The sequence below is a fragment of the Planctomycetaceae bacterium genome, from assembly GCA_041398785.1.
GTDB lineage: Bacteria > Planctomycetota > Planctomycetia > Planctomycetales > Planctomycetaceae > JAWKUA01.
Genome location: JAWKUA010000013.1, coordinates 1 through 115,343, shown reverse-complemented (window position 1 = coordinate 115,343; position 115,343 = coordinate 1). Strand labels below are relative to the sequence as shown.

Genomic DNA, 115,343 nt, shown 5'->3' with positions numbered 1-115,343 from the left:
CTGCCGTTGCCCCGTTTCGGATTCCGATCGTCGGCAGGTTTTCGGAAGTCATTATGGCCACGAAGAAGAAGACCGCACGCAAGATCGTCAGCAGGAAAGTGGCCAAAAAGAAGAAGCCGGCACCTTCGTCCGGCAAGCGGGCGGTTCGGCGGAAAACCGCGGGTTCTTCAAAAGCGAAAAGCCCCGATCAGCGCTTGGCGGAGATCGACCGCAACCTGATCCGTCTGCTGAACGAGCGTGTTTCTACGTTTCTGGAAAAAACAGCCCGATCAGATTCGCCCAATCGAATTGTCTTCGACACTACAGAAGAAACGACGCTGTGGGGGACACTGGCGGAGGTCAGCGGCGGTCCGCTGACGTCTGACGAAATGAAGAGCATCTTTCGCCCGCTGCTGAGTGCGGGGCGGCAGCGAATTCGCAGTGCTCGAGTCGCCTACCTGGGACCGGCGTACAGTTTCACTCATCTGGCCGCGATCAACCGCTTTGGCGAATCATCCGATCTGATTCCCGTCAGTACGATCGCGACGGTATTCGAAGAGGTCAACCGCGGACACGTGGACTTCGGTCTGGTTCCGATTGAAAACAGTACCGACGGTCGAATCGTCGACACGCTCGACATGTTCACTCGCCTGCCTCTGCGAATCTGCGGCGAAGTGCAGATGCATGTTCATCACAATCTGCTGGCCCGCTGCGATCGCAGTGATATCAATGAAATCTACAGCAAGCCGCAGGCACTGTCTCAGTGCCGCGACTGGCTTTCGAAGAACATGCCGCACGCCCGGCTGATTGAAGTCACCAGTACCTCCACCGCCGCTCAACTGGCGCGGGACAAACCAGGAGCGGCGGCGGTGGCCAGCCAGCAGGCGGCGATTCAGTATGCCGTTCCCGTGGTGGCGGACTGTATCGAAGACAACCGCAACAACATCACGCGGTTTGCCGTTATCGGTGACACGATTGCCGATGCCACGGGCGCCGACCGGACGGCGATTCTGCTGCAGATTCCTCACAAGCCCGGATCTTTGTCCGACGCGCTGCAGGTGTTCAAACGCTGCAAGGTCAACCTGACGTGGATTGAATCCTTCCCGCTGCGTTCGCCGGAAGTCGGTTACCTGTTCTTCCTGGACTTTGAAGGACATGTTTCCGACCCGAAGATCAAACGCACGCTTAAGGAACTGGAAGCGCAAGCGGACCGTCTGGAAGTGCTCGGTTCGTATCCCCGCAGTGAACCGCTGAACTGACTTTGGCTGCTGTCAGTGTACGTGCCTGGTGCGTCGTCAGTTCATCTGACCCTTGATGGTCCGCTGAGTATCTTCCCAGCCGGCTTCGAGCACGCCGATGTATTGTTCGGGCGTCAGCAGTTCCGCGTCGGTCTGAAATTCAAACAGCCAGCCCGCTCCGTAGTTGTCGGCGTTGATGCCGGACGGATCGTTCAGCAGGGCTGCGTTGAAGGAAAGCACCGTTCCCGCAGCCGGCGCGTACAGCGCGGAGACGGCCTTCGAACTTTCGACTTCGCCGATTTCCTGCCGATCGCGGACGAGTGTTTCTTCGTCGATCAACCATTCCAGGAAATACACGTCCTGCAGCAGCCGGACCGAATACGCCGTGAAGCCAACGCGAAACGCGCCGTCGGCTGAAGTCTGCAGCCACATGTGTCGTCGGGAGTACAGCCGATCGACGGGAATCACGGCCTTGAACTGGCCCATCATGAAGTGCAGCGGTTCAGTCATCCGGCTCACCCGAATCCATCGTTATGTGTCGGAGGGAATTCAGGCTTCGACGTCGCGCAGACACCCATGCGGATCGACCGGGAAATCGAAGGGTTCGCCGATGAAATCCAGGTCGTCGCGTTCACGGACTTCAGGAAAGTAGGCTTCGGACACTCGCACACGTGTCAGATGCAGCGTGTCTGAAATCTGGATGACGCGGGCGGCTTCCGGTTCGATCAGACCAATTGTCTGCAGCGCGGCTTCGACGGCATCAGCATCGGTCGGCAGAGTGATGGGAATCATGGCGGCTTCGGGATGCAGGCCGGTGATGCAGTTGATGCGAGTCTTCACGTGGTCGATCTGGTCGACGCACTTCTGTGTGGTGAATTCGGTCATTCCGATCCCGGTGCCGTTACCGTGAGTTTCCTCGGTCAGCCCGCGAACGACGATCCGCCGGCAACTGGCGATGTCATTTTCGGTGGCCATGTGGTCGAGATACTTCCGTCCGACGACGTTGGAATCCAGGCCGACTCCGCTGATGTTCTTGCCGATGCGGTCCACGATCAGCACGTCGCATTTCGGAAACGGCAGAATTGGCAGCCAGCGGCACGCCATCTTTAACAGTTCCGGTTCGCGCGATTCGAACGCGTCGGGCTTCACGGCTTCGATCAGAGCCGTTTCGTCGCGAGCATTTTCGATAATCGCCAGGCCGCCGATCACGCGGCAGTCCTGCAGCACTTTTCGGCCGACGGACTGGATGATCTCCGGAAAACTGTGAGTCATGATGCCGCGATGATAGATCTTGGCGCCTTCGTGCTTGCCCAGCCCGATCAGCATCATCTTGTGCAGCCCGGATTCGATCGCTCCCACAAACCGGGTATGAGGCTTGATGCGGCCGACGACCAGCACATGATCGGCCTGGGACGCGTAGCGGTCGAAATGCACGGGCAGGCCGATCGACGACTGAGCCACGATCACCGTTTCCATGGTCGCTCTGATCGGTGCTCCCACGGTGTCTTCCGTGACTCCCAGGCCGCGCAGGACTTCCAGTTGCCCGTCGACGGTACCGCCGCCGTGGCTGCCCATCGCCGGCACAAGAAACGGAACGGCTCCGGCCTGCTTCAGACAGTCGACAGCGCTTCTTAGAATCAGCGCGATGTTGGCCACGCCGCGACTGCCGGCCGTGATGGCCACCGTATCGCCCGGCTTGATCGAAGCGGGAAGGTTCAGCTTCTGAAGTTCGCTGTGAACCGTCGCTGCGATGTCATCGACCTGCGGTGAATCAAACCGCTGCCGGATGTCACACATTCTGGGGAATCGTGCCACGTGAATCTCGTTCTTCATCAGGGGTTCTTAAGGTCAATCGGCAGGTCGTCAATCCTGGCGGCCAGAATAAAGTCGTTCAGCGACAGGCCGCCGATGGCGTGCGTCCAGATTTCGATCGTCAGGTTGCGATATCCGGTCAGATGCAGATCGGGATGGTGTCCCTGCGATTCGGCCACTTCGGCGACCTCCTCGAAGAACCTCATTCCCGCCATGAAATTTCTGACCGTCCAGGACTTCGCAATCCGATCCGGACCGGCCAGCAGTTTCCAGCCGGACAATTCCTGTAACTGTCTTGCGGCTTCGTCGACTGTCAGCTTCGGCACGCCTCCTTCGCAGGGAACACACTTTCCGGTGCGCAGCGATTCGGCGGTGGCTACTTCTTTCATGACATCGTCTCCTGCCGCGAGGAATCTGCGGAACGATGCATGCTGATGGAGTTACCGCCGATCTGCAACTGTCCGCCGGAACGCAGGACGCCTTGCCGGATCGGCACGGACACGGCAGTCAGGAATGCGGAATTCCGTCCGCGGCGGAACCCGATATCGCGGTGCGGCGGATCGACGACGCCAGCGCCGGATACTTCCCGCGAAGATGCGGTTTCCGGACTTGTCGAGCAACACGAAAACGCGACGCTGTGCCGGTTCAAATCCGACGATCTGCACTATATTCACCGGCCTTTCACGGCACGCAGCTACCTTGAGGACGCTCCATGGCTGACCGTCTGACAACTGGAATCATCGGTCTCGGGCTGCTGGGAAGCGTGCTGGCGGAGAAGTTGCTGAGACACGGGACGGATGTCGCGGGCTTCGATACTCGCGAGTCTCAGCGCGAGATGCTGGCGGCTGCCGGAGGCACGGCGTGCGGCTCTCCCGGCGATGTCTTCGAACAATGCGGGACGGTGTTTCTGAGTCTGCCGAACAGTGACATCGTCGCGGCGGTCGTGGACGAAGTCTCGCCGCAATTTGCTTCCGGTCAGATCGTGATTGACACGACGACCGGTGACCCGGAACAGATGATTTCCACTGGCAGGCGGCTCGGCGGTTTTGGTGTGCGGTACATCGAAGCGACGATTGCCGGTTCCAGCAGTCAGCTCCGCAGCGGGACGGCCGTGATGTTTCTTGGCGGATCTGCGGACGCGATTGCTGCGGCGTCGCCGTTGCTGGCGGCTGTCGCCGAACGACGGTTTCACCTTGGCGACGCGGGAGCGGCCTCGCGATTCAAGCTGGTTCACAATCTGGTGCTGGGTTTGCACCGAGCCGTGCTGGCGGAAGGGCTGACGTTCGGCGAAGCACTGGGATTCGCTCCCTCGCAGGTGCTGGAGATTCTGCGGCAGACTCCGGCGGCGTCGGCGGTCATGGAATCCAAGGGCCGTAAAATGGTTGAACGCGACTTTGAGGCTCAGGCAAGACTTTCGCAGCACCTGAAAGACGTTCGGCTGATTCTATCCGAAGCAGGAAAGTACGACGCGGCGACACCGCTCAGCGAACGGCATCGCGAACTGCTGGACCGAGCTGTGGAACTCGGCTACGGTGACGCGGACAACAGTGCCGTGATCGAAGCGTTCCGAAGTCGGTCGAGCGAGAGGCACCGATTGACATAGAATGCCCCGTCGGATGCGGCACGCGTCAATACCAGGAATCATCGTCCACCGATCGCCGTATCGCGGGAAGTGAAGCTATGCAGTCGAATGCTGTTCGGCTTTGTGTTGCGGCAGTGACAGCGGTCACTTTGATGGGCAGCCAGCGCGCGTCCGGTGAGCCTCCGGCGACGAGCGCCGTTTCCTTCACGAAGCTGCAGCTTACGGATCGGTATTACTGCGACGGCATTACGGTCGCGGACATCGACAGTGACGGGAATGTCGATGTCATTGCCGGGCCGTTCTGGTATTCGGGACCGGATTTTCAAACAGCGCACGAGTTCTATGAGGCGGTTCCTCTGCTGCCGGAACCAAGTCCCAGCAACAGCATGTTCAGCTTTGTGCATGACTTCAGCGGGGACGGACGGCCCGACATTCTGGTGCTGGGCCGAGTCCACATGCACGAAGCGAAGTGGTACGAAAACCCGGGCAGCGATGATGCCGGGCTGTGGACCGATCACTTCGCCTTTGAACGCGTTCGCGGCGAATCGCCGGCACTGGTCGATCTTGACGGTAACGGAATTCCTCAGGTGATCTGTCACTGGGACGGTCGCTGGGGATCCATCGAACCGAATCCGCAGCAGCCGACTCAGCCCTGGACGTTCAGGCCGATCGGAGCGAACGAAGACTGGCCGCAGTTCTATCACGGCCAGGGAACCGGCGACGTGAATGCCGACGGCCGCACAGACTTCGTCATCAACGATGGCTGGTACGAACAGCCGGAGGATACGGGCAGTGAAGACTGGAAGTTCCACCGCGGCAGATTTTCGCTCGATCGGGGCGGCGCTCAGATGTTTGTTGACGATGTCGACGGTGACGGTGACCAGGATGTTGTCTCAGCGCTGAATGCTCACGAATGGGGACTTGCATGGTTCGAACAGGTTAAACCGGACGACGGGACTGACGAGAAAGACGACCAACTGCGAACAATCGGTGACCGCGCATTTCGGCAGCACCTGATCATGGGCGACCGGTCGAATGAAGCGACGTTCGGTGTCGCGTTCAGTCAGCCGCACGCCCTGGCCTATGCCGATATTGATGGTGACGGCCACCGGGACATCGTGACCGGAAAACGCCTCTGGGCTCACGGTCCCACGGGCGATGTCGAACCGAATGCCGAACCGGTGTTGTACTGGTTTCGCTGGAGTCGCGATGAAAATGGCGGCGTGCGATTCGTTCCGCAAAAGATCGACGACAGGTCAGGCGTGGGCACGCAACTGACTGTGGCCGACATCAACGCCGACGGCCGAAACGACGTTCTGACCGTATCAAAGCTGGGGACGTTCGTGTTCCTGCAGACCCATCCACACAACTGAACGCAACTTCCGGCGACGCTCTTGTCTCTGTGGACACGTTGTTCGCGTTTGTCCTCGTTCCAGGGCTCCAGTCCTGGAACGCACTGCCAGGAAGGCTCCGCCTTCCCGAACAGAAGCGCACAAAGCACGCGCGGCTTCAGCCAAAGCCCGCTGCAGGGCGTTCCCTGGGCAGCAGCCCCTGAACGAGTCGCCGAGGCGACTCTGCCGCTGCGTCGCAGCAGCCGGGACAACGTCGCGTCGCCTGCTACACTGTGGTCATCAAAACCTGGTTACGTTCTGCTGAAATCTCATGCCTGAAACCACGACACTGCGTTCCGGTACCATCCGAGTTGACTTGTTGCTTGGCGACAATGCGTTCGTTCCGTTCGCATCGTCAGCGGCTGGTGCGGCGATCATCGATGAGGCGCTGGTGGCTCCGCTGGAGCTGCCGCCGCTGAACGACTGCGTTGTGCCGGGGGACCGAGTTGTCATTGTCGCCGACCCGGAAACTCCGCTGCTGCCGGAGATTCTGACATCGGTGTGGGAGCGGCTGGCAGTTGCCATGGGAAGCGAGATTTCCGCCACCATCCTGTTGCCGCCGGACCCGACGGGACGCGACTGGCAGGCGTTTCAGGAACTGCTGCCCGAACATCTGCGACGACAGATTCCCGTCCACATCCACAATCCGGACGATGAAAGCGGGCGCAGCTATCTTGCGAGCTCTGCCGGCGGCGAAAGAATCTACCTGTCGACTCAACTGATTGACGCCGACTTTATAGTCAACGTGGGGATGATCGGGTTCAGCGGTGTTCTTGGCTACGGAGGAACCACCAGCAGCATCTATCCGGCGTTATCTGATGCTGGCGCGATTCGGAGTGCCCGGCGAACCGGGCACATCGAACTGACTCCCGATGACAAGCGTCCGCTGCGCGAACTGGTCGACGAAATCGGCTGGCTGCTGGGACTGCAGTTTGCCGTGCAGATCATTCCCGCGTCGGACGGCGGCGTTGCCCGGGTGATCTCCGGAGCCATCGGTCCGGTGATGCGAGCGGGGCAGACTGCTCTGAACGACAACTGGCGGATCACTCACGATAGCGACGTCGAACTGGTGGTCGTGTCCGTTCCCGGCCAGCGACAGGAATTCGACTGGAAACACATCGGTGCCGCGCTGGCGACAGCTTCGAAGCTGGTGGCGGAGGACGGCCGGATCGTGGTGGTCGCGGATTGCGAAGCCCCGCACGGACCGGGACTGCAGATGCTCCGCCGATGCCGCGAACCGGAGGAATTGCTGCGGCCGCTGAGCCTTGAGCCGCCGGTCGACGCCGTCGAATCCGTGCAGCTGATTCGAGCCCTGCAGCGAGCTCGCGTGTATCTGCTCAGTCACCTGCCGGAGGATCTGGTTGAAGATCTGGGATTGCTCGCGATGTCATCCGCCGGCGAACTTCAGCGTCTGGTGGATTCCGCGGAATCCGTCGCCGTCATCGCCAACGCCAACTACGCCTGGGCAGAAATCCAGGTACCGGTATAACGGGAGTTTACTTGTGATTCGTCAAATCGTGACGACGTTCGCGCTCCTGATTTACGCGGCACGCGTCCTGGCCGCTGACCGTCCGAATGTTGTTCTGTTTATTGCTGACGATGTGAGCTGGAACGATTATGGGTGTTACGGGAATGAAGCCGCTCGGACTCCCAATATCGATTCGCTGGCGGCGACAGGCATTCGCTTCAATAACGCGTTTCTGACGGCCAGCAGTTGCAGCCCGTCTCGCAGCAGCATCATTACCGGGCGGTATCCGCACAACAACGGGAAGGCGGCGGAACTGCACAAGCCGATCTCCGTGCATCTGCCGTGGTTTCCCGAGATTCTGCGAGACGCCGGGTACTACACGGCCTTGTCCGGCAAGCATCACATGACCACCACCAAACCGGCGACCGGTCAGCCACCGCGGCCGGTTCCCTTCGATCATGTGGACAACGGTCGTTCTGATCCGAACTCCGGTGGCCACGCGAATTGGGTGGAAGTCACCAGGCAGCGTCCGCGGGATCGGCCGTTCTTTTTCTGGTTTGCTTCGTACGACGCTCACCGCGACTGGGACGGTGATCAACAGTGGGACACCGATCGCTACGGTGCTGCGCACAGGCCCGATGACGTGATCGTTCCGCCGTTTCTCTCGGACGACGCTCAGACGCGGCAGGACCTGGCGTCGTACTACAACGAAGTCACGCGATTCGACTATTACGTCGGCCAGGTTGTGGAGGAACTGCGACGTCAGGGCCAGCTTGACAACACGCTGATTCTGGTCATGGCGGACAACGGCCGGCCGTTTCCGCGGGCGAAGACCAGGCTGCATGATTCCGGGATGAAAACGGCGCTGGTGGCTCACTGGCCGAACGGTATCACGGACGCCGGAACCGTCAGCGACAGTCTGGTGAGTACGATCGATCTGGCTCCGACGATTCTGAACATTGCCGGCTGCCGGGTTCCGCCGACCGTGAAGGGAGTGTCGATGCAGCCGCTGTTCGCGGACCCGCACGCCACGATTCGCGACTATGTGTTTTCTGAACACAACTGGCACGACTATGAGGCTCACGGTCGCAGTGTGCGGACGAAAGACTTGCTGCTGATCCGCAACTTTCGGACTCAGCAGCCGTGGCAGGGACCGGCGGATTCCGTGCGTTCGCCGTCGCACCAGAATCTGCGAAAGCTGCGACAAAGCGGGGGGCTCACGGCGGCGCAAAGCGACGTCTTTCTGGCACCTCGCCCCGAGGTGGAACTGTACGACACAAAGTCCGATCCGTTTCAACTGCAGAATCTGGCGGGCCGCGCGGACCGTTCTGCCACGCGATCCGAGTTGCTGGCTGTTCTTGAACGCTGGATGGAAGCGACTCACGACAGCGTTCCGGAACAGCTCAGCGTCGACGAATTCGACCGCGAAACCGGCGAACGACTGAAGAACGCTCGGGCTGATCTTGCCACAGGCGTGACTCCGGGCGAAGATCGCGGAGCGGATCACGTCAACGATCCGGGGCCACGGTAGTACGTGATTCGGTAAATCGAAGATGCCGTTCGTCGCTGCTTCTTCGTTCCGGGTCGAAACACAAACCGCAGCCGCCTCGCGAAAATTCACGGACGACGGCTTGTCGCAGCGTCGGCTTTTGCGTTTTGCGTATTAACTTGTCCGGGTTTCAACGATGTCCGGACGTCACACCAGGGCGGAATTCGCTGAATACAGGAGGACGCTCGATTGTGATTCGCACCGCATGGCAAATACTTCTGATTGGGGCGGTAGCGGCCGAATGCTGCTGCATTTGCACAGCGGGCGGGCCGATTCCCACGGTGCGTCGAGCGGCGGATCCGCTGAGCCAGACGTGCCTGATGCCGTTCGCCGGTGATTTCCGAGTGCCCGAAGATGCCGGTTTGCCGGCCGAAACGGTTCACTTCGAAAACGAACTGGGGATCAAACTTCGCGGCTGGTATTTGCCGGCCGAAGGTTCGCAGCAGACCGTCGTGTTCTGCATGGGCAACACCGGCAACATTTCGATCATGCTGCCGTACGCCAGAATCCTGCACGGCGGCGGGTTCGATGTGCTGTTGTTCGATTATCAGGGGTACGGTGAAAGCGAAGGACAGGCGTCGGTTTTTTCGCTGCAGGGTGACGTGCGGAGTGCGTTTGATTTCGTGTCCGCAAAGACGGGCCGGTCGTCCGATCAGATCGGCATGTTTGGCGTCTCGCTGGGATCCGTGCTGGCCATGTCGGTCGCGGCGGAAAAACAGGCCGCCGCGATTGCTGTGGAAGATGTGTTCATCCCCTCGGAAATGCTGGACACCATGCTGGAACAGGATCAGGCGACCAATGCGGCCACGAAAACGATGCTGCGTGCGATGAGTGGTCTGCTGCTGTCCGGCGTCAATCCTCTGGTAACCGTCAAGGGACTGAAGGGGCCGCTGTTTCTGATTCACGGCGTCCATGATCGGCTGTTGCCGCCGTCGGCCACGCTGCGTGTTGCGGAAGCCAGCACGCAGCCGACTCGAGTCTGGATGATGCAGGACACCGGGCACGCTCCGGAATCGCTTGAAGTGAACGAGATCGAATACGCGGCGCAGCTTCAGAAATTCTTCCGGGAAGCCTTCCGCGGCGACGTGAAGGACCCCGCGCTCAGCTACGAGACAAAGCCGGAGGGGAACGAATTCATCGTCCGAGCCACTCTTGAGCCGCCGGCGGGCAGTGACACGGGGCGTTCGCTGCAACTTGCGGTCTGCGATCGCGACGGACGATTTCAGTTTCATCGCTGCACCTGCCGCGAAACGGAAACCTTCGCCTGGAAAGTCCCGTTTCAGCCAACTGACGTGACGGTTGTCGAGTTCTGTGAATGCGATCCCGCCAGCGGCGATGCCTGGCAGCCCCGGCTGTCGGGTTATTCAAAGGCTCTGGCTGACTATCGGTCGCTGGCGGTCGACGTCTTTGGCAGCGAAGAAGAAGCGGAACGGCTGGTTCAATGGCAGGGCAATTCCTTCGTCTGGCGACCCGGCGAGTACCCGTCTCGGGCCGCTGCCACGGTGCGCTCGAAACTGCCGGCCGCATCGGATGTGCCCGCTCGCATTCGTCCCCGATATGCCAGACTTCTGGCAAGACTGCAGTGCTGGCCGGGGTCGGAGCCCGCGGAGTCAGATCAGGACCTGTCGTTCGCCGAGGCAATGCTGGCGTATTGCCCGCCGGATCCGGACGACTACTACGAATTGGGGAATGCTCGCATTGATCTGGGATTCCGGGACGTGGCTGTTGCCCGCGCGCTGTACCGGCTGGCCGAACAGCGGCTGGCGAATGGCCGCGTCGAAGAAGGTCGCGACCTGTTGCGACGCTATCTGCAGGTGCTTCCGGAGTGGAATCGCACCACGCTGAATGAGGAACGGATCTCGAAGATATCGACGGTCGCGGACCTGAAAGCGCGTCCCCGCCGCCTGCGGGGTTTGCAGCAGTCGCAACAACGGGAGGCGGCGCGATGAAGACCTATCGGTGCCGGGATGTTGGACTGTCGCGCGACCGCGACGACGGATTGCGATGAACAGACTGCCGAACTCGTTGCCCGGCCCTGAGAAACCCCGATCGGATGCGGAATGCAGTGCTTGTCAGTGTTCGGGGATCGCGATACTCTGCTGCACTTTTCCACGCGGCGAATCCTGCGTCGGAAGCCGTTGTCCTGGTGTTTCGACCATTCCGCCAGTTGTTCTGGTGATTCGACCTGGGAAGTGCGGCACCGGAGTCCGGGACCCTGATCCTGGTGTCGGAAGATTCGCGCCGCGCGCCTGAAGACTGCGTCCTGATGAGAGTTTGCATTGTCCGATTCTGACCGCATCGTCATCACCGGCATCGGCCTGACAGCTCCCAACGGAAATTCTCCGGGTGAGTTTCGGCGCAGCCTGCTGGAAGGCCGGTCCGGCGTTGTGGACTACACGACGCGATACATGGGCCCGGTCCTGGCGGGCGTCTGCGATTTCGACGAGCTGCGGTATCAGAAACGCCGGGACGTGCGCCGCGGAACTCGAGCCGGTTCGATCGCGATCTATTGCAGCAACGAAGCCGTTCGGGATTCCGGGCTGGACTGGGACAATGTCGCTCGTGACCGAGTCGGCGTGTACCTGGGAATCACCGAACACGGCAATGTCGAGACAGAGAACGAGATCTATGAAATCTCGCAGTTTGGCTACGACACGAAGGTCTGGTCGCATCACCACAATCCTCGCACCGTCGCCAACAATCCGGCGGGCGAAGTCACTCTGAACCTGAAAATCACCGGCCCGCACCTGACCGTCGGAGCCGCGTGTGCCGCCGGGAACGCCGGCTTTATTCAGGCGGCTCAGATGCTGCGGCTGGGTGAGGTCGACCTGGCAATCGCCGGAGGTGTTTCCGAAAGCATTCATACGTTCGGCATCTTTGCCAGCTTTCAGAGCCAGGGAGCTCTGGCGCGGCATGACGACCCCGCGAAAGCCTGCCGCCCGTTTGATGTCGATCGAAACGGCATTGTCGTGGCCGAAGGAGGCGGCATTTGCACGGTGGAAAGGCTGCCCGACGCGCTGGCGCGCGGCGCGAAAATTCATGCCGAAATCATCGGCTGGGCCATGAATTCCGATGCCTCCGACTTCGTCCTGCCCAATCGGACCCGGCAGGCGGAATGCGTCCGGCTGGCTCTGTTGCGAGCCGGCATTTCCGCCGCCGACGTTGACATCGTCAGCAGCCACGCGACCGCGACAGAACAGGGTGACATCGAAGAAGCAAACGCTTTGAGAGAGGTTCTGACGGGAAGCAACGCGGTGGTCAACAACACCAAAAGCTTCATCGGCCATGCCATGGGAGCAGCCGGGGCACTGGAATTGCTGGGCAATCTGCCTTCGTTTGACGATGGTATCGCCCACGCTACAATCAACCTCGACCAGATCGATACACGCTGCGACCTGCCGAATCTTGTGGCCAATCAGCCACGGGATCTGGGAAAAGTGACGTGTATTCTGAATAACTCGTTTGGCATGCTGGGGATCAACTCCGTGCTGATCGTCCGCAGATTCGACTAACAGATGCCGCAGAGATTTGTCGGCTGAGAATTGGCAGGGGGTTTTTGATGACGGGTGAGGAGATCCGAGAGGTCGTTCTGGAAATCCTGGAACGAATTGCTCCCGACGAAGATCTGACCGATCTGAATGACGAAGTTGCGTTCCGCGAACAAATGGAACTCGACAGCATGGACTTCCTGGACATCGTGATGGAGCTGCGAAAGGCGTATCGCGTTCAGATTCCGGAAGAGGACTATACTCATCTGGCAACAATGCACAGCACCGTGTCGTATCTGCGGCCGAAGCTCAAGGATGTTCCTGTGGCAAGCTGACTTCGGTCACTGACAATTGGTATCTGAAGTGCCCCGAAGTATTGCTTCGGGGTTTTTCTTTGTCGTCGGGTAAGAGTGACCGGTTTCGGGGATTCGACAGAGGCAGGGGTCGCCGCGGGACGCTGACCAGCGGCTGACCGCTCCGCCGCCTGATTCCCCGAACGCGGTCAATCCGCGATCATCCCGCGCGTGCGGCAGCGTTCGTTCCGTTTATACTGGCCGCGGCGAACGCTGATACTTGTCGCACTTCTTCATGCCGCGAGCCAGAATACCTCAATTTGACCCGCTCGGGGTATAGATGCCTGAACGCGGCCGGAGCGGATCGCAATTGACAGGACAACAGCGTGAGATACGACACCCTGATAATCGGTGCGGGCATGTCGGGCCTGTCGGCCGGAGTTCGGCTTGCGTATTTCGAAAAGAAGGTGTGCATTCTTGAACGGCACACAACCATCGGTGGTCTGAATTCGTTTTACCGCCTGAGAAATCGCAACTACGACGTCGGCCTGCACGCGATCACAAATTTCGCGCGGCCGGGCAGCAAGACCGGCCCGCTCAGCAAACTGCTGCGGCAACTGCGGATGAAATGGGACGACTTCGACCTGCGGCCGCAACTGCAGTCGTCGATCGTGTTTCCGGGCTGCCGACTGAAGTTCACAAACGACTTCGAACTGTTGTTGTCTCAGGTCTGCGGCGTCTTTCCGAAGCAGATCGATGGCTTCCGCAAACTGCTGCGGCGAATTGACGACCACGATGCGCTGAATCTGGATCGAAAGGCTCAATCGGCCCGCGCTGTCGTCGGCGAACATCTGAGCGATCCTCTGCTGATTGACATGCTGTTTTGTCCGCTGATGTTTTACGGCAGCGCCACGCCGCACGACATGGACTTCAATCAGTTCGTCATCATGTTCAAAAGCATCTTCTATGAGGGCTTCGGACGGCCGTTTGACGGAATTCGCCTGATCCTGAAACGGCTGGTGCGGCACTTCAAGGCTCTGGGCGGAACCCTGAAGCTGCGGGCGGGTGTCAGGGAGATCATCCAGCGAAACGGCCGTGCCGCTGCCGTCGTGCTCGACGATGGAAGCGAGATTGAAGCCGACAACATCCTGTCGTCCGCCGGCGCCGCGGAAACGATGAGACTGGTTGATCCGAGCCGCCCCGCGGCTCGCGCTGTTCCGGGAGACATCTCGTTTGTGGAATCGATTTCCGTGCTGGATACGGAACCGGCTTCGCTGGGACACCGCGACACGATCATCTTCTACAGCGATTCGCTGCCGTTCCGCTACGAACGGCCGAGTGACCCCGTCGATCTTCGCAGCGGTATTATCTGTTCGCCGAATAATTTCGACTATTCCCGGCCGCTGGAAGACGGGCGAGTTCGCATCACCGCTCTGGCCGAACCCGACTACTGGATTCACCTGCCGGAGGAGGAATACCGTCAGCAGAAGGTCCGGTGGAATCACCGGATCATCGAAAGCGCACTGGCGCACATTCCCGATTTTCGACCACACGTCGTCGACACGGACGTGTTCACGCCCCGGACCATTCGTCGATTCACCGGACATCTGAACGGCTGCGTCTACGGCGCGCCGGAAAAGTTCGTCAACGGTCTGACTCCCGTCCGCAATCTTTACCTGTGCGGAACCGATCAGGGATTCCTGGGAATTGTGGGAGCCATGCTGTCAGGAATCACGATCGCCAACCGGTATCTGCTGAAGTAAACCGGGCACGTGACCCTGTTTCGGGAGCTTCTCAATGTCAGGACGCCGTCGGCGCCGCTTGCGTCAACGGAGGTGCCATCTATAATCGCCGCAGGGGCCTGGCAGGGCGGCAACGGCCGTCTGTCATGCCACGAAAACAACGGTGATTTTCTCGTGCTCACATGTGAGACCTCCTCCCATGTTAACCTGGTTTCGAAACGTCTGGACGGCAGTTTCCACAGTCCTGTATGGGATGTGGGTGACGCTGTTCACGATGGGAAAGACCTATAACCGGCAGACGTTTACTCAGGTCTACGAATATCCCGAAGTCCCGCTGAAGGTAAAGCCGCGGTATCGCGGATTTCATCGCTACGACCTGACGACCTGCATCGGCTGCGACAAGTGTGCTCAGGCCTGCCCCGTCGACTGTATCTACATCGACAAGGAGAAGACTCCCGTCGGCAAGGGCTTTCGCCTGAACGGGTTTGCGATCGACTACACGAAGTGCATGTTCTGCGCATTGTGCGTCGAGCCATGTCCGGTTGACTGCATCTTCATGGGATCGAACCACGACCTGAGCTGCTACAGTCGCGACGGCTGCATTGTCGATTACGCGAAGCTGCCTCTGGAAACCGCCTGGGGAAGCGCGACTCTGAATCCCACCGCCGTGGCCGAATCCAAGGTGCTGCACCAGCCGGTCTGGGTGAAGGGCGAAGAAAGTCCGTACGAATTCGCAGGAGCTTCGTGACCGCTTCCGGGCACGGTAGCTTCTGTGCAAATGCCGGAGCTTAACTGACGGGGAATTCCGATGACGGCAGAAGACATCATCCTGACGGTGCAGCAGGTCAATCAGCGGCTGCCGCTGGTTCGGGCGATTGTCCGTGATGTCGTCGGGTTGAAAGCGGATGTCGTCGAACGTCAGTCTCGGCTGCAGGAATTGCGAGACCTTCATCCGGTGTCGGAGTCCGAACAGACTCCCTGGGCCGAGGAAGTCACCGCCATGCAGGACGGACTTGCGGAGGACGAGCTTCGGCTGATCGTGTTCGAATCGGAACTGGAAGACGTCGGAGGCATCCTTGCGGACGCACGTGTCGGTCTGGTGGAATTTGCCTCCGAAATCGACGGGCGGTCTGTTGTGTTAAGCTGGCTGCCTGGCGAATCGGAAGTGTCGTATTGGCGGGAACTGTCAGACGCAATCACCGAACGCAGGCCGCTGCTTCAGGGTGTTGCCGACATGACAGTGCAGGAGTTCCGGGCAGAAACATGACGTTTGCCCGCATTCAGTTGGGACCGGGGACTTGAGATGACGAATCTGGTGGGTCATTTGCTGTTGTTCGGCGGGGCGGTCGTTGTGCTGCTTCTGGTCCCGCTGGTCATCGGACGCTTTGTTCGTCCCAAACTGCCGACGCCGGAAAAGGACGCGATCTATGAATGCGGCGAACCCGCCATCGGGTCCAGCTACATTCAATTCGACCTGCGATTCTATGTGGTGGCTTTGCTGTTCATTGTCTTCGACGTGGAAGTCGCCTTCTTCTTTCCCTGGGCGTCGGTGTACGGCAGCACAATGCAGCTTGCCGACTCAAAGCTTAGCGATACCGCTCGCCAGGAACTCAGTGCCCGCCTGCTGAACGTCGACGTCGCTCACCTGGATTCCGCGAACGTCATCACGCCGGAAGTCGCGACAAATCTCGGACTAATGGGGTTTGTTGACATTCTGGTGTTCTTCGGAGTGCTGCTGGTCGGATTTGCCTACGTCTGGAAACGCGGCGACCTGGACTGGATTCGAGCACTGTCGAAGAAGTCTCAACAGGCCCCCGATCAGACGGCCATGTGACCAAATGTGCGCCAGCGGCACGACGCGATCTTTCGCAACATCGCTGACCGTTACTCCGCCGAACGCAATCCACTGCGACTCAGAAGCCGACAGCCAATGACCATCGAAGAGATCCATTCCATCCTGCTTGAGAAGTTCGGTGAGTCCGTTGTCGGGTCCGCACCGAAGGCCGCCATCGATCCGTGGATCGAAGTGGCCGCCGGCTCCATTGTCGACGTCGCATTATTCGTCCGTGATGATCAGCGGCTGCGTTTCAACCACCTGAATGACCTGTGTGGCGTCGACTATCTGGAACCCGATGAAAAGAAAGCCGCGAAGTTCGGGCATGAGCCTCATGTCGAAGTTGTCTATCAGCTTTCCAGCCTGGAACTGCGGCAGCGTTTGAAACTGAAGGTCATCCTGCCTCGCTGGGAAAATGACAAACCCGGCAGTCTTCCCGAAGTTCCTTCCGTCAGTTCCGTGTGGGGCATCGCAAACTGGCACGAAAGAGAAGCCTACGACCTGGTGGGAATTCGATTCACGGGCCATCCCAACTTTCGCCGAATTCTCTGCCCGGAAGACTGGACGGGCCACGCCTTGCGGAAGGACTATCAATTCCCGCTCGAATACCACGGGGTTCGCGGTCGTTAAGACACCAATCGATGGCCGGTCGGCATCTGCGGGTGGAATGAACGGTCTCGAAACCACCGAACCCGGACCGCGGCGACCACTGCGGCGTGTTCGCAACTCCTGACAACAAACTGCGACAAAGTATTGCGACTGCAGCCCAACTGCGGTTACCAGCCAAGGATCGTTTCCGTGAGCCTGACAATCGAAGATCCCCGCATCGTTGAATTCGACGTGCAGACGGACGAAATGCTGGTCAACATGGGGCCGCAGCATCCCAGCACGCACGGAGTGCTGCGACTGCTTCTGCGAACCGACGGCGAAATCGTTCACGAATGCACGCCACATATCGGTTACCTGCATCGCAGTGCCGAAAAGATCGGCGAGAACCTCGCGCCGCCGCAGTGGATTCCCTACACGGACCGCATGGATTACCTGGCGGCCATGAACATGAACCTCGGGTTCGCGCTGGCTGTGGAAAAGCTGATCGGGATGGAAGTCAGCCCGAAGGCAATGCACCTGCGAGTGCTGATCGCGGAACTGAGCCGCATCGCCAGCCATCTGGTCGGGATGGGAGCCTACGGTCTGGACCTGGGAACATTCAGCCCGTTCCTGTACGCATTCCGCGAACGCGAGATCATTCTGGACTTCTTCGAAGAAATCTGCGGCGCTCGTCTGACCTGCAGTTATCTCACGGTCGGCGGCGCGACGCATGACCTTCCGGAAGAAATCGAAATGCCCGAAGGCCTGGCGGCACTGACGAAAAGCCGGCGAGGAGAACGACTGCCGCTTCTGGAAGCCGTGGAGTTGTTTCTGCAATGGCTGGAAAAACGCATTCGGGAATATCACACCCTGTTGACTCGCAACGCCATCTTCATCAGCCGCACGGCCGGGATTGGATTGCTGTCGCCGGAGATGGCGGTCAGCTACGGCTGCACCGGACCAGTTCTTCGCGGCAGCGGAGTCAATTTCGACCTGCGCCGCGACGGCGAACCGATCTATACCCGCATGTATGAAGGCTATGACTTTGAAATTCCCGTGGCGCCGTTCCGCGACGCTCCCCGCGAAGTCGTGACGGGTGACAACTGGTGCCGCTTCTATGTTCGCATGCTGGAAGTCGTGCAGGCCATTCGTCTGGTGCGTCAGGCGATTCCAAAATATCAGTCGGCAGAAGGCAGCCATCGCGAACCGTTCAAGATGAACACGAAGCTTCCAAAGGACGAGGTCTATCTGGAAACCGAATGCCCGCGCGGGCAGATGGGGTTCTATGTCGTCGGAAACGGAAACGCGGAACCGCTTCGAGCCCGTGCGAAAAGTTCGTGCTTCTGCAACCTGTCCGTCACGGACAAGCTGTGCGAAGGCGTTCCGCTGGCGGACGTCCCGGCCGTCGTCGGCTCGCTGGATATCGTCATGGGCGAGATTGATCGCTGACCGCAGTGTCCGCCGCTTCTGATGCCGATGCTGACTGGCCTGCGATTCTAAAGGCGGAGTGGATTCATCTGCTGAATCAGTCGCTCGCCCGCATCCGGCACTGTGTCGCCCAACTGGACGAATCGCAGCTCTGGTGGCGACCCGCCGAAGACCTGAATTCCGTGGGAAACCTGCTGCTTCACGTGACCGGCAATCTTCAGCAATGGGCCGTTGACGGAATTCTGCGGCGGTCGAGTCAGCGACAGCGGCAGCAGGAATTTCTCGCCGACGGGACGCATTCGGGCGAACAACTGCTGCACGAACTGCGTCGTGTTGTTGCGGCTGCCGTTTCGGTCATTTCAGAAACCGGCGTCGCGGAACTGTCAGCCGACAGATCGATTCAGGGCTTTCAGACAACGGTTCTGGGCGCGCTGATGCACACGGTGTCGCACCTTGTCGGACATACTCACCAAATTGTCCTGCTGACACGGATGCAGCTTGGCACCGGTTACCGATATCATTGGACGCCTGAAATGCCGCGGACGGGTGTTCCGCTTTAAAGAATTGCAACGTCGAGGAAGTTCATGTCACGTCAGGTTTACATTTCCGGTCGGCTGGTTCCCGCTGAGCAGGCGGTGGTCAGCGTGTTCGACCACGGCCTGCTGTACGGAGACGGCGTTTTCGAGGGAATCCGGGTTTACGGCCGGCGCGTGTTTCTGCTGCGGGAACACATCGAGCGCCTTTACGAAAGTGCTCTGGCCATTCGGTTGCAGATACCCATGTCGCCGGAAGAAATGACGAAAGCGGTCGAAGACACGGTCGCGGCGAACGACATCGACGACGGCTACGTCCGGCTTGTCGTCACTCGCGGCGCGGGAACTCTGGGGCTGGATATTCGCCGGACCAGCGATCCGCGCGTGATCATCATCGCGGATACCATTTCCCTGTATCCGCAGGAAATCTACGACAACGGCATGGCTCTGATTACGGCCAGCACGATTCGAAATCACTCCGCTGCGCTCAGTCCGCGAATCAAGTCGCTGAATTATCTCAACAACATCATGGCCAAGATCGAAGGCACGGACGCCGGGACCGTCGAAGCGCTGATGCTGAACGCTCAGGGCGAAGTGGCCGAATGCACGGGCGACAACATCTTCATCGTCAAGCAGGGAGTGCTGAAGACTCCGCCGCCCGAAGCCGGAATCCTGGAAGGAATCACTCGCAACGCCGTCATAAAACTGGCTCGCGAAGCCGGCCTGGAAGTTCGCGAGACACCGCTGCTGAGACACGACATCTTTGTTGCCGACGAGTGTTTTCTGACGGGAACCGCAGCGGAAGTCATCGCCGTGGTCAGTCTGGATGGTCGCACGATCGGCGATGGCAGGCCCGGACCGGTAACTCAGGATCTGCTGGAGCGGTTCCGTCAACTGACCCGCGCGACGTAACGGCTTCACCGCTTCACGACGATCGGATCGTCACACCAGGCTCGCCTCACGATAGCGCGATCCCGCAGGACTTACCAGCCACGTAAACATCCAAAGCTGCCAACTGCGGCCGGAACCTGGTTCCGCTGCATCGGAAAGCGAAAATGGCCCGCAACCGAGATCTCTTCGACGATACCACGATGTCGTTCGGCGAACACCTGGAAGTGTTGCGCGTTCACGTCTGGAAGTCGCTGATCGGTGTCACAATTGCGGTCTGTGTCTGCCTGCTGTTCGGCGATCGAATCATCGGAGTGCTGCGCAAGCCGATCACCGAAGCGCTGATGCAGAGTGAAAAGCCGCCGGAACTAAACGACGATGTCTCCAATGTGAACTTCCTGGAATTCCTGAAGAGCCTCTTTTCGGGGAAGAAGAACGAGGAGGAGGAGTCTTCCGGCGACGACTCCGACACGATCGAACCAGCTCTGGCGGAAGATGAAGTCGTCGTCCAGATTCCGGTCAACAGTCTGCTGAAGGCACTTCGCTCCGCAGTACCGGAACTGATTCCGGAACCGGCGAGCGACGCGGGCACCGGAACCGACGCGGCTGCGGGATCGCCGCCGGCGAACGGCACATCGGAGACTGCTCCGGTTCAGACTCCGACAGTCCCGCTGATCATCAAAGCTCCGGAATTCGCCCAGTTCCGTCGCACCAGCGAACGCTTCAATCAGCCTGTCACGTTCAAGGTCGAAGAAGCGTTTATGGCGTACGTGAAGGTGAGCGTGATCGCAGGATTCGTGCTGGCGTCTCCGTGGGTCTTTTATCAAATCTGGCTGTTTGTGGCCGCCGGCCTGTATCCGCACGAACGCAAGTACGTACACATCTATCTGCCCATGAGCCTTGGGCTGTTCATCACCGGGGCTCTGTTCTGCTTTCACTTCGTGTTTCCGCTCGTGCTTGGTTTTCTGATCAGTTTCAACGACTGGATCGGAACGACACTGCAGCCGCGGCTGTCGGAGTACATCAGCCTCGCTTTGATGCTGCCCCTGATGTTCGGAATCAGTTTCCAGTTGCCGCTGGCCATGCTGTTTCTGGATCGGCTGGGGATCTTTTCGGTTGAGGGCTACAGGACCAACCGTCGCATGGCGATCCTGGTGATTGCCGTACTGTCGATGATTCTCACGCCCGCCGATCCGACCAGCATGCTGCTGATGATGTTTCCGCTGATCATTCTGTACGAAGCGGGAATTCATCTGTGCCGCTTCCAGCTCACCGGCGACCGCGACCCTCTGAAGTGACGCGTCAGACGGACCCTGCCAATTCTGCAGTGCCGTCCGCAAATGTGGTGACAGCGTGTTTTCACCCCTCTGAAAGCGGCAGCTGCGCCGGATGCTTCAGACCTGACGATTGTGCGGCTGTCCGGGTGCCTGGATTTTCAGATCACAGGCGATCAGTGCCGGATCGCAACCTATGTTTCGAGAGTGCAACGCGGCCGGCCCACCGACGTCCGCGCCGACGCATCGAATCATTCGATTGTCCCTTCGAACCGATCGACCAGCAGGCAGGTGTCATGTCCGTCGAAACCAGCGTTCCCGCATCGCCGTCCGCCGAGCAGCGTGGTCCGGCACGCGCACCTCGCCGAGGACAGCAGGTCTGTCCGCGCTGCCAGTCTGTGGAATCGTGGGGGCTGTCTTCGTGGTGTCCGACCTGTGGCTATTATCCGTCGGTCGACAAGAACGCGATGAAGGACACCACCTGGAAGGAACGAATCGTTTCGGAAGAGGAAGAAGAAGCGGCGCGTCCGTCCGGGTTTCAGGCGGTTCCCGTCTGGTTCTGGCTGCTGATGACGGGCGTTGGCGTGATTATTATTTCCGGCCTGATCATCCACGCGACCTGGCCGTCCGCCGACGGTCCGCGGGGAACCATCGCACTTGCGGAACTGATTCTCGGACTGGTCTCGTTTCTGATCGGTCATGGAATCGCCAGCTACCACGCCATGAAGGTGGACCCGCGAGTCAACATGGCTGACGTGCTGATTTCGTGGTTCAACGTCTGGCAGAACACGATCGCTGATCTGCCGGCGTCGTGTCCGCGAGTTTTCGGGATCATCTGGGGACTGTGTTCGATGTTCACAGCCGTTGTCGTGATCGGAGGCATCGACTATTCCGCGCCGTTTCGGGTCGAAGGAGCACCGAACCGTTCTCCGTCAGCCTCACAGGTCATCGGCGCCGTGGCCGATACCGCTCGTGCGCAGGCCGACGAAAATCTGACGATGGACGAGTCACTGCGGCAGCTTGACGATCCGGATTCCATGACCGCCGGCGCCGCTGCTCTGAATCGCGGAATGCTGCAGAACCCTGCCGAAGAAGACCTGGGAACAAAGCGGTTCGCCGACAAGATGCATTGTGTCGTCTACGGTCTTCGCACAGACAGCCGGAACGTTCCCAACGCCCTGCTGTTTGCCGGCAACACGATCGGCAGCGATCAGCACATTGCGACGATCTCCGCAGACGACATGCCGCGCGACGACTTCTTTAAGATCGTCACACGACTGCAGTCATCCACACGCAAGAAGCCCGTGGTCCAGTCACCAATTAACGCGGTCTGGGTTGAGCCCGGCGTGATGTGTCGACTGACCTATGATTCGGTGGCCGGCAACGGTGAACTCGTCAATCCTCAGTTCGGCGGCGTGATCGTGAACCAGCCGGGTCGCCATCGCTGATCGCGGAAGCTTTCTCTGAGTCCCGTCGTACACGCCTGTGAATGATCCGGGTTTGGGAGGGCGAGGCTCCCGCCGAGCCGCGTGTGCCACAGAACGTCCGATCCGGCAGCGGTTCGGCAGGAGCCTCGTCCTCCCCACAGCAGCGCAGCCCCGACGACAGCGCAATCCCGATGACAGCGCCCTCACGAAGCGCGGCAGATGGCAGCAGCCGTCCCATTCATCAATACTCGGCTGAAAGATCACTGAACGCCGATGGCGTCAGCGCGTGGAACTTCCATGCGGCCAGGAACCGCCGGGCTCAGTTCCGATCGACGCGCAACTCTTCGTCGACTTGTCATTTGGCGGGCTTTGCGACAACATTGGTCGTCAGGACACATGTGCTGACTCACTGGCGCTCGATCACACCGCCGTGACGTGCGTCGCATCGAAGTTCCGCTGGTTGTGACTCGCCGGATTCAGCACGGTCGCTGTTTCGGAAACCGAGTTACCGCGTCCGGTTATTCAGACACGCGACAACCATGGATGGAATATTTCGAATTCGGCACTCAGCGCGAATCCTGCACGTGCGGACCATGGCACCGGACACGACAGCGTGCCGGTTGCGGTGCCACGTTCGAAACTTGAAACTCGAAAGTCGTCATTCGTGAGCGATCTCACCCCGGAACAACTTGCAGAGTACGAACCCGATCCGATCTTCGTCAGCAGCCGCCGCGAAGCGAAGTGGATTCTGCTGATGTGGATCGCCTGCCTGATCTGGACGATGGCCATTTGCGACACCTTCGGTTACCCGAAGGCTGTCAATCCGGATGAATTCCCGCTGGTACTGGGCATTCCCATGTGGGTTGCCGTGGGCATCGTGTTTCCGTGGCTTGTGGCGAACGCGGTCACGATCTGGTTCTGTCTGGCCTACATGCAGGACTGCGACCTGCAGGAACCCGTTTCGGACGAAAACGCGTCGAAGGAAACAGCATGACGGAAACCGTCGCGGATTGCATGACCACCGTACCAATGCTCGCAATAACCGATTCTCCCGCCCTGATCACGTTTCTGATCTACATGCTGGCGGTCTTCGGGCTGGCGGCGATTTCCAGCCGGCTGCTGCAGACTCGCAGTTTTCTCAGTGAGTATTTTCTGGGAAGCCGCAGCTTGGGTGTCTGGGCGCTCGCACTGACGTTTGCCGCGACAAGTGCATCGGGAGGTTCGTTTACCGGCTTTCCTTCGCTGATCTACACACACGGCTGGGTGCTGGCGCTGTGGATTTCCAGCTACATGATCTTCCCACTGTGTACGATGGGATTTCTCGGCAAGCGGCTGAACCAGGTGGCTCGCAAGACAGACGCCATCACAGTCCCCGACATTCTGCGCGATCGTTTCGGAAGCCCGTTTTTCGGATTGCTGTCGACGACTCTGATTGTGTTCTTCATGTGCGTGAATCTGGTCGGCCAGTTCAAGGCCGGCAGCGTGATTCTGAAAACGCTGGTGAAGGACGTCGACATGTACCACGCGGGAGTTCAGGCGACCGCCGAACTGACTCGCAGTGTTTCGCTTTTTCAGGGCGTGGATGCTGGATATCTGTTGTGTCTGGTTGTCTTTGGAATTTCCGTCATCGCCTACACGACGTGGGGCGGATTTCATGCGGTCGTCTGGACGGATGTCATGCAGGGAATCGTGATGGTGGCCGGCGTTGTCATCATGCTGCCGCTGGTGCTTAGTCAGGTCGGCGGACTGGAAAACGCCACAAGGCAGATAGCCGGCATGGTGCCGCCGAATTATGCAGTGATTGAACTGGAACGGGCGACGGACGCCGCCGTGGTTCCAAAGGGAACGTGGCTGCAGTCATCGGAAGACGGAGAGCTGCGAATCTTTCGCACACGCAGTATCGTCGATTTCGCAAAGGAAGAACTCACTGACGCTGAGCAGGAACTCTACAAGGAATTCAACCGCCAGCGGGACCCCGGCACGCATCTGGTGCGCGTGATCGAAATTGTGGATTCCGGCGACCGTGACCGAATCCTTGATGAAGGCAGCGGTATTCAGTTCGCGTCGTCGGCGACGGTGCGGGAAATCGTGGATTCGCAGCCGCCCGCTTTTCCGGGACACAGTGGACAGCCGGGCGCCTTCGTCACAGCGCCGGGGCCGCATGTCAGCAACGCACTGGGATTTCTGCCGCTTAGCCTGGCGTTTTCGTTCTTCTTCCAGTGGGCGATCTCCGGAACCGGCCAGCCTCAACTGATGGTGCGGCTGATGGCGTTCAACAGTACAAAGACTCTTCGCATGTCGATCATCACGGTCGCCATCTATTTTTCGCTGATCTACTTTCCGCTGGTGATCATCTTCTGCTGTGCTCGAATTCTGCTGCCGGGAATGGAATACGAATCGGACAGCGTCATGCCTCAACTGGCCGTCACTCTGACCAGCAACGCGGGAGCACCGTGGCTGGCGGGACTGCTGGTGGCGGCGCCGTTTGCCGCCGTCATGTCGACCGTGGACAGCTTTCTGCTGATGATTTCTTCGTCCGTTGTCCGCGACATCTATCAGCGAAACATCAACCCGAATGCTTCGGAACAGAGCATCAAACGCATGAGTTACTGCTGTACGCTGGTGGTGGGAGCCGGAGTTGTGCTGGCCGCAATGAACCCGCCTCAGTATCTGCAGAACATCATTGTCTATTGTGGCAGCGGTCTGGCGGCCTGCTTCCTGGCGCCAGTTGTGCTCGCGATCTACTGGCCTCGTGTTACCGGCGCCGGAGCGATTGCCAGCATGCTGGCCGGGTTCCTGTCGCACCTGTCGCTGTACGTCGCCGGCTGGTTCGAGCACAACGACTTCAGTGTCCCCATCCAGCTGCTCAATCTTGATCCTGTTGTGATAAGCATTGCGACGTCATTTCTCGCTGGCTTCGCCGTGACGCTGCTTACGCCGAAGCCGTCACAGGCTCTGGTCCTGAAGTACTTCTATCAACGGCGAGCCACAGACGTCTGACCACGCGGCGCCACGCCGGAAGTGATGTCAGGCCCGCTTCAGACCAGCGCTTTTCCTGTCAGGCCGCCGGGACGAAATTCCGCGGTACGGAATCAGGTTACCATGAGCGACACCGAGTTTTTTTCTGTTCCGGAAATCCTCCGAAGCCGACGAATCACCGGCATGTCGGCCGTGCTGCTGCCTTTGACCTCCGGCGGCGATCCGGACTGGGACGCCTTCGAAGCTCACGTGCACAGAACTCTGGATGCGTCGCTGATTCCCGCCGTCAACATGGACACGGGCTATGTCAATCTGCTCGACGACGCCACGAAGGCCGAAGTTCTGAAACGCACCGGACGGATAGCATCAGGTCGGGAGTTTGTCGCGGGCACGTTCGTCGCCGATCGTCCCGGCGATCCGTTCAACATCAGTGCCTATGCCCGCGGCATTGAACAGATTCGGCAGGCCGGCGGAATTCCCGTCATCTTTCAGTCCCACGGGCTGACGGAACAGAACGACGACGAAATCATCGCGGCCTATCGGTCGATCGGCGAACTCTGCGAAACGTTCATTGCGTTTGAACTGGGAACGATGTTCGCACCGTTCGGCAGGATTTATTCGCTGGACGTATATCGCGGACTGCTGGAAATCAATGCGTGCGTCGGAGCCAAGCATTCCTCTCTGCAGCGCGTGCCCGAATGGCAGCGTCTGGCTCTGCGAAACCAGGTGCGACCCGACTTCAGGGTCCTGACGGGAAATGACCTGGCGATCGATATGGTGATGTACGGCAGCGACTATCTGCTGGGACTCAGCAGCTTTGCGCCGGACCTGTTTGCGAAGCGAGACGCGATGTGGGCCTGCGGAGATCCGGCGTTTCACCAGTTGAACGATGTGTTGCAGTACCTTGGCTTCTTCGCGTTTCGAAATCCGGTTCCGGCTTACAAACATTCCTGCGCGCAATTTCTGCACCTGCGAGGAATGATCCGCAGCGACCGGACTCACCCGGAGTCGCCGTCGCGCCCCGACAGCGACATCCCCGTGCTGCGGGAGATTCTGCGGCAGTTGGAAGAGCTGTGAACTTCCCGCCGGTGTCATGACGCGTGCCCTCCAGCAATGTTGCTGCGCTTTCGGCGTGACTCGTTCGCCACGGAGCTTACGTCAGCGTCCACCTGGCCATTCGCAACTGAGCCGCAGGGGATTCCGCAAGACGTTCGTACCAGACCGTCACCAGATTTCCGGGACTGGTCTCCACGGTCGACGGGTACCCCAGATCGGACGACGTGCCGTCCGCGTAGATCACCATCGGCTGCGACCACGTCGCACCGTTGTCTTCGCTGATGCGAACCTGATTGCCCAGCGGTGCACGACGGTGGCCGTACGACATCAGCAGTCGTCCATCGGACAGTCGCAGCAGATGCGACGGCAGACCCCAGACTCCGATCGAATAGGGTTCGGCCCAGGACTTGCCTTCGTCGGTGGAATGAGTCTGCAGGGTCTCGCCTTTGTTGGCGTCGTTGTGGTTTCGAATCTGCACGATCCAGCGTCCGTCCGCAGCTTCAACGGCGTGAAGTTCGTGATAGTTGTCGGACGTGTCACCTTCGCGAACCGGTATGTCTGCGAGCCATTGCCACGACAGGCCGTCGTCGTCGGACACGCAGACACCGACTCGTCGCGCGTCCTGCCACAGAGCGACTCCGGCATACATCAGCCGTCCCCCGGAGACCATCACGGGGCCGTGAGGACTGTTCACGGGAACTCGATACGGCGTAGACCAGGAATCGCCGCCGTCCTGCGATCGCAGCATCCAGTTGCCCAGCAGTTGTGACCGCGCGTCATCGCTTGCGATCCGCGCGTGAGCCGCCTGCCAGCGCTGCAGTTGCAGCGAATCCATCGACGGCTTGTCGCTGTTGTGTGTTTCAATCGCCCGCTGCAGAATCGGAACGTAGGCCAGGGATGTAAATGTCGTGGCCAGCAGAGTGCCTTTCGCCGTTTCTACGATTCCGGCGTCGCGGTCATCGATCGGCCCGTCGGTCAGCGTCCGGCCAAACGACCAGGTTGCTCCGTCATCGCGTGATCGAATCAGCTCCACTCGACCAAACGGGCACACGTGCGATTCGCGGCCTCCGGAACAAACCACCAGAAGTTCGCCGTTTCCGCGTCTCGCCAGAGTCGGCCAGCCGTGGTACAGCGACGGCTGCAGCGAAATCGTCCGGACTTCGTCGACCCGAAAACGCGTGTCCTGAGGCTCAGCGGCCGAGTCTTTCTGAGCGGCGAAGACAGTTTGCAGACCCGATCCCGCGAAAATCGAGAGCGATCCGAATGCCAGGGCTTGTCGTCGAGTGAACCTCTGCATATTTTCACCTGCCTTTGCGTTCAAACGGTGGCTTTCCCGGAAATGCGGCGTGCCCGGAATCATGGAGTCCGCGACGTGCAGCCGCTATCGTAACGAAAAACCGGAGGGGTGGCAGAGTGGCCGATTGTGCCGGTCTCGAAAACCGGTGTACCGGCAACGGTACCGAGGGTTCGAATCCCTCCCCCTCCGCTTTTCTCGCACACACCGGTGAAATCGGTCGGAAGCCTCTTTCCTGCGCTGCTGACCGAAAGTTCGTTCGCTCGCGAACCGTGGCTGGTTGTTTATGCAAGCGATACTTTGGAGTGCGATGATCCAGCTTCGCTTTGGATTTCGCGGCTGCGTCGAATTCCGAACCGGCGTTCGATTCCTGTGACATCGGCGGTTCCGGAAAAGAGATCCAAAGCGACGACGAGTCGTCGCACTCCAAGACGCCGCATGCTCCGCCGCGAAATGTTTCCGGTTGGCGATACTTTGGAGTGCGATCATCGTGCCGCTTTGGATTTCAGCGGCTACGTCGAATTCCGAACCGGCGTTCGATTGACATCGGTGGTTCCGGAAAAGAGATCCAAAGCGACGACGAGTCGCCGCACTCCAAAACGCCGCATGCTCCACCGCGAATGGACCGTCAACCGACGATTAAGGAACCGCACGGGCATGGCGATCGGAACCGCGAGGCTCCCGCCGCGCTGCTAATCAATCAAGCGTCCTCTGGCACACGCGGTTCGGCAGGAGCCTGCGCGTCCCAACCGTTCGCTTGCCCGGGCACCACATCTTTCAAGGATTTATTCGCCGCAGCCGTCGGAATGCATTTTGTGACATCCTGCCGCCATTGCATCTGCCCTTGTCTGAACGAAGCGTTGAATCACTCCGGATTCGGTACGACTTTCATGGAATAGTGTCCCTCGACGGGCCACATCTGTTCCGAATCGGCCAGCGGACCGGTCACGGCCACATCGTACATGTACCCCGGCTTAAGTTCGTCGACATCAAATCGGACCAGCCGTCGATCTTCGTCGATGCGGATCTGCGAGGGTGTCAGCGCGCGGCGGCCGGAATCGGGCGTCGCGTAGTCGCCGCCCCAGACTCGCGTGTAGCCCTGAATCGACCAGCTCTCGGGATTGCGCGCGGCGGCTTCATCGATGGGTTCGAAGAATTCGACTTCAAAGCCCGTCGCTGTGGCTCGCAGTTCCCGAATCCCGTTGGGCAGTCCGTTTTTCGATGGAAGCAACCGAGTCATGCCGCCGTTGTTCTGACCTCCCTGCCAGCCGCTGTCCCAGATGCTGCCAATGTAAAGTTCTCCCGCCGGACTGATCGCGGAGCAGATCGGGCCGATGAAATTGCTGCCTCCGCCGCTGGAATCCGGACGGCTGAAGTTGTAGCTGGCTCCCTGCAGGACGCCTCCGACGTCCTGGATGGTAAAGCGAATCAACATGCGGTTGTCGTATTCGCAGCCGATGCCGTGCCCGCGCAGGCTTTCGACTTTGTAGTCATCCGGCAGAAACAAAATGCTGTTGACGCTGCGAACCCACGGGTGCGGAATCATCAGGCCAGGCGTTTCGTGCTGCAGCCCGTTTGTCGGCTGATGAGCGGATGGAACGCCATAGTGTCTTCCGGGAAGTATCTGATTGATTTCGTTGAACGTGTTCTGCACGCCCTGATTGTCGGTTGCCCACAGGTTGCCATTGCGATCGAAGGCCAGGCCCATGGGATATCGAAACGACATCGCTACCGGAGTCACGTTGCCGGACGGATCAATTCGAATCACGCCGCCTCGCCAGCGGTCCTGATTTTTCGGCCGTTCCTTCTGAGAATAATCACTGCCAAGTCCCGCGAAGTAATTGCCTTCCTCATCGCGAATCAGACCGGTGGTCCAGTCGTGATAGTTGTCGTTGTATCCCCAGCCGGACGCGAAGACTTCGCGAAGGTCTGCTCGACCATCGCCGTCGGTGTCGGTCAGCCGCAGAATCTCCGGCTTGTGGCTTACCAGGATTGAGTCGCCGTCCGGCACGATTCCGAAGGGAGCCGCCAGTCCTTCTTCGAATAGTGAGACATCGTCCGGCAGTCCGTCGGCATCAGAATCGCTCGCGATCCAGACATGACCCTTCAGCGATGTGAATACCATTCGCCCGTCCGGCAGCCATGCAATCGCTGTCGGCATAATTGACATGGGCAGCGGAAGGCGCTGGCCGTCGAATCCGGGCGTCGACGTGACGGCTTCGATGTCGGAAACGGGCGACGGCAACATTTCCGCCGTGCCGACCGCGGAAAGTCGCGTCGATGTGCCGGTCAGAAACGTGACGCTTTCACCGCGATTCAGATCGACGTCGGCCGCCGCCGGGATCTGCACGATTCTTCCGTCCCAGACATCACTTCCACTGCCGGTTCCACGATCAGCGTAAAACATCGGAACCGAAAGCTTCCAGCCTGGCGGGCCGTCAACCAGTTCCACGAGCTGCCGCCAACCGGTGCTGTTGCCCTGCATCGAGGCCTCGTCAAACCGATACCGCACGGTGACGGTCTCCAGCGGACGATTCGCATCCTGCCAGCGCCGTGTCGTGAAGTGCGGTTCATCATCCCGATCCGTCTGACCATGCGAATCTGACAGATCAAATCGGAATCGCGTCACGACTTCGATGGCATCACTCACCGTCCGGTATTCGACCAGTTCCGCCGTCTGCGATTCATCCGGCACCGGCAACAGACTTCGCGATGCATCGGCGTTCGTCAGTCTGTACGGCACCTCCGGGCCATTCGGCGCAGCAACTGTGATGCCCGCCATGTCCCAATACCAGCTCTTGCCTTCGGTTCGCTGTCTGGCAAATTCGCCGACGGTCCACTGGCGAATCTGCATGGTGTCGAGGTCGATCAGAATGTTGTGGCCGTTGCTGAAACCGATCGCCATCGCTCGCGCGACGGCCTGCCGATCCCTGCCTTCGCCGATCGTAAAGACATCGCGAATGATCCTGGGCTGACCGCCCGGTTCGACGTTTACGACCTGTTCGAAGCGGCTGGTCACCGTTGGCGGAGTGAATCGTTCGTCGGCCAGAGCATGCCAGATCGTGGCGAGCTGCTTTGGAAGTGAACCGCCGTGAACATCGGGCATCGCCTTCCTGATCGCCGGCATTTCGACTCCCGCGATGACTCGCAGCGGATTCGCCATCCAGCGCTGAAAATACTTCGGCCGGATGCGCTGGCCCATCGTCATCAGATCCGATCCGCGAGTTCCCGGAGCGACATTGCGCGGCTCAAACGAACCTGCCTGGTGACACGCCACGCAGTTGAACCCGCCCGCTCCCGTCAGACGATTGCCCAGCAGCAAATCGTCGCTGGTGGCTTTCACGCCGGCCGGGTTCAGGTTCGCCAGCAGGTCCTGTCGAACATCATCCGCCGCGTCGGGAATGCGATCGGCGGCGATCAGATATTGCACCAGGTCGTCGCGTTCCGATGGCGAATGACGGAACCTGGGCATTCGAACCAGCAGCCACGGCATTCTGCGATTGGGCTGTTCGCCGGCGACAGCCCTGTTCAGAAAATCATCCCTCAGTTTGTCACCGACGGCGGTCAGTGACGGAGGAATCAGCGCCTGACTCTGCCCGCTGAGTTCCGCATCTGCGCCCTGCAGCCTGGCGGCGATCGACGACAGTCCGCGAGACAAGTTGCGATCGTGACACGCGACGCAGCCGTTCCGATGCAGCAGCAGCTCGCCGCGTTCGAAACTGCCGGCAGCGACCAGCGGCCGGTCAACTGACTTCAGCCAGGCGGCAAGTTGTTTGATCTGAGTATCGGAGAATCGGAACTGCGGCAGACGGGTCGTCGACTCGCTGTCCGACCGCTGGTCAATGCAGCGATGCCCTTCGGAAGTCAGACTCGCCTGAGTCAGTGCCCCGACGGGCTCACGCGGCGGGGTGATGCCAGGAATGGCGTGGCATGCCGCGCAGTTGGTCTGTTCCACAATGCGTTTGCCAAGAGCGATCTGTTCTGCGTCCGACACCTGTTTGACAACGTCCAGCGGCGCCGAAGACTGCGCGTTCTGCAGTGCTGCGACAATCTGACGTCGCTGTTTTGGATCCAGATCGAATACAGGCATCCGATGCTCCGGGTTCAGCGATGCGGGATCTCGCAGCCAGCGGTCAAGCCACTCCACCGGCCGCCGTCGTGCGACGTCGGTCAGGTCCGGAGCATCATATGGATCAGACAGCGGCACTTCCGGAATGCTGATGCCGGGAACTTTGTGACACGCGACGCAACCCACGGATGTCAGCAGTTTCCGTCCTGCGTCGCGGTCATTGTTATCGAATTTCCCCGGCGCGTCCGAGTGCGCTTTCTGCGATATGTTCAACAGGAATGCAGCCACGGCTTCGGCCTCATCCCGTGACAAGCCGAAGTCGGGCATATGGCTGTTGGAAACAACGTCATTAGGATTCATCAGCCGCGATACAAGACTTTCGCCGACGTGACTTCCGGCAACTCGTTCCAGTGACGGAGCCTTCTGCGGCTGCATCGGAGCGGAATCGCGGTGACACGCCGCACAGCGAAACGCGTCGACCAGCAGCTTGCCGGATTCCTGTTGTTGCACGTCGGCATTTGCCTGTTCGCGAAAAAGAATGTCAGCAGGCAGCGGTTCCAGTGTGAAGTTCTCCGACGACCAGAAGACCTGCAATCGCGGCTGCGAAACCCCTTCTGTGTGAAACCGGACCGCAATCAAGTGGTCTCCCGGAGCCAGCGCGACCGGTTTTCCTGAAACGAAATTCCGAGTTCCGTGACCCTCCAGCACCGTATCGCCGCCGACAATGATCGTTACCTGCCCGGTCACGTGAGCATGGAACGTATGAGACCCCGGCTGGCGTACAAGCAGTCGTCCGCTCCATTCAGCGCTGAATGGTGCCTTTCCGATTCGAGCATCCGGCACACCATTGTCCCAGTCGAAACTCAGCGTCGAATCAATCCGCTGCACGCTGCGGCCGTCGCTGGTGATGGTCGTCAGCAGACCCGGAACAAAATCCAGGTCATCCTGAGCGATCACGGGGGCGGAGACAGCAACGGCCAGAAGTACCGCGATACCTGCCAGGGAAGTGCTCATTTGCGGACGAATTGAGCGTTGCAGACCGGTCATCGTATGAAGTGCTTTCCGACGCGACTTGAGGAAGATATGTGCCCGCGCAGCGCGTTGACGTCAGGCGAAGACGGGATCGATCACACGAGCATCCTCAACGCCCGTCAGTTTCACATCCAGTCCCTGGTATTTGACGGAGAAGCGGTTGTAATCAATGCCCAGCATGTACAGCATCGTGGCGTGCAGGTCGCGGACGTGGACCACGTTTTCAACAGCGTTGTAACCAAGTTCGTCGGTTTCACCATAGGAGATGCCGCCTCTGATGCCGCCTCCTGCCAGCCACATGGAAAAGCCCTTGATGTGATGATCCCGGCCCGCTCCGCCCTTGCCCTGATACATGGGCGTGCGACCGAATTCACCACCCCAGATCACCAGAGTGTCGTCCAGCATGCCTCGCTGTTTCAAATCCTGAATCAGGGCATACGTGGGCTTGTCTGTCAGTCCGCAGCAGGTATTCATGTACTGGACCAGACCGCCGTGATGGTCCCAGCCTCGGTGATACAGGTGAATGAAACGAACTCCCCGTTCGGCCAGACGGCGCGCCAACAGGCAATTGGAAGCGTATGATCCGTCTCCCGGCGTTGCACCGTAGGCTTCCAGTACATGTTTCGGCTCGTCGCTCATGTCCACAAGTTCGGGGACCGACATCTGCATGCGAAACGCCATTTCGTAGGCGGCAATTCGTGTGTCAATCTTCGGATTATGCAGCGACTGATTGCGATGCTGATTGAGATCGCGAATGGAATCAATCAACTGCCGCTGCCGGTCCATTGTGACACCCGGTGGATTGTCCAGGTAATGGACCGGAGCACCAGTCGAATTGAATTCCACGCCCTGAAAGCGTCCCGGCAGAAATCCTGAACTCCACTGACGTGAAGCGATTGGCTGAGGGTTCCGGCCACCCACACTTGTCATGACAACAAAACCAGGCAGATCCTGACATTCGCTGCCCAGGCCGTAGGTTACCCACGATCCCATCGATGGCCGGCCGCTGATGGCTGTGCCGGTGTTCATAAAAGTGTGGGCCGGATCGTGGTTGATCTGCTCCGTGACCATTGATTTGATCACACACAGATCGTCCGCCATCTTCTGATGCCACGGCAGGAAGTCGCTGATCATGATGCCGTTGTCACCGCACGGCTGAAACGTGGTCATCGGCCCCTGGCACTTCAGTTCCTGCCCCTGCAGCTGAGCAATCGGCTGACCGGCGGTGAAGGATTCCGGCATTGGCTGGCCGTCCATTTCCTCCAGCTTCGGCTTATAGTCGAATGTCTCCAGGTGAGACGGACCTCCGGCCATGCACAGGAAGATGACCCGTTTGACTCGCTGAGGCAACTGCGGAAACCCCGGCAGACCGGAATTGAGTTCGTCAGCGCGAGAACTGCATTCGCCAGCCAGCAATGTGCCGAGTGCGGCGGAGCCAATCCCGATTCCGGATGATCCAAGAAACGTGCGGCGCTGAGTTTTGCGCGGATTCAGGGTCTGCATGGTGAGTCGATCTGATAATTGACAATGACGTTAAACAGACAATGAATCAGAGTGGCGGTGTCCGAACGTCACGCATCGTCCTTCGCCTTTTTCGAAATGTCGTGCAGGAATGCAGCATGTTCATCGCTGTGGATTCCCTGCAGCAGAGTGTCGAGAACCTTACCGATACGACCTTCGATGACGGCTGTGGCGTCAAGCCAAAGACCTGGAAACACTCTGCTGCGATGGATGCCGTCCTGCCCGGCGGACATCGGGATGTAGCTGCCTTCACTGAGTACGAACCAGTCCACCGCTCGGTCCCAGGTACGCCAAACGATGTATTCCCGGACCTGATTGCGGCGATAAGCGTTGAGCTTGTCGCCCAAATCATAGCTGGCGCTGCTGGCGGCAATTTCGACGACCAGTTCCGGAGCGCCGACAACATATCCGTCGACAAGTCTGGCCTGTCCGCCGTGTTCAGGCAGCAGTCGGAGATAACCGTCCGGCTGAGGTGCGTTATCCAGGTCGAGCTTGAGTGTTGAGTTATCACCGCCGCCGACGCCCTGTGTACGGGCTTTGTATGTCCCGATCCACGTCACCAGGTCAAGGTGTGGTTCTCCGTGTCCTTCCAGAAACTGGCGGCAACAGATAGACGACGCCCTCAATCAGCCCGGCTCGTGTGTCATCGGGCATTGCTTCGTAACGCCGCAGGAACTCGGGCATCGTCAACCGATCGCCGTTGGTCAGCGGCGGAATGCGCTCGGTTGCAAGCGGTGCCGGTGCAGAAACTTGCTGAGTTGACATGGGATCTCACTACGAACGTTGAGGTGGCCGCTAGTTGCGTGTAATCGTCTCATCAAGGTTCAGAATTGCTCGCGTGACCATCATCCAGGACGCGAGTTCCGAGGCATTGATGGAATCGGGCGGTTGCTTGATTCCGACGTTTGTCGCTTCTTTGGCGGCCGACGGATTGTCGCGATAGTCCATTCGCGATTCATTCAGCAGCGCTGTGAGAAGCTGAACTTCCGTGTCGTCGGCTTTCCGCGAAACGGCGAGCTGCAGGGCGAATTGGATTCGGTCTCTATCGTTGTCGGATTCGCATTCGTTAAGGATGCGTACGGCGAACGCCTTGGCGGCTTCGACAAACGTTGGGTCATTCAGCAGTGTCAGCGCGGCCAGCGGCGTATTGCTTTCGGAACGCAGGGCCGTGCATTCTTCCCGTGTCGGAGCGTCAAAGGCTTTCAGCATCGGGTGCAGAAACTGTCGCTGCCAGTGAACGTAGAGGCCGCGCCGCCACTGGCGTTCGTCTTTGTCGTGGCTGTACTTTCGAGTCGGAAAGTTCAGATGACGGTAGTAGTCTTCGGGCTGATATGGCCTGACACTTGCTCCGCCGACCTGCTTCACCAGCAGCCCGCTGATTTCCAGAGCTGAATCGCGGATCATCTCGGCCGGCAGCCGGAACGTATTCTGCCGCGCGAACAGCCGGTTGGCGGGATCACGTCTTCGCAGTTCGTCGTTCCACAACGACGACTGGCGGTACGTGCGGCTGGCGGCGATCGATTTCAACATGTGCCTGACATTCCAGCCGCTGTCGACGAACTCAAGAGCCAGCCGGTCCAGCAGATCCGGGTGTTCCGGCGGAAACCCCTGACCGCCGAAATCATCGAGTGACGGAGAAATGCCACGGCCGAACAGCAGGTACCAGAAGCGGTTGGCGAAGACGCGCGGTCAGCAGGCCGGTCCCGTTTTCCGGGTCGGTCAGCCAGTTGGCCAGATCCAGGCGAGTCAGTCGGTCCGTCTCGCGCGACTGCGATCCGGTCGCCGAAGAACCGGATTCAGCGGAACCGGACTCCTGTCGGAAACTCGCCAGAAACGCAGGCACTGCCGGCCGGACAATCTCGCCGCTGTCGTCCAGCCAGTTGCCTCGCGGAAGAATTCGCATCTCGCGAGGTTCGATCGACACGGTGACCATCGTCGTGCGCTTGGCGGCGTTGAGATCTTCGATGGCGAAACCCAGTTGCTTCCTTTGATCGATGAGTTCGCTGTCATCGGGTCGCATTTCGAGCAGCCGGTCCGCCTCGGCCAGTTGTTGTTCCAGCTTCGACAAGCGGGCACGTTCGCGCCGCGTGTGAACTTTGATTTCCGGGGGACGGGCGGTGGGAAGCGAGTTGCTGCCGATTTTGAAGTGCTGAGCTTCGTCCACGTCAGCGAAGAATGCGGCCAGCGAATAGAAGTCTTTCGACGTGTACGGGTCGTACTTGTGATCGTGGCACTGAGCGCAGCCGAGCGTGGCTCCCATCCACACGGCCGACACATTGCGAACTCGATCGGCCGCGTAGATGGCCAGATATTCCTTCGGCTGGACGCCGCCTTCATGCGATGTCTGCAGCAACCGGTTGTAACCCGTGGCGATCTTCTGATCGATATCGGAGCCGGGCAGCAGGTCACCGGCCAGTTGTTCCCTCGTGAACTGGTCGAACGGCATGTTGGTTGCAAAGGCGTCGATGACCCAGTCGCGGTAGGGCGAGATATTGTGATCCTGATCGCCGTGATAGCCGACTGTGTCCGCGTACCGGACGAGATCCAGCCAGTACATTGCCAGCCGTTCGGCGCACGCGTCGGTCGACAGCAGGTCGTCGACAAGTTCCTCGACGGTATCGTCCCGCGAACCAGACTCGAAGCGCGCGGTCCACGTTTCCAGGTCCTGTGGCGACGGCGGCAAACCCGTCAGATCAAAGTACAGCCGTCGGATCAACGTCACGGTATCGGCATCCGGCGACGGATGCAGACCTTCCGTTTCCAGACGGTGAAGGATGAAATCGTCGATCCAGTTGCTCGACCAGTTGCTGCGCTTTGGTGTCGGCGCTGGATGCCGTTCGGGCGGGACGTACGCCCAGTGAGTCGTCATTTCGGCTCCGGAAGCGATCCAGCGGCGCAGGATGCCGATCTCTTCGTCGCTCAGCGTTTTTCCTGATTCCGGCGGCGGCATCACCAGGGACTCGTCGTCGGAAGTCACGCGAATGATCAGTTCACTGGCGTCGGGGTCGCCGGGAACCACAACTCGAAGGCCGTCGCGGTCCGCAGTCAGACTGGCCGGTTGATCGAGCCGCAAATCAGCCTGACGTTCGTGTTCGTCGGGACCGTGGCAGGCCAGGCAGCGGTCCGACAACAGAGGCCGCACGTCTCGCTGAAAATCGGGAACGTCCGCGGCGCGCGATTTCGAAGTGAACGCAGTCACCGACACGAGCAGCACGAGGACCAGCACTCGTCGAGCGTCTCCGATGAACGCTCGGCTGCCGACGCGGCTGTTTTCCGGTGAGGTTCCGCCGACGGTCGCTCGGCCGGGATTTCGACCGTCCGCCGCGGTTCTCGCCGTCGGCACGGCGTCACACGAAGCGCTCAGCTGTATCGAATGCCTTGCCCGGTCCTGACGCTGGTCGTTTGGGCGGGGGCCGAATTTCTGAAGTAAACGCATGTCGATCTGCGGCTGAAGAAGCCGTCTTGTGAGGATTTTGGGATTCTGAGACCATCCCGGCGGTTCCTGCCGGTGCCCCTCCTGCTCCATTCTGGGACTCCGCGCACGGATTGGCAACAGCATTGCGGACAGGGAAGTCAGGTTTGATCTTCGGTCAGCTTTTCGAAACGCCCCGCCAGCCTGGTCCTCGGACGCTGTTCGTGGTGATTTTTGCTGCGCTGTTGATGGCTGGCTGCCGCGGCACTCCGAAGACATTTACAACGGATCGTCCGCATTCTCATTCGGTCAACGCCGAATACTTCCACGTCTACAGCAACTTCCCGATCGCGCCGGATTCCGACCTGATTGAGAATCTGAAGGAGCTGCGAGAGCAGATTTCCGCGACTCTGGAACTTCCGAAGCAGCGCGACCCGGTGGCGGTGTACCTGTTCGAAGACGAAGCCAGCTATCGTCGCTATATGCAAACGACGTGGCCGGACCTGCCGCCTCGCCGAGCGTACTTTGTCGGGACGAGTCGCGAGCTGGCCGTGTATTCGTACCACGGGCCGCGAGTTCAGGAAGATCTGCGGCATGAGTTCACTCACGGTCTCCTGCACGCTTCCCTGCAGACGGTTCCGCTGTGGCTGGATGAAGGACTGGCGGAATATTTCGAAGTGGAAGGGTCTCCGGCGCATGTTCATCCGGAACACCTGCGTCACCTGCAGGACGCGCGCGCGGAGGGCTGGAGTCCATCGCTGTACAGTCTGGAGTCCATCACGGACTTCCGACAACTGACGCAGCGAGACTACGCCGAAGCCTGGGGCTGGGTCCACTATCTGCTCCATGACAACGAGTCCGCTCGCCAGGTTCTGGTCAGCTACGTCGCCGGCCTTCGAGAGAACTCAGTACCGAACAGACTGCTGCTGCCGCTGGAAGCCGCCGTACCCGCGTGTCATACCGCGATGCCCGGCCACGTGAATCGCCTTGCGGAAAACGTTTCTCTGGCCGGCGCGCGACCGTAGTGGTCTGCCGACAGCGATTCGATGAATGCTGATCTTCGACCGGCGTTTGGGCGCGCGTCCCGCCGAGCCGCGCGGGCCAGCGGTCGTCCGGTGCGGCAGCGGCTCGGCGGGAGCCTCGCCCTCCCGTGTCACCAGCTGTGTGAATATGCGAAATCGGTGGAGGGTGAATTCGGACCGCAACGTTCGACGGCGGCAGGACGTCCGGAACGCTTTCTGACGGCGGCGCCGCACAGCTTCTGCGAAGATGCGCTACTCGGTGCGATGTCGGCGGCCGGCGGTGTCGGGGCATTGGGTTTCGGCGTTGCGCTGCATTATGATCGCCGCCTGTTGCCGCAACATTCTTTTCCATACAGGTCGACACAACTGATGCAGGAAGCGATTCGTAAAGCCAGGACACTGATTGAGGCTCTGGGCTGGATTCAGCGGTTTCGGGGCCGGTACGTCGTCATTAAGCTGGGCGGCAGTACTCTGGATCAGCCGGAGGCGGTTGACAGCCTGCTGACGGACGTGGTCTTTATGGCGACTGTCGGCATGCGGCCGATCATCGTTCACGGAGGCGGCAAGGCGATCAGTTCGGCGATGGCGGCGGCAGGAATTGAGCCGCGGTTTGTCGCCGGACGACGTTTTACCGACGACGCGACTCTGGACATTGCGTCCGGCGTTCTGGTCGGCACGATCTGCGGGGAACTGGTTGACCAGCTACGAATGAAGGGAGCGTCCGCGACGGGTCTGAGCTTTCAGACGGAAAATGTGCTGGTCGCGGAACGGCTGCGGCTGCGGGACGACTCGGGCGATCAGGTGGATCTCGGCCATGTGGGACACGTCACGTCCGTGCATACTGACACCGTGATCAGAATCTGTTCGACCGGCACCATTCCGGTGATTCCCAGCATCGCCCTGGATTCTTCGGGGCATCGGCTGAACGTCAACGCGGACACGGCCGCCGCTGCGGTTGCCCGATCGATGGCGGCGGAGAAGCTGGTGTTTCTGAGCGACATACCCGGCATTCTGACGGAAGTCGGGAATCCGGAATCGCGGTTGTCTCAGGTCGATGCCGCCAAAGTACGCGGCCTGATCGAAGACGGCACGATCGCCGGAGGAATGGTGCCGAAAGTGGAAGCCGCCCTGGACGCTCTGGACGCCGGCGTGAAAAAAGTGCACATCGTTGATGCTCAGATGCCGCACTCCGTGTTGCTGGAAATCTACTCCGACAAGGGCGTCGGGACGGAGATCGTCAGCCACTGAAGGCAGCTCCGCGGCGACGAATGCCGGGCAGTTATTGTCCCCGATCCGGGCCTTGTGGTCACCATTTCGCTCGCAACGTGGGGGAATTGCTGATGGTGCCGCGTTTAGCAGTTCCTCGTGCGATGAGTCAAAGTTCGGACATTCGGTGCGACCGGCCAGGTTCAGATGGCAGGGTTTGTGGTTTCCGCGAAACATGGGTTATCTGTGACCTACGTTTTCAAAACTGCCACCTCCCTGCATCCTCTGCCCGGGCCGGGTCCACTGAAGACGAACGATGTCACAGACGGAACAACAAGCCACAGTCGGAACAACGAGCGCGCGGCTGATCGCGTCGCCGGTGTCGACGCTGGACGTTCCGGCGGTGTTCCATCGTGACACGCCGCTGAAGCAGGTGGCGGAGGGCCTGTCGGGGCAAAGCTACGTTCTGGCGACGGACGACAACGGCCGGATCGCCGGACTGGCAACCGCGGAGATCATTCCTGGCCGCGTGGATTCGCTGAATGAATTTGAACGAACCCGATGGCAGGAAATGCCGCTGGCGTCGCTGGCCAGCGTTGTGTTTTGCGAAGGCACGGACCGGCCGGAAGCTTCGATCAGCAGCGGAGTCGACTGCGTTGCCATCACGGAAAACGACCGGCTGTTCGGCATCTCCGTCGACGGCGATGTCTTTCTGAGCTGGCAGCGGATCGAATCGCTGCTGTCAATAGCGTTTTGTGATCCGCTGACGTCGCTGCCCAACCGGCTGGCCTACGAGCGGCGGCTGCAGGAAGAATGGAACCGCGCCGAACGCACGCGGACATCCGTCGCCGTGATAGTAATCGATCTGGACAACTTCAAGACCGTCAATGATTCCTATGGTCACCAGGCGGGCGATCTGGTGCTGACCACGGTGGCTCATCGGCTGGAAGCCTGCATGAGATCCTACGACCTGGTAGCTCGACTGGGCGGCGACGAATTCGTTTCGCTGTGCCTGGGATGTCTGCCGGGCATGCTGACCGTACCCATTCAGCGGCTGCAGAAAAGTCTGACCGGCATCAGGCTGCAGATCGACGGTTACCCGATCCGGACAACGGCCTCCATCGGAGCGGCCATTCGCCACGACGGATTCGACGGATCCAGCCCCGCTGATCTGTTTGCCGCGGCGGATGAATGTCTGTACCGCGCGAAGGAATCGCCTGAAACCGCATGGATGGTCGAACTCGGCGGAAACTCGGATGGCATTCCGCAAAGGGTTGTTGAACAGTCCTGGGAACTGTGTCCCGAAGAACCGAGGCGATCCGGCAGGCGGACGTCAGAAGATGTGCTTGCGGTTCCTGAGCTTACCGTTAACGCGAACGAGTCATAGACCATGTTCGGAACAGAACGACAGATCATCCTTCCTCCGAAGGACGCCCCCGTGACGCCGTCGATCTCCGCGAAAGACAACGCTGATGGTTCATTCTGGACTCTCTGCGGGCAGTCCGACGGCAACGACACGGCCCAGCGAATCGGCATCAAGACGCAGCCGTTTTCTGTGGGACGTCACCCCGACAACAGCCTGTGCATCGCCAATTCCACGGTGTCCGGCCGGCACGCGGAACTGATCCTGGCGGGCGACCAGATCCTGGTTCGGGACCGCGACAGCACCAACGGCACACTGCTGAACGGCCGGCGAATCCAAACGGTCGAAGCGCTGCGGCACGGCGACATTCTGCACTTCGGCAACGTCATGTTCACGCTGAGAAAAGCCAGCCGAGTTACCGAAAGCGCCACCGTCACTTCGGATTCCGCCGGAGAAGCTCTGGCACAGATTCAGTTCTCCACGCTGTTGTCCCGGCCTGGCGTTCAACCGCACTATCAGCCGATTCTGCACCTGGCCACTCGCGAATGTCTGGGCTACGAAGTCCTGTCGCGAAGCCAGTTCATCGGCCTGGAAACTCCCGCCAAGATGTTTCGCGTCGCCGCTCAGCGAACGTCGGAAGGCGAACTCAGCCGCATCTGCCGCCTGGAAGGACTTCGCGGCTGTGACGTTCTGGGCAAGGACGTTCAATACTTTCTGAACACACATCCGGCCGAACTAAACCGCGCGGAACTGATCGAATCGCTGTACCAGCTTCGTGAAGAGTACCCGGACCTGCACGTCGTTCTGGAAGTCCATGAATCCGGCGCGACATCGCTGGACTACCTGCAGCGGCTGAAGGAAACACTGCAGGAACTGAAAATGGGACTGGCCTACGACGACTTCGGCGCCGGTCAGGCCAGGCTGATGGAACTGATCGAAGTGCCTCCGGATGTCCTGAAGTTTGACGTCAAACTGGTGCAGGGCCTTCCGGCAGCCTCGGAAACTCGCCGGTCCACAGTCGCCTCGCTGATTCGCATCGTGCGAGACCTGGATGTGGTGCCGCTGGCCGAAGGAGTGGAAACGGAAGAAGAAGCCCGAGTTTGTACGGACCTGGGATTCGAACTCGCACAGGGATTTCTGTTCGGCAAAGGAGAACCCGCAGCCACCTGGGCTACCGGGACCAGGTCAACAACCCGGTAGCTGACCTGAAGAATCGACCGCGCCGGATGCCACCGGGATCGGCTGCGTCACCTCGAGAAACTCCATCGTCGGGACACTCAACCATCACGACACCTGGATTCTCACAACCGGTCGCACAATTGAATCGAATCCCGGAATCCTTCGGAGTCGGTTCCTGACTGAAAACACGACGACAGAACGCAATCATGTCCACTGCCACATCACAACCGGGAATCGAAGACCAGTCGCTGCTGTCGCTGCTGCTGGGCGGAGAACGATTCTGGCCGACGGACCCGAAGTCGCACCACGAACTGGGACTTTCAGAACCGTTCCTGGAAGCGCTGGTGTCGAAGTTTCTGCTGTCCAGCGGCAACTGCAGCGGACGCAATATCGCCGCGGAAACCTGCCTGCCGTTCAAGATCGTTGAGCACACACTCGACCGACTCCGCGGCCGGCGGATGATCACACACGTCGGAGCAGGCAACCTGAACGACTACGTCTACGGCCTGACGGACGAAGGCCGCCAGCGAGCCCGGACGTTTCACGCGGAATGTGCGTATGTCGGCCCGGCACCCGTACCGCTGATGGACTACGTGATTTCCGTGGAAGCGCAGGCCATCGGCGACGAACCGATTCGCCGCGCGGCTCTGGCGGACGCATTTCAGGACATTTCCGTTTCCAGCGAACTGCTGGACATGCTGGGCCCGGCCGTCAATTCCGGCAGCGGCATGTTCCTTTATGGAGCACCGGGCAACGGCAAGTCGACTCTGGCCAACCGCATCACCAGTTGCTTCGGACAGGAAATCTGGCTGCCGCACGCGGTCATCGACGGACGTCAAATCATCACTCTGTTTGACCCGGCGTATCACCATCGCGTCCGGCAGCCAGCGGAAAACACCAGTTGGGACCGCCGCTGGATTCGCGTCCGACGACCGACCGTGGTTGTCGGCGGCGAACTGACGATGGACAACCTGGAAATCCGCCACGACGTCAGCACCAACATCAGCGAAGCGCCGCTGCAAATGAAAAGCAACTGCGGCTGCCTGCTGATCGACGACTTCGGACGCCAGCGGATTTCTCCGGCCGAACTGCTGAACCGCTGGATTGTTCCGCTGGAAAACCGGCACGACTTTCTGACTCTGGCCACCGGCAAGAAGATTCAGGTTCCGTTCCAGCAGTTGATCATTTTCTCCACCAACCTGGAACCTGCGGACCTGGTTGACGAAGCCTTCCTGCGACGAATCCCTTATCGCATTGAACTGTGCGACCCCGACGAACCGGAATTCCACCAACTGTTCCAGCTTGCTTCGGAGAAGCTGGGCTGCTTCTACGACCCGGATGCCGTGGATTCACTGCTGGACCGCCACTATCGGGGCACAAGTCGTCCGCTGCGTCGCTGTCACGCCCGCGACCTGCTGCTGCAGGTAAGGAATTTCTGCACGTACAACGAACTGCCGTTTGAAATGCTGCCGCAGCACTTTGACCGCGTCACTCAAAGCTTCTTCACCCGGATCGACACCAAAGAACTTCGCCCCCGACACGGAGGCATGTCATGAGTACAGGTCAATCGATGGAAAACGTCGCCCGGACAACTCGCCTGGGTACCGACACGCCGGTCGGGCCATCACCGGGGCTGAACGCCACCACGCTGGCGGGCTACAAACTGGAATCTCTTCTGGGCAGCGGAGGTTACGGTGAAGTCTATCGAGCCATCGGTCCCGGCGGTCTGGCCAAGGCTGTCAAGGTCCTGTTCGGCCAGCGCGACGGCGAGCACGCCGAGGCGGAAATGAAGTCGCTGGAACGCATGCGCGACCTGCGGCATCCGTTTCTGCTGAACATTGAACGCATCGAAATCTGCAACAACCGCCTGATCGTCGTGACCGAACTGGCCGACGGCAATCTGGAAGACCGCTATCGGCAGTGCCGTGAAGAAGGTCTGGCGGGAATTCCCCGCGATGAACTGCTGTCGTACCTTCGCGATGCCGCTGATGCTCTGGACTTCATGTTCGAACAGCATGGAATGCAGCATCTGGACATCAAGCCGGACAATCTGCTGCTGCAGGGAAATCACGTCAAGGTCGGTGACTTCGGCCTGGCCAAGGACGTCAACCTGACGAACGTCTCGCTGGTCAACGGCTTCACGCCGCTGTTCGCACCCCCCGAGATCTTCGAAGGCCGGCCCGGCGCAACCAGCGACCAGTACAGTCTGGCGATCGTGTACCAGACGATGCTGACCGGAACACCGCCGTTCAACGGTCGGACGGCTGCGCAACTGACGGCGCAGCATCTGCGAAGTCAGCCGGATCTGACATCGCTGCAGCCGGTCGATCGTCCGGTCATCGCCCGGGCACTGGCCAAGAACGTTCACTCCCGGTTCGACAGCTGCCGTCAGTTGATCGACGAACTTTCGCGCCGCAAGACACCGCGTTCGCTGCCGGTGCTGAGATCGGACTACGAAGGCGGAGCGTCAGAAGCGACTCGCACGGCACTGGTTCAGTCCCTGGGGCCGGTCAGCGACGCGCAGCCCGAAGAAGCGTCGCAGCCGATTCCCACAAAGCCCGTTTCCGTGAAGGGAAAGCTGCTGCGCCCGACGGTGTTCGTCGGTGTCGGCGGTCTGGCGGGAGAAGTCCTGCGGTCACTGAAGGCCAGGCTGAACGAAGCCTATGGCCCGATGACTCCGGCCATGTCGTTCCTGCAGATCGACACCAATCGCAACGATCTGCGCAACGTCCGCAGTTCCACGATTCAGGAAGGTCTGAAGGAAACCGAAACCGTTCACATTCCCCTGCGATCGTCGAAGGATTACCGGGCGGAAACCGATCTGGACCTGAGCTGGCTGAGCCGCCGGTGGCTGTTCAACATTCCCCGCTCCGGTGAAGTGGAAGGCATCCGGCCGCTGGGCCGCCTGGCTCTTTTCGATCATCGCCGGCTGGTTCGAACTCGTCTGAAGGAAGCCATTCTGCAGGCGCTTGAGCCCGATTCCGTCAAAGCCACGGCCGCCGCTCTGAAGCAGGGGATCGATGAAGAACAACTGGATATTGTTGTCGTGGCGGCAACGTCCGGCGGCACGTCCAGCGGTGCGGTCGCCGACGTCGCGTTTCTGATCCGCGACATTCTGCGCAGCCGAAAACTGTCCGACGTGTCCCTGCAGGGAATCCTGCTGCACGGAACCGGAGCCGTTCGAAATGTGACGGATGTCCAGGAAGCCAACACCGTCAGTTGCCTGCAGGAACTGCAGCTTCTGTCGTCACCGGGACTGGGGCTGGAGAAGGGATTCAGTCCATCCAAACTCAACACGGACACGTGCCCGTTTGATGACACGTATCTGTTCCACTGCGGCGACGGCCTGAACGCGTCTGCGTTTTCCGAACGCACCACCAGCGTGGCGCAGTATCTGTTCACAAGTGCAACGACCTCCGGCGGACACGACTTTCGAGCGTGGCGGACGGTTTCGAGATCCGACCGTGACGGGCAGCGACCGCTGCGGCTGCTGGGACTGGCTTCACTGGATCAGCAGCTTCACGACGCCGCCCGTCAGGAAGCTCGCGTGCTGTGTTCGCTGGTTCTGCGCAAGTGGAGCGGCTCAGCGATCTCGCGAACCGCCTGCGTGACGAAAGCGCTGCCGCCGCAGTTGGCGGATACTCAGACACTGCTGGCGGATCTGCAGCTCACGGACGACACGCTGCCGCAGCAGGTCGTCGGCGTCTTGCGGGGCAAGATCGGTCAGAAAATCGAACAGTTCTCCGACAGCGTGTTCCGGGGAATCCGGACTCAACTGGCGGACACGGTTCCGACACGGCGGCAGGCTCTGAACCTGCTGGCCGACGTCATCGCATCACCCCGCGAAGACGACGCCGATGCCGCTTCGTCTTCTCTGCAGCGAATTGTTCTGGAAGCCCAGCGGCAGATTCAGGACGCCAGCCGCCTTGCGGAAACCGAAATTCGCAAGCACCTGGTCGGAATTCTGGACGCGCCGCATCGCATGGAAGGCTGTTCCGCCGCCGTCGCGTTCATCATCAATCAACTGAAGACCACCGCCACCGGATGCGAAAACCTGGCTTCGGAAATCGAACAGGCATTCAACCGGCTGTGCAAGTCACCCGACAACGACGACGCGTGTGCCTTCGTTACGGAAAGCGGCGAGTTCAATCACGACGCACTGCGAGCCTTCTGCCGCGAATACTGCGTGCTGGTCGCCTATCAGACGATCTATCGCTGCTTCTTCACGCATGTGCAGACCGTCCGCAAAAACGTCGTGAAGATTGATACTCAACTGACCGCCATGCAGACAAAACTGCAGAGCCTGATGTCGGGCATGTCGTCCACACTGGTGCTGTCCGATTCCATTCCGCAGCCGGTGATCGATGCGTTCGACGGACATCTGCGTTCGTCAAACGCGTTTTCCCTGGGAGCCATGCTGTCCGAAGAAGCGAATCTGACGGCCGCCGTGGAGCAGTTGTTTGAAGAAGCCATTACCTTCCTGATGAACGCGTCTTCCAGCGGCAAGGATTCGCCGGCGATTCAGGGCAACAACAAGTCACGGTTCCCTGAAAATGCGTGGCCGGTGCTGCACGGGCTGGGCGGATACCGCCGCGTGCTCGGTCATCTTCCGGCATGTGACTCCCGCGATGAATGGGCGACCCGGCTGGTGGAAACTTTCGGAGACTGTGTCGCCATCCGGGAAGCATCCGACGGACGCGTGATGGTCGTCTGCGAAATTGACGGTGTCAGCATCGACCGCGTTCTGAAACGCATGACCGCGCGAAATCCGCATATCGCCGACGTCGCCGGCCGCGTCCACACGCGGATCGATGTGCCCTGGTAGGGAGCGATGGGGAATGGAGAATTCTCTAATCGTCGGTCGGTGTTTGCGATTCGCTGGCAGGCGCTGATGGCAGAGGCCCGTTCGCCGGGTCCTTCTCCAGCATCACGATCTTCTGCCAGATCTTTCGGCTCATCCCGTTCGTCAGAGTTTCAATGTCATTGACAGCCGCGACAACAACCGTGTCGGGAAGGCTTTGAGCATACAGCGCGGCCAGCTTCCCGATCAGAGACAGCATTTCGCTGCAGTAGTCCAGGTAGCGGGTCAGTTCGAACGACGTCAGCGTGCGCTGCGGAGACGACTTGGTGCGACTGGCGGGTGATCCGAGTATGTGGTTCGGATCCTTCGTGAGCTGGTGCATGTCGATCACGTGAGACATGGCTCGCAGTTCATGCAGAACCTTCAGCGCGCGAGTGCGTTTGATGCGGACTTCCATGCCGAACAGAAACAGCAGCGCGGCTCCGATCAGGACGATTTCATTCGTCGCCGGTTCCGTCACCTGAATCAGTTCCACAATTGAAAACCGGTCCCGCTGACTGACCACAATACCGGTCACCATCAGCGCCGTCAGACCAATCGCCAGCAGCAGAACCAGAGCCACACCAAGGCGAGTCGGCATGTGAGGCTGCGAAATAGATTCGATTCGCTTGCGGGTTTCACGAGCCAGGTCGGTGAGTTCTCCGCAGACGGCTTGCAGGCTGGAATCCGGAAACCGCTCACCCACGCGATTTCGCAGCGTGTGAAGCGTTTCGATCGTCCGGTCGACATCCAGTTCTCGATACATGGGCAGCCTCACGACAGCGTCACGAAAACGTTATGGCAGACGTCTTACATTGACACCGGGCAGATTCACCGTGCTAAGTTTCGGGCCTTCGTAATCCAGCAGTTCGAATTCCGCAAACTCCGGATCATTCGTGGTCGAAGCGTCCTTTCCGCGGAACACCGGATTCGCGAACAGCAGCGCTTCCACCAGGATTTGCGAAGGATCGAGTTCCACCACCGATGACAGAGAACGGTCGAAGTAAACAACCGGACGAACGGAACCCGGCACAATCGTCGGATTTCCGCGTTCCCGCAGCCGGAATTCCACCAGCAGGTTTTCCGGCGACCACTCCGACAGCGACGACGCAAACCGCACCAGCGCTGCGTCCGCCGACAACACAGACTCACCGCTGACAATGCGGGTCAGAATGCCGGGAGCGGGCTCGTCATCATTCAGCAGCACGTCGAGAAAACTGTCGCCCGAAACCTGCGACACGCGAGTCAGTTCGAAATCCAGGCTCGCCGCGCCCGCCGCTGCGGTCGCCGGCACATCACAGCGCATCGCGGCTCGGCCGGTCTGCAGCAAAACGTTTGTCAGCGAACAACGCTCCGCCGGCGATTTCAGCAACACGCCCCAGCCGGAGCCCGTCAACGCGCAGTCAATGAGTTCAACCGATGTCGACGCTTCGGTTCCGACCGCCGACGGCTGCCAGACCACACACGACGCTGTTTTGTCCGTCGCGGAATTTCGAAGAATGCAGTGCCCGAGACTCAGTCGGTCGCACGTGATTTCCAACAGAGCATTTTCGGCAGAAGAGTCACCCGCCGCAGGCGCGCGAAGTTCCCGGCGGACCTCCACGTTTCGCAGCACAACCTGATTGCCTGCCAGGTGCCACGACATGCCGGAAGCGACTTTCACAATCGCCGGTCTTCCGTCCGGGCATTCCACGCGCAATGTGCCGGATGATTGCAGCGCCGTCGCTCGATAGGTTTCTCCCGGCCGCAACACCACGACTCCCGCAGCGCCGGGCGACGGCAGTGATCGCATGCCGTCGACGATCGGTGTTTCATCTTCGGCGACAGCGGCTTTGTCGACAGCGGCTCTGTCGGCATCGGCTGGCGCTGCCGACGCCGCGGTCCGGACTTCGCTCGGTGTCGCACCAATGCTCGACGCATGCGGTCCCAGCTTCAGCGTCGACGGAATCAGGCCCCGCTGAATTCCAACAAACACGGCCATGACCAGGCAGACAGTGGTCGTTGTGATCGCCAGAAACCTGTTCCGACCGGTCGCGCGACGTCGCGACGAAGGCGACGAAAACGAAGACACCTGCCGGCGATCCGGCAGGCGGTGAAGCAGGCTGCGTGTCCGCGAATGTCCCTTCTCGCAGAATGCCATCCAGTTCTTCAAAGCATCCTGAGCCGTTGCGGGACGAAGTTCCGGGCTGCGCCGCGTGAGACTCTGAATTTGCCGAGCGACCTGGTCCGGGCAGTCCGGCACCAGAATCCGCACATCGTCGACGTCGCGTTCCTGTGACTTCAGCAGCTTTGTCAGCGGATCAGCCGACAGAAACGCGGGCCGCGATGTCAGCAATTGCCACAACACACATCCGACGGAATACAGCTCGCTGCGAACCGACGGCTGACCAGCAGTTCCGGCAAGTTCCGGAGCCGTGAATTCCACGTCGCGCAGCCGCAGATCCGCTCGAAAACTCACCGACGGACGAGTCAGCCGCGAGACGAACGGATCAACAAGCACGGCACGACCGTCCGGACGAAGGCGAACATTGCGAAGCGAAATATCGCCGTGAACCAGCTTCTGAGTTTCCAGCCAGCAGACGGCCGAAAGCAGATCACGTCCAATTTCGCAAACCGCCGAAACCGGCAGTCGTCCTCCCCGAACAAGCAAGTCATCCAGCCGCCAACCCGCAACGTATGGAGCGACCAGCCACAGTCCCCGGCCGTGTTCGCATCGCAGAACCTCACGCGGCAGCGCAATCGACGGCGGCACTCCGTTGCGGTTGCGATCCAGTGATTCGATCAGATCCTGCAACCGCTGAAGCCGGCGATCCTCTTCCGTTTCGTCGGCAGGTTCGCGGCTGAGGGGCTCCGAGTGTCCGGGCTGTGCGTGTCCGGAGTCCGCGATTTCCCGCAGCACGACCGGCCGGTCATCAGACACGGACCGAGCCAGAAATGTCGCGGTCCCCAGCGGTTCCAGCAACACGAAGTCGCCCTGCCGAACGCGATCCGCGCGAGCCGACTGCAGCGTCGAAGCCTGCCACGGCGTCAGAATTCGGCGCTGCACCAGCGCGTCCAGCCAGACGGAATCAAAGTCCGGCAGGTCATGGCACAGCCGCCGGACAATCGGTTCGCAGGCATCGATATCCTGCCGCGAACAAAGCCGCCATTCCGTAAGCTGGCGAATCAGATTGTCAGACGGTGCGGGCATCCGTGCGCCGATTGGAGAGGAAGAATCTTCCGGGATTCTTCCGGAATCGGCGCATTCCGGCAAGGTCCAATGGGGAACGGTCCGGCCGCCGGCCGCACTCCGGTCACGCGTCAGACCATGAAGCTATCGCTGACGGATCAGGTACCAGCGACTGCCGTCCGCGGCGTCGGTGATGTACAGATCACGTTCCACCGTTCCCTGAGTCTCACCAGCCGGAATCACAACCAGCTGCGATGAACCGCGATCGCTGACGGCCTGGTACCGTCCCGCGGAGATCCCGGCTGGAAGCGGAAACGGCAGCCGCTGATGTTCGTCGCGCAGATCGGCTGACGAAGCGGGTTCTGATTTCGGCATCAGCTTCGTTGTTGTATACGCGGAAGTCTGCGATTCCTCAGAACGGTCGCTGGCAACGACATTCACTCGCGCACGGTCGCGGCTGGCCAAAGCGGCCTGCATCGCTGCCTGGTCCCCGTTCCACGCCGACATGAACAAGCCGGTGACAAGGACCAGTAAGAAGACGCGAGCATTCATTGGATAAGTTTCCCGATTTCACAGAACAGTGAACCCCGGTGGTCTGTATCGACGCGCGAATCGGGGTTGCTCAGGAAAACCTGACCGCTGTTCGGCAAGTTCTGCCACCAAGTGACGGCGGTGCAAACGAGACTGGTTGTAGTGTTGCTGCCCGTCGTCGGCCGGTGGGGATTTCTCACCGGGCTGAATTCCGACTCAAGCTTCCCGGCCGTGGCTTTGCCTGCCAGCGACGGGATTCCAAGATCCCAATGACTCGTGTGCGCCGATTCCGTGGAAAGGTGAACGTATGTGGCAGGGCCGATGTTCCACGCCGCTGGATCACGTCGAACAAGACACAGCCGCTGTACAGCGGTGCCTTTTGTGCCGTTCTGAATCAACTCTTCGACGGCGCGGGTTCGGGAATTCCAGCCCATGTTATTCCTTATCGGCAGGACCTCGCAGTTGTCGCAACTGGACTCGCTGTCCCGGCACCTTCGTTCTTTCGGGGGCAGGCTGAGCGGCCCGAGGCGCCGGCGGCTGCGGCTGCGGCTGCGGCTGTTTGTGCCCCATTTGCTGGATTCCGCCGTGTGCCGCGCTGGGCGGCAGCGGAATGTTGTAGTCCGGCACCGGCTGAACCGACCATGCCTGCGGTTCCACCGGCGGCGCGGGAGCCGGCATCGGCGGATTCGCATCGTAGGTGGCGTCGTATGTCGTTCCGTATGCCGTCTCACCACACTCGCTGGCCGGCATTTCACAGGCAGGCATTTCGCAGGCGGGCTGCTGATACATTTGCGGCTGACCGGAGACGTTGTCACAGCAACTGGTGCAGGTTTCGCACGGACTGCAGCATTCGGAACACGAGCAACACGACGATTCCGGCTCCGCGTCCCTGCCGTACAGACGGTTCAGGACACGTTCAAATCGCCGCTGCCGGCGGGCCTGTCGACGCAGCGGACCCAGCCTGTACGGGGCTGCAACGGGACCGCAAACCGGCTGCGCCATGGGAGGCGGTGCCAGATAGGGATTCGGATACGGATAACCATACGGCGGCAGACTTCCGTAACCTGGCGGAGGCTGCAGGCACATCGGCGCCGGAACACAGCAGCCGGCCAGCGTCGAAGCCAGAATCAGCGCACAGATCGTCGCAAGTCGTCGTCTCATCGTTTGCATCCATCGCCACCGCGCGCAAATCCACGCGCTTCAGCATCAGGAATCGTCTGATAAGACAGGCAAACTTTAGCGGTTGTGACGGTTGTCGGAGATTTTCGGACTCCAGCTTGCCGTCGGTCGCCGGCCAAAGGGTCGACGTCTGATTGCACGCCGGACTCGGCATTCAGCGCATGAAAAAGCCCGGCATCCTGGTGAATGCCGGGCTGCGAATTCCCTGTTCAGCGGACAAACGCACAGTCATCCGCCGTGATCAGATCGGGAACTATTCCAGGATCGCTTTGGTTTCAGCGGCCACCTTCTTGATGGCGTCTTCGCTGAGTTCTTTTTCTGTCAGGACCTTGTTGACCTTCACGTTGCTGTCGACCCACATCATCACGGTGATTTCCGCGTTCTTGTCGATCTTGTAGTCAGCCGGGCCGACAGAGTTTTCAAACACGGTCAGCGGAGTGTGTGTGATCTTGTTGGATTCCGCAGTCTTCTTCAGACCGGCTTCTGCGCCTTCCGGAGTGTCCGTCAGCAGGACGACGAATGCCGCCATCTTGTTTTCTTCGTTCTTGCCGACAACACCGTCGATTTCCTTAACCAGTTTGGCGACCTTGTCGTCCATCTTGCGCGTGAAGATGCTGACGACCGGACGGCTGCCGTACTTGCAGCGGTAGCACAGCTTTTCACCGGCCTGCGGGCCAGTCACGTCCAGAACATTGAACGGAGCCGGGCTGTCACCCACCTGCAGACCGGACTTCACGTCAGCGGCCTGAGCAGACGCGACCAGCATCAGAGCAGATGCCACGACACTAAAAACTTTCTTCATCGTTTGGAACTCCTTCGGGACCTCGGGACAGACACTGCCTGCCTGAAATGGGCTGACAGAAACGGGGGTTTGATGAGTCAGCCGATGCGTTCTGCTGCTCGGCTCGATTCGCGGGCCTGATTCGTTGCCCTCATTCTTTGACTGTGACGCCGGACTTTTGTGTTCGGCCGGATTGGTTGGCATTCTCGCAATGCGATACGCCGTCGTCCAGCGGGTCGTTTGATTTCGTTTTCAAAGCCGGCCAATTCATGCCGGCCGACACTGCTCGGCCACGGACAGCCGAATTCTGGCGATTGAAAATGGCCCGTTCCGTGAACCAGCTCACGCAGACGGCGGCTGGCGGCGATTACTCGGCGACGGTTGCCAGTTGTCGAATGGTCTCCAGAACGATCCGCCCGTCTTCCGCCGCGTCAACTTTGGTGTTTTTGTGAATGACGCGTCCGTCTTTTCCCACGATAAACGTCCAGCGACTGGCCGTCATGCCACGGACCAGCGTTTCTTCGACTCCGTCCACGAGAGAACTGATCTCCCCGCCCTCGCGCGTCGGGACACCGAATGCTCGGGCGATGCTGCCGTCTTCATCCGCCAGCAGGCGAAAATTCAGTGAATGCACCTTTCGAAACAACTGGTGGTTGCGAATGGAATCTCCGCTGATTCCGACGACTGTGGCACCGGAGTCCTGAAGTTCCTGAAAGGTATCCCGGAATGAACAGGCCTGCTTCGTACACCCGGTTGTCATATCCGCGGGATAGAAGTACACGACCACGATCCGTTTGCCGAAATGGTCGGACGATTTCCACACCCGGCCATCGGCGTCGACGGCTTCAAATTCGGGAGCCGGGTCGCCCGGATTGACGCTCACATCCGGATTTTCAGCAACCAACAGGGCCGGAAACAGCAGCAAGACAGCCAGGCAGGCAAACAGTTTCATGGACACAATCCGACACGTCTCGACCGATGTGGCAGCCCTCCATAGCAGCAGAGTTCTCCATAGTCATCGTTCGTCATCACACATCTGTGATCGCCTGACTGACATTCCGCGCAGCGTCGTTACCGCAGGGTGTCATGCGGAAGCGGAAACCGCGACAGAATCGCTCGCAAAACTGGCAGGATGCAGGGCAGGAAAACAGCGGATGGTTGATGGCGGGACTCCGGAAACCGACAGGTTCCCCGCATGCACGATAAGCTTAGGAGGTCGTTCGGTCAAACATCCAGTTGTTCACCCTGTAAGATTCCTCGCTGGAATCACCCTTCGCTGGAAATTCACAAGGGTGCGGCAGATTGGGTTTTCTGCGAGCGGCGGATGAGAACATCCCAGCCAATCCCGGCAGCATCGGCCACGTGGCGGACGCTGCCAGCGTCCGCAGCGGTAACCTTTCACCTGCCGCACGCCTAATTTGCCGCTCGCCCAAAGCCGCTTCAGTCTTCCGCGCCGACGGCAAAGCGACACCCGGTGCCGTTTTGGCGACTCGTGAAATCGAGGCTAAGTCTGCCTTCGTGCGAACCCGTGAGATCTGCCGTCGCCGTGCGAACCTGGTTCGGCATAGAATTCTGATCGGCGAAGTCAGCGTCTCTGACGTGGAGGGTGGACTCCGCGAATGACGTTGGCGCTTCCGGCGCGAATCGAACAGACCACTCACGCGAAAGGCGGACAGGTGCATGACATTCGGCTGGCCATCGGCCTGATGGTGATGCTTTCGATTGGCGTCTACTTCGTCACTCTGCGACTGCTGCGAAACCGTTCGAAGTTGTTTCTGGACGTTATCGCCGCCGTGATCGTGGTGCTGACTCTGGCGTACGTCCGGTTCATCTGGGACCAGCTCTGGATTGTCAACTGGATTCCTCTGCCATCAGCGATCGTGCTGACAAACTGGTTTCCACTGCTGCTGTCGGCACTGGCGGCGACGGTGTGGCTGCGGCTGTCTCCCGGTTCGCTGGCTCGCCGAGCCCCCGCGATGATGCTGATGATCGCCGCGGCCGTGTATTCGGTCATGTACTTCGTTCCGACGGAAGTACCCGTCTGTCAGGACGAATGGATGAAGGCGCTGCCGCCGCTGCAGCATGCGGTGTGCGTGCAAACCAACGACCATACGTGCTCGCCCGCCGCGGCTGCCACAATTCTGGTGGCTCTGGGAATTGACGCGAACGAACAGGAAATGGCCCGGCTGTGCATGACCAGCAAGCGGGGCACGACCTGGCTGGGGCTGTACCACGGGCTGGCCACAAAACTTCTCGGCAGCGGCTACCGCGTGGAATTTTTTCAAGCCCACACCAGCGACCTGCAGAATCTGTCGGCGGAGTTTCCGCTGCTGTTGTGCTGCGAACTGAACGAATCAGACGCGGACATGGTTCCGAAGTACGTTTCGGATGACGGCTGGAAGCCGGGAGTGGCCCATTCCGTCGTCTATTTCGGAACTGTGGGCCAGGCCGATCAACATGTCATCGGCGACCCGTCACGCGGCTACGAAATCTGGACAGCTCACGACCTGGGACTGCTGTGGACCGGCACCGGTCTGCGAATTCGCAAACTCAGCGACAAGTCCACCGCCGCCAAAACATCAGCCGGGAAGTAATTCACGCCGCTGCACGCGTCTATCCCGGATTACTCACGCGTTTGCAGCGACGGGACTCCGATTCTGTCAAATTGCAGCGACGGGATCGCAGTCCCGTCGTACCGTGTGCATTTCGCCGATTCGACATAACCTCTGTTTCCGAGACGCCTTCCGTCGGGATTGTCTGAATGCGGCAATTATCCGGGCTGGTGCCTTGTCCATCGTATCTTGATGTGTGCCCCATCTGGCTGTGCCAGTGTGATCAAGGTTGCAGAGCACTGGCACGTCCAGTGGCACACGACCTATCGATTTGTGCCTGACGCATCACCAGCCATTACGCTCCGCGTGGAGAGCCTTCCGGGAAATGGCCCGTGTGCTCGTACCGTGCGTTGCCATTCGAACTCTGCTTAACGAAGGTTCGTGGCGCGAAGCGTGACGGCGACTTTGCCTCGCGTCCCGCTCGCGTGGCGCGAGGAGCGGGTGACAATAACGAAAGCCGCGAGCCTGGTTCCGTCTCGGGAAATTCGCAGAACCGGTGCTTCCGAAGGTCGGGACGCCCGTGTCGGGCAGGCGTGGTGGAGCGGATTTCCTGCGAAAATGCATGGTTTTTTTCACGTTCGGTGAACATTTGGCCTCGTCGGAGCGTGGAGGGCGGATGCCGGGGGAGAACTCAACTCTTGTAACGGTAAGCCGTTGTGACTAAAACGTTGGAAGCTGTTGACGATGCATCGGAGGCGTGCCAGCAGTCCCGCCTGATTTCCCGCGTTCGATATCCCACCTCCTCCCTCCCCGGGGCCACATTCATGAGCAGCGCTTTACGCCTGCAAGAGGCAGCAGTTGAAGCGTCGGCGCGTCGCCTGAGTCCAGACGAACTTCGGCGAGCCCGCGAAATCTTCAACTCAGGCAACCAGCTTGACCAGTTTGCCAGCGAGTATCAGTTTGCCGATTCTTTCGCGGCACTCCGTTCGATCGGATTGTCGCTGGGGATGAAGGTCGTCGATCTTTCCGACGAAGTCATCGACCCCGACTTGCTGCGCGATTTCCCGGTTCGGCTGGTTCATCGGTTTGGCGTCTTTCCGATTGATCGTACGGAATCGACCATTCAGGTGGCCGTTTCGAATCCGTTCGACGTGCAGGCGGCGGACGCTGTCGCCGGAGCCACCGGCTGTTTTGTCGTGCCAGTGCTGGCTCTGCCGAATGAAGTGGCGTCGCTGATCAAGTCTCATCTGGGTGTGGGAGCTCAGACGCTGGACGGCCTGATGGCGAAGGCTCGCGACGAAGAAGACGTCGAAGTCCTGGGAGACCTGGAATTCGACGAGTCAGAAGCCGCCGCAATGGCTCAGCAGGCTTCCGTCGTCCGGCTGGTCAACGACATTCTTGTCGAAGCCGTCAACGCGCGAGCCAGCGATATTCACATGGAAGCTCAGGCGTCCGGGCTGAAACTGCGGTATCGCATTGATGGAGTCCTGCAGACTCAGCCGGTGCCGGGAGAACTGAACCGGTTCCAGGCGGCGATTCTGAGCCGTCTGAAGATCATGGCCCGGCTGAACATCGCGGAAAAGCGAGTTCCCCAGGACGGCCGCATCAAGATCCGCGTTTCCGGACGAGAAGTCGATATTCGCGTTTCCATCATTCCAATGCTGCACGGCGAAGGTGTCGTGATGCGAGTGCTGGATAAGGACGCGATGTCATTTTCGCTTTCCGGCATCGGTATGGAGCGCGAGACCTATCTTCGGTTCCGTGAACTGATCCGGCTGCCTCACGGAATCGTTCTGGTGACCGGGCCGACGGGTTCCGGCAAAACGACGACGCTGTACAGTTCGCTGGCGGAAATTCGCAGCGAACGCAACAAGATCATCACCACAGAAGACCCGATTGAATATCAGCTGGAAGGCATCAACCAGATTCAGGTCAATCACAAGGTCGGTCTGACGTTTTCCGCCAGCCTGCGCAGCATCCTGCGGCACGACCCGGATGTCGTGCTGGTCGGCGAGATCCGCGACTTCGAAACGGCGGAAAACGCCGTGCAGGCGTCACTGACCGGACACATGGTGTTCAGCACGCTGCACACAAACGACGCGGCCGGCGCGTTTATGCGGCTGGTGGATATGGGAGTCGAACCGTTCCTGGTGGCCAGCACTGTCGAAGGCATCATGGCTCAGCGACTGGTTCGAACGCTGTGCAAAGACTGCCGCGAAGCCTGGATGCCGTCGCGCGATGAACTGCCGTCTGATTTTCCGATGGACGAATTGTCTCGCGCGGCACCAATCTACCGAGCGGTAGGTTGCCGCAACTGTCGCGGTACCGGCTATTCCGGCCGGCTGGGAATCTACGAACTGCTGGAAGCCACTGACACGATCCGACAGCTCGCGAATGACCGGTCGGGCACGAACGCCGTCCGCAAAGCTGCGATCGCGGAAGGCATGAAGACTCTGCGGCAGGATGGCTGGAAGAAGGTGGCCCGCGGCCTGACCAGTGTCGACGAAGTGCTGCGAGTCACCAAGAGCGATTGATCACCGGCGATTGATGAGGGCCGCCGGTTCGACAACGCGTGTCGTCCGGTTTCAAAACAACATGCAGGACTTTACATACACTGCCAGAACAATCACCGGTCAGGACGTCAGCGGCCTGATGACGGCGGATTCGCGCGGCGACGTGATGGCTCTGCTGACCGACCGGTCGCTGTTTCCCATTCGCGTGGAAGTCGCGAAGCCCGCCGGATTTTCTCTGAACCTGCAGCGACCGGTCAGTGCTGAGCTGCTGGCCAACACGCTGACTCAGTTGTCAGACCTGCTGGCGAACGGAGTTCCGCTGCTGCAGTCTCTGGAAGTTCTGATCCAGCAGACGCCTCACGACAGAATGAAGTCCATTCTGGCAAAGATTCGGACTCGCATTTCCGAAGGCGCACAACTGCACGAAGCCATGGCTGCTCACCGCGACGTGTTCAATGAGCTGACAATCAGCGTCGTGCGAGCCGGAACGGAAGGCGCGTTCCTGGAAGACGCGCTGCAGCAAACGGCGGAGTTTCTGGAACGGCAGGAGGAACTGAAGGCCAAAGTCCGTGGCGCAATGGCGTACCCGGCGTTTCTGGCCGTGGCCGGATCCGTTGTGACGCTGGTTCTGATTGTCTTCTTCGTGCCGAAGTTTTCTGAACTGTTCGCACAACTCGAACGCCAGGGAACTCTGCCCGGCGCGACCGTAGCGTTGTTGTGGCTGAGTAACTTTCTGGGCCGTTACGGTATTCTGGTGGCGGTGGCCATCGCCGGATTGTTGTTCGGAATGAAGAAGTGGATGGCCTCACCCTCCGGTCGGGAGCGAGTGGACGGTGTGAAAACCAGGCTGCCGGTGTTCGGTCCCATCCTGCTGAACGGAGCGACATCGCGGTTCTGCAGAATTCTGGGAACACTGCTTCGCAACGGAGTTCCCATGCTGAAAGCTCTGGAAATCAGCAGCGACTCGTCCGGCAACGTGGTGCTCGGCAAAGCCATTCGGGACTCCGCCGAAAACATTTCCGCCGGCGAAAGCCTGTCAGCGCCGCTGCAGAAATGCGGACTGCTGCCGCCGAATGTGATGGCCATGATCAGTATCGCGGAAGAAGCCAACAATCTGGAGAACGTGCTGACCAACATTGCCGACGGAATTGACCGCAAGGTTGCCCGGCAACTGGATGCGATGGTTCGTCTGATTGAACCCGCGCTGCTGATGGTGATGGGAGGAGCCGTGCTGTTTGTCATCGTCGCATTGCTGCTTCCGGTCTTTGAAATGAGTACCTCGATGGGCTGATGCCCGCCGAATTTACGAAAGCCAACAGTTGCCGTACACGAAGTGCGGCACAACTCAGAACGGGACTTAACAGGGAGAATCGTTTTATGAAAACCAATCGACTTGCATCCGAACGTATCGCCCGCGGCGGTTTCACGCTGACGGAGCTGCTGATCGTGATGGCCATTCTGGTGCTGCTGGTGTCGCTGGTCGGACCGCGACTGCTGGGCAGCAAACAGAAGGCCGACATCAATTCGGTGAAGACTCAGATCGGCATGTTTCAGTCGGCGCTGGAACGCTATGCAATTGACATGAACCGATTCCCGTCCACCGAACAGGGACTTACGGCATTGGTGTCTGTTCCTTCCGGCGACACGGGATCGGCTGGTGTCAGCACATCAGATTCAGCTGTCGAACTGGAAGGCGACGACGCTACTGCGGCCGCGTCCGGTTCGCAGTGGGACGGCCCCTATCTGAAGACGGAAACGCTGCCGCGCGATCCGTGGGGTAACAGTTACCGCTACGAATTCCCGCCGACGCACAACAAGATGAATCAGCCGGACATCTGGTCATTCGGTCCGGACGGTCAGGAAAACACGGATGACGACATTGTCAGTTGGACGGGAGACGGAACCGCCGGCGATGGTGCCGATGCCGGCGCCGCTGATTCCGTCGCCACGAACTGACGTTCAAGGCACCACGGCCGGTTCAGTGTGAGACCAGTCATGAAACGCTGCTGCGATTCAGACGTCAGGGCTCGGAACGGCTATTCGCTGCTGGAATTGCTGATCGTTCTGGGCATTCTTTCCGCGATGGCAGCGATCGCGGTTCCGTCGCTGCAGGGGCCGCTGGACAAGAGCCGCCTGCGAAGTGCCGGCGGACAGGTGCGAACATCGCTGGCAAAAGCGCGTTCGATCGCCATCCGCGAAGGAGCGGTTGTTGAGTTTCGCTACCGAATCGGCGGCCGGGAATGGCAGCTTCGGCAACGCATGCCGGCGACCATTTCCGACGCCGGTCGGGCGGTTTCAAATCAACTGCAGTCGAATCAGCCGGCGTTCGCCACAGGTCCCGCCGAATTCGACAACGGTGTCATCGGCGACCGCGCTGCGGATCCTCAAATCGACGCGACGCCGTTTCGCATTGTTCGTACCGGACTGTTGCCCGACGGCGTGCAGTTCAGCGCGAACCCGGTCGGCGACAGTTCCACCGAGAACGACGGGGCGACTTTCAGCGACGCGACGTCGTTCGGAGGCAGTGATACACCTGCCTGGTCGGATCCGATTTCGTTCTTCCCCAACGGAGCGAGCCGCGACGCGTCGCTGATCGTCACCGGCAGCCGCGATTTTGTGGTGCATGTTTCCGTTCGCGGACTGACATCGGCGGTTTCCTGTTCGGCACCAGTGCGCAGGACAGCGCATTCGTCATCGGGCGAGAATCCAATCGCGGAGCGGCAGCCGACCGAAGGAGCGGTCCCATGATCGTGTCCCGACAAAAGCCGCAGACAGCGGATCGCAGCGGCTTTATACTGGCCGCGGCGAGCGCTGATACTTTTCGCACTTCTTCATGCCGCGAGCCAGAATACCTCAATTTGCCCCGCTCGGGGTATAGTTTGATTGAAGTCATTCTGGCAACAGCGATCCTGATGGGCAGCGTCGTGGTCCTGGCGCGGCTGGCGTCGATGGGGCGAAGTCAGGCGAACAGGGCGGCACTGAATTCGGAGGCTCAACAGCTTTGCGAAACCACGCTGAACGAAATCCTGCTGGGACTGCGACCATCCGATCCGGTTGAAGGCGAACCGCTGCTGCCCGTCGCGCCGCTGATTTCGGACGTCGAAACCGAACTGCTGCCGACCGAAAGTCCGTTCGAAAACAGTTCACGCGGATCTCGTCCGGTGGCTGATGAAACGCCCGACTGGATCTATTCGGTTCGCACGGCTCCTGTCAACGATATGCCGGAACTGCTGACGCTGACCGTTGCGGTGACAAGAACCGACTCGCCCACGGAACGGCCGGTGAGTTTCATGCTGACGCGATGGGTGCTGTCCGAGACAGTCGAGACCGAAACGAATACGTCCTTCGGACAGGAAGAGCTGATGCGGGAGGCGCCGTTTCCATGAACACGCCGCCTTTCGTCCACAACCCGTGTGACGCGGCCATTACCGCGCGAAACTGCGCTGTGCGCAACATCACCGCGCGAAACAGCGCTGCGATTCCCGTTCGCGCGGACAGACGTCGCTGGGAGAACTCGCGAACTGCTGGTTACACGCTGCTGGAAATGCTGATCGCGATGGTGCTGGTGTCGGCTCTGATGTCGGCCGTGTGGGGCCTGATGTCCATGTACAACGGCCTGCTGACGGCCGGAACCGCTCAGACAACCGAACAGCAGCTTGTCCGTTCGCTGTTCCGAATCGTCGCTGACGATCTGAACGCCGCGGGAACCGGACGTGCCGATGTCGGTCTGATCGAAACCAACAGCGATGGTGCGACGGTGAGCGGCATTGCAGCGGACAGCGTCGGCTTCGATTCGGGTGAACCGGGCTTCTCCGGTTTTGATGCCGTCGCGATGTCCGATCCGTTTGCCGCCGGTTTGACATCCGCGCGCGTCGAAGTGCCCGGCACCGTGTCCGTGCATGGAACGGTGTCGGCGCTGCGTCTTTCAATTCGGCAAGCGCCGCTGCAAGCCGCGGAACCTCTGTCTGACATCGACCTGTTGACACAGCTTGGCGGCGGGTCGGATCTCCGGACGGACGACAGCCCCGATGGCATCGCTGCCGATGTGCCGGAATTTCAGACGGTCGTTTATCAGTTCCAGCCATTCGGGCAGTCGGAAGCAGGGACGTCGCTGGCTCCCGGCTTGTATCGCATTCAGGCTGACAGCTCGAAGCTTCTGGCTGCGGTCGCCGACCAGTCGACAGCGGAACGCAATCAGGCCGGCAATGCGGTCGAAATCACTCGCAGCACACTGGATGCGCTGTTGTATCCGCCGGCTGATTCGCTGACCGATACCGAGTCGCTGCGGGCCGCGGCAGTCTCGACGCCGCCGAGTGTCGAATGGATTCCCGAAGTTGTCGGTTGCCGGTTTGCGTACTTCGACGGCAGCACGTGGTCCGCCGAATGGACGGACGCCGACGCGTTTCGCACGCTGGCTGCGATCCGCGTCGAATTTGATCTTGTCAACGCGAACGAACTGGAATTGATCCGCGCCGCCTTTCCCGGGCAGGTCGATTCCGGTTATCCACTGTCGCCGATGAACGATCGTTCCGCGCCGGACGTCACGAGGCGATCAACGTCGGTGCGCGATTCTGCTTCCGCGGCTCCCCTGGCGGCAATCAGGCCGCGATTTCACAGTCGAATCATCCTGATGAATGCGTCCGTCCTGCCGGTTGCGAACAATGCCGGATCGGTTTCGTTCGGTGAGGAGCTGCTGCCATGAAAGCACAGCGATCCGATTGGCGCCGCGATGACAATTGCCGAGCCGCAGTTGCGCCCCAACGTTCCGTGCTGCGGCGTCGCGAAGTCCACCCACATGCGGAACGGCGCGGGATCGTGCTGATCATTGTGCTGGTTGTGGTCGTCATGGTCGCGTTGGCGGGTTTCGGATTTCTGGCTGACATGACGACGGAGTACGAAGCCGCGAAAATCAGCGGCGATCTGCTGCAGGCTCAACAGACGATGGCCAGTGCGGAATCCTTTCTGACGGCGCACACCGAACGGATCGCAGCGGGGCTGACTTCCGAGCAGTCCGTTGCTGCCGGCTTCTCTTCCACGTCGCAGATGTCGGCGGATGGAATCGGCGGCAGCGGTTTTCGATCCCGAGTCGTCGCTCCATTGCAGTCGGATCGGCAGCCTCGCGAATCATCGTTCGGCGAAACAGGCACCGTTGACAGTTGGCGATTCTCTGTCGTCAAGCGAATGCCCGCGCCAGCCACAACGATCAGTGATATTCTTCCGCTTGAATCGCCCGGCGACTACGGCGTCGACGCGTTGTCACCGTCACTGGAATTCGGTCTGCAGAACGAATCCGCGAAGCTGCATCTGGGGACGCTTCTGCAGCGGGATGAATCCATTCCGGGCTCCGGACGCACAGCGCTGATGCAGTTTCCGGGAATGAACGAACAGGCTGCGGACGCGATTCTCGACTGGCTCGACGCCGACGACGAACCTCGCGAATTTGGCGCCGAAGCGGACTACTATCAGCGGCTGAATCCGCCCTATCGTCCGAGAAATGACGTCCCGCTGTCGCTGCAGGAGCTTCTGTTCGTGAAGGGTGTTCGCCGTCAGATGTTCTATGGTTCGGCGGCGCTGCCGGAGACCATCGATCGCGACGAAGCCATCGCGTGGGAAGACCTGCTGACCGTTCACAGCGCGGAACGAAATGTTTCCGGCGACGGTTTGCCGCGGCTGAATCTGAACGACAGCACAACCACGGATCTGGCGGCATTCGAAGCGCAGCTGGCTCCGATTCTGACCGACGAACTGGCTCGCTTCATTCGACTGGTACGGATGTACGGCGTTGTGTATTCGACGTCGGCGGGCGTCTCACCGTTGGCGGTTGATGTGTCGCCGAGTACCGCGACTTCGTTCTTTCCGATTACTGACCTGTCGGACCTGGTGGATTCCGCAGTACAGCTTCCTTCTTCGTCCGGAGGTGTTCTGGTCAACAGTCCGCTGAAGAGCGACAGTGCGGAATTTGCCGAATGGCTGCGAATCCTGGAAGACCGCACGTCAACCGATTCTTCCCGCGTTCTGACAGGGCGAATCAACATCCATCTGGCGTCGGAGCGTGTGCTGCGGACTCTGTTCGAAGACCCCGCGATCGCAGCGCAGGTTGTGCAGCAGCGAGCCACGCTGTCGGAGAGCGAACGGCTGTCGACGGCGTGGCTGCTGACTCGCCGCGTCATCGACGTGCCGACGTATCGGCAGATTCACCGCGACATTACGACGAGGGGAGACGTTCATTCCGCGCAGATCGTGGTGTTTCGACTGATCGGCGGGCCAATACTGCGCCGCAAAGTGATAATCGATGCTGCCAATCAACCGGCCAGAGTCGTAGACTGGACGGACCTGACGGGGCACGGCCTGACGGTTCCGCTTTTCGAATTGCATTCACCGCTGAACGAGCCGATGTCGGATGTGGAATCGAGTTCCTTTGGCTCGCGGTTCGAAGGCCGCAGCCCGTGATTGACGATGCAGGAAAATTCTCTGTGACGACTCCGGCAGCGATCAACAGCCGGACGGGTGACCCATGAGCAGACTTCTGGCAGTTTCCTGGAACGCGGGACACCTTCGCTTTGTTTTCGCAAAGTCGGAGAAGAACGGGTCGCTGCGCGTTCTGTCTGCCGGTCGCCGGGCACTATCAGCGGACGACGACCAGGCCGCGCCGAACATCGCCGTAAAGATTCAGGAACTGATCGGCGAACTGAAGGCTGGTCGATCCAGGCTGCTGCTGTGCCTGAACCGCGGCATGATCGATGCCGCGACGTTTGCCGTGCCGCCGGCGACGGACGATGAACTGCCCGTCATCGTCAACAACCTGGCTCAGCGGGAATTGCCGGGATTGTCCGCCGACGGCGTTATCGATTATGTGGCTCTTCCACCCGACGAACACGGATCTCGAAACGTGATCGCGATGGCGCTGCATGCGGGCGATATTCGATCCGTCACCGATATCGTCAGCGCCGCGGGATCGGAGAAGTGTCAGGCCATCCTGGCGACGTGTTCGCTGCGAATCTTCGCTTCGCCGAAATCGGAAGGCGATCACACGGCGTCGCTGGTAATCAGCAGCGGCGATGAGACGGCTCAGATACTGGCGGTGCAGGACGACCTGCCGATCCTGACTCGCACGATCCGGCTTCCCCCGGAAATGAAACCCGCCGACAGAGTCAGTTTTGTCGCGTCCGAAGTCACGCGGACGCTGCTGTCCGATTCCCGATTCGCGGATCAGACAACCGAATTGTCGGAGGTTGTTGTCGTCGGATCGGAAATCGAAGCTGCGCCGCTGATCAACGAATTTCAGGGACAGTTCCCGTTTGAGATTCGACGCGTTTCGACGCGTTCGCTGATCGACGGTGACGCAGGTGAAGCGTCGATGTGCGCCTTCGCGCCGCTGGTTGCCGCGCTGAAGGAGGAGGCTCTGAATCGCCGGCCAGCGATTGATTTCCTGAATCCGCGCCGACCGCCGCCGCCGGCAAGGCTGCGGAACCGAATTCTGGCCGCCGCGACGGTCGCCGCGCTGCTTGTCGGCTGCGGCTGGTACTACGTGCATTCCACGTTCGCTGAGTTGCAGCAGGAGAATACTTCGCTGAAAAGCCGCCTGGCCGAACTCGATGAACTCGTCGGCGAAACGCGAGCGAAGCGGAATCGTGCCAGGGTGCTGGATGCGTGGCAGAAGTCGCGACTGTGCTGGCTGGACGAACTTCGCGATATCACGGTCCGCATGCCGTCCAGCCCGCAGCTTGCCGTCCAGCAATTTTCCGCGACGTCGTCGGGTTCGGGCTTTGTCGTCTCGTTTCAGGGGACCAGCCGGTCACCGGAAGCCGTGCGACAGATGGAAGACAGCTTTCGCGACCAATACCACGAACTGAGAACTCCCGGCATTCGGGAACGGACCGACGGAAAGCAAAGCGTCTGGGATTTTCAGACGACGATGCAGGTCAGGAGCCGGCCCAAAGATCGCTACCTCGCCGTCGACCGCACGACTCGCAACGCGGCGCCGGCGGGTGACCGTTCTTCCGACGAACCGACTTCCGCCGAACCCCCGGATTCGGCGACGGCCGCTGCGGTTCTGGCAGGTGCTCCGGCAACGGCTGATTCGAAGGAGCCGCAGCCGTGAAACTGACACGCCAACAATTGCTGCTGGGTGCGCTGATCCTGACTGCCGTCGTCCGCGCGGGAGACTATGTTTTGTCTTCCGTGATTCAGGGTCCGCTGCGTGAGTTGGAAGGGGAGAACAACGAACTGCGGGAAGAAATCAAGAACCGCGAAGCTCTGCTGGCCGAAGCTCGGGAAGCCGGAAAACAGATTGAACTTCTGCAGCAGCGATCGCTGCCGGATGCCACGGAAACCGCTCGGTCCCTGTACCGCAACTGGCTGCTGCAGACGGTCCGCACGGCCAAACTTCGCAACGCCGTCGTCGATTCCGGTGCTCCGGCGAATCGCCGCGGCCTGTATCGCACCATGCCGTTCAATGTTCAGGCACGCGGTTCACTAAGCCAGATCACGACGGCGGCTGTACGACTTCGAAATGTCCGGCCAGCTTCATCGGATTGTCAGTCTGCGGCTGATGCCGGTCGCTTCCAGCGGTCAGTTCGATCTGTCGATGTCCGTCGAAGCGGTCATTATTCCCGGCACGCAGCGTCAGACGCTGACCAAAGCGGCTTCCGGAATGATGGCGTTCCCGTCGCGGTCCTCCTACGACGTGATCGCGCGCGACAACGTGTTTGGTGTGGGCCTCAATCAGCAGGACCCGATGAAGCTGACGATTCTGAGCGCCGTGACGTTCCGCAACGGGAAACCGACAGCATGGATCACCGAACAGATTGATAACCGAGTCCATCAATTGGCGCCGGGAACGGAATTCGAAACGCCTGCGATGAACGGCCGCGTGATTGACGTCGATGACCGGTCCGTCACGATCGAATCGGGCGAGCAGCGATTGAGAATGTCCATCGGGCAAAGCTTCGCCGACGCCGTTGCCGCGCCGGAGTCATAGAGAATGCCGCTCAGGAACCGGTCGTCCGACCGGAATCCGGCGTCGTGGATTGTTCCTGGCTGCGGTATGCGTCGCACTGACGGCAGCTTCGATTGAAACCCGCCGCGCGTTACGATTTCCGTCAGCCGCAATTCTTAGCGGCCCTGTACGAATCTCGCTGCGGTTCGCTGCACCACCCCCGTTCGCTGCGACTCGCGTCTGCCGAAATATTTTGGCCCGCAGCGATCCCTGCAAAGACACTTTCGCAACCATTCCGGGACGGCAGTCAATGTCAGACCGAACAACGGACTCCGCGGACTATGAATCGACTTCCGTTCGCAGGGCGACAATGTTGGCCGGAACAGGACTGCTGGCCGCAGCGTTCGTGTCTGCGGCGATCCTGACTGTGTCCCTGGCGTCGGGTCGAACTTCATGGGTCGCACCGTCACTGACCGGCATGGCGATCAGCCTGGCTGTGGCATCGTCTGTTCTGCCGCGTCTGCGTCCAAAGTCGTTCACGATCTGGACGATCGCCACCGTTATCCTGGGAATGTCGTACCCGGCATGGTTTATCGGCATCGGCGACTTTGAGTTTACCAGGCTGTTCGTGCCGATCCTTCAGGTCATCATGTTCGGCATGGGCACAACGTTAAGCATCGCCGACTTTGCTCGCGTGGCCAGAATGCCGTGGGGTATTCTGGTGGGAGTCACGTGCCAGTTCAGCATCATGCCGATGGTCGGGTTCCTTCTGGCGCATGCCATGGGGCTGCCTCCGGAAATCGCCGCAGGGATGATTCTGGTGGGAGTGTCTCCCAGCGGTCTGGCGTCTAACGTGATGTCCTATATTGCAAAGGCAAATGTCGCGATGTCTGTGACCATGACAGCGGCAACCACGCTCATCGCGCCGATCCTGACACCTGTGCTGATGCACCTGCTGGCCGGAGAAATGATTGCCATTGACGTTCCGGCGATGATGCTCAGCATGGCGAAGATCGTGCTGATTCCGGTCCTGGGTGGTCTGGTGTTTCATCACCTGTTCTACCATCGCTTTCACTGGCTGGACCGGGTCATGCCGCTGATTTCCATGACGGGAATCATTGTGCTGACCGTGCTGACGGTCGCCACCGGCCGCGACAATCTGATGCAGATGGGACTGCTGCTGATCGGTGCCTGTCTGCTGCACTGCGTGGCCGGCTTCACTTTGGGATACGTTGTTTGCCGCCTGCTGGATCTGGATCTGCAGACCTGCCGAACGATCTCGCTGGAAGTCGGCCTTCAGAACGCAGGCCTGGCCTCCGGACTCGCCAAAGAACTTAACAGAGTCGCAACACTGGGACTGGCGCCAATCGTGTTCGGGCCGGTCATGAACACCGTCGCGTCAATCATCGCCAACTGGTGGAGAACACATCCGGTGCCGTCACCGCATTCGCTTTCGGCGGAAGTTTCCCGCACGGAAGATTCCGATTCCGAACCCGTACACGCCGCGAAATAATCGCCCGTCAAAGGCGATGCGACGAAAGCTGATGTGAGATCAACGCGTGGAAATCCAAAGCGATGTCGGAACATCGCACTCCAGGACAGGGGCTCGGCAAAGCAGTTTTGGAGTGCGGCGACTCGTCGCCGCTTTCGATTCCAGACAGTCTGCGATTTCGGGTAATTCGAACGATTGCCCGCGATGCGACGATGCCGGGAAATCCAAAGCGATGCCGGAACATCGCACTCCAAAACAGCGGCTCGGCAAAAGCGGTTTTGGAGTGCGGCGACTCGTCGTCGCTTTCGGTTTCACACCGTCTGTGATTTCAGGTAATTCGAACGATGGCCCGCGACGCAACGATTCGTCGGAATCCAAAGCGATGCCGGAACATCGCACTCCAGGGCGCGGACAGCGCGGATGTCTCAGTGTCGTCGGATAGCTGTCAGTCGCGGATCGGCTTGCCGGACAGGATAAGTTCCTGGTGAGCCTTCAGCGGTGCTCGCCTGTCTTCCGGCGCTTTTTCGATGGCGGTGGTGATCCACTGACCGGCATTCTTGAAATCGCCGGCCTCTGCCGACGCGGCGGCCAGCGTGTCGAGCGCGTTCCAGTTTTCGTATTGCGTCATTTCGCAGGCCTTCTTTGCCATGGCAACGGCTTCGGCAGGATTGCGAATGCTGTTGTCCTTTGCCGTGGCGAGTACCCAGCCCAGGTCATTGACCGGTTCAAAGTTCAGCGGATTCTTCTGCATGGCGGTTTTCAGATCCTGGATGGCGTCCGCGTACTTTCCGGACATGCGGTAAGCGTACGCTCGATTGCCGTAGGCGTCGGTGTAGGACGGATCAATCTTCAGCGCCGCACTGAAATCAGCGATCGCCTGCTGCGTGTTGCCCTGCTTCTGACGCACGACGCCGCGGTTGTTGAGAGCCTCCGGGTATTCCGGATTCAGCGCCAGCGCGGCTTCGATGTCCTTAACGGCGGGGTCGAACTGTTCCGTGGCGATGTATGCCAGCGCGCGGTTGTTCAGCGCCAGGAAGTGCTTCGCATCGATCGACAGGGCTCGCGAAAAGTCCGCGATGGCCCGTTGGAAATCCTTTTTCAGATAATGGGCCTGACCGCGATTGTTGAAGGCTCCGGCGTTGCGAGGTTCCTTCGCCAGGCACTGCGTGAAGTCCGCGATCGCCTTGTCGTAATCATCGTGAGCCAGCCACGCCACGCCTCGCAGATGAAAGTTTTCCGCCGTCGGGCTTTCGTTCAGACGCGTGGACGTTTCCTGAATGGCGGTCGCCAGCGGAACGGTCTGCCGGTCCCACATCCAGCCCTGCTTTTCGTTGATCCACAACCATTCGCCGTTGACCAGCGACACGGTGAACACTTCGCCCAGATACGCGCGCCACACAACGGCTTTCGGCGTTTTCAGTTCCGCTCCGGCCGTGGTGACCAGAACCTTCGTTCCGACCCGAGGATCGCTGGCGGTGGTTTGAGGCTCCGGCTCCGGTTCCACGGCAACACAATTTGCAGCGAACCAGGCGCACGCAACGGCGACCAGCAGCGAGTTCAAGAATACAGACAACGAAAGGAACGAACCGCGGCGGGAATCCAGGAGCATCTCGACAAATCCAATGATTGAACGGTAATGAAATCTGGCGGACGACTGCGGAATCGCCCTCGCCAGTCCGTGCGATGGAACGCGTCGCCGAAAATGACGGGGCGGCGAACACGCGGTACCGGCGCCGCGTGCAAACTCTACACGGCAAACGGTTCCGGGCCACGATTCTAGTCACCCGGCGCATGGAATGCTTCGGTCTGAGTGCCGCTGACGACAAATTGCTGACGGTCAACGGTCAGAGAAGCTGCGATGGTCAGCGAAGCCACGCCGCGTTCGTCCCGGCAGTGTTTGCGCAATCGGAATCGATCACGGAAATTGCGCCGTCGACGCAGACTCGAAAACCCGAACGCTGATCTTCGGATCATTCACCGTTCGCGACGAAGGGTGGTAAACCCGGCAAGTCGCGAGTCAACAAATCGCGTCGGCTGACGGAATGCCGGCGGTCTGACGTGTCACGGATCGGCTGCGATGGCCGATGAAAGTGTGGCACCAATTCGCGCGGAACGAACACGCCATTTCGCGCGCCGACCGAACTTCGGCGCAGCGGGTTCGGTTCTCGTGAGGTTCCCGCAACGTTCGTTCAGTGCCGCTCGCCCGGTGATTCGGCGGGATGAGATTGGAAGGAATACGATGGGCAAGTCGTCGACATCGGAAGAACAGGTCGCAGTGAAGCTGAAAGCGGAGTCCGTCATTCCGCCTGCCGCGGCACCGCCGTTGTCGAGCCGTGCCAGGTGGATTCGACGACTGATCTACGTGGCGATGTTGGTGCTGTTCCTGCCGACGCTGCTGACAGTGTCGGGCTTCCTCCCGTCGGTGTTGAAAGCGGTGCACCCGCGTCTGGCCGGTGTGACTCGATTCGATTCCGCGGTGCTGCACTGGTGGAGTCCCGTTGAAATTCGCGGGCTGGTGATTTCCGATGCCACCGCCGCTGTTCCGGACGCGGTTCCCGCAGCCAGCGTCGGAAAAGCAGTGACAGCGAATTCCGCGGACCGGTTGTCGGCCGACTTGCTGAAAGCGGAATCCGTTGTCACGCGGCAGCCGTTATGGCGTCTGGCGATGAATCTGGGACGCGGAGCGGAAGTCGTTGTTCAGCGACCGGAATTGAATCTTGTTGTTCGCGACGGGCGGACCAACCTGGAAACCACGCTGCTGCAGGTGTTTGGAGAATCCGACAGTTCGAACACTCAGGGCTTTCCGGTTTCAGTGGAATTCGTAGATGGCCGCGTGACACTTCAATCGGCTGACGACGCTTTCGCCGGTGCGACGCTTGCCGGAATCAGCGGACATTTTTCGACGACCGGGAACCTCTCGGAACTTCCCGACGTGGCACTGGTCGCCAGCCTGGGAAATGACCACCGTGCTCCCGTTGGCGCGGCGGACGATCGGTTCACGGCGGAAAGCCGTCGCAACGGAGTCAACCCCCGCATCGCCGCGACGCTTGACGAACTGGCGGCCGATTTCCCGCTGCAGCCGTTCGACGACCCGGCCGATGACGCTGCGGCGAGCAATTCCGGAACCGACACCGGTCTTCAGAATTCGCCGGCGATCAGTGTGCGGATGAAGCCCGCGTCGGACGACGGCACGGCCGGTCAGATTGCCGTCGACACACAGTGGCTGGCTCTGACGGAACTGCAGCCGCTGATCGACCGTGTTCTTCCGGGAACGCGATGCTCCGGGAACGTGTCGTGTCGGATGCAGGTCAGGATGCTGGGTTCGACGCTCAGCGACGGGATTGCCGGACGACTGCAGGTCGCGGGCCGTGATGTGCGGTGGAGTGATCCGTCGTGGGCCGACGGCGAATTTCTGAGTCTCGATCGCTGTTCGATGAACGGAGCGGTCGCAATTGCCGAAGACGGAATCGTGCTGAATCAACTGCGGCTGCAGAGTTCCGTGGCGGAGTTTTCCGGATCAGGCGAAGTGCAGATCGCGAAGTCCGATCCGTTGCTGAACATCATCAAGTCGGCTGATCGCACGGGGACAGCAGACTCCGCGCAGGCCGTCACTGACGCGGAAGCGGCGTCCGCGGGGCAGGTGGTTCTTCAGGGGCGAGTCGACGTCGCGGAACTGTCGTCGATGCTGCCGAAGACACTGCTGCTGCGGCCCGGCATCACGATCAGCGAAGGCGCCGTTCGATTTGCCGTGAAGGTGAATCGTGATTCCGCAGCCGCCGGAACGAAGTTCGACGCCGAATCGCTGCGGTGGCAGGCGGCGGTGGAAACAACACCGATCCAGGCGGTTGACAACGGCCGGCGGCTGAACTGGGACTCCCCGATTCGCGCGGACGCGGTCGGTCGGTGTTCGCCGTCATCGTGGTCGCTCGACAGGTCGCGACTGACCGGCAACTTCGGCACCGTGACCATCGATCCGATTGACCGGCAGCAGATTGACCGCGGCCTGGCCGTGGCCGGGACAGTCAATCCGGATCGATTGTGGCAGGACGTCAGCCAACTGCTGGACGTTCCTCGCCCCGGCATCACCAGCGACGTCGACATTCAGGCCACGATCGCCACAGCGCCGGGACGCGTGAGACTGGCGGACGTCTTGCTGAAATCCGGTTCGCTTCTCGTCAGCAGCCCGCGACTGGTGGTATCGTCGCAGGCTTCGATCGTCGACATGTTTTCCGGCAGTCTGCACGTCGAAGGCAGCGGCGCGGCGCTGCGGACTCTGGTGGCTCCGTGGCACTCCGCCGACTGGCTGGCTCCGGGCTCGCAGGTGACCGCCGATCTGCTGGGCGAACCGGATCAGTTGCTGCACCTGCAGGCTCAGATTCAGCCGCCGACGGCAGCGTTTCGCGAAGCTTCCGTGTACCGCACGATCTCTTCGACTGCCTCTGCGACCGCGGTTCCCGCACCGTCGTCGTTCGTGATTGATCAGGCGACTGTCGACCTGCAACTGGCGATTGATGAATCCGGCGCGGCGTTTCAGATTCACAACGGACGAGTGGACGTTCCCGGTCTGAAGGCAATCGTGAACGGACTGCTGACGACTCCCGGCGGCGTGCTTCAAACCGACCTGACCGTCGACGCGGACTATGACCTGGACGTCCTGTCTCGCCGCTTGCTGCAGGATCCGGAACAGAACATCCAACTCTCCGGCACCGGACACGATCAGTTCCGAATCACCGGAGCACCGTCGCTGCTGACACCGGGCGACGTTGCCCGGTCACAGGCGAATTCGGCAGGTTCCGGCCTGACGCCCCTGACGGCCAGCGGATCGATCGCGTGGGCCAGCGGGCGTCTGTACGGTCTGCCGCTGGGGCCGGGCACCGCCGTGGCGACTCTGGAAAACGGCCAGCTTCGCACGGAGCCGATTCATTGTTCCATCAGTACCGGTGAAGCTCACGTGCTGCCACTGTATGACCTGACAACGTCGCAACTGCAACTGGCGACCGGCAGTCGTGTGGAAAACATCGACGTGACTCAGGAACTGACCAGAGAATGGCTGGGCTACGTCGCGCCGCTGCTGTCCGACGCGGCTCAGGTGCATGGAAGTTTCTCCGCGCGAGTCCACCGGTTTCTGTATGACCTGAACCGCCCTGAAGCCAGCACGATTCAGGCCGTGCTGACCGTTCACAGCGCGACGGCCAGTCCGGGTTCGTCGCTGGCGTCGCTGTTGCAGGCCGTGGAACTCGTTCAGCCCGGCAAGTCTCTGGTGCGAGACATCACGATGCCGGCTCAGGACATCGCCTTCGAACTCCGCGACGGCATGATTGTTCACGACAGCGCGGTCCTGGAACTGGCCGGTTACCAGCTTCGCAGCAGTGGTGGAGTCGGCCTGAATCACCAGATCCAGGTCAGTCTGGACGTGCCGCTGGAACGTTCGCAGGGACAGTCGTCCGGAACAGCTCGAACGGTGACCGTGCCCGTGACGGGAACGATCGGCCAGCCTCAGATCGACACAGCGGGCCTGGTTCAAAACCTTGGTGCCGGGCGGATTCAGCAGGAGCTGGACAAGCGAATCAACGGCCAGTTGGATCAGCAGTTGAACAAGCTGTTCGACAAAATCCGCTGACCGAAATCCGCCGACACCATCAGAAAGCCGTGTACCGTGGCGCCGCCTCCGGCCCCGCGTCTCTGGACTCTCGTCTCTCGTCTCTGGACTCTCGTCTGCGGCCTCCGGCCTCTCACCCGCCGGTTCGGCGATGCGTGACGGTGGGTTTCTGCGACGTGACCTGGCCGTGCTTTTCCTGCACCCCGGCGGTCAGCACCTTCCTGGCGCGCGGCACAGCGGAATCGGCTTTCTTCGCCGACTTGTTGACTTCGCGACGGCGCGCGGCTTCGGCCAGCTTCTGTTTTGCGACTCGGCGCTCGCGTTCTTTTTGCTTTTGTTGCTTGTTCTTCGCCATGGACAGCTCCTGAGAATTCCTGACCCGCCGGAAGTGTATCGAAACGGCGGACGCCGTCGATACATTCCGAAAAGCTTCCGGAAATCATCACAATTGAGAGCCTCCGCCAGGGGAATTCACGCTTCTTGATCGCTCGGGATTAGCTGCTACCCTTCGCGAAATTTTGCGCGGTTCGCCGCTGAAAACCCGAAGGATTCCCGATCGTGCCACGGCGAGACGACATTCACAAGATCCTGATTATCGGTTCCGGTCCCATCGTGATCGGCCAGGCGTGCGAATTCGACTACTCGGGAACTCAGGCCTGCAAAGCGCTGCGGGAAGAAGGTTACGAGGTCGTGCTGGTGAATTCGAATCCGGCCACGATCATGACAGACCCCGACACCGCCGACCGCACTTACATCGAACCGATTACCTGGCAATACGTCGAAAAAATCATCGAGCGCGAACGTCCGGACGCGCTGCTGCCGACTCTGGGAGGCCAGACGGGCCTGAACACGGCGATGGACCTGGTGAAGCACGGCGTGCTGGAAAAATACGGCGTCGAAATGATCGCCGCCCGCCAGGACGTCATCAAAAAGGCGGAGGAACGCGAACTGTTCAAGGTCGCGATGCAGAAAATCGGCCTGGACGTTCCCCGCAGTCGCGTCGTTCACAACATGCAGGAAGCTCGCGAAGCCGTGCAGGAAATCGGCCTGCCGATCATTATTCGAGCCAGCTTTACTCTGGGAGGAACCGGCGGCGGCATCGCCTACAACGTCGATGAATTTGAAGGCAAGGTTCGCCACGGACTGGCGCTGTCACCCATCAACGAAGTGCTGCTGGAAGAATCGATTCTGGGCTGGAAAGAGTACGAAATGGAAGTGATGCGTGACCGCGCAGACAACGTGGTCATCATCTGCGCCATCGAAAACTTCGACCCGATGGGAGTCCACACCGGCGATTCCATCACGGTCGCTCCGGCTCAGACGCTGTCGGACAAGGAATACCAGCGGATGCGGGACGCGACGATCGCCTGCATGCGCGAAATCGGTGTCGAAACCGGCGGTTCCAACGTGCAGTTCGCCATCAATCCCGACGACGGCCGGATGGTGATTATCGAGATGAACCCGCGAGTCAGCCGGTCCAGCGCGCTGGCGTCCAAGGCCACCGGATTTCCCATTGCAAAGATCGCCGCAAAACTTGCCGTCGGCTATACGCTGGACGAAATTCCCAACGATATTACTCGCGAAACGCTGGCCTGCTTCGAACCCACAATCGACTACGTCGTCACGAAGATTCCTCGCTGGACGTTCGAGAAATTTCCCGAAGCCGATCCGACGCTGACCGTCCAGATGAAGTCCGTCGGCGAAACCATGGCCATCGGTCGTACGTTTCGGGAGTCCTTCCAGAAGGCTCTGCGCGGCCTGGAAATCGGCCACTTCGGACTCGGCGGAGGCAAGAAGGATCTGTGGGGCACCGATCGTCAGCCGGACCGCGATGAGATTCAAAGCAAGCTGTCGATTCCCAATGCGGATCGAGTCTTCTATTTGCGGTATGCTCTGAAGGCCGGTATGTCGGTTGAGGAAATCCACAATATCACCGACATCGATCCGTGGTTCCTTCGCAACCTGCAGCAGCTTGTCCAGATTGAAGACCGGATCCGCTCCGTCAGCAGACTGGAAGACGCCGGCCCCGAACTGATCCGGCTGGCCAAACAGAACGGATTCTCCGACGCTCAACTGGCGTGGTGGTGGGACACGTCGCAGATGGATGTTCGCCGGCACCGCAAATCGCTGGGCATCGAAGCCACGTTCAAACAGGTCGATACCTGCGCCGCGGAATTTGAAGCCTATACGCCGTATTACTATTCGACCTACGAACAGGAAGACGAAACTCCGGCAAAGAAGCCGGGCACTCGGCGGATCATGATTCTCGGCGGCGGGCCGAATCGCATCGGCCAGGGAATCGAATTCGACTACTGCTGCTGCCAGGCCGCGTTCGCTCTGAAGGAACTCGGCATCGAAAGCATCATGGTCAATTCCAATCCGGAAACCGTGTCGACCGATTACGACACATCCGACTATCTGTTCTTTGAACCACTGACGACGGAAGACGTGCTGAACATCTGCGACCGCATGCAGCCCGACGGTGTCATTGTGCAGTTCGGAGGTCAAACGCCGCTGAATCTGGCTCGCGGGCTGGAAGCGGCGGGCGTCAACGTCATCGGCACCAGCCCGGACATGATCGATGCCGCGGAAGACCGCGAACGGTTTCAGGCAATTCTGGAAAAGCTGCACCTGCGTCAGCCGCCCAACGGCATCGCCAGCAACATCGAAGCCGCGCGAGCCGCCGCGGATCGCATTGGCTTCCCTGTTCTGGTGCGTCCCAGCTACGTGCTGGGCGGTCGAGCGATGGAGATCTGCTACGACCAGGAATCGCTCGTCCGCTACATGACCGAAGCCGTGGATGTCTCGCCCGACAAACCTGTGCTGATCGACAAGTTTCTGGAAGATGCGATCGAAGTCGACGTCGACGCGATTTCCGACGGCGTCACTACCGTCGTCGGCGGCATTATGGAGCATATCGAAGAAGCGGGAGTCCACTCCGGTGATTCCGCCTGTGCGCTGCCTCCGCATTCGCTGCCGAAGCCGGTGCTCGACGAAATCCGCGTCGCCACTCACGCTCTGGCGAAGGAACTGGGTGTGAACGGCCTGATGAATATCCAGTTCGCCGTGAAAGTCACCGACCATCAGCACACGGTGTATATCCTGGAAGTCAACCCGCGAGCCAGCCGGACTTCGCCGTTCGTATCCAAAGCCATCGGCCGGTCGCTGGCACGCATCGCCGCAAAAGTTATGACCGGCGTTTCCCTTCGCGAACAGGGCGTGACGGAAGAAGTCATTCCCGAATACACGTCCGTCAAGGAAAGCGTGTTTCCGTTCAATCGCTTCACCGGCGTTGACATTGTGCTGGGGCCGGAAATGCGTTCAACCGGCGAAGTCATGGGAATCGACAGCCAGTTCGCCATGGCCTTCGCGAAATCGCAAACCGCAGCGGGAGCCAGGCTGCCGACGTCCGGCAAAGTCTTCATCAGCGTCGCCGCGACCGTGAAGGCCAGACTGATTGAACCTGCGCGGCGACTGAAGCAGCTCGGCTTCGAAATCGTCTGCACCAGCGGAACCGCGCGAGTCTTTGAAGACGCCGGCATCGTGGTGGAACGCGTCAAAAAGCTGAAGGAAGGCCGCCCGAACCTTCTGGACCTGATGGCCAACGGCGAAATTCAATTCATCCTGAACACACCCAGCGGCAAGGGTGCCCGTACGGACGAAGGCCGCATCCGAGCCGCCTCCGTCGCCCACGGCATCCCCTGCGTCACAACGCTTCCCGGCTGCCTCGCCGTCGTCGACGCCCTGGAAGCCATGGCCGCTCAGCCCGAACTGCAGGTCAAAAGCCTCCAGGAATGGGCCGCAGACCCGGCCTGAACGATCGTTTTCAATTCATGGGCCGCAGGCGGGCATGGTGATCTCACGGAGCCACTGAGGCACGGAGACGCATGAGAACGAGATTGGCACGTTGATCGTCGACCTCAATTCTGTTGAGACCGTTCACGCGGCTCACAAGAAGCAGGTGCTGACGTATCTCCGTCTGACGGGCCTGAAACCTGGGTATTTGCTGAACTTCGGCGAAGCTCTGATGAAAAGCGGCATCACGCGAATCGTCCACGGCGAACCATGAATCTCTCCGTGACTCCGTGCCTCCGTGAGAACCAACCAGTCCGAACTCATCCCACGCCAAGTGGCTTGCGAGTGTTGGGAATTCCTGGTGTGTTGGAAAACGACAGAAACCTGAGGCACGCAATTGTGTACCCATCTGGCTCTTCCTGTATTGTAAGTCGGCCAACAGAAGTACACTGTTACAGCCGGTCGCACATATTCCAGCCCCCTGAGCAGTGCTTCTCTGCCGGCAATCGGTTGCAGGCGGGCGGGTGATCTCACGGAGCCACTGAGGCACGGAGATGCATGAGAACGACATTGGCACCTTGATCGTCGATAGTGCAGTGCACTTGCACCGGGATCTGGGCTGGGCTGCTGGAGACGGTTTACGAAGTGACACTCGCCGCGATGCTGCGGAATCGAGGACTGTTCGTTCAGCGTCAGGTTCCGTTTCAATCGAATACCGGGGTCAGCGGTTCGATGAAGGTTTTCGAGCGGACTTGATCGTCGAGGGGAAAGTGATCGTCGAACTTAAATCTGTTGAAACCGTTCATCCGGCTCACAAGAAGCAGGTGCTGACGTATCTCCGTCTGACGGGCCTGAAACTTGGGTATTTGCTGAACTTCGGCGAAGCTCTGATGAAAAGCGGCATCACGCGAATCGTCCACGGCGAACTATGAGTCTCTCCGTGACTCCGTGCCTCCGTGAGAACCAACCAGTCCGAACAACGACCGAGCCAGGTCTTGTTCGAACTCATCCCACGCCGCTGGAGGTGCGGGCACTGGGAATTCCCGGCGTGGTTGAAAACGACAGAAACCTGAGTCAGCCAACGGAATTACATTGCCACTGCCGGTGGCACACAGATTGTCTGCAGCTGGCATGGTGATCTCACGGAGCCACTGAGGCACGGAGATGCATGAGAACGAGATTGGCGTCCTGATCGTCGACCTCAATTCTGTTGAGACCGTTCACGCGGCTCACAAGAAGCAGGTGCTGACGTATCTCCGTCTGACGGGCCTGAAGCCTGGGTATTTGCTGAACTTCGGCGAAGCTCTGATGAAAAGCGGCATCACGCGAATCGTCCACGGCGAACTATGAGTCTCTCCGTGACTCCGTGCCTCCGTGAGAACCAAACAGTCCGAACAACGACCGAGCCAGGTTTTCTGCGAACTCATCTCCCGCCGCGCGATCGCGTTCGCAGATGGTGATTGCGGACTGACGTCGCGCAGCTCGCCGGGCCGGGACGATGGCGGCCGGGACGACGGTGGCGGCGCGCCTCGGGATGGGGAACTTACCGGAGTGCAGTCGTTGTCCACGCGCGCCGGCAGGCACGGGCGGAACGGATCCCGGCCAGGAATTCGGTGTCGCGGGCGAATTGTTCGGCAGTAGGAGTTGTTCGTCGCATCGTTACAATGGTTGGCGCTGACCGTTCAGGACATCGTTGACCATGCCGGACACCATCGCCGCCTCCGCGAATCCCGAAGACACCTGCATCGTGCCAAAATACTATTGTTCGGGATGTAACGACTACTTCCCCGCCGCGAGCGGCATGTGTCCTCGGTGCGGGATGTCACCGGGGGATCGTCCGGACTGGACTCACGACACGCAGCTTGCGGCGGCGGGTTCATCGAGTAACGTCGAACCTGCGACCGATCTGATCGTGGCCACCGACGCGGACCTGCTGGACGGCCAGCTTCTGCACATCTATCGCTGCGAACGTCTGCTGGGGCGAGGTGGCATGGGCGTTGTCTATCTGGCTCGCAACGAATCCCTGCACCGTCATTGCGCGCTGAAGGTGTTATCGCCGAAGAAGGTGTCTCGCGATGTCGACTACGTGAGTCGGTTTCAGAATGAAGGGCGTGCGGTCGCGGCTCTGGTGCATCCCAACATCGTGACGGCTCACGCGACCGGGCAGGCCGGGGATCATCACTTTCTGGAGATGGAGTACGTCGCGGGACAGTCGCTGCAACGCGCCATTGAGGCTTCGAAGTCGCTGGGGCCGATTGGTTCGACGGCGATGGCAGTGGGCATTGCGGAAGGGCTGGCCGCCGCGCATCGGCTGGGCATCGTTCACCGCGATCTGAAGCCGGACAACGTGCTCATCACGCCGTCGGGGATTCCAAAGATCGCTGACTTCGGACTGGCCAAACGGATTGTGTCCAACGAACTGAAGGACACCAAACTGGCGGGAACACCGCTGTTTATGGCTCCGGAATTGTTTGAGGGTGCCGAAGCGACTCCGGCCAGCGACGTGTTCGCTCTGGGAGTCTGCTACTACCTGATGCTGACGGGGCACTATCCGTTTGCCGGTGACACGATGCAGTTGCTGATGAACGCAATCATTCAGGGAACGTTCCGGGGAGTTCGCCGGCACAATCCGGAGATTCCGCTGGACGTCGCGGAATGCGTCAGTCTGATGCTGTCGCGAAGTCCGCAGAATCGTCCGGCCGACGGAGCCGCCGCTTCGCAATTGCTGCAGGCCGTGCTGGGATCCGTTCGGGATCTGGACGCGCTGGTGCTGGAAGCCTTCGACGGCTTGCCCAATGTCAGTGTCCGAGTCCGAGGTAAGGCGTTTGAGGTTGTTGTCAAACTGTCGGGCGACCGCACTCAGACGGTGTTCGTCGAAAACAGCGGTCACAAAGCCAGTGAACGGCTGCTGCTGATTTACAGTGTCTGCTGCGACGCTCGCCCGGACTTTTACGAAGCAGCGCTGCGACTGAATTCCGAAGTTCTGCACGGAGCGTTATCCGTTCGAGACGTCGACGGAAAGCCGTCATTTGTCATGGTCGACACATTCCCGCGAGCCACCGTGACGTCGACGGCAATTCGATGCAGCGTGATCGAAGTGGCCTGCCGGTCCGACAACATCGAACGAATGCTGACCGGACGCGATGTCAACTGAGGCAGCGTCACCGGACTTGCCGCATCCTGACGAGCCCGTCGCGTCCTGGCGCAGACTCTTACTTTGAGTCCGAAGGTGTCAGCGGGCTCTGTTCGGTGCCGGCGAACTTCAGAGGATACAGCATGGACTCCGTCGCGATTTCGATCGGCACGACCCCGTCAACGGCGGCCGCGGACGGTGACGCTTCGTTCGGCACCAGCACAAACCAGTGCCGATCCTTCGACAGAATCTGTGACCGGAGAATCCGCGAGAACTCCGGCGTAATCCCTGTCTCCCGATTTCCAAAGATCATGTCGCCGATCTTCCGCACGGTCGGTTCCAGACGTGTGGACGCAAACTGCACAGCCGCGCGGGCTTCCTGGCTTCGCCAATAGTGTTCCAGCTCCGTCCGCAGAGTTTCATTTTCCAGCAGTGCCTGGCGAATGATGGACCAGATGATGGACTGCAGTTCCGGATCAGCGGCGACCTTGCGCAGGTTGTCGCTGATGACCTGCTTGACCTTCGGGTTCTTCATGCTGCGAGCGATGATGGTTTCGGTGACTTTGATGAATTCGTCGGAGCGTGAGCGGATCTCCGGCGACGCTTCTTCGTCCAGGAAGCGCTGGAACTCGGACTTGACGGCGTCCCGTTCCGGCAGAGGAGACTTGTCGTAAAGATAGCGCCAGGTGAACGACCACAGCGAGACGCGGCGCCACAGGCTTCGCGCCAGTTCGCTCACCAGCGGCTGTGCTTCCTCTTCAATAATCGGAAGGATTTCGTCACGAACCAGCGGCAGAATTTCCGCCCGGACGATTTCTTCCTTGTAGCGATCCGCCAGTTTCTGGAACTCGTCGCGATGGCGTTCCAGAATCTTCGGCAGCTCGGCTTCGACCGCCGCCACCGCGCGACGCAGGCTTTCCTGCATCACGGGCTTCAGTTCCGCCATGACTTCGCGCTGCTGAATCTGCCATTCCGCGGTCAGCAGATCGGCGATCTCCCGGCGCCGATCCGGCGGGATGATCATTTTCACGACCCAGTCCAGCGACATCGGCGTCGAATAGTATTTCAGTCGAAAACCGGCGGAAGCGTCCACCGCAGGACCGTCATACAGCAGCACGTTGGCATTTGTCGACCAGACCGGTGCGTTGCTGGACCAGCCGGGAATCTGTGTCACCAGGCCAGCCTGAACGTACTCACCGGGCGAAGATTCCAGAAACACGGCGTCGCCGACCGCGACGATGAACGGGTCCGAGCCGGACGCTTCGAATCGCCGTGTCCGTCCCGCAACCCAACGGCCGACGTCGGTCGTCAGTGCTGACAGGCTGCTGGACTGTGCGGTCATCTGGTTGTTGAGGAACGAGCCGCCGCCGACCAGAACGATCAGCCAGATCGCGGCTCCCGAAATTTGGTGTCGTCGCTTCATGTCTTGCGGTTCAGTCGGGGAAATGCGAGTGGATATTCGGATGCGATTCCGGGTCGGCCGACCGACGCGCACCAGTCGGCGGTGCGAGCCACCGTTTCCGCAGCGAAGCATTGTTCCGGAAAATACACAGCTCGTTTCGCGCGTGGCTGAAGGTAACGTTGTGCGCAACTGCAACTGCCTGACCTGCGGCAAGTTGCGCGAAGAATTCCAGGCTAACCGGAATGCCTGCCATCCCGTGATCCATCGAACGGAGAATTATTGCCGAGTCCTCGGCGCGTGTCATCCTGGCTTCGAAGGCCGCGAAAGATCCGCCGGCGCCGAATGATTCGCCGGCGCCGAATGATTCGCCCGGACGGTGGCAATCTTTACGAAATCTTCGGAGAGAACCCCGGTCGGGCAATCTGTTGCATCTTCGTCGCACGATCGAGGCTGGGAGTGTCAAGACAACTTCCTGCGGCTGCGACGCACAGCTTCGGCGAAGATGTCGTACCTGTTGCGACGGGCAGATCGCCGGCAACACCGGGATTCAATGCATCAGCGTCGCTTCCGCGCGTGTTCCGCGAACGGTGACGGCTGGTAATACTTGTCCGTTTGAAATTGCGGCGGTAGCCTGATGAGAATTCCGCGTGGAGAAAGCTCCGGGCAGGCTGCTCGACCACGAAGTCGGCAGCTATGATGGCGGGAGTGTCCTGCGATCAATCTCCGATGCGACTCCGGCATCAACAACAAGAGGCAATTCCTATGTATCGAATGCTGGTTTTGGTTCTGACTGCCGTCACAGCTTCCGGGCTTGCCGGCTGTCAGGAGAGTCCGGACGGAAGCACAACGGCTGGCGGCACGGCTGGTGCCGGAAGCGTCAGCGCGGCGGCAAACCCGGAGAATCTCGTTCCGGAACCGTTTGAATCCATCCCGCTGGCATCCGACACGTCGCATCCATCGGAAGCCATTCCACAGGGAACTCAGCCGGGAGAAATCCGCGAACTGACGCCTCTGGGCATCAAGTTCGTCTGGTGTCCGCCGGGGACCTTTGTGATGGGCAGCAAGGAAGATGCCTTCGGCCGCAAGATGAATGAACCCCAGGTCGAAGTCACTTTGACAAAGGGCTTCTGGATGCAGCAGACGGAGGTTACTCAGACGCAGTACAAGGCGCTGATGGGAATCAATCCGGCATTTCACAAGGGAGAGCAGCAACCGGTCGAATCCATCAGCTGGGACGATGCCAATGAGTTCTGCCGGCGCATGTCAGAACTGCCGTCGGAAAAATCGGCCGGAAATACCTACCGGCTGCCGACGGAAGCCGAATGGGAATACGCCTGCCGAGCCGGCACGACCACGGTCTTCAGTTTCGGCGATAACGATGAAGGCGCGGAGGACTATGGATGGTTCAACGTGAATTCCGAACGCACCACGCATCCCGTCGCCGGGAAGCTGCCGAATCCGTGGGGCCTGTACGACATGCACGGCAACGTGGCCGAATGGTGCAGCGACCTGTACGGTGAATATTCCAGCGCTCCCGTCACAGATCCCGCGGGCGGGGAATCCGGAGACAAGCGAGTCTTGCGCGGCGGCGGATGGTTCTATGTGGCCGAAAACGCCAGGTCGACGCATCGCGACGCGTACCCATCGTCGACAACCTATGTCGGACTCGGTTTTCGACTGCTGGCACTGCCGTCCGACGGTCAGCCGACGAACGACGCGAAAGACTCTGACACGGCGGAACAGTAGTCACGTGCCGCAGGATGCCATTGCGATCCGTCACGAACACGTTGACCGCGCGCAGGTTGAGTTGTCGCCGATTGCTGCAGTTACCGGGACACAACTTGAGCGCCCATCGTGCCGGCCGTTGAGGTGCCTGACATGAATCATCGACGCGGGATTCTGGTTCTTGCCGCCGCGGCGATAGTGATTTTCGGGTTGTCGGCCTGGCGAATCGCGAATCCGCGGCAGCGAGTCATCGTCGACCCGACCGGCATCGAAGATCGCCGGCCCGCGCCTTCGTTCAAACTCCACAACCAGGATTCAAAACTGGTTCCCCTGGACTTGTACCTGGATCGGCATCGCGTCGTGCTGGTGTTCTTCGACGGAACTGCCGGACCGGAAGCGAATGGCGTACTGACGGAGCTTCGGGATTTCCACGAAGCTCTGAAACGTGAAGGCGTGGTGGTGTTCGGTGTGTCGGCGGAGCTTCCTCAGAACATCCGCAGGTCGCTGACGCAGCCGATGCCGTTTGAGCTGTTGTCAGATGTGAAGGCCGCCGATCCCGATTCGGTCCATCGCCGCTGGGGATGTCTGCGGGAACCGTCCGACGGACAACCGGCCGGCACGATTCCGGCCGTGTTTCTGATCGATCGGTCCGGACTGGTGGCGTGGAAAGGTGACCGCCCGCTGCCGCTGGCCGATACCAGCAATCTTGTCACCGACCTGCTGTCGGGCCGTTGAGCACCCGGCACCGGCGAAGGGCTCCCGAAACTGCGAAATCAGCGTTCCCGCGCGGGGCGGTCAATTTCACTGGCGCCGGCAGATTGCTATCGTCCCTCGCTGAAACGCGGTGATTCCCGGGATCGCCGTTCGCCCGTTTTCGCGTCAGACCGTCACGCCATGACATCAACTGCGTATCCAGCCGTTCCCGACATCGTTGCACCGCCGCTGCGCATTCTGATGGGCCCCGGGCCCAGCGATATTCACCCCAGCGTTCTGGCCGCGATGGCGGCTCCGACAGTCGGCCACCTGGATCCGTACTTTCTGCGCGTGATGGACGAAGTGCAGTCCATGCTGCGGCATGTGTTCGGCACGGAAAACAAGATGACGATGGCGATCAGCGGCACAGGAAGCGCCGGTATGGAAACCTGCGTCGTCAACCTGATTGAACCCGGTGACCGCATGATCGTTTGCGTCAACGGCGTTTTCGGCGGGCGCATGGCGGACGTCGCGGGTCGCGCCGGAGCAGAAGTATTCAAGCTTGAACGTCCGTTCGGAGAAATCTTCACCACCGAAGAGATCGCCGATGCGGTCGCGAAGCACAAGCCAAAAGTCGTCGGCATTGTTCACGCGGAAACGTCCACCGGAGCACTCCAGCCGCTGGAAGAAATCGCGAAGGCCGTTCACGACGCCGGAGCACTGCTGCTGGTCGACTGTGTGACATCGCTGGGCGGACTTCCCGTCGATGTGGATCGCGTCGGAATCGACGCGGCGTACAGCGGAAGCCAGAAATGCCTGAGCTGCCCGCCCGGTCTGGCGCCGGTCACGTTCGGTCCCCGGGCACTGGAAGCGATGGACGCCCGCAAGTCAAAGGTCGCCAGTTGGTATCTGGACATCGACATGCTGCGGAATTACTGGGGAGCCGACCGGGCGTATCACCATACCGCACCGATCAATATGAACTTCGGCCTGCACCAGGCTCTGCGGCTGGTATTGAAGGAAGGTCTGCAGGCCAGGTACCAGCGTCATCTGCGCAATCACCGGGCGCTGGCGTCCGGGCTGGCGGCGATGGGCATCGATTATTCCGTTCGGGAAGGCCAGCGGCTTCCAATGCTGAACAGTGTTTTGATTCCCGACGGAATCGAAGACGGCAGGGTGAGGTCTCAGCTTCTGAACGAATTCGGAATCGAAATCGGCGGAGGTCTTGGCCCGATGAAAGGCAGGACCTGGCGCATCGGACTGATGGGCGAAGCGTCGACAATGTCCAACGTCATCCTGTTTCTGGGCGCGCTGGAACAGTGCCTGAATACTCACGGAATCAAACCGCCGGCCGGTGCGGGAGTCGCCGCGGCGAATGGCGTGTATCAGGCGAGCTGCGCGACGTAAGTCCGCAATCATTTTTCTCTGTATCCTGTTCCTCGGCTGAAGCCCCGGAACCAGAACTGAACACTGAAGACTCAATCCCATGAATATGCCCATCTCCGCCGTTCACGCACGCGAAATTCTCGACAGCCGCGGCAACCCGACCGTTGAAGTGGATATTGAACTCGAAGACGGCACGATCGGTCGTGCGGCCGTTCCCAGCGGCGCAGCACCGGAGCGCACGAAGCCTGCGAACTGCGCGATTCCGACGACAGGAAGCGGTTCCTTGGCAAGGGAGTTCGGCAGGCCGTTCAAAATGTCAACGAAGAAATCGCCGACGCGATCATTGACCTGGATGTCACTGACCAGATCGTGATCGACAACGTCATGATCGATCTGGACGGCACGGACAACAAGTCGCGTCTGGGAGCCAACGCGATTCTGGCATGTTCGCTGGCGGCAGCTCACGCGGCGGCTCGCAGCAGCTTTCTTCCGCTGTTTCGTTACCTGGGCGGCGTGGGAGCCAACTGCCTGCCGGCTCCGATGATGAACATCATCAACGGCGGAGAACACGCCAACAACGGGATCGACATTCAGGAGTTCATGGTTATGCCACTGGGCTTCGAATCGTTCAGCGAATCTCTGCGAGCCGGCACGGAAGTCTTTCATCATCTGAAGAAGGTTCTTGCCGGCAGAGGACTCAGCACAGCCGTCGGCGACGAAGGCGGTTTCGCTCCGGACCTGAAAACGAATCAGGAAGCCATTGAAGTCATCCTGACGGCTATCGAAAGCGCGGGCTACACTCCCGGCGATCAGATCAAAATTGCACTCGACTGCGCAGCCACGGAGTTCTATGACGAAAAATCGGCAAGTACACGCTGGAAGGCAAGTCCATCGATTCTGACGGTATGGTCGAACTGCTGGCCGGATGGGTCGACAGGTATCCAATCTGTTCGATCGAAGACGGTTGCAGCGAAGATGACTGGGACGGCTGGAAGAAACTGACCGATAGCATTGGCAGCCGCTGCCAGTTGGTCGGCGACGATCTGTTCGTGACCAATGTCAAACGCCTGAAGGAAGGAATCGACAAAGGGATCGCAAACAGCATTCTCGTCAAAGTGAACCAGATCGGCACGCTGTCGGAGACGATTCAGACCGTCCAACTGGCCTATCAAAATGGTTACACGGCGGTCATGAGTCACCGGTCCGGCGAAACGGAAGACACCACCATCGCCGACCTGGCTGTCGCATTGCGAACCGGTCAGATCAAAACGGGATCCGCCAGCCGAACGGACCGAATCTGCAAGTACAACCAACTGCTGCGGATCGAGGAAATTCTGGGAGAAACCGCCTGCTTCGGCGGAACGATTTCATAGCGGCAATCAGGCGAGGATGGCGTCCTGCCGGAACCCGAAACCGGGCGTGAATCATCCTGCTGGCGACGGCCGACCGATTCGTTTCCGCTGATCGTCAAAACGTGTCCGGATTCAGAATGCCGTTGCCGATGAGTCCATCCGAAACGCTTCAGAACGACCGGGAATCGGCTCACACGGCATCCGCCTGGGTGACGTCGCTTCTGTTCTGGTGCGCGCTGGTGGTGTCGGTATTGCTCTATGGCGGCGTCGCGCTGGCTCCGAAGCTGTCCGTCTGGATGCAGGTGCGGCACCAGTACCTGAGGAATGCTCAGCACCTGCTGGCTCTGGATTCGGAGGTTGACTATCTGGAACGCGTGCAGAACGCTCTGGAAACCGATCCGGATTTCCTTCGCCGCCTGGCTGTCGCGTCTGATCCGGACACAGCGGACTCATCCGAATGGATTCCGGTCAGCGATTCGCTGATATTCGGCCGCGGCGACGATTCGAAGATCCCGGACGTTGTTTCCGCGGAACAACCACCGTTCGCAGGGCCGGTTGCGATTCTTGCCAGCCGGCAATCGCTGCGAACGGGGCTGCTGGCCGCGTCGTGCATACTGGTGGTGTTTGCTTTCACGTTCCTGAACGATTCCGGGTACGGCCTGGTGCGGTCCGCGGGACGAATCGCCAGCGCTGCGGTGAAGCTGCCGGGACGCCGCTATCTTCGCCAGGACGATGCTGGCATTTGAGAATTGCCCAGGAGACTGACGGCAAGACTGCTGTCGCTCCACCGGCCCTGCACGCATGCACAACCTGCCGGTCCGCGACATGAACGCTTCGGGTTGTCGTGGGTTGTTCCGCGGTCCGGCAATCGATTTGTGAGAGGCTCACGGTGGTTGCCAAAGTGGGTTCCGGCGACCCGAAGAAACCCGACACCGCCTGCGCCGCGTGATCGCGGTTCTCTGTGCGAATCTTCGAAATCTGTGGGCGCGCCGCCCGTTGCGGAAGCGGCTCGGCAGCCGCCCTTCCGTTCGCAAGCCCTTCCTCCTTTTCCGTCGCCTTACGCAAACTTTGACTCGCAGCGTTCCGGGGGATACGATCTGAAATCCTGTCTGTGGTACGTGAAAAGCGTGCCCGGCGCGTCCATTCCGTTGCCTGTCCGCCGAGAACTCTGATGCGACAACTTCGAACACTCGTCTGCTGCCTGCTGGCACTTGTCGTGTGTGTTTTTGTTCCGACCGGCGTGAGAGCGGACAAGGGCGATTCCGGAGTTCCGCGGTTTGATCAGGCGGTTGACCGAGCCGTCGCGTTTCTGAAAAACCCCGATAACAGAATTGCCGAAACGCATCTTCCGCTGGTGGCCTACGCGCTGATGAAGGCCGGCGAACCAAAGGATTCACCGATCGTCGCTCGCGGGATTGCAATGTCGAAGGCGCGAGGCGAAGCGGCGGGGTACATCGGCTACGAACACGTGTATCAGGCCGGCGTGGACGCGATGTTGCTGGCTGATTCCGACCCGGATGCTCACTTTGCCGCACTACAGTCAATCGCCAGATACCTCCAGTCGGCGCAAAACACGGAAGGATTCTGGATGCAGCCGGAACGCACGGATACCGGCGACGTCAGCATGAGCCAGTATGGCGTACTGGGGTTGTGGGCGGCCGTTCGAGCCGGCTGTCAGGTCTCCGCACAGGCCCTGGATCGTGCGGCTTCATTCCACCTGAAAAACGGCAGCGGGGACGGCGGCTGGCCGTACCGACCGGGCACCACCGAAGGTCCGGGAAGCGGCATGTCGACGCACAACATGACTCTGGCCGGCTGCGGAAGTGTGTCCGTCGTGCGATTGCTGCTGCATGGGCCGAAGGCGCATTTGAAAAAGGAAGCTCCGGAAAAGAAGTTCGGAGTCCTGGAGAAGGTCACCACTGACCTGGACGTCGCTGAAGCATCGGGAAGCGCGTTTCCCGGTTACAAGGCCACCAACAACGCCGGTGCTCTGGACGACCGCGCCGAACGCGCAATCGAATGGAACACCCGGCGCGAAGATCCCATCAGCAAGGAAGCTCACCGCATCTATTTCTACTATGCCCTGGAGCGAGCAGCGTCGCTGAACAAGTTCCGCAGCGACTGGTTCACGTTTTACGGCGACGGATTGCTGACACTTCAGGCTGAAGACGGCAGCTTCGCCACACACTCCGGCCCCAACGTCGGCACGGCCTTCGCAATCCTGTACTTCACACGCTCGACACAGCAGGTACTTGGCGGGCTTGGCGTCGGTGAACAGACGGGGAATCGGGACCTGCTGAAGTTCATGAATCCCGACGGCAGGAAGAAGAAGGAGATCGGGCCGCTGGATGAATTGCTGGCTGCCATCGAAGGTCAGGACTTCGCCAGTCTGGACATCGACACGTCCGACATCGTGGAAAAAGTTCAGTTCGGGTCGCCGGAAGAACTGGTCGGGCAGGTGGAGAATCTGAAGAAGCTGTTGAAGAATCCGGATGCCGAAAAACGCCAGGTCGCCTACTGGGCTCTGGGACGCACCGGTGATTTTTCCATGGTCCCGCTGATGCTGGAGGGTCTGCGTGACCCCAGCGTCGATGTCAACGCCGACGCTCTGGAGGCGTTGAAGTTCATTGCCCGTAAACCACGCGGATTCGGGCTGCCGTCGAATCCGCTTGACGGTCTGGAAGAAGACGCCTCCGAGGAGCGACGTCTGGAAGTTGCCAACGCCTGGCGCACCAAAGCCTATAAGGTCTGGGGCAACTGGTACACGTCGGTGCGGCCGTACCAGGAACGCGACGGCCTCGACGAATTGCTTCGCGAATTGCCGTAGACGGGAATCCGGTCTGCGATCGCCCGTCAGCTCGATCCGCTCCCGCGTTCCTGCGTGACGCTTTCTTTGCCGTTGCCTGGTTCTGGCACGTCGTATGCGTTATACCGCCCGCAGCAGTTCTGACAGGCGTTTGAACTGCCAGCCTGTTCAGGGATTGGGCAGGAGTGCGTAATCTGCAGGCACCCGCTGGCAACGGGTGTATCGGGCGGAGAAATCTTCGAAGAATTGTTTTTGAGCGACGGTGTAGTTCGCCATTCGAAGAATTCCGCAGGGACGAAGCTTATGCCACCGTGAGCGACGCACAGCGCGAGGTTCTCGCGACGACGACTGTGGCAATGTCAGGTAACCAAGACGGGAGGAGTTTTCAGGAACATGGCGAAGACGAAACTGGAATACATCTGGCTCGACGGCACCAGGCCGACACAGGGCCTGCGCGGCAAGACAAAGATCGTGAAGGATTTCGGAGGAACGCTGGAAGACTGCCCGATGTGGTCTTTCGACGGCAGTTCAACCAACCAGGCGGAAGGCGGCGCATCGGACTGTCTGATGAAGCCCGTCGCAATCTTCCCGGATCCGGGTCGAGTCAACGCGTTTCTGGTGATGACGGAAGTTCTTAACGCGGACGGTTCCATTCACGAAACCAACGGCCGCGCCACGATCGACGACGATGACGACGATTTCTGGTTCGGGTTTGAGCAGGAGTACTTTCTGTGGGACCCGGAACACAACCTTCCGCTGGGATTCCCGCCCGGCGGCTATCCGGCTCCCCAGGGACCGTACTACTGTTCGGTCGGAGCAAAGAACTGTTTCGGCCGCCAGATTGTCGAAGAACACCTCGACATGTGCCTGGAAGCCGGGCTGAACATCGAAGGCATCAACGGTGAAGTTGCCGCAGGTCAGTGGGAATTTCAGACCTTCGCCAAAAGCGCCAAGCGAGCCGGTGATGAGACCTGGATTGCTCGCTATCTGGCCGAACGGTGTGCGGAAAAGTACGGTCTGGCCATCAACTGGCACCCGAAACCGCTGGGACCGACCGACTGGAACGGTTCCGGCATGCACGCCAACTTCTCCAATTCGACGCTGCGAAATGCCGGCGACAAAGCCGTCTATGACCGCATCTGTCAGGCATTCGCCCCGGCGATCAAGGATCACATCAGTGTCTACGGCCACGACAATGAAAAGCGTCTGACCGGCCTTCACGAAACTCAGTCCATCGACAAGTTCAGCTACGGCGTGTCCGATCGCGGCGCTTCAATCCGAATACCCATCGCCACGGTGGAATCCGGCTGGAAGGGCTGGCTGGAGGACCGTCGTCCGGCATCGAACGCCGACCCGTACAAGGTCGCCGCTCGAATTATTCGCACGGTGAAAAGCGTGGAGTGACCGGCCGGACAACCCGTCGGTCTGCAATCAGCCCGACCGTCTGACCGCGCGCCCGCAATCGTCGCGAAAAAACAACCGTTTTCCGCTGCGCTATCGGTGCGCGCCAGATGTCAGGCTGATTGAAAGCAACTTTCCTGTGTTGAAGGGCTTGTCGGGAGTCACTGCTGGCGACAAAGCTCGCTTCGTCGCCATCTCCTCCCAGGCCGTCCGACTTCGGTCGGACGGCCTCCCTTTTTTCCGGCGTTCCCTTCGAACCTTCCCAGCACCGCCAGCGACTTTCCGGCGGCCCGACGGAACCAGGCCTCCGCTGAAGTTTCGCACTCAGCACACTCCAACGCCGACCGACGCCCAGGAAGGAAAGGCTCGCGTCGAGCCGCGTGTGTCAGCCAGCGCGCGATGCGGCAACGGCTCCGCGGGAGCCCCGCCTTCTTATGACCCGCGCGCAAATAGGTTCCCGGCTTCGCGATTAGCCGCAGGTCGTTAGCCGCGGCTTTCAAAGAACCGGAGGCTCGCGCATTCCGGCTTATTCGGCAACCTGCTTGCGGACGACTCCTGCGCGGCAGCGTGCCCGACTGAAGCACACACGCGCAATGCGCGCGATGAAATCAGGAATTGGCGGATTCCGCGACACCACCTATACTGGGCCTCGCGCCGGCGGTACCGGAGATTCCGTGATTTTTGTTGCGATCGCATGATCGGGCGCGCCGCGGTCATCTCCGCGAAGACTCCGGCCGGTTCATCGCGCCACCGTTCGGTTTTTGGCGGCCTGCGGATATTCGGGCGAGGTCGCGATTGATGGAAACAGCGCCGGGGGCCGAATCGCTATTCGTCGGAGATCGGAAGACGACACTCGGCCGAACGCAACTGTTACGACTCATGACCAACACCGCCGTCAAACATGTCGCTTCGGTCAGTACGGTTCCCCGGCCGCGCCGGATGCGAATGCTGCCTCTGGTCATCCTTGCGGCAACGTCTCTCTGCGCGGGGATGGTGTTCTTCCTGCCGGCTCCCGGATCGAGTTTTGCGAACGCCGTTGAATCGACGGAAGCGAAACTGGTTAAGGCGTATCCTCACGATGCAACGGCATTTTGCCAGGGGCTGGTCGTGTATCGAGGACAGCTTCTGGAAGGAACCGGTCAGTACGGTCGGTCGCGGCTGAGGCTGGTGGAACTGGAATCGGGTGTTCCGGACGTCGATGTGCCGCTTGCCAACGACGTCTTTGGTGAGGGCGTCACGGTCTGGAAGGACCAGATCATCCAGCTCACATGGCAGAACGGCTATCTGATTGTCTACGACGCGGCAACGTTCAAGCGGACCGGAACTGTGGCGTATCGCGACATTGATGCTTCGCTGAAAGAAGGCTGGGGTCTGACGCACGACGGCACGCATCTGATTCTCAGCGACGGCACTTCGCTGCTGAGATTCATCGACCCGGAAACGTGGCGCGTGGTGAAGTCGATGCGGGTGAAGTCCGGGCTGCGATCGCTGTCCCGGTTGAATGAACTGGAGTACGTGAACGGCGAAATTTTCGCAAACGTCTGGTATCAGGACCGAATTGCACGCATTGATCCGGAATCCGGCCGCGTTACAGGCTGGCTGGATGTGTCGGCGCTGCGTCCCCGCGCCGTCCGCAGAAATCGGGAGGCTGTCCTGAACGGAATTGCCTGGGATGCCGAACAGCAGCGGCTGTTTGTGACAGGCAAGCACTGGCCGAACGTGTTTGAAATTCGCTACGACGGCGGACGATAGTCGCCTCTTCCGACGACGAAGTGTCGTTGACATTTCGTCAGCCGGGTGATCGCTGCGACTTGTGCGACGTTGCCGCAGAGCAACATCCGCCGTTTGCCGAATCCGCCTCCGCGCTGTGTCCAGGCAGAAATTGGCAGACGTTCATCGCGAATGTTGCCGTTTTGCAACGGCGCTGGTCCCGGAATTCGGCACGACGCGTGCCTTGCGTGATGTCACGAACGACGCACCCATTGACGAAACACCGCGGCGTTCACCGTAGAAGTTCTCACCAATCCATGTGACACGAAAGGGACAAAATGTTGAAGAGACTGTGGAATGACGAGTATGGCGTGATTCTGTCAGCCGAGCTCGTGCTGATCGCGACGATTCTGGTCATCGGAATGATTGTCGGTCTGGTTGAACTGCAGTGTGCAGTCGTCGCGGAACTCAGCGACCTTGGCGACTCGATCGGAAACCTGGACCAGGGTTATCGCACCAGCGGAATCTCGTCGTTCAAAACCTACGGCGGCGTCAAGGGTCAGACCAACGGTTCGTCGTACTTTGACGGGCCGGACGAATGTGACTGCAATGCGATCATCGTTTGCACTCCTTCTGCCGGAGAGAAATGGTAAGACTTGGTCACCGATCAGCCGGAATTCGATCGTTCGATCAGCCGCGCTGGCGGAAGATGACTCCACATGGTGTGGGACGGTGAGCGGGCCGAATCCTGAAGGTGATCGAACCCGGAATCCTCTTCCATTCGACGCCTTCAGGATTGGCCGACCTCGCCGAATCCTGCTCAGTGACAAATTGCGAAAACCTGCCGGCGACTCGATTCGCCTGCAGGTTTTTTTCGTTGAAGGCAGGGCTGCTGTGCGTACGAAGTGACGCGACGAGGCCTGACACTTCGATTCTCCAGGCCATCCTGCAGGACGATCACGCGTCGCGGCGACGATCAGCGCCGTCCTGTTCCAGCACTTCCAACAGCAGCGCCAGGTGCGTCGGCAGCCAGTCGAGCGTCGTCGCAACACCGTGGCCGAGCAGTGCCTGTTCGATCGGGTAGCCGGTCACTGACTTTCGACCGCATGGTTCGTAGCTCAGCAGCAGATTGCGGCCGTCGGCGTGACAGCGAGTCCCAGTCTTCCAGCGCGCACACGCGTCGCGGATTCTCTTCGGTGTCAGGAACCGCGTGTCGAGTTCATGAACGGGCTCCGCAAGTCCGGATTCCAGAATGGTCTGCAGCCGCTGATTGACGCCGATCGACACGGGAGTCGCGACGTCCGTTCCGGCGATCCCAAATGACTGCACCCAGTCACCGTAGCGAGCCGTCAGCGTGTCCGGCAGGCTGTGAGGCGGAAACAGCGGCTTTGAGATGAACGGATTGTTTTCGTCGAAGACTCGATGATGAAGAAAGTGGGTCAGGTGCCGAAAGCCCGTTGTATCCCAGCCATATCGAACGGGAGTTCCAAAAGCGGCGATAATGACGGAATTGGCCAGAGGATGCGGGCTGGGAGCCGCGGCCAGCTCCTGCTGAGCCACCTTCCAGGAATCCCCTGGCTGGTCTGAGACGGCCTCAAAAAACGCGGCGACGGATTCCCGATCGTTCGCCAGCAGATTGCTCAGAATGGCGAACGCGTTTCCGGCGTGAGAATGCCCCCACAGCAGAATTCGCTGATCGGGCGTCGGCGCGAGTTCCGTCAGGCGGCACAACAGCCTGACCGCCAGGTCCGCTCGGGCAAGATGGTGATTCTGTCCGGACCATGTCGGTTTCAGCAATTCGACAGCCGGGTCGCCACCGGTGATTTCGCGAAACTTGTCTGCGAACTGCTGCGTGTAGTTGCCGACGTCCCCTGCCACAGAGTCGGCCAGCGGCTTCATGCGAGCCTGAATGCCGGCCGCGACACCGTCCAGTGCCGCAGCAAAGGCCGGAGTGTTGCCTGCCAGCGTTCGGAGCATGTCAGCAACGCCAAACGGATCGTCCCCCATGAAGGTTCCATGGACAATCAGAACATCCCGCACGGCAAACTGCGTGTGCAACCGTTCGAAGCCGGCTCCTCGCGCCTGTTCCGCTGTGACGCTGCGGATGACAGGCTGCTGTATCGGTTGAGTCGGATAGGACTGATGCCGAAACTTGTTGCCGGCGGGCATGTTGACGTCTGGCCTTCTGAAGGAACGGTGCCAACCATTGCGAAAGACGATGTCTTCCGCACACTTCCCGACCTGGATATATCCCCGGTGATCACGGTGCGATGGCACCAGGATGACATCAGCGGGAAAGCCGACTTCCGTACCGTATCGGTCGTCAATGAAAGGTAACGATCGTAACGATTAAGTCATCTCTGATAAGTCATCCTGACGACGTCCTGGCGAGCCTGGTGACGTCTGAGTGCCGGAATATCCGTGACGGCGTGCTTATCCGGCGCAGTCGTTGCGAGTGCAAAATTCGGTACTTCCGCTCCAGGTCGATTTCGATTGTTAAGATCAGCGGCCGCGACCGACGAAGTCGCTAGCCGGTCACGACAAGATCCGAAAGTAGCAAAGGCATTAACAAAAGCGGCCATGGAGTTGGACCGCGCCGAGTTTGGACTACACAGCCAGGGAAGGTTGCACTGTGTTCCGGATGCGACTCGTATTGTCGGTATGCGTATTTGCCGCCGCTGCGACAGGCGGTTCCGTGAGTGTCCTCGCACAGGACGACTTCGACACTCTGCTGCGACGCCTTCAGGCCGCGGAGATGCGGATTCAGGAACTGGAAGCTCAGAACCTGGCACCCCCGCGCTTTGAAACCGCATCGTTTGCCGACGAAGTTAAAGACGACGACGAGTCCGCAGATGCGAAAAAAGACGCCGAAGAAGAAGCGGATAAGAAACCCGAAGACGAGTTCGAGGACCGCCTGAAGAAGCTGGAAGAGGGCTGGGAAAAACTCGACACGGCCTGGACGAAATTCGACGAAGCCGAAAAGAAGGCCAAAGCCGACGCCGCAAAAAAGCCAACGTTCAAGCTCAACGGCCGAATCCACGCGGACTTCTGGGATTTCCTGAACCAGGATCCCGCCATCGGTTTCTTCGAACATCCGGACCCCGCTCAGGCGAACTTCGGTACGGATCCGGAAGACCGCTTTGCGTTTCGACGTGTCCGTCTGGAAATGGGCGGCGATATTCTGGAAACGATGCTTTGGCGGACGCAGATCGACTTCAACAATCCGCAGACTCCGGAGTTCAAGGACGTTTACTTCGGCTTCAAAAACCTGCCGAACAACCAGGAACTGCTGATCGGCAACCAGAAACGGCCACTGGGACTCGATCATCTGAACAGCAGCAGAAACAACGTGTTTCTGGAACGGCCGTTTGTGGTGGAAGCATTCAACGAAGACGCTCGCCGTCCCGGGATCTGCATGTACGGCCACACCGACGATGAAAGCATCCACTGGCGATACGGTGCCTACTACCTGGAAAACATAACAACCGACGGCCGCGTGATCGGCGACTCACGTCAAATGAGTCTGAACGGACGACTGGCGACCAGTCCGTGGTATGACGAAGCGTCCGACGGGCGTGGCTACTTTCATCTGGCGATCTCCGGCATGGCTGCGAAGCCCGATGGCGATGTGACCGCGGCTATGTCGAATTCCAACGAATCCCGGTTTCGAACTCGGCCGGAAGCTCGCAGCGATTCGAGGTGGCTGGACACGGGACGCATCGCGGGAGCCCACTGGTACGAAGTTCTGGGACTGGAATCAATCTTCAACGTCGGTCCGCTGCAGGTTGTCGGCGAATACCAGCACAACTTTGTTCAAAGAGACGGCTTCTCGGACGTGCAGTTCCACGGCGGATACTTCTACGTTTCGTACTTTCTGACCGGCGAACACATCCCTTATGAACGCACATCGGGCACCATCGGCCGCGTCAAGCCGTTCGAAAACTTTTTCCTGGTCGACAAGTGCGATGGCTGCCGGGGCCACGGCTGGGGTGCCTGGAACATCGCGGCACGGTATTCGTACCTGGACGTGACCGATGCCGACATCCTCGGTGGCGTCGGAGAATCCGGCACACTGGCACTCAATTGGTTCTGGACTCCGTACTCCAAGGTGCAGTTCAACCTGATCTACGGGCAGATTGATAACCGCAACGTGGCGGGATTCACTGGCGGTGACTACCTGATCGCCGGTACCCGGTTCGCCGTTGAATTTTGAGAACGACCGGACACCTGTCCTCCCGGTGCGAGACACCGCACTGACACGTCGAGATGCACGCGTCTGCATTGTTCCTCTACCCAACACTCGGAGCCGACTTCCGATGAGAATCATACTTCCGCTGATCGCGATCACTGCGATTTCAACCGTGACTTCCCCCGCCGTCGTGGCGGGATTCGATTTTCTCGGCTGTCGTAAGCCCGATTGCTGCTCCCGCGGCTGTGGTGCGCCGGCCTGTATGCTGGTGTGCCGTCCCGAATGCAAGACGGTCAAGGAAAAGCACACGTGTTTCGATGTGGAATCGGAGTACGTCTGCATTCCTCCCGTGCAGCTTCCCAAATGCGGAAGCTGTCTTGGAAAACTTTGCGGCTTCGACGCCTGCGATTCCGACTGCCACACACCAGCCTGCGGCGGCTGTGGCTTGAGTGAATGCAGTGAGTGCGCGGGGATTCAATGCAACACGTGCCCGACCGCCAACTGCCAGCCGAACTGCGGCAACGGCTTCCTGAGTCGCATGAAAAACAAACTCTGCGGCTGCCGGGTTCGGCGCGTGAGCAAACTCAAGGCGGTCAGTTCGGAAAAGGAAAAGCAGGTCGTTGAATGGACGGTCGAAACCTGCCAACTGCCGACGTGCAAGTCGTGTGGCGGCACCGGTCCGTGCTTCGGCTGCGGACCGTGCGGTGAGTGAGAGCACCGAGCGAGAGCGGCGAAATCGTTCGCGCTGAAGTGCCCGAAATCGCTGTATCACCGTCGGCCGGATTCGCGATGAAGTCACTTGCCGGACTGGAGCAGGTCCCGGCACCGCGTCACGTCTTGCGGGGCGTACGCTGACAGATCGGGCAGTAGAACGTTGAACGCTGAGCCTGAACGGCGCGGCGAATGATTCCTCGTTCGCAGCACGAACAGACCTGGCCTTCCCTGTCGTAAACACGGTGGTAATTCTGATAGCCACCGTCCTTGTTCAGAGCGTTTCGGTAGGTGCCGTCACTGAGCGTCGAGCCTTCGTGCAGAATGGCATCTGACAACACAGCCTGCGTCGCGTCGGCCAGTCGACGCAGTGCGTTCGGTGGCAGCAGATTCGATCGTTTGAACGGCGAAATCCCGGCCATATGCAGGATTTCGCTGGCATAGAGATTGCCAATTCCCGCGACGAGCGATTGATCGAGCAGCGCGACCTTGATGTGCCGAGACGTTCCGGCGAGTTGTCGCTTCCAGTCAGCCGGTTCGATTTGCATGGCGTCCGGTCCCAGCCGACTTCGAAGGTGATCCATTTGTTGGGTGTCGAGCAAACGCACTGTTCCCAGACCCCGTCGATCCCAGAATTCGAACGAATTCCGCAGCCCGCTTTTCGGCCGCAAATGCCAGCAGACGCGCCGGTGCTGCGTTGTGGGCGGATCGGAAACCAGCAGCAGACCGGTCATCCGCGGCTCAATCACGATGCTGATGTCGGCGTCGAGTTCCAGCACAGCTCGTTTGGCCAGCCGGAAGACTCTTCGGATCGTCGCACCTCGGACTCTGGAACGAAACGCGGCTCGTCGGGGAATGATTTCAATGGGGCGGCGAGGGCAGCGGCAGAACTCCACGTCCAGGATCGTTCTGCCTTCGGCGTGTGGTCGAATTCCCCGGACCATCGTCTCGACCTCAGGAAGCTCCGGCATGACCGATTGGCTTTGCGAAAAACCGCGACAGGTTGCCTGACCAACACGCTCGGAACGGCACACGCCGTACAACCGTGGCAATCGACCTGAACGTTGAATCCGGGACGACTTGAGCGTTGGTGATTTGCTGGAATCTTCTTGACGTTGGGACGCGGCAGGACGATGCTAAGGCTTGGGTGAACATCCCCGAAAACGTTGCGCACGCGCACCCTGCTGAGTCGCGGCGCTTATTCGATCTTATGGCCTTGTTTCCCGTCAAGGCAACGTCCCCAGGCAAAGGCCCGTTCCATGCTGCGAGTAAGTTTGCCTTTCCGGCCGTGTGCGAGTTCGTCTCCCGTCACCGCCATTGTGGCCGCGATTCTGCTGGCTTGTACGGTTACCGGCTCAGTCCAGGCCGGTGACGTCACCACGGTCGACGCGAAATCCGCGAAAGAAGCCCAGAAGCTTCGTCAGGATGCTCGAACCGCGGCCGAAAAGGGCGACTTTGTCACTGCGGTCAAGAACATTCGGACCGCCGCCCGGCTCACTGGTGACCGAGTTACCGCGGAGAAGGCTCAGAAGCTGGCCGACTCAATGAATCCGGCGGCAGGTGGCAGCCCGTTCGCGATGCCGCAGCAGTTGATTCAGTTGATTCGGAGCCAGACCGGAAACGGCGACCCGCAGCAATGGGTCGACGAAAACGGAAACCAGCGAATCATGGCATTCACCGCCGGTCAGGGGGTCTTTGTCGGGGCACCCGCGATCCTGGCAGCACTTGCCGTCCGTGACGACAACTCACGCATGCTGACCGCTGTCGAACTTGCCCGCACGGCGAACCACAACGTTGACGTCCGATCGACTTCGGATCTGCGAATGGTTTCTCTGCCGCGGCTGGAACAGCAGGTTCGGGACCTGATCGCTCAGGGAACACCGATTCCCGAGGAAATTTCCAATCTTGCCGGCATTACTCGCGTTCAATACCTGTTTGTCTTTCCGGAAACCGGAGACGTCGTCATCGCCGGTCCGGCGGGAGACTGGGCCAATGATGCTCGCGGCCAGGCTGTCAACACCGTGACCGGCCGACCGACGCTGAAGCTCGACGACCTGGTCACGCTGACGCGGACATTCTCCGCCGCCGGCGAAGGATTCTTCATGTGTACCATTGACCCGAAGCAGGACCAGGTTCAGCAACTGCAGGAATTCGTCCGTCGCAATCGTCGCGACCTGACAGCAAATACCGCCGGACAGTGGGCACAGGAACTTGAACAGCGACTGGGACTGCAAAACGTCTTCGTTCAGGGTGTTCCCGCGGATTCGCGAGTTGCTTCCGTGATCGTCGAAGCAGACTACCGCATGAAGGAAATCGGAATCGGCCGTCGAGCTGGTGTCGCCGGAATGAAGAGCTACTTCGACCTGCTGACACGTTCCGAACGCCGCGGATCATCTCTGGACGCACTGCGATGGTGGATGACGGTCGGATACGAAGCAATCAACACGTCGCCCGACGGAAACGTGTTCGAACTGACCGGACGTTCAATCAAATGTCTGTCGGAAGATCAGTTCGTGAACGAAGACGGCAGCCGGAAAGCCACCGGCAAGGCTCGCCGTCCGAACGCGGAATTTGCACGGCTCTTCACCGAACACCTGCCGGCTCTGGCAAAGCAGGATCCGGTGTTTGCTGACCTTGAAAACGTGTTTGACATGGCACTTGTCACGTCGCTGCTGCATTCACATGGTCTGGCCCGCCAGGTCGGCTGGATGCCGGAGACATTCGGAACCGACGGCGAATTCACAACGGCATCCGTCGACGTTCCCACGGAACTGATGACTGCAGCAGCATCTCGAGTCTACGAAGATCGCAGCGTCGTCCTTCAGGTCGCCGGCGGTGTTCGAGCCGACGTGGGTGAGCTGACTTCTGATGAGGCTGCATTCCACAGAAGTGATGAGCTGACGAAGCGCGTTTCTGAAGCGACTCCCGTCGGACAGCAGGACAACCGCTGGTGGTGGGACGCGGCTGTTGACCGCTGATTGCGGTGTGCCCGCGTCACGCGGGCACTTCCGATCAACGCTGGCTGAAATAACACGACAACGGCGACTCTGCAACTGGCGGAGTCGCCGTTTTTCGTTGCGCGCGGTGACTGGAGGCATTCCGGCGAACGGCTATGATTCCACCGCATTTCGTGTCGTCACCGCCACAAGGAACGCTGGAACATGGCAAGGCTGTCGCAGGTCGATCTGATCGACCTGAATCGCAATTTCGAAGAACGGACGCCGCAGGAACTACTGGAATGGGCCAGGGAAATCTTCGGCTCGCGAGTGGCAGCATTGTCGTCAATGCAAAGGTCGGGAAACGTCATCTGCCACATGCTGTACTCGATTCCCGTGAAGATGCCGGTGCTGTTCGTCGACACCGGTGTGCTGTTCGCGGAAACGCTCGAAACTCGTGACCGGCTGATCGCCGAATACGCGACGGATTTGCGAACGCTGTCGCCGGAAAAATCGATGGAACAGCAAACACAAGAACATGGCGTGCTGTACCTCAGTCCTGAAGGACAAAAACAGTGTTGCGAATTACGGAAATCAGCTCCACTGGATAAAGTCGCCGGCGATTTCGACGCTCTGGTCGGAAGCCTGCGCCGTGCTGACGGCGGCCAGCGCGGAACGTGCCCGATACTGGCTGTTGACACGCGGCTCAATTGCCTGCGAATCAACCCTCTGGTGAATTTCACCGACGACCAGATGGACGCTTATGTCGCCGAACATCGTGTTATCGTAAACCCTTTGCACAAGCAGGGTTACTCGACGATTGGCTGCAATCGCTGCACCACTCCCGTGCTGCCCGGCGAACCGCGCCGGGCGGGCCGCTGGAGACATCTCGGCCCCTGGTCCGTGTACTGCGGAATCAACCCGACAGACCTGGACCCCGACCGGTCGCCCGCAGTGGATTTTCCGCAGGAACTCGTGGACCGAGTGCTTGGCCGCAGCACGGATTACATGATCTGATGCTTTGCGGTCGCCGCAATTTGTATCGGTGTGTGTCCTGAACCACGGTTGAGGCCCCCCGTCATCGGGAACCCTCGCGCCGCACGCACACGTAGGAACTCCTCGGCTTCAGGCTGCCGGCAGCGACCCCCGGATTCTGCGATCGCGGCTGTCTCGTCCACCTGCGCCGATGCAGCGTACGTGCCGATAAGTCGCAATATTTCCCTTGTGAAGATTGGATGGCTTTTTCCGAATTCGCCCATTGAATGCTTGCATCAGACGCTGTAGTGTCTGCAAGATCACCACAAGCGGTGAGACTTGCGTCTTTTGCGATGCCTGGATCACCGGAATATCTCCCCCATACCTGCCGCCGTCTGTTTTCCCATGGGCCAAAGCCTGCTGGCTTATTTTGCCGCGTTCCTGGCAAGCCTCGTTGCAGCACCTGTGCTCGCCAGAGTTGCGACGGCATTCGGGGTGGTTGACGCTCCCGATAAGCATCGTAAGTTGCACGAGCGACCTGTGCCGCTGACAGGCGGTCCCACGCTCCTGTTTTCCACATGCATCGGCATCGCTGTGACGCTCTGGTTCTTCCCGAGAGCGCTCTACACGACGATGGGTGACAAGTTGTTCCTGCAGTACCTCTGTGCATCAGGAATCGTGCTCGTCGGTGTCGGGATGCTCGATGACCGTTACCAGTTGCGCGGACGTCAGAAGTTATTCGGGCAGTTCCTGGCCGCTGTGATCATGTTACCGTCCGGGATCACGATGCAGCAGGCAAGTGCGTTCGGGCTGCAGGTGAACTTTGGTGACCTCGCGCCCCTGATCACCGTCTTTTGGCTGCTGGGTGCCATCAATGCGCTGAATCTGATTGACGGCGTTGACGGCCTGGCAAGTACAACAGGGATCGTGCTGAGTTTGTCCCTTGCGGCCGTCGCTATCGTCCTCGGCGGACGTCCTGACGGACTGCTGGTGGCCCTGGTTCTCTCGGGAGCACTCAGTGGATTCCTGTTCTACAATTTTCCCCCGGCGAAGATGTTCCTGGGCGATTCGGGCAGTATGTTGATCGGCCTGATTCTGGGAGCCGTCGCCCTGAAGTGTTCGATGAAGCAATACACCGCCGCCGCACTGGTGATGCCCGCCGCGATCTGGGCCATTCCGATCTTTGACGTTTCGATGGCGATCGTACGCCGCAAGCTCACAGGCCGAAGTATCTATACGACAGACCGCGGTCACCTGCATCATTGCCTGCAGCGCAGGGGCCACGGCGGCGTGCAGTTGCTGCTGGTTGTAGGGTCGCTCTGTGCACTGACCGGAATCGGAGCGGTTCTCGGAACCCTGATGCACAATGAAGCGATTACGATTGTCGCAGTATTCACGGCGTTTGCGCTGCTGGTGCTCACCCGGACATTCGGGCACAGCGAAATGTCGCTGCTGCGCAATCGCGTACGTCGTCTGGCGGGGTCCATGGTGCGGCGGCCGACGTCGCCGACATCAACGTCCGTTCTGCACGACGAGAAGCTCCACCTTCACGGCGACCATGACTGGGAAGAACTCTGGCAGACACTAACGGACTTCGCCGCTCGATTCGAAATGGATAAAGTCGAAATGATGGTGAATTTGCCGATGGTCGGCGAAGAATACCACGCCAGTTGGCAGCGGCGTTCCACCACAGAACAACATGAGGCGTGGAAGTCCGAAATTCCACTCATCGTCGAAGACATGCGAGTCGGGCATCTGAAAGTGATCGGTGCCGTGGGTGAAGGTTCCATTTGTGAATGGATGAGCGAGCTGATCGGCGGACTTCGCAAGTTTGAGGATCAGTTGATACTCCTCATCCGGGATCTGCGCCAGCGTCGGCTGCAGCCGGAGTCGACCGCCAGCCACATGCACGCAGCTCCGCCGGCACCAGGTTCCATTGTTGTACCTCAGTCTGTGAACCGGTGACTAAGAAAGCGGCAAGATCATCGTCAAGGCACACGCCGGCACGGCGCATCGGCGGAGGCTTGAGCACAGCGGCCCTCGCGATTCTGCTGTTGACTGTCTGTGCTGTGCCATGGATGCACGGTGGACGAATTCCGCATGCACGGCTGGTATTGCAGGCAGGGACAATCATCGCCGCATTGCTGTCTGTCGGCGGGCGGCTCCTGCGGGGAAAACGTGACGATGTCATCCCGGTCGTTATCCTTCCGCTCGTTCTGTTGGCGGCCGTTGGCCTGATTCAGTTGCTGCCGATCCACCGCCCGCTGATTTCCGGCATGGATCATGCTGTCCACCCGGAATTGCGTTCGGCCTTCGAACTTCCTTCCAATAGCGGCCGTAACGTTCTTACCGCTTCGCCGTCGGATACACGGTTTCTGGTTGCGCAACTGACATCATTGATCCTGCTGGCGTTTGTGGCCTTCGAACAGGTGCATTCGAGAAAGACGGTACTTGTTACGCTCGGAGCGCTGACACTGAACGCGGCGGCGAATGCTGTCCTGGCGTTGCTTCAGCTTTTCAGCGGGAACCGTTTTCTGATCCATCCGGGCTGGTGGGACGGAGCCGGAAGTCCGTTTTCCACGTTCGTCAATTCGAACGGAGCGGCCGGGTGGTTGTGTCTCGGTCTGGCGGCGGCGACAGGCTTGCTGGTGTATCCGCTGTCCGCATCGGAACCCGATGTCCGACTGCCCGGCCGGTCATCGCCGCTGCGGGCCGCCAGGGATTTCGCGGAGTCACTTGTCGGCTACTTCGCACGGTTCAGCGTGTACAACGTCTTGGCGTGGACGGCTTTCGGCTTCATTGGAACCGCACTTGCCGCCACGAAGTCGCGAGCCGGAATCTCCGCAGCGATCGCCGGCCTTATTGTAGTTTTTCTGGGACGGATCTCGCTGCGTCGCTTGCCCGCCACCGTACTGTCGACGCTTGCCGGGATTGCAGCCATTTGCGGGCTGCTGGTGCTTTTCAAGCTCGATGCCGGCATCCTGAAGGAAATGCGGACTCTCCGCGATCCTCTCACAGAAGCCGGTTCCAGGTTCGCCCACTGGGGCGATTCCGCCGGGCTGATCCGGGATTTTCCACTCACTGGAGGCGGCCTTGGAGCCTACAAGTTTGCCACCTTGCCGTACCAGCGACACGTGACGCACTCCTGGTTCAAAAATGCCGACAACCAGTTTGTCGAAGTCCTGCTGGAAGGAGGAATCGTCGGATTCGGCGCGTTTCTGCTGATCGGGATTATCGGCCTGGTGCATGGCAGCGTTCTATATCGCACCGGCCTGGGAGAAGCGTTCCCGTCGACGCACCGCAGCCATGTCGCTGTGGGAGCGGCTTTATTATTTGGCGTCGTGTCGCAGTTGTTTGCCGGAATGTTTGACTTCGGTCTTGGTCTGCCGCCCGCGTCGGTATACCTGGTCCTGCTGACTGCGGTCGGCGGCTACGCGGTATTTCAAGGGCTGAGTCGAGACTCGCGGTTTGAATCGTCCCGACGGCACTTCCTTTTCGGAATTCGAATTGGCTGGCTGAATCTGCTCGCTATCAAGCTCAGTCTTCTGGTGGCGTCGGTCAGCTTCCTGCCGGATCTCTGGGCGGCGACAAGGTTATATCCTGTCACGATCGCTGCACGACAATCCCTGGCGGCACCCGTTACACCGGAGGTCCTTCAGCAGCGAAGTGACCTGCGAAAGCGACTGATCGACCTTGCGCCAGTCAGAGCTGACGATGCGGACGCTTTCTGGGTGCGAGCCGATCTGGCTGAGGATGCACTACGACAGCGAGTGCTGTTGTCCGCAGTCGATGTTAGTTCCCTGGCCGAAAAGGATCTGCAGCAAGCCTGGAGCCACACGTCAGTCGCTTCTCTTAGCCATCGGTACGGCAAGCTGCAGACACTGGACAACAAGAGTGACGCACAAGCTCTGCGGCGATCGATCGCGTCGCTTGTGGAGGATTCTCAGTTTCTCAGTGATCTCCGCGGCATCCAGTCTCGGTTTCAACTGATGCCGAAGATCGCCGAACGGCTTGCCGTCTGGGAATTGTTTCTCGGCCAGACGGAACCCGCAGCCGCCGACATTCTGCGAGCCGACTTCCTGGAACCCAACCAGAGCCAGATGATCCTTCGTTTTGGCTATACCGCGTTCCACACCGGCAGCAGGGAACTGGGAACTGCACTCTACCATCAGGCGATAGCAGGTTCAGAACCGCTTCGTGCGACAGTCCTGCTGGACGCGGTCAACGAAATGTCTGTTAGCGAAGCCCTGAAGGAATTCGGGCCGGACAACTACGAAGACACAGTCGCCGCCGCATCACGAATCCGGCATACGGAACTCCGAGAGGCGCTCCTCTTACAAGCCGACGACACCTGGCGGGCGCCCGAGGAGACTCCCCGACGGTCGCTGATGGACAGCCGGATCAGTCACTTGCTGCAGACCAGGCAACCGGACGAACTTGAAAAATGGCTGGAACAATGCCTGACTTGGGTTCCCAATGACACCAGTTTCCTGGCAACCCTGGCCGACCATCTGCGACGGCAGGGGAGACTAAAGGAAAGCCTGGAGAAGTCGCGCCGAATCGAATTCGCCGACCCGAACAACACCGCCAACAACCGCAGAATCAAAGATCTCCAACGAAAACTGGCTGCGGAAAAGTAGCACTCGGCAGCAGTTCTTTTCGCTCCACGTCACACCGACAATGCGCGAACCGCTGGTGCGGTGGGGGAAAAGGGGCATCGTTATTCCCGCCGTGAAGCTTATCCCTGCTCGGGATTTCGGCGGGAAAGAAGGCTCGCAACCGGGGCAATCAAACCCTGACAACAAAGAGCGTCAGGTGGCTCCCGGGGAGCGTTACCAAAGCGATCGAAACCTCAAGGGTCTCTATTCATCGCTGGCCGCATTCGTAGCGGTTTCACAGCGGAGTCTCAGCCCGGTCACATCTGCGCCGAGCGGAGCGACCTCAGCACGGCTTCACATCAACTGTGAAATCTTCGAAATCTGTGACCTGAGCTCCAACAAACAAGGCCACTCACCTCGTCATTCCCGCGAAGCCTGCATCCGATATGTCCGATCGCGGGATTCCCGATCGCCGATAGTGTAATCGTGGGCAGCGTTCTGATCTCAGTGCCATGCGGCGAACCAGTGATGTCGGAGCGACACGCAACGGCTGCCCGCATCTCTTGAAGGAATCACGCAATTCCGCGTCCAGCACCGAAGATGGCGGCGTTTCAGTTTCGGCGAGACTGAGCGACGAATTTCGGAGACGAGTCAATCGTGCGCCACTCGACCCTGCGCAGCTCGATTCTGGTCGCGGAATGCAGCGAACGCTACGCCGCTCGCCGAGTCACCTCAGATGGACCCAACGCGCGTCGTTCTTCCCGAGCCAGCTCCCAGTCGCTGTCGACCATCTCTTCCACAAGTTCGCGAAACGTCGTTTTCGGCGTCCAGCCCAGCTCTTCGCGAGCCTTCGTCGCATCACCCAGCAGCAAATCCACTTCGCTCGGTCGCAGAAACCGAGGATCGATTTCCACGAATTCGTCGGCATCCAGACCAACTCGTCCAAACGCAACGTCCAGGAACTCGCGCACCGAATGAGTCTCGCCGGTTCCAATGACGTAGTCGCGAGGCTCGTCCTGCTGCAGCATCAGCCACATCGCTTCGACATAGTCGCGAGCGTGCCCCCAGTCGCGCTTCGCATCCAGATTTCCCAGCAGCAACTTGTCCTGCAACCCTTCGCGAATACGCGTGACCGCCCGAGTAATCTTGCGCGTCACAAACGTTTCGCCACGCCGCGGAGATTCATGGTTGAACAGAATCCCGCTGCACGCGAACAGGCCGTAACTTTCGCGATAGTTCTGCACGAGGTAGTGACTGAAGACCTTCGCACAGCCATACGGACTGCGAGGATGAAACGGCGTCGTCTCGCGCTGAGGCACCTCATGCACCTTGCCGAACATTTCGCTGGTCGAAGCCTGGTAAAACCGAACCGGCTTCTCCCGATTCAGCTTCACCGCCGATTCCAGCAGCCGCGCCGTTCCCAGAGCATCGACATCGACGGTGTACACCGGATTGTCGAACGACACGCGAACATGACTCTGAGCCGCCAGATTGTAGATCTCATCCGGCCGACCCGCCGGACAATTTCGTCCAGACAGTTGGCGTCAGTCAGATCTCCGTAATGAATCCTGACCCGCCCCAGATCATGCAGTCGATCGATCCGAGCATCCCCGGACCCGCTCAGCCGCCGGACAATTCCGTGAACGTCGTATCCACGCTCAAGCAACAACTCGCACAAATACGACCCATCCTGCCCCGTGATCCCAGTTACAAGGGCTCTGCGACCTACTGAAACTGACATGTCGATTCCTTTCGACGGCGGTTGCCGAATGGCACTCGCTTTTGTTGTGGATCACAAACGTTATCCCTCGCCCGCGCCGCGGGTAAGGGAGACTTTTCAGCGTCCAGCAGAAAATTCGGGTGAGGGCGTCGTCGCAACTCCTACACGAGAAACGGGTTGCGCGGTCCGTCCGCCATGCGAGAAATCGGCGACAGCTTCACTGGTTATTTCCCGGCAGGTTACTGTCTCACCCTCAGCTTGCAGAGCCTACTAAATCGTTGCGTTGGCCGACAGACCAGCATGTCGGAGCTGTTCACATCTTCTTTCGTTGCGTTTCGGAAGGTCAGGACAGCGTAGAACTTCTCGTGTGGGGCAAACGTCCGTTCGCCGGCATTTATTGCCGATTTCGCAGCAATCGTCCGCCGCGGTCAGCTACATTCGGTCATCCAGAGTACGACCGGTATCCTTATGAGTAAAGTGAGGCAGCAGCCCGGAGAACGCCGCGAGCAACTCCTCTTTGCTCCACCACTGACGCTGTCTCAGCCGAGCGATCTCCTGAACAAACTTACTCAGCTCCTCCGTAGTAGCCGCCGCTTCGTTTCGGACGACGCCGATCTCGGAGTACCGATCCCAGTCAACTTGTTCTGACTCGGTATAGAATTCTTCAAAATCCTTCTCACCCGTTGTGTCGGTTGTGAAGAAGTGACATGGCCACTTCTTCGCCGCGGCCAGTTCTTCCACACGCGAACGTGCTTCGTCTTCGGTGTCGCACAACACGGGTTCATAACCAATCGACTGCAGATAACGCTCCGCCATTGCCGCAAATGTAATCAAGTGCAGATTGGCACTGAGTTTTGGAAAATAGATTTCGCGATCCTGCCCCTGCAATATGGAAAACAGGCACAGATGAGCTCCCTCCTGGGCTGTGACAAAGTAACGGCGAATGTCATTGGGAGCGGCGATCGGCTGGCGTTTCAGAATCCGCTGAGTCCACGCAAATGGAAGCGATCCGTCCGAAAAGGCCACATTGGCAAAGCGAGCGGTCGAGACCGCGGTGGTACTGTCTTCGCCCAGCAGAAACATTTCCATAATCCGCTTGGAACCGCCCATCATATTGACAGGGTTCGCCGCCTTGTCGGTCGAAACACAGAAAAACTTCCGAGCCCCAATGGACCGGCTGAAATCGAGCAGCTTCCTGGTCAGAAAGATGTTGACATCAATCAGCCGCATCAGCGTGAACGGATCTTTTTCACTGCGGACGTGCTTCAATGCCGAGAAGTTCAGCACATAGTCGTAGCCGTGTCCTTCCGTCTGCACATGCCGGGCAAACGCGTCAAATTCCGGTCCCAGAACATCAAAACAATAGGCGTGGAAATCACCCTCGATGTAACCCAGCGACGACCGCAGATCACGGACCAGCTCCGCCAGATTGTTCTCCGACGTGTCAATGACGTGCAGCGCCCGCGGCCCCCGGGCGAACAGCTCGCGCACCACCGCGCTGCCGATCGACCCGGCTCCACCCACGACAAGAAAGCGGGATTCAGCAATCTGCGTTCGGATCGCCGCGCCGTGAATTCTGAGTTCTTCCTTAAACAGAGGCGCGCTGCGGTCAATCAAATGCAGCAGTTGATCAGAGTGCATGAGCCTTCTCAGGTTCCTCAGGTGTTATGCGCCGCCAAATCGCGCCGCGTGCGGTCCGGAAGGTTGAAACGCCCTGGCCGGAGTTCCGCGAACATACTGCCCCGCCGGCACATCGGAAACAACAGTCGCACCAGCCGCTACAAAACATGCGGGTCCCAGCGTGACTCCCTGAATCACACAGCTTCCGGTGCCAAGATGGCTTCCGCGACCGACACAAACATCTCCCGACAGCGTGACGGCCGGTCCGATATGGGCAAACGCCTCCACACGGCAGTCGTGATCAACGGAAGCACGTGTGTTCACAATCACGTGCTCGCCGATCGTTGCACCAGTTTGCACAACCGCCCCCGCATGAATCTGAGCCGTCGTGTCGATGGCGGCCATTGCCGAAACCCACGCCGCAGGATGACGAAAGCCGGTGAAACGATACCCCAATCCGGTCAGCGTCCGAGCGACGCGGCACCGTGTTGAATCTTCAGTTCCCGGCCAGATGGATCCAATTCCCAATGCGAGTTCTACCGAGGAGGCGTCAAACCGCTCGCACATTTCGTCGTCGGTGATGATGTCGACGCCCAACTTCCCGGACAGAGTCGGGTCAGGGTGCAGGTCCGTGGCGGCTGCGATTGTCCGACCACTGGTCCGCAATGCGTCGGCGACGACTCGTCCGTGACCGCCGAAACCAACAACGACGACTGGGAGATCCGACGCGTCTGTCATTTCCGATTTCGGTCACTTCCGTCGTTTGAGTTCAGGATCAGATCCGCTGAACTCGGAATGTTGATGACTCGGCGATAGAGCGATTCCGTTGTGGACAGGTCGCTCCGCGGACAGTTTGCGTACATCGGAAGAGTGTGCATCGGCTGCCAGAGCGGCCTGGACTGGTAGCCAGCGTTGTTCAACTCACGCAGAGTCGTAACGCGCGTGTCACGGTCGTCGGCGTCGAGGACGATGGCGTTCAGCCAGTAGCTGCTGCGGCTGTCCGACGGTTCGCTAAGGAGTGAACGCCATCAGGATAAGAACGTTTCCCGGTATCGATCGGCTAGCTGCCGCTTCGCTTCAACGATGTCATCGAGCACCTCAAGCTGCGCGACTCCCAGCCAGTGGCGTTGAGATTCGGTATGCGAAAGTTCTGCAGTAACGGAATCGTGATAAAACTCCCACGCGTGAGGAACCTTGCCGGTTGTTGTCAGGTGCTTCGCACGATCCGCCAGTTGTTCATCGTCGGTCGTGATCGTTCCGCCGCCACCGGTTGTTACGATCTTGTTGCCGTTGAAGCTTATCGCGGACACGAGTCCAAACCGACCGGTGTGGCGTTCCCGGTAGTACGAACCAAGCGACTCAGCAGCGTCTTCCACAAGCGGAATGCCAAACCGCTGACAGACATCGAGGAGACCGTCCATGTCGACAGGATGCCCCAGACAGTGCATGGGACAGACCGCCCACGCGCCGACCGGTCTCGCGATTCACCGGTCCGTTGGCTCCGGGTGCGACGACCTGCTGCAACCGACCCCGCAGTTTCTCAGATCCAGCCCCAGCCGCCGCGGACACACGTCAACGAAATGCGGCACCGCGACGCAGTGCGAAATAGCGTTCGCCGTGGCGACAAAGGTCAGTGACGGACAGATGACCTCGTCTTGCGGCTGAACTCCGGCAAGGTGCAGACAGACCTCAAGAGCCGCCGTCCCATTGACTGTTGCCACTGCACGGCGACAGCCTGTGATCTAGCGCAAGCATCTCTTCAAAACGAGTGACAGCGCGCCCGCCGAAGAGACCCAGCCGGTCTCAACTCCTGCGTGTACTTCCGAGCGTTCTCCGGTAGCCAGGGGCGATGCAGCAACACAAGCTCACCGGCTGCGTGACCCGCAACGCCTGCCACCACCTGCGTGACCTGCTGCGGCAGAGTAAAACGACTCGACCTCATGAGCGTCTGCCGGGGTAACGGCGATTCGCCTGGAGGCACAGCCTAACCTGTCGAGACGGCAATATAGGGATCATCAGGCAAATGAGGTGTTTGTCCATATGCATTTCAGGCGCGGCGGGCCGGCGTATCGCTGGCCGGTGGCGTGAGCGATCGGAGTGCCGTCGAATCGCTGACCCAGACCTGGAGGGGGCGATGTTGCGTCGCACCTGTGGGCCTGCTGGCTGCAGACACGGAACGCGTGCCACCAAAGGTCGCCGACTCCTGCTGACACTTTGCCTGCCCTCCAGGCATCAGCGTTCAGCCACATCGCTGACGTCCCGTCCTGTCGAAGTTCGTTCCGAAACGTCAGCACCATTCGTGACAGACTACGACGTGACTCCAGAGTTCGACCGTCGGCACCGCCTCGACCTTCCGGAAGACCGGCAGCAGTCGGCCCTGTTGAAATGCTGCTGCCGCGGACCGCTGCACACCCGCGCTGCCGTCCGACGAGTCAGACGAAAAAGCCACTGACGAGCGAGTCAGTGGCGATGAAAATCAAGCCCACATTCAATCAAACGCAGGCCATTTCAGCGGGCCATGACCAGAGGTGACACTACTCTGTCCAACTCGATGAGACGCAAACGCCTGCAACACCGTCAGCCCGGAGCAACACGAACTATTCCTTATGTGTTCAGTTCGACGCCTGCATCCTCCGCCGTCGACAGAGAAACCAAATCGGAATCAGGCAGCCCAGAAACGCGAGTGAACCTGGTTCCGGTACGGCCACAGCTTCGGCGACGTTGACGACGTAATTTCCGCCGTCAAGCGTTGCCATACCAGTGCTCCCGCCGATGAAGAACGTATCGTAGGTCGAGTTGTCCAACATGAACGACCCCGAGCCGGTCCACGATACCACATCGCCAGCCATCAGCTCCGGATAGTCAACCGTCCCGGATACATCTGGCTCAATATCGTCGCCACCAGGAGGCGCTGGTGCGAAGCAAGTCAATTTGGAATAACTCGGCAAACTGAGTGCCGTTGACTCGATAGGAGAATCCGGGAGTAGGCCGGTTGGTTTCGCTGGCCACACCATCCTGAATCAAGTCACCGAGGTTATTGTCGAAACTGCGCTCCAACTACCGGCCACCGGTGCTGCCGCTGCCGTTCAGGAGGTGGCCATTGTGAATTGCGTAACGGTGATAGAACCAGTCGCGTTCCAGTTGACGACATTGCTGCCAACATTCCCCGACAGATTCAAAATAAGATCCGCACTGACCTGACCGCTGTCAGGCAACGACGAAGCAGGCAATGGCAGAACAGGAGCGACGAGAAACTCATGATCCTCACATTCTCCACAATTGGAAAACAAGAATGCGAACAACCGAGGAAGCGGCGACGTAGATGTTACTCTTCAGTCACCGGATTCCGGAACCCCCAAAGTAACCCATCTTTAGCCATCTGCGTGCACTCTGTCAATTCTCACACGTGGCACTTCTTCCCCTTCATTAGTATTTTCACAATTCCGACGTACGGGGCGTTGCCGCCGTCGATACCAGTCTGCAATTTCGGTTTCGAACCGACATCCAGAGACAGGCGGCGATTGAATCTTATCGCAAGACTCCGGGTACCGCCCGGTGACGATCCGTTCAGCGGCCTTGCCGTCCCAAAGCTCGGGGCATTTTCCAACCTTGTATCTCCCGTCAATGACTTCGTGCAGGTGACGGTACAGTGCCTCTGCTGATGATCCGCACAGCGTGCTTGTTCCTTCGTCCACTGTGATCGGACGTTCAGTGTTTTCTCTCATCGTCAGGCAGGGCACACCAAGTGCTGTCGATTCTTCCTGCAGACCGCCCGAGTCAGTAACAATCACTCAAGCCTGCGATGTGAGTTACGGCATGGGGAAAATGTGCCGCGAACAATCAGACACGGTGTCGACAGCATAGCGTACCGGGCACGGTATCCACGTTAACCATCGGGTCGCCCAACTACAACTGATTCCGTGAGTTGAGCTCTTAAGGCTGCTGCTCCTACCGCACGATGGCAACGTCCTCAGGGAGATGCCGCATCGCGTTTAAGACTCGACTCCGGTGAAACGCGGCTTTCGAATGAAGTACTGGCCAAGTTTTCTGACAGGCTTCGTGAACCTCAGAGCAAACGGCGGTGTCAGGCCGTTCATTGACCACGCGAGCCGATCGTCGCGATTGGCGTTCAGACGGTTCCGCAGCGAAGCGTTGCTGGCACCGCCAGACCGCATTTTGACCATCACGTGAGGAATGTACTTCATCTTGATTTGGTGCTTAACCAGCATTCTGACCAGCAATTCATAGTCTGCTGCAGTCTTCATGCTGAGATTGAACGCACCGAACTGCTCGTAGCACGAGCGGCGCAGATAGACAGTCGGATGTGGAGGCATCCATCCGAAACGCAGTTTCGAAACGTCGTACTCGCCGGCGCGCCAATGTCGTCGGATAACGTGAGGATCCCTTGCGTCAACATACCGCAGGTCACCGTAGACGCCGTCGATCGAATCATCAGCGAGCGCCTTTGCAACTTTGTTCAGTACACCATCGTCCGCCAGCCAGTCATCGGCATGAATGAACCCGATCACGTCGCCGGTTCGACGAAGCTCCCCGCAAAGCCTTCGTGGGCGACGGTCTGCCCAGCAACTGGAAGATTCAGCGGACGCATTTCAAAAACTATGTTCCGGTGCTGGACTTCGTTCACGCGGTGAGCCACCTGTTCAATGCCTCGGTTGCCTGCCTGGGAAAAACCGATCAGGCATGGTCAGCCTACTGCGACTGGATGATTCGCGCGTGGCAGGGCAAGGTGGCTGGCGTGATTGACGAGTTGAAGTTGTATCAGCAGCACATCGGCGAACCACCTCCGAATGCAACGGACGATGATCCGCGGGAACGCCTCCGCCTGGAAGTCGGCTACCTGGAACACAACGAATCCCGGATGAACTACGAACGCTACCGCCGCGACGGTCTGCCGACGACCAGCGCGTGGATGGAATCGGCGGTGAAGGA

At 59.8% G+C, this 115,343-nt stretch carries 85 protein-coding genes, 1 tRNA gene and 2 pseudogenes; 62 read left to right on the top strand and 26 right to left on the bottom strand.

The window, feature by feature from the left end:
* Positions 1-53 precede the first annotated feature (53 nt).
* Positions 54-1,238: a prephenate dehydratase gene (gene pheA, locus R3C19_16090; GenBank protein ID MEZ6061867.1), complete on the top strand. Its 1,185-nt coding sequence runs from the start codon at positions 54-56 to the stop codon at positions 1,236-1,238.
* A gap of 36 nt (positions 1,239-1,274) precedes the next feature.
* Here the strand turns inward: pheA and R3C19_16085 are convergent, their stop codons facing one another.
* The 3 genes from R3C19_16085 to R3C19_16075 are packed head-to-tail and all read right to left on the bottom strand — an operon-like array spanning position 1,275 to position 3,418.
* Positions 1,275-1,727 (bottom strand): glycine cleavage system protein H, encoded by a 453-nt coding sequence (locus R3C19_16085; GenBank protein MEZ6061866.1) that lies wholly within the window; start codon positions 1,725-1,727, stop codon positions 1,275-1,277.
* Positions 1,728-1,766: 39 nt separating this feature from the next.
* Positions 1,767-3,050 (bottom strand): lactate racemase domain-containing protein, encoded by a 1,284-nt coding sequence (locus tag R3C19_16080; GenBank protein MEZ6061865.1) that lies wholly within the window; start codon positions 3,048-3,050, stop codon positions 1,767-1,769.
* Entirely contained in the window at positions 3,050-3,418 is a 369-nt protein-coding gene (locus R3C19_16075) for a 4a-hydroxytetrahydrobiopterin dehydratase (GenBank protein MEZ6061864.1), read from the bottom strand. Before R3C19_16075 ends, R3C19_16080 begins: the two co-directional genes overlap by 1 nt.
* A gap of 323 nt (positions 3,419-3,741) precedes the next feature.
* On the opposite strand from R3C19_16075, the gene R3C19_16070 reads away from it, so the two are divergent.
* The 20 genes from R3C19_16070 (at position 3,742) to R3C19_15975 (ending at position 26,570) form a co-directional block, all read left to right on the top strand.
* Positions 3,742-4,632, top strand: coding sequence for an NAD(P)-dependent oxidoreductase (locus tag R3C19_16070; GenBank protein ID MEZ6061863.1), 891 nt, complete (start codon positions 3,742-3,744; stop codon positions 4,630-4,632).
* Positions 4,633-4,709: 77 nt separating this feature from the next.
* Entirely contained in the window at positions 4,710-5,984 is a 1,275-nt protein-coding gene (locus R3C19_16065; GenBank protein ID MEZ6061862.1) for a VCBS repeat-containing protein, read from the top strand.
* A 289-nt stretch (positions 5,985-6,273) separates the two neighbouring features.
* The gene (locus R3C19_16060; protein MEZ6061861.1) at positions 6,274-7,491 is read left to right on the top strand and encodes a lactate racemase domain-containing protein; all 1,218 of its coding nucleotides are present in this window, start codon (positions 6,274-6,276) and stop codon (positions 7,489-7,491) included.
* Positions 7,492-7,504: 13 nt separating this feature from the next.
* On the top strand, positions 7,505-9,001 hold the full coding sequence (locus R3C19_16055) for a sulfatase (GenBank protein MEZ6061860.1): 1,497 nt from the start codon (positions 7,505-7,507) through the stop codon (positions 8,999-9,001).
* Positions 9,002-9,210: 209 nt separating this feature from the next.
* Entirely contained in the window at positions 9,211-10,968 is a 1,758-nt protein-coding gene (locus tag R3C19_16050) for an alpha/beta hydrolase (GenBank protein ID MEZ6061859.1), read from the top strand.
* Positions 10,969-11,298: 330 nt separating this feature from the next.
* Positions 11,299-12,531 (top strand): beta-ketoacyl-[acyl-carrier-protein] synthase family protein, encoded by a 1,233-nt coding sequence (locus R3C19_16045; protein ID MEZ6061858.1) that lies wholly within the window; start codon positions 11,299-11,301, stop codon positions 12,529-12,531.
* A 47-nt stretch (positions 12,532-12,578) separates the two neighbouring features.
* Positions 12,579-12,842, top strand: coding sequence for an acyl carrier protein (locus R3C19_16040; GenBank protein ID MEZ6061857.1), 264 nt, complete (start codon positions 12,579-12,581; stop codon positions 12,840-12,842).
* A gap of 344 nt (positions 12,843-13,186) precedes the next feature.
* Complete coding sequence (locus R3C19_16035; GenBank protein ID MEZ6061856.1) at positions 13,187-14,563, top strand: NAD(P)/FAD-dependent oxidoreductase; 1,377 nt, start codon at positions 13,187-13,189, stop codon at positions 14,561-14,563.
* Positions 14,564-14,741: 178 nt separating this feature from the next.
* Entirely contained in the window at positions 14,742-15,290 is a 549-nt protein-coding gene (locus tag R3C19_16030; GenBank protein MEZ6061855.1) for a 4Fe-4S binding protein, read from the top strand.
* A gap of 60 nt (positions 15,291-15,350) precedes the next feature.
* On the top strand, positions 15,351-15,809 hold the full coding sequence (locus tag R3C19_16025) for a DUF2203 family protein (protein MEZ6061854.1): 459 nt from the start codon (positions 15,351-15,353) through the stop codon (positions 15,807-15,809).
* A gap of 3 nt (positions 15,810-15,812) precedes the next feature.
* Complete coding sequence (locus R3C19_16020; protein ID MEZ6061853.1) at positions 15,813-16,376, top strand: NADH-quinone oxidoreductase subunit A; 564 nt, start codon at positions 15,813-15,815, stop codon at positions 16,374-16,376.
* Positions 16,377-16,472: 96 nt separating this feature from the next.
* The gene (locus tag R3C19_16015; GenBank protein MEZ6061852.1) at positions 16,473-17,006 is read left to right on the top strand and encodes an NADH-quinone oxidoreductase subunit C; all 534 of its coding nucleotides are present in this window, start codon (positions 16,473-16,475) and stop codon (positions 17,004-17,006) included.
* A gap of 168 nt (positions 17,007-17,174) precedes the next feature.
* Positions 17,175-18,413, top strand: coding sequence for an NADH-quinone oxidoreductase subunit D (locus R3C19_16010; protein MEZ6061851.1), 1,239 nt, complete (start codon positions 17,175-17,177; stop codon positions 18,411-18,413).
* 5 nt (positions 18,414-18,418) lie between these two features.
* A complete protein-coding gene (locus tag R3C19_16005; protein ID MEZ6061850.1) occupies positions 18,419-18,952 on the top strand; it encodes a DinB family protein in 534 nt (177 codons plus the stop codon).
* 24 nt (positions 18,953-18,976) lie between these two features.
* The gene (gene ilvE, locus R3C19_16000; protein MEZ6061849.1) at positions 18,977-19,837 is read left to right on the top strand and encodes a branched-chain-amino-acid transaminase; all 861 of its coding nucleotides are present in this window, start codon (positions 18,977-18,979) and stop codon (positions 19,835-19,837) included.
* Between the two features lie 143 nt (positions 19,838-19,980).
* Positions 19,981-21,111: a twin-arginine translocase subunit TatC gene (gene tatC, locus R3C19_15995; GenBank protein ID MEZ6061848.1), complete on the top strand. Its 1,131-nt coding sequence runs from the start codon at positions 19,981-19,983 to the stop codon at positions 21,109-21,111.
* Between the two features lie 272 nt (positions 21,112-21,383).
* A complete protein-coding gene (locus tag R3C19_15990) occupies positions 21,384-22,535 on the top strand; it encodes a hypothetical protein (GenBank protein ID MEZ6061847.1) in 1,152 nt (383 codons plus the stop codon).
* A 643-nt stretch (positions 22,536-23,178) separates the two neighbouring features.
* The gene (locus R3C19_15985; protein ID MEZ6061846.1) at positions 23,179-23,508 is read left to right on the top strand and encodes a DUF997 family protein; all 330 of its coding nucleotides are present in this window, start codon (positions 23,179-23,181) and stop codon (positions 23,506-23,508) included.
* Positions 23,505-25,514 (top strand): hypothetical protein, encoded by a 2,010-nt coding sequence (locus R3C19_15980; protein MEZ6061845.1) that lies wholly within the window; start codon positions 23,505-23,507, stop codon positions 25,512-25,514. Before R3C19_15985 ends, R3C19_15980 begins: the two co-directional genes overlap by 4 nt.
* Before the next feature lie 102 nt (positions 25,515-25,616).
* A complete protein-coding gene (locus tag R3C19_15975) occupies positions 25,617-26,570 on the top strand; it encodes a dihydrodipicolinate synthase family protein (GenBank protein MEZ6061844.1) in 954 nt (317 codons plus the stop codon).
* Between the two features lie 76 nt (positions 26,571-26,646).
* On the opposite strand, the gene R3C19_15970 is transcribed toward R3C19_15975, so the two are convergent.
* Entirely contained in the window at positions 26,647-27,846 is a 1,200-nt protein-coding gene (locus R3C19_15970) for a sialidase family protein (GenBank protein ID MEZ6061843.1), read from the bottom strand.
* A gap of 102 nt (positions 27,847-27,948) precedes the next feature.
* On the opposite strand from R3C19_15970, the gene R3C19_15965 reads away from it, so the two are divergent.
* Positions 27,949-28,035, top strand: a tRNA-Ser gene (locus tag R3C19_15965).
* Positions 28,036-28,708: 673 nt separating this feature from the next.
* Here the strand turns inward: R3C19_15965 and R3C19_15960 are convergent.
* The 5 genes from R3C19_15960 to R3C19_15940 form a co-directional block, all read right to left on the bottom strand.
* On the bottom strand, positions 28,709-32,926 hold the full coding sequence (locus R3C19_15960; GenBank protein MEZ6061842.1) for a PA14 domain-containing protein: 4,218 nt from the start codon (positions 32,924-32,926) through the stop codon (positions 28,709-28,711).
* Between the two features lie 93 nt (positions 32,927-33,019).
* Complete coding sequence (locus tag R3C19_15955; protein ID MEZ6061841.1) at positions 33,020-34,447, bottom strand: DUF1501 domain-containing protein; 1,428 nt, start codon at positions 34,445-34,447, stop codon at positions 33,020-33,022.
* Between the two features lie 68 nt (positions 34,448-34,515).
* Positions 34,516-35,091 (bottom strand): Uma2 family endonuclease, encoded by a 576-nt coding sequence (locus R3C19_15950; protein ID MEZ6061840.1) that lies wholly within the window; start codon positions 35,089-35,091, stop codon positions 34,516-34,518.
* Positions 35,092-35,260: 169 nt separating this feature from the next.
* The gene (locus R3C19_15945) at positions 35,261-36,106 is read right to left on the bottom strand and encodes a DUF1553 domain-containing protein (protein ID MEZ6061839.1); all 846 of its coding nucleotides are present in this window, start codon (positions 36,104-36,106) and stop codon (positions 35,261-35,263) included.
* Positions 36,087-37,808: a DUF1549 domain-containing protein gene (locus R3C19_15940; GenBank protein MEZ6061838.1), complete on the bottom strand. Its 1,722-nt coding sequence runs from the start codon at positions 37,806-37,808 to the stop codon at positions 36,087-36,089. The genes R3C19_15945 and R3C19_15940 overlap by 20 nt, the downstream gene beginning before the upstream one ends.
* 293 nt (positions 37,809-38,101) lie before the next feature.
* Here R3C19_15940 and R3C19_15935 point away from each other — a divergent pair, with 293 nt between their 5' ends.
* The 6 genes from R3C19_15935 to R3C19_15910 all read left to right on the top strand — a co-directional run bounded on the left by R3C19_15935 (position 38,102) and on the right by R3C19_15910 (position 47,472).
* Positions 38,102-38,902 carry a DUF1570 domain-containing protein gene (locus R3C19_15935; GenBank protein MEZ6061837.1) on the top strand — a complete coding sequence of 267 codons (801 nt, stop codon included), beginning with the start codon at positions 38,102-38,104 and terminating at the stop codon, positions 38,900-38,902.
* A gap of 366 nt (positions 38,903-39,268) precedes the next feature.
* Complete coding sequence (argB, locus tag R3C19_15930) at positions 39,269-40,147, top strand: acetylglutamate kinase (GenBank protein MEZ6061836.1); 879 nt, start codon at positions 39,269-39,271, stop codon at positions 40,145-40,147.
* A gap of 274 nt (positions 40,148-40,421) precedes the next feature.
* Positions 40,422-41,492, top strand: a complete 1,071-nt coding sequence (locus R3C19_15925) for a GGDEF domain-containing protein (GenBank protein ID MEZ6061835.1) — start codon at positions 40,422-40,424, stop codon at positions 41,490-41,492.
* A gap of 3 nt (positions 41,493-41,495) precedes the next feature.
* A complete protein-coding gene (locus R3C19_15920) occupies positions 41,496-42,668 on the top strand; it encodes an EAL domain-containing protein (protein ID MEZ6061834.1) in 1,173 nt (390 codons plus the stop codon).
* 185 nt (positions 42,669-42,853) lie between these two features.
* Positions 42,854-44,203, top strand: a complete 1,350-nt coding sequence (locus tag R3C19_15915; protein ID MEZ6061833.1) for an AAA family ATPase — start codon at positions 42,854-42,856, stop codon at positions 44,201-44,203.
* Entirely contained in the window at positions 44,200-47,472 is a 3,273-nt protein-coding gene (locus tag R3C19_15910; protein MEZ6061832.1) for a tubulin-like doman-containing protein, read from the top strand. Before R3C19_15915 ends, R3C19_15910 begins: the two co-directional genes overlap by 4 nt.
* A 25-nt stretch (positions 47,473-47,497) precedes the next feature.
* Here R3C19_15910 and R3C19_15905 read toward each other — a convergent pair whose 3' ends face one another.
* From R3C19_15905 to R3C19_15880, 6 genes are all read right to left on the bottom strand, one after another.
* The gene (locus R3C19_15905) at positions 47,498-48,253 is read right to left on the bottom strand and encodes a hypothetical protein (GenBank protein MEZ6061831.1); all 756 of its coding nucleotides are present in this window, start codon (positions 48,251-48,253) and stop codon (positions 47,498-47,500) included.
* A 30-nt stretch (positions 48,254-48,283) separates the two neighbouring features.
* The gene (locus tag R3C19_15900; GenBank protein ID MEZ6061830.1) at positions 48,284-50,677 is read right to left on the bottom strand and encodes a protein kinase; all 2,394 of its coding nucleotides are present in this window, start codon (positions 50,675-50,677) and stop codon (positions 48,284-48,286) included.
* 123 nt (positions 50,678-50,800) lie between these two features.
* Entirely contained in the window at positions 50,801-51,208 is a 408-nt protein-coding gene (locus R3C19_15895; protein ID MEZ6061829.1) for a hypothetical protein, read from the bottom strand.
* Between the two features lie 414 nt (positions 51,209-51,622).
* Positions 51,623-52,348: a hypothetical protein gene (locus tag R3C19_15890; protein ID MEZ6061828.1), complete on the bottom strand. Its 726-nt coding sequence runs from the start codon at positions 52,346-52,348 to the stop codon at positions 51,623-51,625.
* Positions 52,349-52,619: 271 nt separating this feature from the next.
* Positions 52,620-53,168: a hypothetical protein gene (locus tag R3C19_15885; GenBank protein ID MEZ6061827.1), complete on the bottom strand. Its 549-nt coding sequence runs from the start codon at positions 53,166-53,168 to the stop codon at positions 52,620-52,622.
* Positions 53,169-53,514: 346 nt separating this feature from the next.
* A complete protein-coding gene (locus R3C19_15880) occupies positions 53,515-54,099 on the bottom strand; it encodes a peroxiredoxin (GenBank protein ID MEZ6061826.1) in 585 nt (194 codons plus the stop codon).
* Positions 54,100-54,766: 667 nt separating this feature from the next.
* Between R3C19_15880 and R3C19_15875 the strand changes: the two genes are divergently transcribed.
* The 11 genes from R3C19_15875 to R3C19_15825 all read left to right on the top strand — a co-directional run bounded on the left by R3C19_15875 (position 54,767) and on the right by R3C19_15825 (position 68,663).
* On the top strand, positions 54,767-55,741 hold the full coding sequence (locus tag R3C19_15875; GenBank protein ID MEZ6061825.1) for a cysteine peptidase family C39 domain-containing protein: 975 nt from the start codon (positions 54,767-54,769) through the stop codon (positions 55,739-55,741).
* A gap of 782 nt (positions 55,742-56,523) precedes the next feature.
* The gene (locus tag R3C19_15870; GenBank protein ID MEZ6061824.1) at positions 56,524-58,233 is read left to right on the top strand and encodes a GspE/PulE family protein; all 1,710 of its coding nucleotides are present in this window, start codon (positions 56,524-56,526) and stop codon (positions 58,231-58,233) included.
* Between the two features lie 13 nt (positions 58,234-58,246).
* Entirely contained in the window at positions 58,247-59,503 is a 1,257-nt protein-coding gene (locus R3C19_15865) for a type II secretion system F family protein (GenBank protein MEZ6061823.1), read from the top strand.
* Positions 59,504-59,589: 86 nt separating this feature from the next.
* Entirely contained in the window at positions 59,590-60,168 is a 579-nt protein-coding gene (locus R3C19_15860; GenBank protein ID MEZ6061822.1) for a type II secretion system protein GspG, read from the top strand.
* A gap of 39 nt (positions 60,169-60,207) precedes the next feature.
* On the top strand, positions 60,208-60,960 hold the full coding sequence (locus R3C19_15855; protein ID MEZ6061821.1) for a prepilin-type N-terminal cleavage/methylation domain-containing protein: 753 nt from the start codon (positions 60,208-60,210) through the stop codon (positions 60,958-60,960).
* Positions 60,961-61,091: 131 nt separating this feature from the next.
* Complete coding sequence (locus tag R3C19_15850; GenBank protein MEZ6061820.1) at positions 61,092-61,598, top strand: hypothetical protein; 507 nt, start codon at positions 61,092-61,094, stop codon at positions 61,596-61,598.
* Complete coding sequence (locus R3C19_15845; GenBank protein ID MEZ6061819.1) at positions 61,595-62,914, top strand: prepilin-type N-terminal cleavage/methylation domain-containing protein; 1,320 nt, start codon at positions 61,595-61,597, stop codon at positions 62,912-62,914. Before R3C19_15850 ends, R3C19_15845 begins: the two co-directional genes overlap by 4 nt.
* Positions 62,915-63,027: 113 nt before the next feature.
* Positions 63,028-64,662 (top strand): type II secretion system protein GspK, encoded by a 1,635-nt coding sequence (locus R3C19_15840; protein MEZ6061818.1) that lies wholly within the window; start codon positions 63,028-63,030, stop codon positions 64,660-64,662.
* A 64-nt stretch (positions 64,663-64,726) separates the two neighbouring features.
* Positions 64,727-66,313: a hypothetical protein gene (locus R3C19_15835; protein ID MEZ6061817.1), complete on the top strand. Its 1,587-nt coding sequence runs from the start codon at positions 64,727-64,729 to the stop codon at positions 66,311-66,313.
* A gap of 411 nt (positions 66,314-66,724) precedes the next feature.
* Positions 66,725-67,192, top strand: coding sequence for a hypothetical protein (locus R3C19_15830; GenBank protein ID MEZ6061816.1), 468 nt, complete (start codon positions 66,725-66,727; stop codon positions 67,190-67,192).
* Positions 67,193-67,460: 268 nt separating this feature from the next.
* Positions 67,461-68,663 carry a bile acid:sodium symporter family protein gene (locus R3C19_15825; protein ID MEZ6061815.1) on the top strand — a complete coding sequence of 401 codons (1,203 nt, stop codon included), beginning with the start codon at positions 67,461-67,463 and terminating at the stop codon, positions 68,661-68,663.
* Between the two features lie 424 nt (positions 68,664-69,087).
* On the opposite strand, the gene R3C19_15820 is transcribed toward R3C19_15825, so the two are convergent.
* A complete protein-coding gene (locus R3C19_15820) occupies positions 69,088-70,251 on the bottom strand; it encodes a tetratricopeptide repeat protein (GenBank protein MEZ6061814.1) in 1,164 nt (387 codons plus the stop codon).
* 630 nt (positions 70,252-70,881) lie between these two features.
* On the opposite strand from R3C19_15820, the gene R3C19_15815 reads away from it, so the two are divergent.
* Positions 70,882-74,262, top strand: coding sequence for a hypothetical protein (locus tag R3C19_15815; protein MEZ6061813.1), 3,381 nt, complete (start codon positions 70,882-70,884; stop codon positions 74,260-74,262).
* A 112-nt stretch (positions 74,263-74,374) separates the two neighbouring features.
* Here the strand turns inward: R3C19_15815 and R3C19_15810 are convergent, their stop codons facing one another.
* Complete coding sequence (locus R3C19_15810; GenBank protein ID MEZ6061812.1) at positions 74,375-74,596, bottom strand: hypothetical protein; 222 nt, start codon at positions 74,594-74,596, stop codon at positions 74,375-74,377.
* Between the two features lie 203 nt (positions 74,597-74,799).
* Between R3C19_15810 and carB the strand changes: the two genes are divergently transcribed.
* The 5 genes from carB to R3C19_15785 all read left to right on the top strand — a co-directional run bounded on the left by carB (position 74,800) and on the right by R3C19_15785 (position 81,190).
* Positions 74,800-78,057, top strand: a complete 3,258-nt coding sequence (gene carB / locus R3C19_15805) for a carbamoyl-phosphate synthase large subunit (protein ID MEZ6061811.1) — start codon at positions 74,800-74,802, stop codon at positions 78,055-78,057.
* Between the two features lie 91 nt (positions 78,058-78,148).
* Positions 78,149-78,310 (top strand): GxxExxY protein, encoded by a 162-nt coding sequence (locus R3C19_15800; GenBank protein ID MEZ6061810.1) that lies wholly within the window; start codon positions 78,149-78,151, stop codon positions 78,308-78,310.
* 280 nt (positions 78,311-78,590) lie between these two features.
* Positions 78,591-78,968: a GxxExxY protein gene (locus tag R3C19_15795; protein MEZ6061809.1), complete on the top strand. Its 378-nt coding sequence runs from the start codon at positions 78,591-78,593 to the stop codon at positions 78,966-78,968.
* Positions 78,969-79,200: 232 nt separating this feature from the next.
* The gene (locus R3C19_15790; GenBank protein MEZ6061808.1) at positions 79,201-79,386 is read left to right on the top strand and encodes a GxxExxY protein; all 186 of its coding nucleotides are present in this window, start codon (positions 79,201-79,203) and stop codon (positions 79,384-79,386) included.
* Between the two features lie 349 nt (positions 79,387-79,735).
* The gene (locus R3C19_15785; protein MEZ6061807.1) at positions 79,736-81,190 is read left to right on the top strand and encodes a serine/threonine-protein kinase; all 1,455 of its coding nucleotides are present in this window, start codon (positions 79,736-79,738) and stop codon (positions 81,188-81,190) included.
* A 58-nt stretch (positions 81,191-81,248) separates the two neighbouring features.
* Here R3C19_15785 and R3C19_15780 read toward each other — a convergent pair whose 3' ends face one another.
* Positions 81,249-82,592 carry a hypothetical protein gene (locus tag R3C19_15780; GenBank protein MEZ6061806.1) on the bottom strand — a complete coding sequence of 448 codons (1,344 nt, stop codon included), beginning with the start codon at positions 82,590-82,592 and terminating at the stop codon, positions 81,249-81,251.
* 741 nt (positions 82,593-83,333) lie between these two features.
* Here R3C19_15780 and R3C19_15775 point away from each other — a divergent pair.
* The 10 genes from R3C19_15775 (at position 83,334) to R3C19_15730 (ending at position 94,297) form a co-directional block, all read left to right on the top strand.
* The gene (locus R3C19_15775) at positions 83,334-84,317 is read left to right on the top strand and encodes a formylglycine-generating enzyme family protein (GenBank protein ID MEZ6061805.1); all 984 of its coding nucleotides are present in this window, start codon (positions 83,334-83,336) and stop codon (positions 84,315-84,317) included.
* Between the two features lie 132 nt (positions 84,318-84,449).
* Positions 84,450-85,031 carry a redoxin domain-containing protein gene (locus R3C19_15770; protein ID MEZ6061804.1) on the top strand — a complete coding sequence of 194 codons (582 nt, stop codon included), beginning with the start codon at positions 84,450-84,452 and terminating at the stop codon, positions 85,029-85,031.
* 159 nt (positions 85,032-85,190) lie between these two features.
* Entirely contained in the window at positions 85,191-86,396 is a 1,206-nt protein-coding gene (locus tag R3C19_15765) for an alanine--glyoxylate aminotransferase family protein (GenBank protein ID MEZ6061803.1), read from the top strand.
* Positions 86,397-86,627: 231 nt separating this feature from the next.
* Entirely contained in the window at positions 86,628-87,377 is a 750-nt protein-coding gene (locus tag R3C19_15760; protein ID MEZ6061802.1) for a hypothetical protein, read from the top strand.
* Positions 87,281-87,748: a hypothetical protein gene (locus tag R3C19_15755; protein MEZ6061801.1), complete on the top strand. Its 468-nt coding sequence runs from the start codon at positions 87,281-87,283 to the stop codon at positions 87,746-87,748. The genes R3C19_15760 and R3C19_15755 overlap by 97 nt, the downstream gene beginning before the upstream one ends.
* Before the next feature lie 128 nt (positions 87,749-87,876).
* Complete coding sequence (locus tag R3C19_15750) at positions 87,877-88,473, top strand: hypothetical protein (GenBank protein MEZ6061800.1); 597 nt, start codon at positions 87,877-87,879, stop codon at positions 88,471-88,473.
* Between the two features lie 425 nt (positions 88,474-88,898).
* Positions 88,899-90,554 (top strand): HEAT repeat domain-containing protein, encoded by a 1,656-nt coding sequence (locus tag R3C19_15745; GenBank protein ID MEZ6061799.1) that lies wholly within the window; start codon positions 88,899-88,901, stop codon positions 90,552-90,554.
* Between the two features lie 372 nt (positions 90,555-90,926).
* A complete protein-coding gene (locus R3C19_15740; protein MEZ6061798.1) occupies positions 90,927-91,937 on the top strand; it encodes a glutamine synthetase beta-grasp domain-containing protein in 1,011 nt (336 codons plus the stop codon).
* Between the two features lie 876 nt (positions 91,938-92,813).
* Positions 92,814-93,686 (top strand): glutaminyl-peptide cyclotransferase, encoded by an 873-nt coding sequence (locus R3C19_15735; GenBank protein ID MEZ6061797.1) that lies wholly within the window; start codon positions 92,814-92,816, stop codon positions 93,684-93,686.
* Between the two features lie 296 nt (positions 93,687-93,982).
* Positions 93,983-94,297: a hypothetical protein gene (locus R3C19_15730; GenBank protein ID MEZ6061796.1), complete on the top strand. Its 315-nt coding sequence runs from the start codon at positions 93,983-93,985 to the stop codon at positions 94,295-94,297.
* 304 nt (positions 94,298-94,601) lie between these two features.
* Here R3C19_15730 and R3C19_15725 read toward each other — a convergent pair whose 3' ends face one another.
* Positions 94,602-95,813, bottom strand: coding sequence for a hypothetical protein (locus R3C19_15725; GenBank protein MEZ6061795.1), 1,212 nt, complete (start codon positions 95,811-95,813; stop codon positions 94,602-94,604).
* A 526-nt stretch (positions 95,814-96,339) separates the two neighbouring features.
* On the opposite strand from R3C19_15725, the gene R3C19_15720 reads away from it, so the two are divergent.
* Positions 96,340-97,857 carry a porin gene (locus R3C19_15720; protein ID MEZ6061794.1) on the top strand — a complete coding sequence of 506 codons (1,518 nt, stop codon included), beginning with the start codon at positions 96,340-96,342 and terminating at the stop codon, positions 97,855-97,857.
* 103 nt (positions 97,858-97,960) lie between these two features.
* Entirely contained in the window at positions 97,961-98,545 is a 585-nt protein-coding gene (locus tag R3C19_15715; protein MEZ6061793.1) for a hypothetical protein, read from the top strand.
* 118 nt (positions 98,546-98,663) lie between these two features.
* On the opposite strand, the gene R3C19_15710 is transcribed toward R3C19_15715, so the two are convergent.
* Positions 98,664-99,515 (bottom strand): DNA-formamidopyrimidine glycosylase family protein, encoded by an 852-nt coding sequence (locus R3C19_15710; GenBank protein ID MEZ6061792.1) that lies wholly within the window; start codon positions 99,513-99,515, stop codon positions 98,664-98,666.
* 288 nt (positions 99,516-99,803) lie between these two features.
* Here R3C19_15710 and R3C19_15705 point away from each other — a divergent pair, with 288 nt between their 5' ends.
* The 4 genes from R3C19_15705 to R3C19_15690 all read left to right on the top strand — a co-directional run bounded on the left by R3C19_15705 (position 99,804) and on the right by R3C19_15690 (position 107,095).
* Positions 99,804-101,522: a DUF1598 domain-containing protein gene (locus R3C19_15705; GenBank protein ID MEZ6061791.1), complete on the top strand. Its 1,719-nt coding sequence runs from the start codon at positions 99,804-99,806 to the stop codon at positions 101,520-101,522.
* Positions 101,523-101,705: 183 nt separating this feature from the next.
* Positions 101,706-102,497, top strand: coding sequence for a phosphoadenylyl-sulfate reductase (locus R3C19_15700; GenBank protein MEZ6061790.1), 792 nt, complete (start codon positions 101,706-101,708; stop codon positions 102,495-102,497).
* A gap of 483 nt (positions 102,498-102,980) precedes the next feature.
* Positions 102,981-104,420: an MraY family glycosyltransferase gene (locus tag R3C19_15695; GenBank protein ID MEZ6061789.1), complete on the top strand. Its 1,440-nt coding sequence runs from the start codon at positions 102,981-102,983 to the stop codon at positions 104,418-104,420.
* Positions 104,421-104,533: 113 nt separating this feature from the next.
* On the top strand, positions 104,534-107,095 hold the full coding sequence (locus R3C19_15690; GenBank protein ID MEZ6061788.1) for an O-antigen ligase family protein: 2,562 nt from the start codon (positions 104,534-104,536) through the stop codon (positions 107,093-107,095).
* A gap of 668 nt (positions 107,096-107,763) precedes the next feature.
* On the opposite strand, the pseudogene gmd reads toward R3C19_15690, so the two are convergent.
* From gmd to R3C19_15660, 6 genes and pseudogenes are all read right to left on the bottom strand, one after another.
* Positions 107,764-108,794 (bottom strand): annotated as a pseudogene (gene gmd / locus R3C19_15685) (GDP-mannose 4,6-dehydratase).
* 411 nt (positions 108,795-109,205) lie between these two features.
* A complete protein-coding gene (locus tag R3C19_15680; protein ID MEZ6061787.1) occupies positions 109,206-110,414 on the bottom strand; it encodes a UDP-N-acetylglucosamine 4,6-dehydratase in 1,209 nt (402 codons plus the stop codon).
* Positions 110,415-110,438: 24 nt separating this feature from the next.
* Positions 110,439-111,131, bottom strand: a complete 693-nt coding sequence (locus R3C19_15675; GenBank protein MEZ6061786.1) for a NeuD/PglB/VioB family sugar acetyltransferase — start codon at positions 111,129-111,131, stop codon at positions 110,439-110,441.
* Positions 111,128-112,135: pseudogene (locus R3C19_15670) on the bottom strand (DegT/DnrJ/EryC1/StrS family aminotransferase). The gene R3C19_15675 and the pseudogene R3C19_15670 overlap by 4 nt, the downstream one beginning before the upstream one ends.
* Before the next feature lie 870 nt (positions 112,136-113,005).
* Positions 113,006-113,200 (bottom strand): PEP-CTERM sorting domain-containing protein, encoded by a 195-nt coding sequence (locus R3C19_15665; protein MEZ6061785.1) that lies wholly within the window; start codon positions 113,198-113,200, stop codon positions 113,006-113,008.
* A gap of 1,185 nt (positions 113,201-114,385) precedes the next feature.
* Entirely contained in the window at positions 114,386-114,922 is a 537-nt protein-coding gene (locus tag R3C19_15660) for a hypothetical protein (GenBank protein MEZ6061784.1), read from the bottom strand.
* Positions 114,923-114,957: 35 nt separating this feature from the next.
* Between R3C19_15660 and R3C19_15655 the strand changes: the two genes are divergently transcribed.
* A partial coding sequence (locus R3C19_15655) for a hypothetical protein (GenBank protein MEZ6061783.1) occupies positions 114,958-115,343 on the top strand: 386 nt, incomplete at its 3' end.

What these genes read in the sequence shown, in the direction of transcription:
- R3C19_15690 (MEZ6061788.1), top strand. Translation starts at nt 104,534, where the DNA reads ATGCACGGTGGACGAATTCCGCATGCACGGCTGGTATTGCAGGCAGGG.
- R3C19_15795 (MEZ6061809.1), top strand. Translation starts at nt 78,591, where the DNA reads ATGCATGAGAACGACATTGGCACCTTGATCGTCGATAGTGCAGTGCAC.
- R3C19_15990 (MEZ6061847.1), top strand. Translation starts at nt 21,384, where the DNA reads ATGTCCGTCGAAACCAGCGTTCCCGCATCGCCGTCCGCCGAGCAGCGT.
- R3C19_15785 (MEZ6061807.1), top strand. Translation starts at nt 79,736, where the DNA reads ATGCCGGACACCATCGCCGCCTCCGCGAATCCCGAAGACACCTGCATC.
- R3C19_15970 (MEZ6061843.1), bottom strand. Translation starts at nt 27,846, where the DNA reads ATGCAGAGGTTCACTCGACGACAAGCCCTGGCATTCGGATCGCTCTCG.
- R3C19_15765 (MEZ6061803.1), top strand. Translation starts at nt 85,191, where the DNA reads ATGACATCAACTGCGTATCCAGCCGTTCCCGACATCGTTGCACCGCCG.
- R3C19_15675 (MEZ6061786.1), bottom strand. Translation starts at nt 111,131, where the DNA reads ATGACAGACGCGTCGGATCTCCCAGTCGTCGTTGTTGGTTTCGGCGGT.
- pheA (MEZ6061867.1), top strand. Translation starts at nt 54, where the DNA reads ATGGCCACGAAGAAGAAGACCGCACGCAAGATCGTCAGCAGGAAAGTG.
- R3C19_15920 (MEZ6061834.1), top strand. Translation starts at nt 41,496, where the DNA reads ATGTTCGGAACAGAACGACAGATCATCCTTCCTCCGAAGGACGCCCCC.
- R3C19_15710 (MEZ6061792.1), bottom strand. Translation starts at nt 99,515, where the DNA reads ATGCCGGAGCTTCCTGAGGTCGAGACGATGGTCCGGGGAATTCGACCA.
- R3C19_15960 (MEZ6061842.1), bottom strand. Translation starts at nt 32,926, where the DNA reads ATGAGCACTTCCCTGGCAGGTATCGCGGTACTTCTGGCCGTTGCTGTC.
- R3C19_15740 (MEZ6061798.1), top strand. Translation starts at nt 90,927, where the DNA reads ATGGCGAAGACGAAACTGGAATACATCTGGCTCGACGGCACCAGGCCG.
- ilvE (MEZ6061849.1), top strand. Translation starts at nt 18,977, where the DNA reads ATGTCACGTCAGGTTTACATTTCCGGTCGGCTGGTTCCCGCTGAGCAG.
- R3C19_15830 (MEZ6061816.1), top strand. Translation starts at nt 66,725, where the DNA reads ATGTCCGGCCAGCTTCATCGGATTGTCAGTCTGCGGCTGATGCCGGTC.
- R3C19_16065 (MEZ6061862.1), top strand. Translation starts at nt 4,710, where the DNA reads ATGCAGTCGAATGCTGTTCGGCTTTGTGTTGCGGCAGTGACAGCGGTC.
- R3C19_15735 (MEZ6061797.1), top strand. Translation starts at nt 92,814, where the DNA reads ATGACCAACACCGCCGTCAAACATGTCGCTTCGGTCAGTACGGTTCCC.
- R3C19_15915 (MEZ6061833.1), top strand. Translation starts at nt 42,854, where the DNA reads ATGTCCACTGCCACATCACAACCGGGAATCGAAGACCAGTCGCTGCTG.
- R3C19_15820 (MEZ6061814.1), bottom strand. Translation starts at nt 70,251, where the DNA reads ATGCTCCTGGATTCCCGCCGCGGTTCGTTCCTTTCGTTGTCTGTATTC.
- R3C19_15835 (MEZ6061817.1), top strand. Translation starts at nt 64,727, where the DNA reads ATGAGCAGACTTCTGGCAGTTTCCTGGAACGCGGGACACCTTCGCTTT.
- R3C19_15845 (MEZ6061819.1), top strand. Translation starts at nt 61,595, where the DNA reads ATGAACACGCCGCCTTTCGTCCACAACCCGTGTGACGCGGCCATTACC.
- R3C19_16075 (MEZ6061864.1), bottom strand. Translation starts at nt 3,418, where the DNA reads ATGAAAGAAGTAGCCACCGCCGAATCGCTGCGCACCGGAAAGTGTGTT.
- R3C19_15885 (MEZ6061827.1), bottom strand. Translation starts at nt 53,168, where the DNA reads ATGAAGAAAGTTTTTAGTGTCGTGGCATCTGCTCTGATGCTGGTCGCG.
- R3C19_16060 (MEZ6061861.1), top strand. Translation starts at nt 6,274, where the DNA reads ATGCCTGAAACCACGACACTGCGTTCCGGTACCATCCGAGTTGACTTG.
- R3C19_15745 (MEZ6061799.1), top strand. Translation starts at nt 88,899, where the DNA reads ATGCGACAACTTCGAACACTCGTCTGCTGCCTGCTGGCACTTGTCGTG.
- R3C19_15775 (MEZ6061805.1), top strand. Translation starts at nt 83,334, where the DNA reads ATGTATCGAATGCTGGTTTTGGTTCTGACTGCCGTCACAGCTTCCGGG.
- R3C19_16080 (MEZ6061865.1), bottom strand. Translation starts at nt 3,050, where the DNA reads ATGAAGAACGAGATTCACGTGGCACGATTCCCCAGAATGTGTGACATC.
- R3C19_15975 (MEZ6061844.1), top strand. Translation starts at nt 25,617, where the DNA reads ATGAGCGACACCGAGTTTTTTTCTGTTCCGGAAATCCTCCGAAGCCGA.
- R3C19_15865 (MEZ6061823.1), top strand. Translation starts at nt 58,247, where the DNA reads ATGAGGGCCGCCGGTTCGACAACGCGTGTCGTCCGGTTTCAAAACAAC.
- R3C19_15810 (MEZ6061812.1), bottom strand. Translation starts at nt 74,596, where the DNA reads ATGGCGAAGAACAAGCAACAAAAGCAAAAAGAACGCGAGCGCCGAGTC.
- R3C19_15955 (MEZ6061841.1), bottom strand. Translation starts at nt 34,447, where the DNA reads ATGCAGACCCTGAATCCGCGCAAAACTCAGCGCCGCACGTTTCTTGGA.
- argB (MEZ6061836.1), top strand. Translation starts at nt 39,269, where the DNA reads ATGCAGGAAGCGATTCGTAAAGCCAGGACACTGATTGAGGCTCTGGGC.
- R3C19_15980 (MEZ6061845.1), top strand. Translation starts at nt 23,505, where the DNA reads ATGACGGAAACCGTCGCGGATTGCATGACCACCGTACCAATGCTCGCA.
- R3C19_15860 (MEZ6061822.1), top strand. Translation starts at nt 59,590, where the DNA reads ATGAAAACCAATCGACTTGCATCCGAACGTATCGCCCGCGGCGGTTTC.
- R3C19_15680 (MEZ6061787.1), bottom strand. Translation starts at nt 110,414, where the DNA reads ATGCACTCTGATCAACTGCTGCATTTGATTGACCGCAGCGCGCCTCTG.
- R3C19_15825 (MEZ6061815.1), top strand. Translation starts at nt 67,461, where the DNA reads ATGTCAGACCGAACAACGGACTCCGCGGACTATGAATCGACTTCCGTT.
- R3C19_15725 (MEZ6061795.1), bottom strand. Translation starts at nt 95,813, where the DNA reads ATGCCCGCCGGCAACAAGTTTCGGCATCAGTCCTATCCGACTCAACCG.
- R3C19_15895 (MEZ6061829.1), bottom strand. Translation starts at nt 51,208, where the DNA reads ATGAATGCTCGCGTCTTCTTACTGGTCCTTGTCACCGGCTTGTTCATG.
- R3C19_15700 (MEZ6061790.1), top strand. Translation starts at nt 101,706, where the DNA reads ATGGCAAGGCTGTCGCAGGTCGATCTGATCGACCTGAATCGCAATTTC.
- R3C19_15910 (MEZ6061832.1), top strand. Translation starts at nt 44,200, where the DNA reads ATGAGTACAGGTCAATCGATGGAAAACGTCGCCCGGACAACTCGCCTG.
- R3C19_15855 (MEZ6061821.1), top strand. Translation starts at nt 60,208, where the DNA reads ATGAAACGCTGCTGCGATTCAGACGTCAGGGCTCGGAACGGCTATTCG.
- R3C19_15815 (MEZ6061813.1), top strand. Translation starts at nt 70,882, where the DNA reads ATGGGCAAGTCGTCGACATCGGAAGAACAGGTCGCAGTGAAGCTGAAA.
- R3C19_15900 (MEZ6061830.1), bottom strand. Translation starts at nt 50,677, where the DNA reads ATGCCCGCACCGTCTGACAATCTGATTCGCCAGCTTACGGAATGGCGG.
- R3C19_16040 (MEZ6061857.1), top strand. Translation starts at nt 12,579, where the DNA reads ATGACGGGTGAGGAGATCCGAGAGGTCGTTCTGGAAATCCTGGAACGA.
- R3C19_15925 (MEZ6061835.1), top strand. Translation starts at nt 40,422, where the DNA reads ATGTCACAGACGGAACAACAAGCCACAGTCGGAACAACGAGCGCGCGG.
- R3C19_15790 (MEZ6061808.1), top strand. Translation starts at nt 79,201, where the DNA reads ATGCATGAGAACGAGATTGGCGTCCTGATCGTCGACCTCAATTCTGTT.
- R3C19_16030 (MEZ6061855.1), top strand. Translation starts at nt 14,742, where the DNA reads ATGTTAACCTGGTTTCGAAACGTCTGGACGGCAGTTTCCACAGTCCTG.
- R3C19_15770 (MEZ6061804.1), top strand. Translation starts at nt 84,450, where the DNA reads ATGAATCATCGACGCGGGATTCTGGTTCTTGCCGCCGCGGCGATAGTG.
- R3C19_15705 (MEZ6061791.1), top strand. Translation starts at nt 99,804, where the DNA reads ATGCTGCGAGTAAGTTTGCCTTTCCGGCCGTGTGCGAGTTCGTCTCCC.
- R3C19_16085 (MEZ6061866.1), bottom strand. Translation starts at nt 1,727, where the DNA reads ATGACTGAACCGCTGCACTTCATGATGGGCCAGTTCAAGGCCGTGATT.
- R3C19_15905 (MEZ6061831.1), bottom strand. Translation starts at nt 48,253, where the DNA reads ATGTATCGAGAACTGGATGTCGACCGGACGATCGAAACGCTTCACACG.
- R3C19_16025 (MEZ6061854.1), top strand. Translation starts at nt 15,351, where the DNA reads ATGACGGCAGAAGACATCATCCTGACGGTGCAGCAGGTCAATCAGCGG.
- R3C19_15870 (MEZ6061824.1), top strand. Translation starts at nt 56,524, where the DNA reads ATGAGCAGCGCTTTACGCCTGCAAGAGGCAGCAGTTGAAGCGTCGGCG.
- R3C19_15880 (MEZ6061826.1), bottom strand. Translation starts at nt 54,099, where the DNA reads ATGAAACTGTTTGCCTGCCTGGCTGTCTTGCTGCTGTTTCCGGCCCTG.
- R3C19_15750 (MEZ6061800.1), top strand. Translation starts at nt 87,877, where the DNA reads ATGAGTCCATCCGAAACGCTTCAGAACGACCGGGAATCGGCTCACACG.
- R3C19_15730 (MEZ6061796.1), top strand. Translation starts at nt 93,983, where the DNA reads ATGTTGAAGAGACTGTGGAATGACGAGTATGGCGTGATTCTGTCAGCC.
- R3C19_15665 (MEZ6061785.1), bottom strand. Translation starts at nt 113,200, where the DNA reads ATGTTGGACAACTCGACCTACGATACGTTCTTCATCGGCGGGAGCACT.
- R3C19_15715 (MEZ6061793.1), top strand. Translation starts at nt 97,961, where the DNA reads ATGAGAATCATACTTCCGCTGATCGCGATCACTGCGATTTCAACCGTG.
- R3C19_16015 (MEZ6061852.1), top strand. Translation starts at nt 16,473, where the DNA reads ATGACCATCGAAGAGATCCATTCCATCCTGCTTGAGAAGTTCGGTGAG.
- tatC (MEZ6061848.1), top strand. Translation starts at nt 19,981, where the DNA reads ATGGCCCGCAACCGAGATCTCTTCGACGATACCACGATGTCGTTCGGC.
- R3C19_15875 (MEZ6061825.1), top strand. Translation starts at nt 54,767, where the DNA reads ATGACGTTGGCGCTTCCGGCGCGAATCGAACAGACCACTCACGCGAAA.
- R3C19_15780 (MEZ6061806.1), bottom strand. Translation starts at nt 82,592, where the DNA reads ATGAAGCGACGACACCAAATTTCGGGAGCCGCGATCTGGCTGATCGTT.
- R3C19_15890 (MEZ6061828.1), bottom strand. Translation starts at nt 52,348, where the DNA reads ATGAGACGACGACTTGCGACGATCTGTGCGCTGATTCTGGCTTCGACG.
- R3C19_16070 (MEZ6061863.1), top strand. Translation starts at nt 3,742, where the DNA reads ATGGCTGACCGTCTGACAACTGGAATCATCGGTCTCGGGCTGCTGGGA.
- R3C19_15755 (MEZ6061801.1), top strand. Translation starts at nt 87,281, where the DNA reads ATGGTCGAACTGCTGGCCGGATGGGTCGACAGGTATCCAATCTGTTCG.